This window comes from Sorangium sp. So ce131 (assembly GCF_051519095.1).
Taxonomy (GTDB): domain Bacteria; phylum Myxococcota_A; class Polyangia; order Polyangiales; family Polyangiaceae; genus Sorangium.
The window spans coordinates 2707945-2823287 of record NZ_CP150455.1; the positions used below are offsets into that span (position 1 = coordinate 2707945).

The window sequence follows — 115343 nt, forward strand, 5'->3', positions numbered from 1 at the left end:
CTGCCCGGGGAAGGGGGCGCGCCGGCGTGCTCCTCGCCGCGCCCGGCGTGTCCTCCTTATTAGTAGGGGTATCCGGGGATGTTCATCCCGATGGAGTAGAGCGACCCGCCCGCGGTGATGTAGAGCGTCTTCCTGTCGGCCCCGCCGAACGCGACGTTGGACGCGGAGCCTACCCCCGCGATCGTGCCGAGCCGCTCGCCGTTCGGCGCGACGATCTCGACGCCGTTGCGCCAGGCGACATACAGGTTGCCCGCGCAGTCCACGCCCATGCCGTCGGCGCGCGAAAGGTTCGCGGCGAGCTCGGACGAGGGGCCGGTCGATCCGTCGGGGCTCAGCGTGTACTTCCTGATCCGGCCGCCGTAATAATCGTCGACATAGAGCACGCCCTCGTCCGGCGAGAGCGCGATGCCGTTCGGGCTTTCCAGCGTGTCGACGACGTTCACCTCGCCCGACGGCGATACGCGGTACACCGCCATCGGCAGCTCCGATGTGCCGCTGAGCTGGAAATCGGGATCGGTGAAGTAGACGTTGCCGTCGCTCCGCGCGACGACGTCGTTCGGCGAGTTGAACCGTTTGTTCATGTAGCGCTCGGCCACCGGGCGCCGCTGCTTCGTGACGAGGTCGAAGACGGAGACGCTCCGCGTGTCGTGGGTGCAGGCGATGAGGCCTCCATCGCCGTCGATGCCCAGCCCGTTGGTCGAGCTGCCCTCGATGAACACCTCGATCGCGCCGGGCGGCGTGAGCTTGTGGATCGTCGCCCGCGGCCCGTTGAGGGGAGGCTGGTTCTCCATCTCGAGATGGATCTCCGAGAAGAGCAGCGCCCCGAGCTCGGCGACCCAGACCGGCCCCTCGACGTAGTCGAATCCGCCCTGCACGAGCTGCGCCCTGCCGTTCGCCGGCAGCGGGTCGGCCGCGTACGGCCCGCCGGGGCAGACGCTCGACCCGCCGTCGCCGCCGCCGCCCGCGCCTGTGCCGTCACCGCCGCCCCCGCCGTTGCCTCCGGGGTCGCCGGCGCCGCCGCCGGCGCTCGTGGTGCCGCTCGTCGTCGTGGCCGCCACGTCTCCGGTGGAGCTGCTCGGGCCGCCCGCTCCTGCGCCGGTCGACGAGCCGCCCCCGCCCTCCGGAGGGAGCGGCTCGCCGCCGTCGCCGCACCCGTTCGCCGCGGCGCACAAGATTCCCCAGAGCACGAGAGAAGACCTGGTTTTCATGAGCAAGCACCTCCTGCAAAATGACAAGATCGCACCTTTACCACACGCCCCGGGCGCCCGCGGGCTCGCACCGCCGTTTCTGCGCAATCCATCGATGCGACGAGCATTCAAAGTTTCACGTCCGGCGTGGCCGGCCTGGCCCGCACCGGACATCGCGGCTCCCGGCGGCGCGCTCGCTGATCCCGGGCGGAACGCCGGGAGCCTACCGATCGCGTGGAGCAGGCCTGTGCAGATCGGCGGATACGGCGGTTAATGCGTGAGCGCCACCAGGATTCTCTTCCTCGTGTTTCAGCACCAGGACACCTTTCCCGGCACCCGAGCGCGGAAGTGAGCCCCCGGACAGCACGCCAGCGCGGACATCCACTTTTCTCTCACTCCGAGCGGCCCTCATCCTGCTCAGCTACGGCGACCACCCGCCTCGACGGCGCCGTCGTCGAGCTGTAACGGGCGTAACCCGACCGCGCCTCGTCGGCCGGGCGCTCCTCAGCCGCGCACGTCGACCGCGCCGAGCGGGAACGGCACCCCGTTGACGAGCGCCTCGATCCGGTGCCGGCCCGGGTAGTGGCGGCGGGTGGTGAGGTCCTCCAGCGACACGGAGGCGGCGAGCCGGGCGCGTCCGGCCGCGGGCAGGTCGACGGCGCGCAGCTTGAAGACGCGCGGGGCGGCGCCGCCTCGAGCCTTGATGAAGTGCACCACGAAGTCGACGAGCAGGCGCTGCGGCGCCGCGGCGGTGCTCCTGAGATCGAAGGCGAAGCGGAGCCGCTCGCCGAGCGCGGCTTGCCGCGGCAGGTCGACGGCGTCGACGCGCACCGCGGGCGCCGCGGCGAAGCCGCTGACCTCCAGCGCCCCGCGGTGCCCGCGCTTCACCAGCGAGCGCAGCGCGTGCCGGATCAGCCACCGCCGCTCTGGCGTCGCGTCCTTCGACCATCGCCGGCAGACGTCGACGGTGACCTCCGGGTTGTCCTTGGCGATGTCGTTGAGGTTGTTGGCCACCGAGCGGGTGACGTACCGTTCGGGCGCGTCCTTCAAGAGCTCCAGGAGGCGCACCACCGGCGCGGGATCCCGCTGGAAGGCGGGCAGGCGCGGCGCCCAGGGCAGCCGCGGCCGTGTGCCCTCGGAGACGAGGCGGCGGACGTCGGGGTCGGGGTCGCGGGCCCAGGCCGAGAGCCGCTCGTACGTGGCCTCGGGGTGGCGGAGGAGGAAGGCGCGGACGCTGAACTCCGCCGTGAAGCGGCGGGTCAGCTCGTACTGGAGCTGCATCGCCGGCTCGAAGTCGTCGAGGCCGTGCTCGGCGACGTAGAAGACGTGGGGCAGGTAGCGAAAGGGCGCCATCGGGTCGCCCGCCGGCTCGCCGCCTCGGTGCTCGCGCGGCGGCGGCAGCGAGGCGCGGAGGATCGCCGCGGCGTCCGCGAAGCGCGCGGGCAGGAAGCGGCGCATCGCTTCCGCGATGTGGCGGGCGCGCGCGGTCAGCTCGAGGGCGTCGAGGCCGTCCTTTGCCGCGGCGGCGAACCCGCGCGCGTCGAAGCCGCGGTGCGCCCCGCGCAGCTCGGCGGCGATGGCGGCGACGAGGTCGTGGTCGAAGAAGAGCTTGAGCGGCGTGGCCATGCTGTCTCCTTGGTTCCGCTTGTATCCCTGGAGACCCTGACGAAATCTGTCATGGATGTCGCGCGCCGATCGGCTGATGGATCTCGTGGACCTCCTGCGCGGCCGCGAGGGGACGAGCGTGGACGCGCTCGCCGCCGAGCTCGGCGTCACCGCGCGCACGATCCACCGGGATCTTGCGCTGCTGCGCGACCGCGGCATGCCGATCACCGGCGAGCCCGGCCCCGGCGGAGGGGTGCGGCTGGAGGGGGGCCGCGGGGTGGCCGCGGTCCACCTGTCGGCCGAGGAGGTCGCGTCGTTGTGGCTGTCGGCGCGGCTGTCGCGGCTGGCGAGCGATCTGCCGTGGAGCGACGGCGCGCGCTCGGGGATGGCCAAGCTGCTCGGGAGCCTTCCGCCGGCGAAGGCGCGGGCGCTGCGGACGATGTGCCGTCGCGTCGTGGTCGGGCCGCCGGCGAGCCCGCGCGTGCGCGAGGGGGCCGGCGCGCCGCCGCCGGAGCTGCTTCGCCTGTTCGAGCGCGCCTTCACGGGCGGCATCGGGCTCGGCTTCGCCTACATCGACCGCGAGGGCCGCGCGACGAACCGGAGGGTCGAGCCGCACGGGCTCCTGGTCGAGCCTCCGGTCTGGTACGTGGTCGCGCGCGACGTAGACAAGGGCGAGCCGAGGACGTTTCGTATGGATCGGATCGCGCGGCCCCGGTTGCTGAACGAGATCCAGTTCAGACCGGATCCAGCGCTGGTCGATGCTCAGCTCCCCGATCGCGAGCGCTGGCGTCCGCTCACGGCGACGTGACGCCGCGGGCGGCGCCGTTCCACCTCCCGTCATCCGTCATCCGTCTCTCGTCTTTCGTCTTTCGTCTTTCGTCTTTCGTCTTTCGTCTTTCGTCTTTCGTCTCTCGTGCACGTCTTCGTGATCGTGATCGTGATCGATATTCATGCGTGACATCACCGTGCAGCAACGCATCCACAGACACGTGATGAACTGAAGCGCAACGGCCCGTGGTTCGAGGAATAGGCGTCAGACGTCGAATCTTCGTGAATCGAGCAGACGCACGCCAGCGAATTGTTGGAAGACGAACAGGCAGCGTGGAGAGGAGATGGTAGGCTCGGAAAACGGCGAAACGAATCGATCACGATCACGATCACGATCACGATCACGATCACGAAGACGTGCACGAGAGACGAGAGACGAGAGACGAGAGACGAAAGAGGGGAGATGAAAGACGAGAGACGAAAGAGGGGAGACGAAAGGGGGGAGGGGACTCGCTCAGCTCATCTCGAGAAACAGCCGATCCGGATCCTCGAGGTACCCGATGATCTCGTACGCGAACGCCGCCCCCACATGACCGTCGACGATCCGGTGATCGAACGACAGCGATAGCAGCATCACATCCCCGATCACGATCTGCCCGTCGCGCACCACCGGCTTCTGCTTCATCTGGTGGATCCCCAGGATCGCGACCTCGGGAAAGTTCAGGATCGGCGTCGCAAACAGCCCACCTTGCTGCCCCAGCGACGTGATCGTGAACGTCGACCCCCCGAGATCCGCCGGCTTGACCTTCCCCGCCTTGGTATCCTCGCTGAGCCGCGCGATCTCCCGCGCGATATCGAGCACGCTCCGGCGATCCGCGTCGCGCACGACCGGCACGATGAGCCCCGCCTCCGTCGCCGACGCGATGCCGATATGGTAGCTCTTCTTGACGACGATCTCCTGCGTCGCCTCGTCGAACGCGCTGTTCAGCATCGGGTGCTTCTTCAGCGCGGCGACAGCGGCCTTCACGAAGAAGGGGAGGTAGGTCAGCTTGACCCCCGCCTTCTCGGCCAGCGGCCTGAGGCGCGCCCGGCGCTCCTTCAGCGCGGAGACGTCGCACTCCTCGACGAACGTGAAGTGCGCCGCCGTGTGCTTCGACCGCGCCATCCCCTCGAAGATCCGCTTGCGCACGCCGCGGAGCGGGATGCGCTCGTCGCCCGGGGCGGCCGCGACGGGCACCCCGCGCCGCTCCCCCTCGTCCAGCACCTCGGCCGCAGCGCCCGCCGCGTGCTCCTCCACGCCCGCGGCGGGCCCCGGGGGCGCCCTCCTCGGCGCCGAAAGCTCCCTCGCCGGCGCCGCCAGGGGCGCCGCCGCTGGGGCCGGCCGGGCCACCGCCGGCGCCTCCTCCGGGGCCTCGTGCGCCCGCACGTCGTCCTTCGTGACCCGCCCCCCAGGACCCGTCGGCGGAACCCGCCGCAGGTCGATCCCGAGATCGCGCGCCAGCTTGCGCGTCGCCGGCGTCGCGAGCGGCTTCTCGTTGAAGTAAGCCGCCGCCGCGGACGGCACGCTGCCGTTCGTCCACGCCGCCGGGGCCGGCGCCACGAGGTTCATCCCCGGAAGATCCTCCCGGATGTCGCCGACCGCCGTGGCCGCAGGCTCCGCGGCCCTCTCGGCGGCCTTCGCGGCGGAATGCCTCATCCCCATGCCGGAGGACGGCGACGCGGGCGGCTGCGCCCCGGCAGGCTTGTCGTCGAGATCGAACACCACGAGCACCGAGTGGACCGGGACCACCCCGCCCACCTTGCCCCGCGTCTCGACGATCCTGCCCGCCCGCGGCGACGTGATCGTCACCGTCGCCTTGTCGGTCATCACCTCGACCATCGGCTGATCCTCGGCGACCACGTCGCCGGGCGACACCAGCCAGGTCACGATCTCCCCCTCCGTCACGCCCTCGCCGATGTCCGGAAGCCTGAACTCGTACTTGCCCATCTCGTCAGTACCTCGCCGTCTCGAGGATCGCCGGAAGGATACGATGCGAGAGCGGGAGGTACTCGTTCTCGAGCGTGTAAGGGAACGGCGTGTCGAAGCCCGTGATCCGGAGCGGCGGCGCCTCCAGGTGAAGGAACGCCTTCTCGTTCACCAGCGAGACGAGCTCGGCCCCGAGGCCGCAGCTCTTCGGCGCCTCGTGCACCACGATGAACCGCCCCGTCCGCTTCACCGACTCGATCACCGTGTCGATGTCGAGCGGCCACAACGTCCGCAGATCGATGACCTCGCACTCGACACCCTGCGCGGCCGCCTGGTTCGCCGCGTCGAGCGCCTCGTAGAGCATCGCCCCCCAGACGACGAGCGTCACGTGCCAGCCCGGCCGGACCACCTTGGCCTGCCCGAGCGGGACCGTGTAGTCCCCCTCCGGGACGTCGCCCTTCGCCGCGCGGTAGATGCGCTTCGGCTCGAAGAACAGCACCGGATCCGGATCCCGGATCGACGAGAGCAAGAGCCCCTTCGCGTCCGCCGGGTTCGACGGGCACACCACCTTCAGGCCCGGCACGTGGATGAACTGCGCCTCCGGCGACTGCGAGTGGTAATGACCGCCGCGGATGCCGCCGCCCACCGGCGTCCGGATGACCAGCTTCGACGGGTACTCGCCCCCGGAGCGGTACCGGTACTTCGCCAGCTCGGACACGATCTGGTCGTACGCGGGGTAGATGAAGTCCGCGAACTGGATCTCCGGGACCGGCACGAGCCCGTAGAGCGCCATGCCGATCGCCGCGCCGACGATGCCGCCCTCCGAGAGCGGCGTGTCGATCACCCGGTCGTCCCCGAACTCGTCGAACAGGCCCTGGGTCACGCGGAACACCCCGCCGACCTTGCCGACATCCTCGCCCAGCACGACGACCCGCGCGTCCCGCCGCATCTCGTGGCGTAGCGCGTCGTTGATCGCCTGGACCATGTTCATCTGAGGCATGCTCTTCGTCTCCGTCTCTCGACCAAGGGGCGGGAAGACAGACTCCTCGGGCGCCCCCGCTCCCAGTGCACCCGCTTCGCGCCGCCCGCGGCGCCGGCCCGTCCGCGCCGGCGCCGCCCGGCGGGATCGACGTGGACGCCGAGCCCGCCGGCCGCGCCGCGCCCGCGCGGCCCTAGCGCTCGCCGTGGCCCTTGGGCCTCGGGCCCGCCTTGAGCTGCTCCCGCTGCTCGACCAGGTGCCACGGCGGCTCCGCGTAGACGTGCTCGAACATCGACTCGAGCGGCGGCGGCGGCGTCTTCTCCGCGACCGCGACGCACGCCTTGAACTCCGCCTCGAGCGCCGCCTCGATCTCGCGGTCCTGCGCCTCGGTCCAGCCCACGGTCCGCTCCAGGTGGCCCCGCAGCCGCGCGAGCGGGTCGAGCCGCCGCCAGGGGTCGAGCCACGCGTCGGGGCGGTACGCCTTGGGGTCGTCGCTCGTCGAGTGGCCCGAGAGGCGGTACGTCATCGCCTCGATGAGCGTCGGGCCCTCGCCGCGCGCCGCGCGCGCCACCGCCTCGCGCGTCACCTTGACCACCGCGAACAGGTCGTTGCCGTCGACCCGGACCCCCGGGACGCCGTACGCGGCGCCCTTGCCCGCGAACGTGTTGCTCGCCGTCTGCCGCTCGGTCGGCACGCTGATCGCCCAGCCGTTGTTGCGGCAGAAGAACACGACCGGCGCCTTGAACACGCCCGCGAAGTTCAGGGCGTTGTGGAAGTCCGACGAGCTCGTCGCCCCGTCGCCGAAGTAGACCAGCGTCGCGAGATCCTCGCGCTTCAGCTTCGCGCCCCACGCGAAGCCGACGGCCTGCGTGATCTGCGTGCCGATCGGCGAGCTCACCGAGCCGAAGTGCCCCGCGCGGTAGGTGTAGTGGTCCGGCATCTGCCGCCCCTTCACCGTGTCGTTCGCGTTGCCGAACATGTTGTCGATGTACCGCTGGAGCGGCAGCCCCCGGTAGAGCGCGGCGCCGAACTCGCGGTAGCACGGGAAGACCCAGTCCTGCGGCCGCATCGCGGACACGCTGCCGAGGATCGCCGCCTCCTCGCCGAGCGAGCCGATGTGGAACCCGATGCGCCCCTGCCGCTGCAGCGCCACGAGGCGCTCGTCGAGCGCGCGCACGCGCACCATCGCCTTGTAGAGCGCGATCACCTCCGCGGGATCGAGCCTCGGATCGTGCGCGGGATCGAGCGAGCCGTCGTCGCGCAGGACCTTGATGACGTCGTCGGCACACGTGTCGAGCGGGTGCCGGGCGACGGCGGCCTGCGGCTCCAGGCTTGCCCCTGAGACGTTCGGCGGGCGGTCGGTGGAGTACGTCGCGGTGCTCATCGGCTCGCGGGACACTAATCAAAGGCGCTGCCCGAGACCAGTGCCGAGACGCCGCGTTCGCTCATTCGCGTTGCAGGTGACGTTGACTCGTCGCAGCGATCGCGCTGCCGCTTGACTCGCCGCGGCGTGCGCGATGTCACGCATCGGGCATCTCGCGGCGCGCTGCGCGACGTGCGCCGCGCTGCGCGACGTGCGCCGCACGTTTCGCGCCGCACGCCGCGGGCCGGATGTCCCGGCTACACCTCCACGGGCTCGGCCGCTTGCGTGAGCGCCTCGTCGACGGCGGCCGCGTCGAGCTTGAACCCGCGCGCGAGCTGCTCCAGCACGGCGCGCTCCGGGGCGCTCACGCCGCCCGAGGCGTGCGCCATGTACGCCGCCACGCGGAGCACCTCGCGCTGGTGCTCGGTGCGCGCGATCGTGCGGGCGACCATGCTGACGCGCTTCTCCGTCCCGTCCTCGGCGAGCATCTCCCCGAGGTCGGCGAGGAGCGCCTCGATCTGCTTTTCGTGGACGAGGTTCTGGCAGGCGTCCACGACGATGGACTGGAAGCGCTTGCGCTCGGCCGCGTCGAACTCGCCGTCGGCGTTCGCGACGAGGAACGCGGCCTCGATGATCGTCTCGAAGAGCGCGACCGCCGCGGGGTCGAAGCCCGTGGGCATCGTGATGTCTTCGATCGGGGGTCGAGCGCTGTAGGCCCTCGCCGCCTGCGCCAGGATCGAGGCCACGCGGGCCCGGGGCGAATCCGCGCCGGGGCGCGAGGCGCCGGGTACTACGCCGCCGGGGCGCGAGGCGCCGGGTGCCACGCCGCCGGGGCGCCTGTCGATGGGAGCGGACATCGCGTTGTCTGGCCCTCCTGCCGTAGCGTCCACGCTCGGCCAATCGCCGGAGAGCGTCAAGGCGCTTGCTGCGCCGGGCGCCCCGCAAGGCCCCGCGCGGGCGCTTTACGCAGCGCGGGGCGGCGCTGCGGCGCTGCGGCGCTGCGGCGCTGCGGCGCTGCGGCGTTCACGGCGCGCTCACCGGCGGACGAGCGAGGCCGCGGGGACGAGCCCGCGCGGGCGCTCGGCCGGCGGCCCTGCCGCGGCGGCGTCGCCGAGCGAGGGGAGCTCGTCCGGCTCGAGCTCCGCGGAGAGGCGGGCGGCCTCGCGCCGCGCCACGGCGAGCCGCTCCTCGAGCAGCGCCTCGACGCGCGCGGCGCCCGCGGGGCCCCCGCCGGCCTGGGCGCCGGCCTCGGCCGCGGCGCTGCCGGGCGCCGCGTCCGTCCGGTCGATCAGGCTGCGGACGAAGACCTCGGCGGCCTTGTAGCTCGACCGCACGAGCGGGGCGCTGGCCGCGTAGAGGAAGCCCATCTCGAGCGCCGCCCGCTCGAACGCGGCGAAGGTCTCGGGCACGACGAAGCGTTGCACGGGCGCGTGCTTCGGCGACGGGCGCAGGTACTGGCCGATCGTCACGATGTCCACGCCGGCGTCGCGCAGGTCGCGGAGCGCCTCCAGGACCTCGTCGTCGGTCTCGCCGATGCCGACCATGATCGAGCTCTTGGTGAGCCGCCGCGGCGCCGGCGCGCCGCTCTCGGCCGCCTCCGCGGCGAGGCGCCGCTGCCGCTCCTTCGCGCGCCGCAGCACGGCGAGCGACTGATCGTAGCTCGACCGCACGTCGCGGATGACGCGCGTGATGCGGCGGACGACCTCCACGTTGTGGGCGAAGACGTCGGGGCCGGCGTCGACCACCGCGTCGACGCCGCTCATGTGCCCCTGGAAGTCGCCGACCAGGGTCTCGATGAGCAGGTCGGGGCGGAGCGCGTGCAGGCGGCGGACGGTGCGGGCGACGTGCTCCGCGCCGCCGTCGAGCAGGTCGTCGCGGTTGACCATCGTCATCACGACGTACTGGAGCGAGAGGCGGGCGATGGCGCGGGCCACGTGCTCCGGCTCGCGCACGTCGACCGCGCCGCGCGGGTCGCCGGTCGTGACCGCGCAGAAGCGGCAGCCGCGCGTGCACACGTCGCCGAGGAGCATCACCGTCGCGGTCCCCTCGCGCCAGCACTCGCCGACGTTCGGGCAGCGCGCCTCCTCGCAGACCGTGTGGAGATCGAGCTTGCGGAACGTCTCCTTGAGGTGGTGGTAGGTGTCGCCGCCGGGAGCGCGGACCTTGAGCCACTCGGGCTTGGGCGAGAACTGCGCCATCAGGGGTGTCCTTAGCCCATGAAGCGGGTGGGCGCGAGGGGGAGGCGGCGAACGCGGGGCGGCGCCTAGCTGGCCGGAGGTGCCGGGGGCACCGAGCGGCTGATCTCGCGCGGCGTGAGCTTGCCGCGCTCGGTGAAGATGGCGGTGATGAGCTCGGCCGGGGTGACGTCGAACGCCGGGTGGCGGATGGGCACGCCGGTCGGGATGACGCGGCGGCTCCCGACGAGGGCGATCTCGTCGCGGCTCCGCTCCTCGATGGGGATGCCGGCGCCGCTCTCGGTCGCGAGGTCGAGCGTGCTCCACGGGGCGGCGACGTAGAACGGGACGCCGTGGTGGCGCGCCAGGCAGGCGAGGCCGTAGGTCCCGATCTTGTTGGCGACGTCGCCGTTCCGCGCGATGCGGTCGGCGCCGACGACGATCGCGCCGATCTCGCCCTTCTGCATGAACCACGCGGCCATCGAGTCGGAGATCACCTCGACGGGCACGCCGTCCCGCTGGAGCTCCCAGGCCGTGAGGCGGGAGCCCTGCAGGTACGGGCGGGTCTCGCACGCGAGCACGCGGAGCTGCTTGCCCTCCGCGACGGCGGCGCGGATCACGCCGAGCGCCGTGCCGTAGCCTCCGGTGGCGAGCGCGCCGGCGTTGCAGTGCGTGAGGACCGTGCCCGACTCGGGCAGGCGGGCGGCGCCGATGCGGCCCATCTGGCGGCAGGCGGCGACGTCCTCCCGGTGGATGGTGCGCGCGAGCTCGGCGAGCTCCCGCGCGCGCTCCTCGCCGCGGCGATCGGCGTGCTCCAGGGCCGCGGCGAGCGCGCGCCGCACCGCCCACTCGAGGTTCACGGCGGTGGGCCGGGCGGAGGCGAGGTGCTCGGCCGCGCTCCGCATGGCGGCGGCGTAGCCGGCGGCGCCCTCGCCCCGGGCCGCGCGCGCGGCGAGCGCCATGCCGTACGCGGCGGCGATGCCGATCGCGGGGGCGCCGCGGACGACCATCGCGCGGATCGCCTCGGCGACGCCGGCGGCGTCTTGTACGGTCAGGTAGCGCTCGCGCTCGGGCAGCTCGCGCTGCTCGAGGAGGAACACGCGGTCCTCGCCCTGCGCGAGCTCGACGGCGGAGTACTCGGCGCCGGACAGGGCGGCCGACGGCGCCCACGGGGGCGCCCCGCGCGCCCCCTCGCCGGCGGCGCTTGCCAGGGATCTCTGTTCACCTTCGTAGCTCGTGCTCATTCAGCGCCTCCCATTCGAGCGTGAGGTCTCGCCCTGCGATCCTGCGTCGGCCGGTCCGTCTCCGCCGTCGGCCTCGCCGCGCGCCGCGAGCCGGCCGCGGATCTCCTCGGCGACGGTGGCGAAGTCCTCGGCCGCCTCCGCCTTGCGGCCCGCGAGGTAGGCGCGGAGCGCGTCCGCGGCGAGCAGCGCGAGGCTCGCGTTGATCCCGCGCACCGTGAGCGCGCCGACCACGTCGCCGTTCTTGAGGAGCGTCTCCAGGTCGTCGAAGACCGCGGCGATCTCGGGCCCCGGGTCGATGCCGCCGCCCTTGCCCTGCCGCTCGTTCTCGTCGTCGCCGCTCACGATGTGGACCTCATTTCCTGGTCGTGGTCGTCTGGGGGATCGCCGTGAAGGGGAAATGCGGCGGCTCCACGCCGGGCGCGCACTGATACCTGGAGAAGTCGGTGACGCCCTCTTCGCGGAGCAGGGCCTCGTCGATCCACGCCTTGCCGCGCCGCGCGGACGGCTCGCGCGAGAGCAGGGCGAGCGTGGCGTCGGCGATGATATCGGCCTTGCGCCAGAGCTCGGGGCCGCCGAGGCCGAAGTTGATGGTCGCGTAGCTCTCGATCGCGGTGGCGGGCCAGAGGGCGTGGGCCGTGATGTTGTGCGCCTCGTACTCCTCGGCGATGGCGTGGGCGATCATCGTCATGCCGAATTTCGAGACCGCATAGGCGCCGTGGTGGGCGCAGGCCGCGGCGTCGACCGGGGGCGACATCATGACGATGTGCCCGTATTTCTGGGCGATCATGTGGGGGAGGACGGCCTGCGACATCACGAACGAGGCGCGCACGTTGATGCCCATGATGAGGTCGAACTTCTTGACGGGCGTGTCCAGGACATCCGCCCACCAGAGCGCGCCGGCGTTGTTGACCAGCGCGTCGACGCGGCCGAAGCGCTCGATGGCCGCGGCGACGGCGGCCTTGCAGGCCTCGTCGTCCCTGACATCGAGCTTGACGGGCAGCGCGCGGCGGCCGAGGGCCTCGACCTCGCGGGCGACATCGTGGATCGTCCCCGGGAGGCGCGGGTTCTCGGCGACCTCCGTCTTCGCGGCGACGACGATATCGGCGCCTTCGCGCGCGCAGGCGAGGGCGACGGCCCGGCCGATTCCGCGGGAAGCCCCGGTGATGAAAACAACGCGATCCTTGAGGCGCATCGAGGGCGGTCATAGCACAGGCGCTGCCCCGGGGTGCGGCCTTGCGGCGCGCGGCCCGAGCTGTGATGCGGACCGCAAGGGCAAGCTCTGCCGTGGACGTGACCGGGCGGCGTCCTCGCGCCCTGCTGCCCGGCAGCGCTGAGCCGCGCGACGCGCGCGATCTCGCGTCTCGCGTGAGGAGGGCTGTGGTCCAGCCAACCCGTGGGAGCATCATCGGGCCGACATCCACGGATCTGCCGGGTCGACACCCACGGATCTGGCGGACAGACGTTCCCCGCGCCTGCAACCGAGGAGCTGCCATGATCCGCCGCACGCCGCTGGTTCCTCTCGGAGCACGAACACCTACCCTTCGGCTCAGTGGAGCTGGGGTATCCGATGGGCTCCTCGCCGCGCCTCCAACCGAACCTCGTTGAAGAATTCTCCTCTCGTCGAGCCCTGCGCGGGCCGGTTACACGGCGTCCGGAAAGATCCAGCGTTTGGGCGGCAAATCATGCGTTCTCGCGTCATTCACCCCTGGACATGCCGGCGGTCGGGTGACACCGTGTTGTGAGCGAACTGAAGGGAGGCGTTGCGCTGCGCCGCGGCGCTCCGAGCGTCACTCCGCCCCCTGAACAACGCTGTACTGGTGCGGCCTGTCGAGGCGCCGCGCGCCCACTGGCACCTGCCGGCGCGAGCCGCGGTCTCGGGGCGGGCTGCGCCAGGACAGGCTTATAGAAAAGGAGCTTACTGATGAGTGCCGTGCATCGAACGCTTGTCCTCGCCTTCCTCGCTGGAGGTTCCATCGTTGGCTGTCTCAGCTCGGCCGACGTGGATGAGGAGCTGTCCGAGGAGACGTCCGAGTCGCTGGATTCATCGATCTGCGGCAGCGCCCGGGAGGGCGGGCAGGTCTCGGTCTCCTGTCCGGCCGGGAACGTCATCACGGCGGTCGAGTTCGCGAGCTACGGCACGCCTTCCGGGGCGTGCGGCAGCTACACGGTCAGCTCGTGCGACGCGCCCACGTCGAAGTCCGTGGTCGAGGCCGCGTGCGTCGGGAAGCAGAGCTGCACCGTGAAGGCGGACAACGCGACCTTCGGCGGCGATCCGTGCAGGCGATCCTGGAAGCGGCTGCGCGTGCAGGTGGCGTGCGCCCCGGAGAGCCCGGACGGCGGCGCCGGCGCTGGGGGTGACGGCGCCGGCGGCGACGGCGCGGGCGGCGACGGCGCGGGCGGCAGCGACGGCGGCGGCGGCGAGGTCTGCGGCAACGGCACCTGCGGCGCGGGCGAGGACTGCTCGAGCTGCTCGAGCGACTGCGGCGCCTGCTCGACGTGCGCCGGCGCCGGGCCCGAGACCACGCTGCTCGACACCGAGGAGCAGGCCTTCCTCCGAATCATCAACGAGTACCGCGCACAGAACGGCCTCGGCGCGCTCTCGGCCTGCACCGCGCTGAGCCGCGCCGCCCAGGGGCACAGCGAGGACATGCGCGACCACAACTACTTCAAGCACGATAGCCAGGACGGCCGCTCGCCGTGGGACCGCGCGGCCAACGCCTGTTATGCGTCCGCCGGCAGAACCGCCATGGCCGAGAACATCGCCGCCGGCAACTCGGAGGCTCAGAAGACGTTCGACCAGTGGAAGAACTCGCCCGGCCACGACACCAACATGCGCGGCGCTTCCTACAAGGTCATCGGCATCGGGCGGGCGACCGGAGGCGGCCAGTACGGCTCCTACTGGACCACGGTGTTCGGCGGAACCTCGGACGCGAGCTGCAACTGACGGTCGACGCGGCGCGCCTGCTCGGCGCAGCCTGTCACGCGTGAGGCGTTCTGCTACAGCGGACCTGGCCGGGGGGGCCGGAGATCAGCGCCTCCGTGCGATGTCGCTGTGACGACGCTAACCGATGAGGGAGACGGCCCGGCGATTGCTAACGCTGGACGCTGCCACGGTGGGACGGCCGATCCATGGGCGAAGCGATGTGTCGCAGAGCCCAGCTCGATACGGCCGGTTCCAGGGCGTCGCCCGCGGAGTGCGGGCGCGCTCGCACGGCGTCCGAGCGGGGTGGGGGACAGGGTCTCACGCCGGTCGGAAGGTCGCACCCAGGGAGGCGAGGAGTCCCACGCGGATCCGGGGCTTCCCGCCTTCCTGGGGACATGCGGCGCCGCCGTGGCGGGCGTGTTGTCGATTGGAATCGTCATGGCCGAACACATCATCTATCTCCTCGGGCCGTACCAGATCCCCGGCTTCCAGGGCGAGCGCAACGTCCGCGTCTACCTGCCCAGCGAGGGCGCGCAAGCCGAGCCCGCGCCCGTGCTCTTCCTGTTCGACGGGCAGAACGTCTTCCACGACGACCCTTCCTATTCCGGCGGCTGGCACCTGCACCACGCCGTGCGCGACCTCGTGGGGCGGGGGCTCGCGGCGCCCGTCCTCGTGGGGATCGATCACGGCGGGAGCGAGCGGCTGACCGAGCTGTCGCCGTTCCCGGCCGAGGGCAGCGAGGGCCGGCTCGACGGCGTCCTGGGCTGGATCTCCTCCGAGATCGTGCCCGCCGTGCGCGAGCGCTTCGCGGTGCGGCGCGACCCGGACGGCACGGCGATCGGCGGCTCGTCGATGGGCGGCCTCGCGGCGCTCTACGCCCATTTCCGCCGCCCCGACGTGTTCGGCGCGGCGCTCTGCATGTCGCCCTCGCTCTGGTTCGCGGGGGGCAAGATCTTCGATTTCGTCGCGTCCCAGGCCGTGCCGGCGAGCTCGCGGCTCTACATCGACGCGGGCGCCCAGGAGGACGACGGCTCCGTGCTGCGCGACGCGGCGCGCCTGGTCGAGCACCTGCGCCAGCGGGGCTACGGCGACCAGAGCCTCCTCTTCTGCCCGGACGAGGCCGGCACCCACAGCGAGGACGCGTGGCGCCGGCGGGCGCCGGGGGCGCTGCAGTTCCTGTTCGTCGAGGCGGCGAAGGAGCAGCCGGCGGGCGACGGCGGGGGGACGGACGGGGAGCAGCAGGCCGCCTGAGCGGGGGCGGGCGCATCGCTAGCTACGCGTCTCCCTGACCCATGTAGGCGCGCAGCGGTAGGGGCGGTGGGTCTCCCGGGTGTGCTACCATCAAGCACGACATGGGAACGAGAACCAGCCAGGCAGGTGGGCGGGCACCGTCGGGCAGGTCCGGGACGGTCGCCGTTCGGGAGGCTGCCGAAGATGCTCGGGGTCGGCCCATCGACCTGAGCCCGGTTGAGACGCTCCTTGCGCGTATCAAGGACAGGTGCCACCCGGAACAGATATGGCTGTTCGGGAGTCGTGCGCGGGGCGACGCAAGGCCCTGGAGCGATTGGGATCTGCTAGTCGTAGTGCCGGATGACATTGACGAGAGCGAGCTCAGTCCTTTGCTGTCCTGGCGGCTCCAGAAGGGCTCGGGGGTGCCGGCGGATGTGCTCCTGTGCCGGCGGAGCGACTTCGTCGCGGATCGTGAAACCGTCAACACGATTGCCTACGACGTCGCGAGCGAGGGGGTGCTGATCTATGAGCGCTAATGTTCTGATCGCGAACATGCTCAGGATCGCGAAGGAAGATCTGGACGGCGCTCGACTCCTGGCTTCCCGCGGTAATCGCAACGCGATTTACCTGTGCGAGCAGGCCGCCGAGAAGGTTATCAGGGCGGTTTTGACGTCGGAGGGCAAGCACGCCGGCATCAAACACCACTTGGAAGAGATGGTGAACTTGGTGCCCGACGAGAACCCGCTGAAACCCGCGCTGCGGGACATAGAGGATCTCGCCGCATACGCTACAACCTATCGCTACCCCACGTCGTCGGGCAGAATACAGGAACCGCCGACGGGAAGCGAGTTCGATGAGATGGCCGACAAGGTCGAAGCCGCCCTCAAGCAGGCTGCCTCGTGCTTTCACGTCGACCTTGCCAAGAAGGGGGCGCCTGCCGGCAAACCAGATCCGATCCGCTGAGCTCCCAGCCTGGTCAGCGACATCGGCGAATCCGGAGAGCATCGAAGGCTCCGTGTCGCCGCCCCTCTATCTCCGCCCCTTGCTCCGCTTGCGCGTCCCCTGGACGATGCGCGCCGCGTAGCGCGGCACCGGCGCGGTCGCCGCGAGCGCGGCGGCGAGCCGCGCGGTCTCCGCGTCGGAGAACGACCCCTTCCGGAGCGCGGCGATCGCCTGCGCCACCACGTCGCGCGACTCGGGCCGCTCCGCGCGCGTCTTCTCCTCGAGCCAGCGCACGACCTCGGGGAAACGGCCCGCCAGCGTCGCGATCTGCGCGGGCATCCCCTGCCGGAGCAGGCGCAGCCCCTGCAGCCGCTCGTCCGCCCGCGGCGAGAGATCCGAGAGCGCGAACGCCTCCTCGAGCCGCGCGACCACCTCCGCGCCCGCCGAGATCCCGGTGAGCAACGTCCGGTCCGCGAGCGCCTCGAGCGCGGCGTGCGCCTGTAAATATCCGTCGGTCCAGGAAGAGAGCTCGGCCACCAGCACGTCGCCCCGCGCCGCCAGCATCGTGCGGAGCGCCGCGATGACGCCGTCGCGCACGAGGCGCCGCGGATCCTCGGCGATCTGCTCGAGGTCGCGCAGCGGCTCGCCGGCCGCGCGCGGCGCGGATCGCGCGCCGGGCCGCCCCTTCGCGCGGTCGCCGCCGCGCGCCGCCTGCGCCGCGAGCGCCTGCGCGGCCACGATGAGCGCGTACTCCTCCGCGCTCGCGCAGAGCGCGCGCACGAGGCGCTCGGCCGCCGCGCCGCGGTCCGCGATCGCCGCGCCGACCGCCCGCGCGAGCTCCAGGTTCGTGCGCGGCAGCGGGGCGCTCGGGCCGAGATCCGGGCCGGGCGCGCGCGCCCCGCCGCGCCGGGCGGGCAGCCCGGAGCTGCGCTCCAGGAGCGCCAGCAGCTCGGCCGGATCGCCGGACGTCGCGGCGCGCTCGATCGCCTCTTCTATCTTCGGGTTGCGCAGGGCGTGCGGTGGATGTTCCGCGCGCGCCGCGCCCCGGCGCGGATCCGAGGACTCGGCCATTCAAAACCCCAGCGAGAGGCCGACCTCCGGGGAGAGGACGGCGGTGACAGCGGGAAAGGTGAGGCCCGCGCGGAGGGCCAGGTTCAACGAGACGCCCTCGAGCGGCGCGTACGCAACGCCCGCGCCGACCGACGCGAACGCCTGGCCCGCCTGCTTGGTCGCGGAGAGCGTCTGCTGGCGGGGCTCGGTCGTGCCGCTCCGGCCCGGCCTCGTGCACGGGCTCGCGATGTCCAGCGGGTCGGCCCCGCACGCGCCGGCGTCCTCGAGCACCTCCACGTCGACGTCGGCGTCCACCTGCGCCACGCCGACGGCCGCGAGCGCGAACGGGCGGACGCCGATCCGCTCGAAGGGCCGCGCCGTCAGGAAATACTGCGCGCGCGCCTCGAGGTGCAGCGGCAGGAACGAGGCCCCGCCGTCCGTCGTGCCGCCCACGGCGAAGCCGACGCGGCCGCCGACCGTGAGGTTGTCGAGCAGCAGCCGGTCGTAGGCGAGCGCCACCCGCAGCGTCGCGAGCGCGAAGCCCAGATTGATGTCGTCCGCGACGCCCGGCGTCGGCGTCCCGTCGTACCGGCTCCCGTCGCCGCGCAGGCACACGAAGTTGTCGCGCTGCTGCGACGCGAAGGTGCACACGTCCTTGCCCGAGAGCAGGGCGACGTCGGGCGAGAAGGTGAGGGACACCCAGCTCCGCAGGACCTCCGGCGCGGCCTTGGCCGGGGCGCGGGCGACACACGCCCCGCCGGCGCACGTGAGCCCGCGGTTGCACTGGCGGTCGTCGATGCACTGCCGCGGCCCCTGCCGCTCCGGCGCCGCGCACGTCGCGGGCGGCGCGAAGCCGGGCCAGCGCGGCGGCGCCCCGGCGATCCGCGCCTTGATCTCCGTGCTCAGCGGGGCGTCGCGCGCGCCCGCGCTCGCGAGGATCGCGCCGTCCGCGTCGACGGCGGCGACGTGGTAGCGGAGCGTCCCCTCCTTCTCGACCGCGGCGCACGGCACGTTGATGCCGAACGCCTGGCCCCTCAGCTTCTTCATGACGAGCGGGCGGTACTCGTCCTCCCCGGGCGGCAGGTACCACACGGTCACCTGCTTCACGCTGGGCAGGAGGTCCGCCGGGACCTCGACGAACAGGGGGACGGGCGTGCGGACGCGCTGCTCGGGCGGCGGCGCGATCTGGAGCCGCGCGCCGGCCGCCGCGGGCGCACCGGCCGCTGCGGGCGCGTCGGACGCCCCGGCGCGCGGCGCGCCGACGCCGACTGCCACGCGCGCCTGCTCGAACGCAAACGCCACCTCCGGGGTCGCCAGGCCCGGGTCCAGCTTGGCCGACGGATCGACGCGGAGGGCGTCCGCGAACGCGTCGCGCGCGTCCCCCAGCTCCTTTCTGCCCTGGGCGAGCACGGAGCCGAGCGCGACGAGCAGCCGCGCCTTGACCGCCGGCGAGCAGCCCGCCTCGCCGCAGGCGTCGATGGCGGCCCGCAGCTTGCGCTCGGCCTGATCGAACCGGGTCTCGAGGTAGTCGGTCCCCAGCGCCTCGTTGAGGACCGCCTCGGCCTGGGCGTCCCGGGGCCGCGCCTGCGCAGCGGCGTCGCCCGCGACGAGCCACCCCGAGAGGCTCCCCGCGGCGATCGCGAGCAGCGCGCGCGGCGCGCTGGGAACGGAGCCGTTGCGTGCGGACATCGGCCGGCAACGTATCCCACGCGGGAAGCCGTGAGCTCCACAAAAACTCGCCCGTCTAGGCCCTGTCCACCTGCCCGCCGCCCGCGGCGGCGTCAGGCCTGGACGGTAATCCACAGGTTGTTCCCAGGTTGTGGAGTACCCACACCACGCCCTTGGCACCTTCACGGATGCCCGGGCCGCATGTGCTCACGGGAGCGGACAGCTCATCCACCCCGGCGCTGGCCAGGACCAGATCGGGGCATGGACGCACCACGTCCCGCCGACGCCACCAGGATTCTGCGATCTCGGGCACTCCGCGGTCCGAGGCACCGCAGAACTTCCGGGCGCTAAACTCCCCCCTTCGGAACCGATCTGCAACCCAAAAATCACGGGGTTGAGCCGGGATTGGCAGTCCACAGGGTTGTCCACAGATTGACCACCCGATGGCCCCAGACGGCGCCCAGGTTCCTCTCTGAGCGGGCGGGGTTCAGCCGGGCTCATCGTGCAGCGATTGACAAACACACGTCGACCGTGATCGCGCGGCGACCGTGGCGAGCGGCGACATGGCGGTGCGGCGACATGGCGGTGCGGCGACCGTGTGGCAGCGCGGCGACATGGCGGTGCGGCGACCGTGGCGCCGCGGCGAAGCTTGGCCGCGCGGCGGCGCGCGCGGCGTGCTAGCTGGTGCCCCATGCGGCTGCCGGACACGTCCGAGGAGATCGCGCCGGCCCCTCGCGCCGGCGACCCGCCGGAGCAGGCGCGGGACCGAGGTCGCTCGCTGCTCCGGAGGAGCGCGCGCGCCGGCGCGCGGCTCGCCGACCACGACGCGGGCTCGCTCGCCGAGCTCCTCCAGAAGGCCGGCGGCACCACGTCCGCCGCGCGCGCGGTGGCCGGCAAGGTGCTGCGTTACGCGTTCGGGGCGGAGGCGGACGGCGCGCAGACGGACGGGGCAGGGGCGGACGGCGCGCACGCGGACGGCGCGCCCGGCGCAGCGCCCGGCGCGCCGGCCTGGGACGCGCCCGCGCTCGCCGCGCTCGGCATCGGGGCCTGGGCGCACGAGGCCCTGCTCGCGCTCGACCCCGGCGTGTCGCTCGAGGTCGCCGAGCGGGCGCCGTCGGCGGACGACACGCTCCGCCTCGTCCTGCGCGCGCGCGACGGCGCGCTCATCGAGTCGGTGCTCATCCCCGGGCCGGCGCGCACCACGCTCTGCGTCTCCAGCCAGGTCGGCTGCGCCCGGGCCTGCTCGTTCTGCGAGACGGGCCGCCTCGGGCTCGCGCGCCAGCTCACCGCCGGCGAGATCGTGGACCAGGTGCGCGTCGCGCGCGCGCTCGCGGCGGAGCGGGCGGGCGCGCCGCTCAGGAACCTCGTCTTCATGGGCATGGGCGAGCCGTTCGACAACCTCGGCGAGGTGCTCCGGGCGATCCGCCTGCTCACTGACCCGCGGGTGTTCCGGTTCGCGCCGTCGCACGTGACCGTGAGCACCGTCGGCGTGGCCGACAAGATCGCCCCGTTCTTCCGCGGCGCGCGCGCGGAGCTCGCCGTCAGCCTGAACGCCCCGGACGACGCCCGCAGGCAGGGGATCATGCCGGTCAACGCGCGCTTCCCCATGGCGGCGCTCAAGGAGGCGCTCGCCGCCTCGCTGCCCCCGGGCCGGCGCGTGCTCTTCGAGTACGTGCTCTTCGACCGCTACAACGACGCCCCCGAGGACGCCGACCTGCTCGCCGCGTACGTCGCCGGGCTGCGGTGCCGGGTGAACGTCATCCCGTGCAACCCCGGCCCGGACCCGGCGCTGCGGCCGCCGTCGCCCGAGCGGCTCGACGCCTTCGTGGCGCGCCTGTCCGGCCACGGCGTGACCACGCTCGTGCGCCGGCCGCGCGGGCGCGACGTCGGCGGCGCCTGCGGTCAGCTCGCGGGGATGGCCCGGCTCACGCCGCCAGCGCCAGCTTGACCGCGGCGGTCCGGAAGAGCGGCTCGCCGGCGCGGAGCGCCCCGTTGCCCGTCGCCATCATGCGCGCGAGCTTGCCCGCGTGCCGGTTCATCCCGGCGAGCACCGCGCGCCTGTCCGCCTCGCTCCGGGTCGCGAGCAGGCAGAGCAGGTCGTCCCACACGCGGTCGCGCCACCCGCGGAGCATGAAGAGCACGGTGCTGGACACCGCGCGCTGCACGTCCTTCGTGAAGGTCGCGATCCGCGCGAGCGGGCAGCCGTAACGCCGGCTCAGGATCTCGAAGATCTCCGGCATCGCCTCGGCGAGAATTTCGTTCACAAGGTCGTGGTCGTGGCGGTAGCGGCGGAGGAGCCGGGCGTCCTGCGCGGCGCCGTGCTGGACGATGTTCTGCCACAGCCCGAGCGCCAGGTCGTAGTTGATGTGCGCGTTGATGCCGAGCAGCGCGTGCACCGCAGCCGCCGTCCCGCTGCCGGCGTTGCACCGGAACGCGACGTCCCAGGCCTCGATCCCGGCGGAGCGCCCGTCGAGCGACGCCTCCAGCGCCTGCAGGTAGAACTCGCAGAAGATCCCGGCCAGGCGCGAGATCCACGCGGGCTCGAGGAACCGGTCGTCGCGGCCATCGACGACCGCCTCCTTCACGCGGCGCGTGATGACGGCGTAGACGTCGGGGAACACCGCCCGCGGGTCGTTCCGCTCGCGCAGCCGCGCGGCCACCGTCTCCAGCGCGACGAGCGCCTCGGCGACGTTAGCGGGCTTCATGGTCACGCCCTGCAGGACGGCGTGACGCGCGGGCGTTGCCGCGGGGCGGCACGCGGTCGACGACCGCGTCTGCTTGCTCATCGTCGCCAGGTGTCCGTCCGAAGTAAGGGTGTTCATGGCTGCGCTGAGCGAGCGGATTCAAGGATCGTGCCTCTATGTCCAGTGCGCAGCCGTACACAGCGTTGGGGATCCGCGATACGCGTAGCGCCGCGCTCGAGCGCGCGCGCGCGGCGCAGACGGCCCCAGCCGCCACCGCGGCCCGCGAGTGATTTCCAGCGAATCCAGCGGCGTCCCGCGATCGGAATCCGCCGGCCGAGCGCGTTCGCTACCCGCCGTCGCTCCGCGACCCGCCGACGCGGGGTCGACCTGCGGTCGTCAACTCGGCGTCATTGGCGGATAAGGTGAGAAAGCTGACCTGAGCGCCAAATTGCCCCATGGGGCAGATTGTTACGCGCGGACGGAGAACCTTCATGAAAAATGCGGGATGCCCTGATGCCCGGCGCGCCGGAAGGGCGTGCAGCGACAGGATGCGACACCCCGCAGGAGTACGTCGGAATCTCGGCCCGCGGGGCGATGCGCCGTATCCTGGAGCTCGAGCGACGAGCGCGCCGCCGCGCGTCGTCGGCGCGTCGCTCCTCCGTGCGCGAGGGCAGCGCGATCCCTGGGTCATCACTTCGTCGAAACCATGAGCTTCCTCAAAATCGTCTGTTCCGAGCCCAAAAACGAGCTGGCGTCGTTCCTCCAGGCCCTGCCGTTCGAGCCGGCGGAGCCCGTCATTGCGCTCGTGCTGAGCACGGCGGATCTCGCGTATCCGAGCGTCGCCGCGCGCACGTTCCTCTATTCGGCGCTGGAGGCGGGCGCGTCGCACCTCCTCTGGGTGGCGCCGTACTTCCCGCCCTCGGGCAAAGTGGGGCGGCAGATTCGCGACGCTGAGGCATTTGTGCGCGCCTCGGGTCGGAAGGTGACGGCGGTATGGCATGGCCCCCTGCTCAGCGCGCTGAGCTTCTGGCGCGAGGACATCCGGCTCCGGCGCACTTTGCCCCTGCCGCTCGGCGACGGCGCCTTGCCCTGGGTGGCGCCTGCCGACGTCGCCCGCGCGGCGCTGCGCGCGCTCGAGCAGCCGGGCGCCGAGCCGCCCGTCATCTGCGGCCCGGCCGCCTGCACCGGCGCCGAGGTGGCAGAGGCGCTCACTCGCGCCATCCGGGCCAACCTCGCGGGCGCGCGCTTCGCCCGGAAGCGGTTCGAGGAGATCGATCGCGACCACAGCCAGGCGCTCAGCGCGGACGAGCTGCTGCCCTACCTCCGGGGCCTCGGGTACGCGCCCGACGAGGCGCAGGCGGTCCTGTCGGCGGCGGACGTGAACCGGGACGGGACGATCGACTTCGAGGAGTTCACCGCCGGCGTGCGGGAGCGGCTCGACACCCTGGTCCAGCAGCTGCTCCGCGAGGACGCGTTCGCGCTGCGGTACGTCGACACGCCGGCCGACCAGGCCGCGGCCGCGCTGGTCCAGGCGGGCCTGCGCAAGGCGGCGGCGGAGGCGCTGATCGAGGGCTGGGCGAGCCTCGCCAGGGAGGGGATCCCGGCAGGCGCCGGCGAGGCCTGGCTCGACCTGCCGCCCGCGAGCGTCGACGCGTGGGCCGAGCGGAGCGCGCTCGACTTCGTGAGCGTGCACCTCCTCCCCGGGCAGGGGCTGCTCTCCCGGAGCGAGGGGGCGTTCGATCAGGGCGCCGCGGCGGGCGCGCTGGCCGGCAAGCCCGCCTCGATCTCGAAGGTGGTCGACGGCAGCGGCCGGATCCTCTCGCTCTGCCGCGCGCTCGACGGGAGCGGCGTCGCGGGGCGATGGCTGGACGCGCCGGTCGACGGCCTCCGGTGGGTGACGTGCGGCGATCCGGAGAAGCGTCGCGCCCTGCTCGTGTCGGACGGGCAGCTCGCGGGGCTGCACGTGGAGGGCGAGTGGCAGGGCCTCCCCGCGGCGATGCGGCTGCTCATGGCGCGCGCCCCGCTGCCCGGCTGGCAGCTCGCGACGTTCCGCGAGCTCGGCGAGCTGAAGCTCGAGCAGGCCGCCGCCGTGCTCGAGCCGGACGAGATCGTGTGCAACTGCGCCGGCGTGAGGCGAGGCCAGATCTCGGCCCTGATCGAGGCCGGCTGCGCGAGCGCGGACGAGCTGTCGGAGCGGACGCGCGCGGGCCAGATCTGCGGCGGCTGCCGCCCCGCGATCGAGGAGATGTTCGGCGCGCCGGGCCTGACGCAGGCCGAGGTGAGGGGCGCGCGGGAGCTCTCCCCCGGGATTTTCCGGATCACACTCGCGCCCATCGGGGGCGCGCCGGCCGGGTCGGCGCCGGGGCAGCACGTGCTCGTGCAGGGGTACCTCGACCGGCGCTGGATGGCGCGCGCGTACACGCTCTCGGCGCCGGCGCGCCTGGGCGGGGAGTACGAGATCACGGTGAAGCGCGAGGAGCTCGGGGTGTTCTCGCGCTGGCTGTGCGAGCGCGCCGCGGCCTCGCTGCTGCGCGCCTCGGCGCCGCGCGGCAGCTTCGTCCTGCCGGCGCCGCCGGTCGACCGGGTGGTCTTCCTCGCGGGCGGGATCGGCGTCACGCCGGCGATGGCGATGCTGCGGGCGCTCGACGGGGGCGGCCGCGCCGACGCGCCGCGTTTCCACCTGGACTGGTCGGCGCCGCGCGCCGCGGACTTCGTCTACTTCGAGGAGGAGCTGCGCGCGATCGCCGGCCGCACGCCCGGCGCCGCCTTCCGGCTGCGCGAGACGCGGGCCGCCGGGCGGATCACGAAGGAGGAGGTGGCCGAGCTGTACCCGTACCGCCCCGGGTCGCGGGCGCTCGTGTGTGGTCCCGAGGGCTTCATGCGCGACGTGCACGCGCACCTCTGCGCGGCGGGCTGGCCGGAGGACATGATCCAGCGCGAGCTGTTCACGTCGAACGTCGACACCGCCGGCGCGATCCGGCCGACGCCGCTGCGGCGGGCCGGCGCGGCGCCCGTCGCCGGCGGGGTGTGCCCGGTCGAGCACGGCTCCTTCCACCTGAAGCCGACCCCGCCCGCGTCGGTCTGGACCGAGGCCGAGGTGTTCCTGCGCCAGTGTTACGCGGAGCTCGGCGTGCCGTCCGCCTTCGAGGAGCGCTGGCAGGACGTGCGGGCGAGCCTGGAGCAGCACGGGACGTACACGCACCTGGCCGACGAGCTCACGTACGGGGCGCGGCTCGCGTGGCGGAACAGCTCGCGGTGCATCGGGCGGTTCTTCTGGTCGACGCTCCACGTGCGGGACATGCGGCACCTGAAGACGGAGGAGGAGGTCTTCCAGGCGATCCTCGAGCACCTCGACCTGGCGACCAACGGGGGCGACATCCGGGCGACGCTGACGGCGTTCCGGCCGTGGGCGCCGCGGATCCGCATCTGGAACGGGCAGATCGTCCGGTATGCGGGCTACCGGCTCCCGGACGGGAGCATCCTCGGGGACCCGGCGAACGTGGAGCTGACGGAGCAGGCGCTGTCGCTCGGCTGGCCGGGCGGGGCGCGGACGCGCTTCGATCTGCTGCCGATCATCGTCCAGATCGGCGACAGCCGGCCGCGGTGGTTCGAGCTGCCGCCGGAGCGGGTGCTGGAGGTGCCGATCGAGCACCCGCGCCACGCGTGGTTCGCCGAGCTCGGGCTGAAGTGGCACGCGCTGCCGGCGGTCTGCAACATGGCCCTCGACCTCGGCGGGGTCCATTACACGGCGGTGCCGTTCAACGGCTTCTACATGGGGACCGAGATCGGCGCGCGCAACCTGAGCGACGTGACGCGTTACAACCAGCTGCCGGTGATCGCGGAGCGGCTCGGGCTGGACCGGTCGCGCAGCGACACGTTGTGGCAGGACGCCGCGCTGGTCGAGCTGAACGTCGCGGTGCTGCACTCGTTCCGGCAGGCCAAGGTGCGCATGCTCGATCACCACACGCTCGCGGACTACTTCAAGAAGTTCGAGCAGCAGGAGCGGCAGTGCAAGCGCCCGGTCTACGCGGACTGGAGCTGGATCGTGCCGCCGATGTCGGGATCGCTGACGCCGGTGTTCCACACCGACATGGAGAACCGGATCCTCAAGCCGAACTACCTGTACCAGGACGATCCGTGGAAGGCGCCGAAGGGGGCGTAGCGGCGTAGGGCGCATCCGGCGCTGGCGGTCGGGAGCGAGGGGGGGCCAGGGGGAGGCGCGACGGACCCGATCCGTTGGGAGGCGGTTCGGCCGGGGGTGCGCGACGGACCCGGTCCCGTTGGGAGAGGGCTTCAGCCGGGATGCGCAACGGATCGAGTCTGCGGGGAAGGGCGTCGGCCAGGGGGGCGCAACGGATCGAGTCTGCGGGGAAGGGCGTCGGCCAGGGGGGCGCAACGGATCGAGTCGGCTGGGAGCGCAGGCGCCGGGTTGCCATGCGCCTGCGTTCCGGGCGACCTCAGGCGTTATTGCATCGACGGGCGACGGAGCTGCGCCCCGCGCCTGGCCAGCCGTCCTCTCCTGCGCCACGCGACGTCTTAGTGTCCCGCGTCGCCGTCCTCGGGGAGGTGGGCGCCGCGTTGACCCGCAGGGCGTCGCCGGTCCACACTGCCGTCGTGGTGCGGGACCCGTTCGGCTGGACGGACATCAGCATCGAGCTCCTGGAGGCGCTCGATCCGGACGACTTCGAGCAATTCTGCTTCGATCTGATCCGGTTCGAGGCCTACGATCGCCACGACGATCCAGCCCTCGACGGCCCAGCGAAACGGAGCGTTGCGGACGGGGGGCGCGACATCCTGCTCACCGTCAAGAGGTCGCCTCGCCTCTCCAAGGCCGATTACCAGAAGGCGTACCACCTGGGTCCGCTCACGGAGGACGGTCAGGCCCGAACCGCGTACAGCTGCAAGAGCGGGGACAACTGGCTCAACCTGGCGCTGCGGGACGTCCAGGAGCGGAAGGGCCTCGGCCGGGTCGTCGAGGTGCTGCTGGAGGGCGGCTACTTCAAGCTGCTCATCAACACCATCGGCAACCTCGACAGCCAGGTGACGCGAGGCGGCGTCCAGCGAACGCCGCACGAGCACCTCGTCGCCGCCCTCTGGGAGCGCATGAAACAGGAGCGGCCGGACGCGGAGAACCCCAGCGCGCGCGTCGAGGTCCTGGACGCCCACGCACTCACCGGCTTCTTGCGCGCGCGCCAGCCCGAGAGCGGAAGCATCACCGGATGGGCCGACCGGTTCAGCATCGTCCCGCTGCTGCACGGCCTCGATGAATGGCGCGTTCACCACCAGGAAGACAGGAGCGAGCCGGAGTTCACGGACGATGCGGAGCGAGAGGCGCTGCGCGACGCGTTACTCGGGTTCATCCGACACGCCCCGTCCACGCCCCGCGAGCTGGCAGCGTGGCTCGTCGGCCCCCCGGGCGTCGGCAAGACGCGCCTGGTCCTGGAGGCGCTCGCGAGCGACCCGGCCGTCGAGCAGCGCGTGCGGGTCGCCCGGACCGCCGACGAGGCGCTCGGCGCGCTCGACCGCGGGCGGCTCCTGGCTCGCCACCCCGCGGTCGTCTTGATCGTCGACGACTGCCCGCCGATTCAAGTGGATCCGCTCGCCGCGCGCTTCGTCGCCGCCACGAGGACGCGCACGTCGGCGCGGCTCCTGATCGTGACGCCGGCGCCCAGGCAGGTACTGGACAAGGCGAGGCTCTCCCCGCGCTGGTACCTGAAGCCGCTCGACCCGACCGCCACCCGGACGCTCGCGGCCCGCGTGCTCGGGGGGCCAACCGACGCGGAGAGGGTCCACGACATCGCCCGGCTGAGCGAGGGCTATCCGTGGTTCGTCGACCTGCTCGCGCGCGAGTCTCTCGTCGAGGATCGCCCTCCCCACGACGTGCGCGAGGCGGCGCAGTGGGCGCTCGCGGCGTCCTGGGAGGCGGATCGAGGTCCGGAGCTCCAGGCGCTCCGCCTCCGCCGCGCGCGCTGCCTGCTCGCCGCGTCCATCACGCGACGGATCGACTGGGGCGAGCTCTCGCTGGCGCAGCGGGAGGACGTGTCCCGCGCCGTGGGTCTCGAGCGCGGGCAGGACCTGTTCGATGTCGCGGATCAGTGCGTCAGGCGCGGGATCCTCCGGCGCAACCAGGGCTGGAAGTACAAGTACGTGACGCCGCTCGTGCTCGAGCGGGAGGTGATCGCGTGGCTCCTCGACCCGGACGGCGGGCACGACCCGGGAGGCCGGACGCTGGTGAGATACGGCCAGCTCTACATGGACGACTTCTTCGAGACCCTGTTGCGGCTCGGGCTCCGCCGCGAGCTCCTGGTCGGCATGGCTCGGGTCGGCGTCGAGGACCTCGAGCGGGCGCCGGAGGACTGGGGGGAGCTCCGAAGGCTCGGCTTGCTCGGGCCGCGCCTCCGGTTCGTGGCCCGGCATGCGCCCGGCGCGACCGCGCGCGAGCTCCGCCGGCGGATCGAGGCGTCGAGCATCGACGAGCTGCGCGCGCGCGTCGAGGAGCGCCGCGGGATCGTGTTCGCCCTGGAGGAGCTCGCGACCCGCGCGGACGCCTTCGAGGACGCGGAGGCCGCGCTGCTCCGCCTCGCCCAGGCCGAGAACGAGTCGTACGCGAACAACGCCAAGGCGACGTGGGCGGGCCTGTTCCTCGTCGAGCTGAACGCCACACACCGATCGCTCGCCGAGCGCATGGCCCTCCTGGAACATCGGCTGAGCGATCCCGATCCCGCCGTGCGCGCGGTCGCCCTCGAGGGCATCCGGGCGGTCCTGACGACGAGGGCGTTCCGCATCGCGCACGAGGCGATCGACGGCGCCTGGACGGCAACCACGGGCGAGGAGGCCCGCCTGGCCCGAGCCCAAGCCTGGACGCTCCTCGGCGCGCGCTTCGGCGACCCCGATCGCGCCGTCGCGGCCGAGGCGAAGCGGGCAGCCGTCGGTGAGCTGCGCGCCGCGGTTCGGGCCGGGATGGGCGACCACGCCATGGCGACCCTCGCCGCGCACCTGGCCGATTTCACGGAATCCGAGCGCGTCCAGCTCCGCGATGCCCTCGAGACCGTGCGCACCTACGACGCGGGCTGGCTCGCGCCCGACGGCGCGTACCCCGGGCGCCTCGGGGCGCTGCTCGCGCCGTCCTCGTTCAAGGAACGCCTTCGCCAGCGCGTCGGGGCGTGGGGGCCCGCCGCGCTCCGCAAGAAGGACGACGCGCTCGACGATGCGCTCGCGCGCGAGGGGCTCGCGGGCGATGCTCCGGTGCTCGGTGAGCTCGACTGGCTCGTGTCCGAGGAGGCCGTGCGCGCGCAGGTGTTCGCATACGCCCTCGGCCGCTGTGACGAGCGCGGGCTGCTGCTCGCCGGGCTCCGCGAGCGGGCGAGGGCCTGGCGCAAGGCGTGGAAGGGACGGATCGTCTTCGCGCGCTACCTGGGCGGCTGGGCGCAGGCGGGCCGAGATGCGGCGGCGGACGCGGTCCTGCGCGATCTGAGGCTGGACACGGACGAGGCGTCGGTCCTCGCCCTGGCTGTCGTCGAGCTGGGCGCGACGGAAGAGCGCCTCGCCTGGATCCAGTCGGCGGTGCAGGGCGGCCTCCTCGATGAGGCCTGCGTCCTGGAGCTGGGCCGCAGCGGCCACTGGCTGAGCCAGGTCAGCGAGGCGGCCTTCGCGGCCTTCGCGGGGGTGCTCGTCGAGGGCACGTCGATCGAGCACGCGGCGGCGGCGCTGGAGCTCCTCGTCGATCACATCGAGGACCGACCCGAGCGCGCGGCGCCCTTGCGGGCGCTCTTGCTCCGGGCGCTCGAGCGCCTGGCTCCCCACCGCGTGCACGGCATGACCGACCACTTCTGGGAGCTGGGGGCGCGGCTCCTCGTCGAGCAGGGGGAGGTGGCGCGCGTCGCGGAGCTCGCGCTGGTTGCGCTATCGCAGCCTCGGGGCGCTAAGGACCACGCATGGAAGGCATTGCATGCGGCCGCCGCGCGCGACGCCCGAGCAGCGTGGCGGGCCGTCGCGACGGCCCTGGACCGACGCGACCCCGCGGCGGGGCACCTGCGGATGGCGTTCATGTTCCATCGTTCGTCGTTTGCCTGGCCCGTGGAGGAGGTCCTCGCGTGGGCCGGGCAAGACACGCGCCGTGGTCGCACGGCGGCAGCGCTGGTACGTCCCCGCTCGCCGGAGCTCGATCCGATCGTGCGCGCCTTGGTGCAGCGGTTCGGGCCGCGGAGCTCGGTCGCGGATGAGAGCATCGCCCGTATCCACAGCACCGACGGGGCGGTCGCGAGCCTGGCCGAGCACGACGCCGAGCAGCTCGATCGCGCGCGCGTGTGGCTTGCCGACCCCGACCCGCTCGTCCGCGCCTTCGTCGAGCGGCTCATCGAATCCCTGACGCGCAGCCATGAGCATCACGCGGCGGACGAGGAGGACGAGCGCCGCCGCTGGGGCACGTGAGGTGCAGCGAGAGCACGCGATGCGCGACGGCGCCGTCACTCCTGCTCGTTCGCGGCGAGCCCGGAGCTCTCGTGTTCGAGGTCATCGCCGCGAGCCTCCGGCGGAGCGGCCTTTCCTGATCATTCCTGGTAGATGGGGTGGTACCATCCGCCCGCTCGATGGACGACGAGGAGCTTGCGGCGCAGCGCATCGGGACCCGGATCGGCACCTGGACGGTGGAGCGCGTGCTCGGCGGCGGCGGCATGGCGAGCGTGTTCCTCGGCCGGCGCGCCGACGGCCAGGTCGCGGCGATCAAGGTGCTTCACCCGTACCTCAGCGAGATCGAGGAGCTCCGGAAGCGGTTCCTGCGCGAGGGGCCGATCGGGAGCGCGCTGGCCGCGGTCGGTCCGCTCTGCGAGGGGCTGCCGCTCATCCTGGAGTCGGGCGTCGCGGACGACGGCGCCGCCTACCTGGCGATGGAGGTGCTCGAGGGCGAGACGCTGTTCGACTGGATGGCCCGGGCGGGGACGCTCCCCGTCGGCCAGGTGCTGACGCTGGCCGAGCGGGTGCTCGACGTGCTGGTGGTGGCGCACGCGCACGGCGTGGTGCACCGGGACATCAAGCCCGAGAACCTGCACGTCGGGACCGACGGGCGCGTGAAGGTGCTCGATTTCGGCATCGCGCGTGTGCTCGACCCGCTGCCGTTCGGCATGGGCGAGCTGCCGGAGAAGACGGCCACGAAGACGGGGGTGGCGCTCGGCACGAGCGAGTACATGGCGCCCGAGCAGGCGATGGGCATGGTGCGTGAGATCGACGGGCGGACCGATCTCTTCGGCCTGGGCGCCACGATGTTCCGGCTGCTCTCCGGCCGCGCGATCCACGGCGACGTGGCCGACGCGCGCCTGCTCATCGCGGCGGCGACGGAGCGGGTGCCGTCGCTCGCGGCGTGCGCGCCGGCCGTGCCGTCCGAGGTGTGCGACGTCGTGGACCGCGCGCTCGCGTTCCACAAGGCCGAGCGGTATCCCGACGCGGCGACGATGCGGGGCGACGTGCGCGCGGTGCGGGCAGGGCGGCTGCCGCCGTACGTCGTTGCCGTGGAGGAGGGGCGGATCCCGGCGGGGGGGCGGCTGCCGGCGCGCTGAGGGGGAGCCCTCCGGAGAGCTCACCGACGACTTCCGCCCCAGCGCATGATCGTCGCCCGGGCCAGCTCCTCAGCGCACGTCCGGTGATCCCGCGCGCGGCGGGGAGGGACCAATCAACAGCTCCAGCTCCGCGCGCGACACCGGCTTGACCAGGTGGTGGTCGAAGCCGGCCGCGTAGGAGAGACGTCGATCCTCCTCCTGGCCGTACCCGCTGAGCGCCACCAGGAGCGCGCCCTCGACGCCCGGCCGCCGGCGCATCTCCCTGGCGACCGCGTACCCGTCCATCCCTGGCAGCCCGATGTCGAGCAGCACGACCTCTGGCCGGAAGGCCGGCGCCGACTCCAGCGCCTCGGGCCCGCTCATCACCATGCGCACCTGGTGCCCCATCGATTGCAGCAGCATGACCAGGGACTCGGCCACATCCGGGTTGTCGTCGACGACCAGGATACGCTTCGATGCCGCGGGCGCCGGCTGTTCCCGGGCGGGACCCGCAGCCGCCCTGGTGGCCTTGGCGGCCGTGGCCGGCAACCACAGGATGAACTCGCTCCCTTTCCCGGGGCCGTCGCTCCGCGCTTCGACGGTGCCCCCGTGCATCTCCACCAGGCGGCGCACCAGGGTGAGGCCGATGCCGAGCCCGCCTTGGGCGCGGTCCGGAGTGCGCTCTCCCTGGGTGAACAGATCGAAGATCCTCGGCAGGAGGTCCGGCGCGATACCCTGGCCGGTGTCCTTGACCCGGAGCTCCAGCCGATCTCCCTGCCGCTCGCCGATCACCCAGATGCGGCCCCCGGGATCCGTGTACTTGATGGCGTTGTGCAGGAGGTTCGTGATCACCTGGACTATCCGGGTGGGGTCGACCTCCAGGTGGACCGGCCTCATGGGGAGCGAGATCATGAGCTCATGACCGCGCGCCTCCACGAGCGCGGCGACGGAATCGACGGCCTGGCCCACGAGCGAGGAGAGGGGCACCGTCTCCTGGTGGAGGCGGATCTTGCCTCGCGTGATGCGCGAGACGTCGAGCAGGTCGTCGACCAGCCGCACGAGGTGCTCGATCTGGCGGTCGATGATGGTGAAGGCCCGCTCGAGCTGTCCGTCGTCGGACGTCTTCTGGCGTAGCGCCTCGATGACGCTGCGGACCGGGGCCAGCGGGTTGCGCAGCTCGTGTCCCAGCATCGCCAGGAACTCGTCCTTGCGCCGGTCCGCCTCGGCGAGCTGCTCCGCCCGCTGCTGCAGCGCCTGCTCGAGCTCCTTTCGCTCGGTGATGTCGACGCACGCGCCGGTCAGGGCCACCGCGGATCCGAGCGCGTCGCGGAAGATCCTCCCCTGGTCTCGCAGCCAGTGCACGGAGCCGTCGGGCCAGACGACGCGGAACTCGACGGTGAGGTCGGAACCCCTGCGAACGGCGGCCTCGAAGGCCTCGCGCACGGCCGGCTGGTCCTCGTGGTGGATGAGCTGGATGAAGTCTTCCAGGGTGCGGATCACCCTGGTCGGCTCCGCGCCCATCAGCTGCTTCAGGCTTGGATCCAGGGTCTCCCTGTCCTGGGCGACGTTCCAGAGCCAGGTGCCCATCTTGGCGGCCTCGAGCGCGAGCCGCAGCCGCTCCTCGCTCTCGCGCAGCGCCAGCCCGGCGAGGTGCTGCTCCGTGTGGTCGCGCATCAGCTTCGCGAAGCCGCGCAGGCTGCCGTCCTGGTCCTTCAGCGGCGTCATGGTGCCGGTGCACCAGACGCGGGTCCCGTTCTTCCGGACATGCCAGCGCTCGTTCAACGCCCGGCCGTCCGCCAGGGCCGTCCGCATCTCGTCCGCGGGCAAGCCGGTCCGGACGTCCTCGGGCAGGTAGATCTGCGTCAGAGGTTTTCCAAGGATCTCGTCCTCGGTGTACCCGAGGACCTCCGGCCCGCCTCCCCCCCAGGCGATGATGTTCCCCTCCGGGTCGGTGGCGAGGAGGGCGTAATCCTTCGTGCTTTCGATCAGCAGGCGGAAGAGCTCACGCTGCCATGCGTCTTGATGTGCTTTTTTTCCCTGGTCCATGGGACAGCCCGTCGCTCCTTCGGCGAGTCTTCCGGCACGTCGTCGCGCCTCAGCCGGGCTGCAGGGTAGGAGGACACCACCACGGCCCTCACGCCCGTGATATGGTGCCGAGGTCTCCGAGGCGCCATCTGCAATCCGCGGACCGCGCGAGTCTCGGAGCGTCGTGCGCCGCCTGGAACTCCCGTCCCTTCCGGTAAGGATTGTCGGGGCACCGGCCGTCCACCGCGACGCGGCGCGCGTCCGCGTCGAGCCCTTCGACGTCATCGAGCTCGATCGCCCGGTGCGCTGGGCGAAGTGGCGGAGCGAGCCGCGCCGGTGACGGCGGCGAGCCGGGGAGCACACGGCATCTCTCGGGATCCCTGGCCAGACCTGTGACACTCGGAGCTAGCGACGGAAGGAACAGCGGAGTCGGCCGTTGGCGTTCTCGATGTCTCCTTTGCACCGCCTGGCGTCCTCCAGGCGCGTCCTGCGGAAGTTCCCTCTCCGGTCCCGGCACCTCGCGAGCAGCGTGCCTTCATCCATGCGGATGTCCCTGCAGGTCCTGCGGTACGAGCCGCGCGGCGCCCGGTCCTGAGCTTGCGCCGTGTCGCTGCTGGACATCATGGTCGACAACGAGAGCGCGCCGAGGACCAGCGCGAAGAGCGTGTGCTTCATGGATCTCCCCCCACGTAGGCGCAGCGCCCCAAGCGGTGCGCGCTGCCGATCTCATGGAGCAACCTCCCCCACAAGCGCAATCGTGCTGGAACGCCACCCGGCACAAGGTCTCATCCCCCGTATTTCGTCTCCCGTCTTCGTGCTCGTGCTCGTGCTCGATATTCCCTAACAGATCCACCCTCTCTCCCTCTCCCTCTCCCTCTCCCTCTCCCCTCCACGCCCCGTCCACCCTCACGCCCTCCGGGCGCTTGCGAGCAATCCCGCCGCCTTCGCGAGATCCTCCTGGAAATGCGCCCTCGCCGCCGCGCGCGCCGCCTCGTCGGGCATGCGCAGCAGCGCCGCCGGGTGGTACGTCGCCATCCACGCCTCCGCCCACGGGGTCCTGAACACCTGCCCGCGGCTCTGCGTCACGCTGAACCGCCCGCCCAGGAAGGAGCGCGCCGCCGTCGCGCCGAGGCACACGATCACGCGCGGCCGCACCGCGTCCACCTCGGCCTGGAGCCAGGCGCGGCAGGCCTGGATCTCCGGGCCGACAGGCTTCGCGTGCAGCCGGCGCTCGCCGCGCGGCTCCCACTTGAAGTGCTTCACGGCGTTCGTCACGTAGAGGCCGCCCCGCGACAGGCCCGCTCCGGCGAGCGCCTCGTCGAGCACGCGGCCCGCGGGCCCGACGAAGGGCCGGCCGGCGAGGTCCTCCTCGTCGCCCGGCTGCTCGCCCACCAGCATCAGCGCCGCGTCGGCCGGCCCCTCGCCGAACACCGTCTGGGTGGCCCGCTCGCAGAGCGCACACGCCCGGCACGCCGCCGCCGCCTCGCGCAGCACCGGGAGCTCGCGCGAGGCGGGCACGTACGCCGCCGCCGCGCTGCCCGAGCCGCTGCGGCTCGCCTGCATCGCGTCCACGCGCGACGCGGCGTCGCGGACGAGCTCGTTCATCACCGAGAGCTCGGGCAACGTGCTCCAGTGCTTCGCGGGCATCTCCGCGCGCATCGCCCGGAGGTTCACCCGCGCCGGGTTGTAGATCGCCCGGTAATACGTGCGGAACAGCTCCTCCAGCTCGTCCTCGCGCGGCGCGGCGTCGCGCGGCAGACCCGGACCGTAGCGGAGCTCGGCGCCGTCCCAGTGCGCCGACTCGTCGGGCGTCAGGATCGACCACGCCATCGACGGGAAACGCCGCGCGAAGAACGGCGCGGCGAGGCGGACGATCCGGTGATCGGGCCGGTACCACGCGACGTAACGCTCGCCGCCGTCGTCCGCGACCCGCCGGAAGCGCACGAAGGCGTGCATCTTGTGCTCGTCGCGCCGCACCGCCTGCTCCATGGCGCGGAGCTTCGCGACGTCGGGGTCGGCGGCGAGCTCGAGCAGGTAAGGCTCGCCGTGCGTCAGCCGGAACAGCGCGCGGTAGAGCAGCGAGAAGCGCGCGCCGTCGCGGTGGCAGGAGACGGCACCCGCGAGGGACATGAAGGCCGCCGGGACGCGCGGCCGCGGCGCGCCCGCAGGCGCCGCCGGCGCCTCGCCCGCAGGCGCCGCCGGCGCCGCGGCTCCGGAGGCGGCCGGCGCGGCCAGCGCGGCGCCGAAGAGCACGCCCTGCCCCTCGCTGACATCCTCCCAGAGGACGTCCTCGGGCGGCGTCCCGCGGGCGAGCAGCGCGCGCGCGGCGTCGCGGAAGGCGTCGAACGTGGGGGCGATGGGCGCGCGCACGAGGGGCATACGAAGCGGGCACCTGGGGCGCTCCACGCTCGATGGCAAGGCGCCCGCTCTATGCGGCGCTCGCGGAGCCCAGGGAACCCAGGATCGGGCGTGCGACTCCCGTCTCCTGTGCAATCTCTCCCGGCCGGCCCCGGCACACCGGCAGAAGACGCCAGTCGCCATGGTAGGCTGGAGGGGATGCGCAGCTGCTCCTTCACGGGCCCGATAGCTCTCCTGTCCGCTGCCCTGGCCCTGTGCAGCATCGGTTGCGGCGATGACCCCGCCCACGCCGCAACAAGCCAGTCCGGCGCAGGCGGGGCCGGCGGCGAGCTCGGCGGCGGCGGCGCCGACAGGCCCGCTTCCAGCGCGAGCGGCGGCGCCGGGAGCTCATCCGGTCCGGACGGCGCGGGCGGCGCCGGGAGCGTGGGCGGCGCCGGGGGCGGGGAGGTGGCCCCGGTCGACAGGTTCGGGATCGCGACGCTGCGGCCTGCGCTGCCCGGAGGCAAAACGTGGATCTCGACCTGGGATAACGGCGCGGCGCGCACGTTTTCCGGGATCGATCCCGAGGATCCCTGGTTCGACGCCGATCACGGCGACGCCTCCTACGAGACCGACGGCCAGGGCATCCTCAAGATCAGCGGCCAGGTCCCGCGGATGTACGTCCACGACCCCGCGCTCGTCGACCAGTGGCGCGACGTCGAGGTGACGATGTACTTCATGCGCGTCGACGACGACGCGACCCCCTGGGGAGGCCTCGTCGCGATGGCGCGCACCAACCACGGCACGATCGGCGACGAGGACGTCACTCCGTGCGACACGCGCGGGATCGCCGCCCGCATGCGTTACGACGGGAGGGTCGATTTCGAGGAGGAGACGAGCCACCCCGACTCCGTGGCCCTCCTCGGCAAACCCTACTGGGAAGGCGGCATGCCGGAGCAGGTCTGGATCGGCTACAAACAGCTCGTCTACGACCTGCCGAACGGCGGCGTGAAGCAGGAGCTCTGGATCGACGAGACCGACGGCGCGGACGGCGGCGCCTGGGTGAAGATCCTCGAGCACGTCGACCAGGGGACCGACTTCGGCGTCGGCGGCGACGCCTGCGCGCAGGGCGTCGATCCGGCGATGAAGCTCACCGGGGCGCCGGATCGCCCGGGCTCCGAGACCGGAAAACCCAACATTTCCGTGTACTTCCGGAGCGACGGCGTCGGGCCCGACGGGCTCCTGTACAAGAAGGGCAGCGTCCGCGAGATCGTGCCCTGAGCGGCCCCTGCGCGCCTGCGCTCGGCTGTCCGCTCCACCCGGAGCCGGCCCGGGCCCCGCGACCCCGGCGAGGCGCCGCTCACACCGACCCCGGCGAGGCGCCGCTCACAGCTCCCCGGAGCGCGCCACCTCGCGCGCCTCGAACAGGCTGAGCTGCGCGGGCGGGCGGACCCGCGCCGCGAGGCCGGCGCGGTCGAGATCCCGCGCCGCGCTCCGGTGCTCGTCGGCCGTGATCAGGAACGGCGCCGCGCGGGCGATCGGCACGCGGAGCCGCGCCAGGTCGTCCATCCGGACCGCCCGGTGGCGGCGCATCGCGAGCACGCGCTTCACCGTCCGCACCCCGAGCCCGGGCACGCGCAGGAGCGCCTCCCGGGGCGCGGTGTTCACGTCGACAGGGAAGAACTCGCGGTGCGCGATCGCCCACGCGAGCTTCGGATCCATCGTGAGATCGAGGTTCGGCGAGGCCGCGCTCAGGAGCTCCCCCGCCGAGAAGCCGTAGAACCGGATGAGCCAGTCCGCCTCGTACAGGCGGTGCTCGCGCGCGAGCGGCGGCGCCTCGGCCGGCAGGCGGGCGTCCCCGTGCGGGATCGGGCTGAACGCGGAGTAGTAGACGCGCCGGAGCCCGTGCGCCGTGTACAGCCGCGAGGCGGTCGCGAGGATCTCGTGATCGCTCGTCGGCGTCGCCCCCACGATCATCTGCGTGCTGTGCCCCGCCGGCGCGAACGCGGGCGCCCGCGGGCTCGGATCGTCGCGCGTCTCGGCGATCCGGGCGTGGATCTCCGCCATCGCGGCCTCGATGGCCGGCATCGTCTTCTCGGGCGCGAGCGCCGCGAGATCCCGCTGCGTCGGCAGCTCGACGTTGACGCTGAGCCGATCGGCGTACCGCCCCGCCGCGTCGAGCAGCTCGGGCGAGACGCCCGGCGCCGCCTTCAGGTGGATATACCCCCCGAAGGCGTGCTCCTCGCGCAGCGACCGGGCGACGGCCACGAGCTGCTCCATCGTGTAGTCGGGGCTCTTCAGGACTCCCGAGCTCAGGAACAGACCCTCGATGTAGTTCCGCCGGTAGAAGTCGAGCGTGAGCGCGACCACCTCGCCCGGCGTGAAGCGCGCGCGCTCCACGTCGCTGGAGAGGCGGTTCACGCAGTACTGGCAGTCGTAGATACAGACGTTCGTCAGCAGGATCTTGAGGAGCGAGACGCAGCGGCCATCCGGCGTGTAGCTGTGGCAGATGCCCATCCCCTCGGTGCTGCCGATCCCCTGCGGCGCGGCGGGCCGCCTGGAGCCGCTGCTCGCGCAGGAGGCGTCGTATTTCGCGGCGTCCGCGAGGACAGCGAGCTTGCGCTTGAGCTCCATGAACCGGAATAACCTGGGGCGCTGCGCGGGCCCTGGCAAGGCCGGCGGCGCGCGCGGCGCTCGGCAAATCGAGGCGAGCGCGAGCGAGAGATCGAGGCGAATGCGAGCGAACGCGGCAGGCGTCGTTCCCGCGGCCCCCCGTCCGCGGCGGCGTCCGCGGCAGCGTCGGGTTCACGCCATCGTTGAGGCCGCCCAACCTTTACGCAAAGCACGACTTCGCCGATCCTGGATCGATGAACCTACTCAAAGCGTGCATTGCTGCTCTCGTGATCGCGCTTCTCACGCCCGGGTGCTCGATGTCCGGCGATGCCAGCGGCGACGGCTCGGGCGCCGGCGGCCCCGGCGCGGGCGACGGCGGCGGTCCGGATCCGGAGGGCGAGCTCGGCGGCGGCGACCCCGGGGCCGGGCTCACCACCGACGTGAACGTGATCATCACCGCCGACAACGCGTACGGCTTCGGCTACGGGACCGGCGACAGGCTCCTCAACTACTTCGGCGGCATCGAGAACCTGACGGCCGACGAGATCTTCACCTGTCCCATCGGCAACGGACCCGAGGCGTACACGGTGCCGGCCCGGTCCGCGAACGCGGGACACTACCTCTACATCGTCACCTACGCCGACATGGCCGTCACCCAGGGCGTGCTCGGCCAGTTCTTCCGCGAAGGCGCCGCGCCCGTCTTCACGGGCGCCGGCGAGTGGGAGGTCTGCGCGACGGGCGAGGACTACGACCTGGGCTCCCACGGGCCGGAGATCGAGACCATCAACCGGCATATCGCGAGCTGCAGCCGCGGCGGCCTGGACGAGCAGACCACCAGCGCCGGCTGGGTGACCACCGCGGACTCCACGCACGGCAAGGTCGTGTTCGGGGAGACGAATGACACGGATCGCAGCGACCCGCTCCCTGGCAACGAGTTCCCCATCGTCTGTGACATCGACGAGGAGGCGCGCTGGATGTGGTACGAGTGGGACCCGGACCGCAGCACCGGCAGCCCGTTCCTCTGGCCGGGGGGCGACCAGAACGTCACGAAGGATTTCTTGATCTTCCGGCTGGGCGCCGAGTTCATCCCCGAGCCGCCCCGCTAGCCGTCTGCCGGGCCCGCGCTCACCACCTCGCGGGCGGCGCGGGCCCACCACCTCGCGCGGCGTGCGCCGCCGCGCGAGGCAGCGCCCCTCACTTCGCCTGCACCTTGACGCCGGCGTTCGCCTTGAAGCTCGCCTTCGCGCCCCCTCCGCCCGTGCCTTCCTCGACGGGGGCGGTCGCCTTCAGATCGAACGACGGCGGCGTGTTGGGGTCGCACTCCGGCGGCGGCCCGAACCCGTCGGCGTTGAACTTGTACTCGAGCGAGCCGGACGCCGACGGGTCCTTCGAGATCGCCTTGATCTCCACCTCGTGCTCCCCCGCGCGCGCGGGCGTGCAGTACGAGAGCAGGTAGAAGCGCTTCATGTGCGCCTCGATCTTCGCCGCGATCTTGTCGAACGACTCCTTGACCTTCGCCTGATCCGCCGCGAGCTCGGTCCCGTCGCGCCCGATCTCGTCGAGCCGCGCCTTCTCGATCTCGGCGCCGACGCCGACGACGAAGATCTGGTAGTTCTCGTACTCTTCCTTGTCGAGCTCCTTCAGCATGTCCTCCCGGCTCACGCGGTTCGCGCGGTCGGTGCCGTCGGAGAAGACGACGAGCGTGCCGAACTTGAGCGGGCGCCGGTCCCGGTCGAGCTGCTTCTTGAGCTCGCGGATGCCCTCGACCACGCCGCCGTGGAGGTTCGTCGACGTGTCCTTCGGCTTGTAGCTCCGCAGCCCCTCCAGCCCGCCCTCGACCGAGCCCTGGGCCTCGGTGAACGGGACGACGGAGTGGATCTTCGCCTCGCCGTCGAAGGCGTACACGCCGACCTTCTGGCTCTTGCCCACCCGGTCGCTGAAGGACTGCGCCGCGTCGACGAGCGCGTCGGCCTGCCCCGACTCGGTGATGCTGCCGCTCATGTCGACGAGCAGCATCGTGTACATGACCGCCGCGACCTCGGGGTTCTGGATGGTCTGCTTGCTCTCGAACTTCGAGACGAGATCGCCGTCCTCGTAGATCTCGAAGTCCTCGGCCGTGAGACCGCCCACCGGCTCGTCCTCGCCGGCGTCGACGCTGAAGAACACCCAGACGTTGTTCGGCTTCTTCTGGGCGGAGTTGATCCGGTTGACCCGCAGCCCGCCGCCGCAGGCCACGCTCGAGAGAGCGAGCAGGGCGGCGAGCAGGATCCGGACCGCTGGAGAACAAAGGAGGATTTTCACGCGGGGGATTAGCGCGCATCGGGCGCCGCGATGTCAATTCGCTGCGCCAGGTCGGGCGCGCGGCGCCGGATGTGCGCTCATGTCCGGCGAGCGGGCGGGCGCCGGCTGCGCCCCGGTGCTGGCCGACCCGGGGCGACCCGCGGCGCCCCCGGGCGGGCACGCCGATCGCCCCCGGGCCGGTTTACACGGGGAAGGAGACCGCCGTACATAGGGGCTGGCGCGCCTCGCGCCGCCGCGGCGCACCCCCGGGCGCGCAGCGAGTTGGTCCCCCCGCGTGGATTTCCGTTACCCTGTCGCCGCATGGCACGCATCCTGATCGTCGAGGACTCGCCGGCAATGCGAGCGTATGTGCGCTCGACGCTCGAGGACTGCGTGCTCGGGCTCGCGGGGGACGTCGACATCGTCGAGGCGATGAGCGGGTTCGACGCGCTCCGGCTCCTGCCGCGCGGCGCCTTCGACCTCGTCATCACCGACATCAACATGCCCGACATCAACGGGCTCGAGCTCATCCGTTTCGTCCGGCAGAGCGACCGCTACCGGCGCGTCGGCATCCTCATCATCTCGACCCAGGCGACCGAGCGCGACGTCCAGCGCGGGCTCAAGCTGGGCGCGGACGGGTTCCTCCCGAAGCCGTTCACGCCCGAGGCCCTGCGCGACGCGGTCGTCGCCTGCCTCGACGGGCGGGCCCAGCGCGCCGAGGCCCGCGACGCCCCGCCGGACGCCGCCGGCGACGGCGCCGCGCCGCCGCCGCCCGCCACGGCCGCGGCCGCCGACACGCCGCCGCCGCCCGCCGTCGCCGCGGACGCGCCGCCGCCCGCCGCCGGCTCCGACCCCGCGCCTGCACGGAAGCCCAGGCACCCCGGATCCCCTGAGGGAGGCGGAGGCTGATGGTCGACAGCGGCGACCGCGCGCGCGAAGAGTTCTTCTCGGAAGCCCAGGAGATCGTCGAAGGGCTCGGGCGCGACCTGCTCGCGCTCGACGAGGCGGTGAGGACCAACAAGGTCGACCCGGACGTCATCAACGACGTCTTCCGCGCCGTGCACACCCTGAAGGGGCTCGCCGGGCTCTTCGGCGCGACCCGGATGGCGACGCTGTCGCACGAGCTCGAGGAGCTGCTCGACAACCTGCGCCTCGGCCGCATCGAGATCAGCGCGTCCGTGCTCGACCTCCTGTTCCGGAGCGTCGAGCTCTACGGGCGCATCCTCCAGAACGAGAAGGACGGGCGCGACGCGCCCATGCCCGAGGTCGACGACCTCCTCCGCCAGCTGCACCAGGACGCCGGCCCGAGCGCCGCCGGCCTCGCGGACGACAACTACGACCTCGACCCGGGGCTGCTCTCCGTGCTCACCGAGTACGAGGAGCACCGGCTGCGCACGAACATCGCGAGCGGGATGACCCTGTTCCGGCTCCGCGTGCAGTTCCACCTCGCCACCATCGATCAGGCCCTCGACGACCTGAAGATCACCGCGAAGCCGTACGGCGAGATCATCACCTACCTGCCGACCGGCGCGGGCGCCGACCAGGACTCGATCGAGCTCGACATCCTGATGGCCTCGCGGGCGCCGCTCGACGAGCTCCAGCGCGCCCTGCACCAGGCCGGCGCGGCGGTCGAGGAGATCCCGCGCCGGAGCGACGCGCACGCCGCCCACGCCGCGCACGCCGCGCACGGGCGGGTCGCGCCCGGGATGCCCTCCATGTCGCCGGCGCACCGGGGCGGCGCGCCGACGGGCGTGTCGCGGGCCGTCGATCTGACGGGCTCCATGCAGGCGAGCCCGCCGTCGAGCGCGCGCGGCACCCGCAAGGGGGAGCTCAGCTCCATCCGCTCGGTCGCCCAGACCGTGCGGGTCGACATCCACAAGCTCGACCGGCTCATGAACATCGTCGGCGAGCTCGCGCTCGTGCGGTCCGCGCTCGGCCGCCTCGTCGAGCGGCTCCGCGCCGCGCCGACCGAGCGCGAGCTGAGCCTCGACCTCCACCGGCTGCAGCGCACGTTCGACCGGCACCTCGCCGCCATGCAGGCGGGCATCCTCGAGGTCCGGATGGTCCCGCTCGGGCAGGTGTTCGACAAGCTCGCCCGCGTCGTCCGCCAGATCAGCCGCGACGCGGACAAGCTCGTGAACCTCGTCATCACGGGCGCCGACACCGAGGTCGACAAGCTCATCGTCGAGGAGCTCAGCGACCCGCTCATGCACATGATGCGCAACGCCATCGACCACGGCATCGAGTCGAAGAGCGCGCGCGAGGCGGTGGGCAAGCCCGCGGTCGGCACGATCGCGCTGAACGCCTTCCAGAAGGGCAACCACGTCGTCATCGAGATCGAGGACGACGGCAAGGGCATCGACGTCGACAAGCTGCTCGAGGTCGCGCTGCGCCGCGGGGTCATGTCCCAGGAGGACGCGCGGACGACGAGCTACCGCGAGGTCCTGAACCTCATCTTCATGCCCGGCATCTCGACGAAGAGCGACGTGAGCGAGCTCTCCGGGCGCGGCGTCGGCATGGACGTCGTGAAGACGAACATCGGCAAGCTCGGCGGCGTCATCGACGTGAACAGCGAGCCGGGCATCGGCACCAAGATGACGGTGACGCTGCCGATCACGCTCGCGATCATCAGCGCGCTCATCGTCCGCGTCGCCGACAGGCTCTTCGCCATCCCGCTCACCAACGTGCAGGAGGCGGTGGCGCTCGACGAGGCGACGGTGCGCCAGATCGACGGCCGCGAGATGATCACGCTGCGCAACAGCACGCTCCAGCTCTGCTACCTCGCGCGGCTCTTCGGCCTGAACGAGGAGGAGGAGCTCAGCGCGCGCATCGCCGGCCTGCTCGGCGGGGGGCGCGGCGGCTCGGCGGCGAGGGCGGCGGTGAGCGGCGGGCGCCGGGGCGACGGCGGCCGCGCGACGCTCGGGCTGCAGGCGGGCAGCAAGCGCAAGTACATCGTCGTCGCCCAGGTCGGCGCGCGCAGGCTGGGGCTCGTCGTGAGCACGCTGATCGGCCAGCAGGACGTCGTGATCAAGGCGCTCGGCCCGTCGCTCGCCTCGGTGCGCGGCTTCGCCGGCGCCACGGAGCTCGGCGACCAGCGCATCGCCCTCGTCCTCGACGCCCCGGCGCTCATCGAGGAGATCCTCCACGGCGGGGATCGGCAGCGCGCCGATCCGCGGAGCACCCATGGCTAACCTCTCCCGAAGGCCCGCCCGGGTCCCCGTCTCGAAGCGGCAGCCGCGCGCCGCGGCGAGCGGGCCCCGGACCGAGTACCTCGCGTTCACGCTCGCCGGCGACACCTACGCCGCGCCCGTGTCGCTCGTGCGCGAGATCCTGAAGCCGCCGCCGCTCACGCCGGTGCCGCGCGCGCCGGACTCGACGATGGGCATCGTCAGCGTGCGCGGCCAGCTCGTGACCGTCATCGACCTCCGGCGGCGGATGCGGCTGCACGAGTCGGCGCCGATGCGGCGCGCGCGCATCCTGCTCGTCGACGCGGCGAACGGCGAGACGCTGGGGCTGTTCGTCGACGAGGTCCAGCAGGTCTACCGGCTCGCCGACGCCGAGATCGAGCACGCCGCGACGGCGCTCGGGGGCGACGTGGCGAGCTACATCGCCGGCATCGCCCGGCCGATGCACGGGGCGAACGCGGCCGATGGCACCCAGGGCGAGGCGCAGCCGCGCGTCATCATCCTGCTCGACCTGCAGGCGATACTCGCGTCCTAACGGACGATTCGTCCGCGCCCGGGCCGCTCACGGCGCCCGGACGCTCGGAGGCTCAGATGCCGTTGACTGGAGAGCGCAGCCGTCCCGACCCGCAGAAGAGCCTCGTCGGCTTTGTGATCGGCGACGTCCACTACGCCATCGACATCACGCGGGTGCGCGAGATCGTGAACCCGCTCCCGGTGACCGCGCTGCCGCACACGCCCCCCGAGGTCTCCGGCGTCGCGAACCACCGCGGCGAGGTCGTGCCCGTGATCGAGCTCCGCGTCCGCTTCGGGATGGCCCCGGCCGAGCCGAGCCGGAGCACCAAGTGGATCCTCGTCGACGTCGGCACCCACACGGTGGGGCTCGTCGTCGACGCCGTGACCGAGGTGTTCGGGACGAGCGGCGACTACCGGCCGACGCCGCCGGTGGGCGGCAGCAACGACCTGCGCGGCATCATGGGCGTGACGACGCACGACGAGCGCATGATCTTCGTGCTCGACGTCGGCCGCTTCATCGAGCTCGCGCTCGCGCTCGCCGCGTCCGGCGCGCTCCTGGAGGCGCCGTGAGCCGCCCCTTCGACGACGCGGGCCCCCTGAGCGGCCTCCGCGCGGCCGACGCGGGCCTCTGGCCGGGCGAGCCCGACTCGATCAGCCCGAGCGTGCGGAGCACGCCGATGCCGATCTCGGCCATCGCCGCGGCGCTCGGCGCGGACGACTCCGAGGAGCGCCGCCAGGCGGCCGCGCGGCTCGGCCGGGCGGACATCGGCGAGGCGCTGCCGCTCCTGCTGCGCGCGCTCGGGGATCCCGACTGGCGCGTCCGCAAGGAGGCGACGTACGCCTGCCACCGGCTGATCCAGGCCTCTCCGGGCCACGGCGCGGCCGAGGGCGAGCGGCCGCCTCCGGGCCAGGGCGGGCCGGAGGGCGAGCGGCCGTCGGCCGCGCAGGTGCTCGTCGAGGCGCTGCTCGAGGCGCTCCGGACGAGCGACGACGTGGGCCTCAGGAACGCCGCGATCGAGGTGCTCGGCTACTGCGGCCGCGACGCCACGCCGGCGCTCGTCGCGGCGCTCGGCGACCTCGCGGGGGACGAGCGCAAGCTCGTCGTCGACGCGCTCGGCCGCACGCGCGACCCGGCGGCGCTCGACCCGCTCTACGCGGCGCTCGCGGAGCAGGACGACAACCTGCGCCAGAGCGCGATCGAGGCGATCTCCGGGATGGGCCTCATCGCGCGCGAGCGGGTGACGGAGATCCTGTACGAGCGGCTCAGCGATCGCGACCGCTTCGTGCGGCTCACGTCGCTGAACGGGCTGAACGCGCTCGAGGCGCCGGTGCCGTGGCGGGTGCTCGCGCCGCTCATCGACGACCCGATCCTCCGCCCGGCCGCGCTGGTGGCCGCGGCGCTGGCGGAGAGCCCGGAGGCGCCGCGGGCGCTCGCGCGGGCGCTCGCGACGGCGCGGGGCGGCGCGTTCGCGCAGCTCGTCCGGGCGCTCGCGCGGCTCGCGGAGGGGCCGCTCGCGCCGCACGTGGTCGAGGCGCTCCAGGCGGCGCCGCCCGAGGTGGGCGCGCGCCTCGTGCAGGCCGCGGCCGCCCCGCACCCGAGCCCCGGGGTGAGCGAGCCCGCGTCGTGGCGCGGCCTCGGCGCGGACCCGGTGAGCGGCCGCGCCCAGGCGCTCGTGCTCGCGGCGATGGCGCGCGCCCGGGGCGCGGCCGAGGCCGCGGTGCAGGCGATGATCGAGCCCGCGCTCGTCGAGACGGCGCAGCGCGCGCTCGGGCTGCTCGGCGGCGAGGCGCTGCACGCGGTGCTGAACTACCTCGAGCGGCACGTCGATCCCGACCCGGATCTCTGGGAGGGCGTGGACGACGCGACGGCCGCGCTCATCGACGGCGCCGTGGCGATCGCGGAGCAGGTGCGCGCGCTGCAGGCCGATCCGCCGGACCCGGATCTCGAGGTCTCGCTCGACGATCTGGTCCACGTGGTCCGGCGGTCGGTGAAGAGCCTGTCGACGCTCGTGGCGACGAGCGCGCTCTACGGCATCGCGAAGATCGGGACGGCGGACGACTTCGCGCTCGTCGTGTCGCAGACGCGCGCCATCTCGCTGCCGGTGGCGCGCGCGGCGGAGAGCGCGCTCGCGGGGCTCGCGGAGCGCCACCCCGAGGCCGCGCGCGCGCTCGTGGAGCGGCTCGTGCAGGCGGAGGAGACGTACCTCGCCGCGGCGATCGTGCTCGAGGCGCTCGGCGCGGCGGGCCCGGAGGAGGTCGCCTTCCTGACGAGCGCGGCCTCCGCGGGGGACGTTCGCGCGCGCCGCGCGGCCGTGACCGCGGTGGCCGCGGCGGCGGGCGCGTCGGCGCTCGACGTGCTGAGCCTCTCCCTGGCCGACGAGGAGCGCGAGGTCCGGCTCGCGGCGGCGCGCGCGCTCGGCCGCCTCTACGCGTCGCTCGGGGACGCGGCGAGCGACGAGCGGGTCCGCGCCCGCGAGCTGCTCGGCTTGGTCCGCGCCTCGGGCGAGCCCGAGCTCATCGCGGCGGCGGCGCAGGGGGGCGCGCCGTTCCGCTCGGATCCGCCGTGGAGCGAGGCCGGGGAGCGGCTGAGCGCGCCGCACCCGCTCGGGCCGATCGATCCCGGCGAGGGGCCCGCGTCCTCCCCGGGCTCGTCCGGCGGGCCGCCGTCGGGGAAGGTGCTGTGACCCTGCGGCGGCACGACGAGATCCGCCTCCTGCCCGACGAGTTCCAGCGGCTCCGGGAGCTGTTCAACAAGCACTGCGGGCTCCATTTCGGGCCCGAGGCGCGGACGTCGATGGAGCGCCGGCTGCGCGAGCGGGTCGTCGTGCTCGGGCTGTCGTCGTTCGGCCAGTATTACGAGTACCTCCGCTCCCACGGCCGCGGTCGCGCCGAGCTCGACGAGGCGCTCGACGTGATCACGGTGAACGAGACGTACTTCTTCCGGGAGGACTACCAGCTCCGCGCCCTCATGACCGAGATCGTGCCGATGATCGCGAAGGTGGGGGGCGCGCGGGGCCGGCTGTCGATCTGGAGCGCGGGCTGTTCGACGGGCGAGGAGGTCTACTCGATCGCGATCGCCGCGCGCGAGTCGGGCGTCACGGATCGCCGCGAGGTGCGCATCTTCGGCAGCGACATCTCCCGCCGGTGTGTGGTCGCGGCGCGCAAGGGGGTCTACGGCGCGTCGTCGTTCCGCACGACGCCGCCCGAGCTCAAGCGGCGTTACTTCACGGAGCGGCCGGACGGGTTCCACGTGGTGGACGAGCTGCGCTCGCTCTGCCAGTTCGGCCACCTGAACCTGCTCGACTCGTCGCGCGCGGCGGTGGTCGGGCGCGCGGACGTCATCTTCTGCCGGAACGTGCTCATCTATTTGGACGAGGAGTCGCGGCGCCGGGTGATCGAGATCTTCTACGAGCGCCTCTCGCCCGGCGGGTTCCTCCTGCTCGGCCACTCCGAGTCGCTCCTGAACGTCACGACCGCGTTCGAGCTCGTGCACTTGCGGGAGGATCTGGTGTACCGCAAGCCGGCGGCGACGCTGCGCCTCGGGCTCGGGGAGGCGCTGCCGGGGCGGGGGAGCGGGGAGGAGGGCGGGTGAAGCGCGGTGGAAGTCGAGGAGGGACGGGAGACGGGTGGTTCCAGGGCGCCCCGGGTGGGCTAGAATGAACCTCCGGCGGAAGGTTTTGCGCTCATGACATTCGCTCCCCTGCGCGTGCTCGTCGTCGACGACTCCGCGTACAACCGGCGCAACATCGCCGAGATCCTGAGCGGAAGCGACGAGATCGAGGTCGTGGGCAAGGCCGGTGACGGCGACGACGCGCTCCGTCAGGCCGCGCAGCTCCGCCCGGACGCGATCACGCTCGACCTCGAGATGCCGCGCATGGACGGCTTCACGTTCCTGCGGATCCTGATGGCCCGGCAGCCGACGCCGGTGATCATCGTGTCGAGCTACAGCCACAAGGAGAACGTCTTCAAGGCGCTCGAGCTCGGCGCCGTCGACTTCGTGGCGAAGCCGGACCGTCAGTTCACGGCGGACGCGCAGATCCGCAAGGAGATCATCCAGAAGGTCCTGCTCGTGCGTTACCTCCGCCCCCGGGCCCCGATGCCCGCGGCGGCCGCGCGCCCCGCGCCGGCCGCGGCGCCGCGGCCGGTGCAGGACGCGTCGTCGCGGCTCGGCGTCTCGCTGCGCCACCTCGTGGCGGTCGGCTCCTCGACGGGCGGCCCCACGGCGCTGCTCGAGATCTTCAACCGGATCCCGGACCGCTTCCCCGGCGCGATCCTGATCGCGCAGCACATGCCGGACAAGTTCACGCGCACGTTCGCCGAGCGGCTCGATCGCAAGGGCGGGCTCCGGGTGGTCGAGGCGCAGAACGGCGACCAGGTGGTGGCCCGCAAGGCCTACGTGTGCCCTGGCCGGATGTGCATGGAGATCGCGGTGACGCCGGGCAGCGGGGTCGGCCTGAGCGGCGACATCCGGATCCGGGTGGGCGCGCCGGCGCCCGGGGATCGGTACGTGCCGAGCGCGGACCGCCTGTTCCGCAGCGTGGCGCAGGTGGGCGGCAGCCGCGCGGTGGGCATCATCCTGACCGGGATGGGCGACGACGGCGTGAACGGCGCGCGGGCGATCCGCGCGGCCGGGGGCACGGTGGTGGCCGAGAGCGAGGACTCGGCGGTGGTCTACGGCATGCCCGGGGCCGCGGTGCGGGCGGGGGTCGTGAACGAGAGCCTGCCGTTCACGGCGATCGGCGACTTCATCGCGCTGCTTGCGTAGAGGCATGACGTCCGGTCTCGCCGGAGCACCGATCGCGTTGATCGCGCGAGAAATGAAAAAACGTCAAGGACGCCAAGAAGAAGATGATGTCTTGGCGTCCTTGCCTTCCTTGGCGCCTTGGCGTCCTTGGCGTTCGAAATTCTGCTCGTTTCAGGCGGGTTCAACCCGATGTCGCTCCAGGGGACCGTCTGCGGGCGGCGCCTCTCCTCTGCGCCTCTGTGGTTGAAAATCTCTCCTCTCGCCACATGTGACCCCGGGCTCTCTGTTCCGGCCGCGCTTCCGGCGGGGCCTGTGACCTTTCCGGCGGGCTGCCAAAGTTGACCCCCCGGGCGCATCGTGAGACAGGTCGGGCGCTGACATGCGGATCCGACGCGCCGCACGCAGGCTTGTCTGTCTCGGTTGGATCGCCGCCCTCTCGGGCGTGCCGCTCGAGGGCCTCGCCGCGCCTCCGGAGGCCGCGGGGCCTGCGGCGCCGGCGGCGGAGCGCGCGGCCGAGCCGGCGAAGGCCGAGGCGAAGAAGGACGGCGCCGCCTCCGGGGGCGCGAAGGCCGAGGCGAAGAAGGACGGCGCGGCCGACGGCGGCGCGAAGGCCGAGGCGAAGAAGGACGGCGCGGCCGACGGCGACGCGGCGAAGGCTGCGCCGGCCCGGCCGCCGGCGCGGACCGCGAGCGCGGCGGGGAAGGGCGCGAAGAGCGCGGCGAAGGCGCCGGCGAAGCCGGCGGCGCGGGCCAAGCCGACCAAGAAGGGCGCGGCGAAGGTCACGCGCAAGCCGGGGGAGCCCGGCGCGCCGGACGAGGCGGCGCGGCGGGTCATCGCGGGCACCGCGACGCCCGTCGGGGGGAGCGTGGGCGAGTCGCCCGAGCTCCGCACGCTGCGCGAGATCGACCTGGCCCTCTTTCCCGGCGCCGCCCCGAGCGCCGGGCCCGCGTGGCCGGTCGACGGCACGCTCCTGCTCGGCGCGGGCGAGCCGCGCCTCGAGGCCACCGGCCTGCCGCCCGCGGGCCTGCCCGTCGCGCCGCCGCAGGCCGACGAGGCCCGCGACATCTCCTGGCTGCGCCAGCTCGAGCTGCCCGACGTCCCGGTGCGCTGGGACGGCCGGGTCGTGCGCTACCTCGAGTATTACAAGGACGACCCGCGCGGGCGCTCCGCCGTGGCCTCGTGGATCCGGAAGAGCGGCCGCTACGGCGCCGCGATCCGCCGCGTCCTCCGGGAGCAGGGGCTGCCCGAGGATCTGCTCTGGCTCGCGCTCGTCGAGAGCGGCTTCGACCCGACGATCCACTCCCCCGCGGGCGCCGCCGGCCTCTGGCAGTTCATGCCGGAGGGGGCGCGCATCTACGGGCTCACCGTCGACCGCTGGATCGACGAGCGGCTCGACCCCGAGCGGTCGACGCTCGCGGCGGCGCGGTACCTCGCGGATCTGCGGCGCCGCTTCGGCGGCTGGGAGCTCGCGTTCGCCGCCTACAACATGGGTTACGGCGGGCTGCTCGCGTCGATCCGGAAGTACAACACGAACGACTTCTGGGAGCTGTCGCGGCTCGAGGCGGGGATGCCGCTCGAGACGGCGCTCTACGTCCCGAAGATCCTCGCGATCGCGATCGTGGCGCGGAACCCGAAGGTGTTCGGCTGCGACGGGGTGGAGCTCGACCCGGCGGTGACGTTCGACAAGATCTCGCTCGGCTCGGGGGTGTCGCTGCAGGCGGTGGCGGCCGCGGCGGGGTCGGGGTCGCCGGAGATCGAGGCGCTGAACCCGCAGCTCGTGGCGAAGCGCACGCCGCCCTTGCCGGTGGACGCGAAGGAGCAGGCGCGCTGGGAGGTCCGGGTGCCTGCGGGCGCGGGGGCGCGCGCGGCGAAGTCGATGCCGAAGCTGCTCGAGCGCGAGCCGAAGCTCGAGCGGTACCTGGTCCGCTGGGGCGAGTCGCTCGACGACATCGCGAACGTCCGGGGGACGACGCGGTGGACGCTCCAGTCGTTGAACGGCCTGCGCCCCGGCGAGCCGGTGCGCCCCGGCGTGCTCCTGTTCGTCCCGGCGGCGGAGGGCGTCGGCGCGGCGGCGGCGGAGCACCTGCTCGCGAACGGCGCGCCGCTGTCCTCGGAGGCGAAGCCGGTCGTCGTGGTCCCGGCGCAGCGCTTCTCGTACGAGGGCCGCCGGCGGGTGTTCTACCGCGTGGTGTCGGGCGACACCCTGCGGGATCTCGCGGCGGTGCTGTCGGTGACGCCCGACGAGATCTGCCGCTGGAACACGCTCGCCCCCGGGGCGGCGCTCCACGAGGGGATGACGCTCCAGCTGTTCGTCCCGAAGTCGCAGCGCCACGAGGGGGTCTTCCTGCTCGCCGACGCCGACGCGCGGGTCATGGAGGTCGGCTCCGAGGAGTTCTTCGCTCACTTCGAGGGCCTGAAGGGGCGCAAGCGCATCGAGATCGCGGTGCGCGAGGGCGACACGTTCAGCAAGCTCGCGACCCGCTACGGCCTGAGCGTGGGCAGCCTGGAGCGGATCAACCAGCGCTCGCGGCGGAGCCTGCTGATGCCGGGCGACCGCCTCGTGGTCTACGTGCCGACGTCGCACGCCGACGATCCGGCGCCGGCGCCGGTGCCGGCGGAGCCGCGCGAGGACGAGGTCCGCGTGGCGTCGACCGAGGCCGCGGGCCCGGTCGACGACGGCGACAAGGCGGCGGCCCAGCCGGTGAAGCCGGCGGTGGTGGTGGCGCCCGCGCAGCCCGCCGCGCCCGCGCAGCCCGCCGCGCCCGCGAAGCCCGCCACGGCGGCGAAGCCCGCCGCGGCGGCGGAAGGCGGCGAGACGAAGCCGGCGCGCGTGGAGATCGAGAAGGCCGGGGCGGACGGCGGCGAGAAGGCGGGGGCGGACGGCGGCGAGAAGGCCGGGGCGGACGGCGGCGAGAAGGCGGGCGGCGCTCGCGCCGGGGCCGGGGCGGCTGGGCCGGCGCCGGACCCGAAGAAGGCGGGGGAGGCCGAGAAGAAGAAGGCGCAGGGCGAGAAGGCGCCGGCGCCTGCGGCGGAGGCCGAGGAGAAGCCGGCGGGGCGCGCGAAGGGAGCACAGGAGAAGGGAGCGCAGGAGAAGGAGAAGCCTGCGGACGGCAGCGGCACGGCGCTGTGAGGCCGAGCGGGCGGCTCCAAGGATGAGCTCGGATGCCGTGGATACGGCGCGGCCGGAGATGTGGTCAGGCCTGGCCTGACTTCATTGCTTGGATTCGTCTCGTCCGTGGACGCCGGCGGGCGGACTGGTGGCCTCGACGGCGGTGAAGGGCTCGAGGATCTTGTAGGAGTGGGATGCCCCCTTGGGCACCGTCCAGGAGTCGCCCGGCTCGAGCCGCACCATCTGTCCTTCGAGGTGCAGCTCGGCGCGCCCCTCGATCACGAACCCCACGGTCTCGTAATCGCGCGACGTCGGCGGCTTCGCCTCGCCCGGCGGCTCGCGCTCCCAGAGCCGCATCGAGACCTGCTTTCCGGAGGCCAGGTACTTTTGTCCCATCTGGCCTGTCGGAGAGCGGCCGGAGGAGACCTTCATGACGGTTGTATCGCCCATTTGCGCCTCGTTTCCTCCCCCGATTCGCGGGTGCGGCCCTTTGTCCGGCTCCGCTGGAATCGTGGATGGCGATCCTGGCGCCCGGCCACTCTGGAGCGAGTCGGGTCTGTCCGTCTTTCCGTGTCGGTCGCACGTCGCAGAGAACGTATCGCCTCGAGGCGAACTGCTGTAGGATGCGTTGCGCAGGAGGCGCGTCCCGTGGACCTGTGGATCGGATGTGACGTTGCGCGGGATGACGCGCAGGGGGGCTCGCTGGGTGCGAGCGCGGGGCGTGTCGAGCGGGCGGGGCGTCGTGACGGGGATCGCGGGCCGCGCGCTGCGGCCGCCGGGGGGCGTTGCGGGGTGACGACGAGGGCGATGCGCGCTGCATTGCCGGAAAGCCGCTGATGTCCCAGCCGAAGAGCCCGACGTTGCTCGCGTCCGGCGTGCTGATCGACAGGAAGTACCGCCTCGTGCGCCAGATCGGCGAGGGGGCCATGGGCGTGGTCTGGTCCGCGGTGAACGTCGCGACGGCCCGCGAGGTGGCGCTGAAGCTGATCCACCGCCCCGAGACGGAGTTCCGGCTGCGGCTGCAGCGCGAGGCGCGCAACTGCGGGGCGCTGCGGCACCGGAACGTCATCGACATTTACGACATGGGGGAGACGGAGGCCGGTGAGCCGTTCCTGGTGATGCAGCTGCTCACGGGCGAGACCGTGGCCGAGCTGCTCGCGCGGAGGCGCCGGCTCGACACGGCGGTGGCGGCGTCGATCGGGCGCGACGTGGCGAGGGGCCTCGCGGCGGCGCACGGGATGCACATCATCCACCGCGATCTGAAGCCGGCGAACATCTTCCTGCACCGCGAGCCGGACATGGACGAGCCGGTGGTGAAGGTGCTCGATTTCGGGGTCGCCAAGAACCTCTCGGTCAACGACGGCCTGCACACGGTGCTGGGCGGCGCGGTGGGCTCGCCGCTCTACATGAGCCCGGAGCAGGTGCGGGCCGAGCCGAACGTCGATCACCGCGCGGACATCTGGGCGCTCGGCGTGGTGCTGTTCGAGATGCTGACCGGCACGCGGCCGTTCCAGGGGGACGCGCAGGCGGTGTTCATGGGGATCTTGTCGGGCGAGATCCCCACGGTGGCGAAGTACCTCCGGCGGGTGGATCCGGGCCTCGTCGATCTGATCGCCCGCTGCATGCGGCGGGAGCGGTCGGAGCGGATCGGGTCGGCGGCGGAGGTCGCGGCGCAGCTCGACCAGTACGCGGGGCGAGGCGCCGCCGCGTCGCTGCGGCAGACGTCGCCGGACGGGCAGCTGCCGTCGGGCGAGGGCGCGGAGAGCGGGGGATCGCTGGCGCCGCCGGTGGAGCCCGGGTCGGGCGGCGCGAGCCTCGGGGCGTCGATGCCGACGCCGAGCGCGGTGCTGGCGGCCAGCGCCGGGGCGCCGAGCGCCCGGGGGGCAGGCGCCGGGGGAGCGAACGTCGGTGGACCAAGCGTCGGTGGACCGAGCGTCGGTGGACCGAGCGTCGGTGGACCGAGCGTCGGGGGGGCGAACGTCGGGGGGGCGAACGTCGGGGGGGCGAACGTCGGTGGACCGAGCGTCGGTGGGCCGAACGTCGAGAGACCGAGCGTCGGTGCGCCGGGCGCTGGGGCGCTGCCGCTGGCGCTGCTGGGCGGAGGGCCGAGGGCGCCGCTGGGGCAGGTGCACGAGGCGGCGGGGGCGCCGTCGCAGCGGGAAGCGGGCCCGGTGGGGGCCTCGGGGCCGGCGATGGGCGCGATCCGGGCGCCGGCTGCGGGGCAAGCGGCCAGCGTGGGCCAGGCGGCGGGCGTGATGCTTCCGCGCGCGGGCGGCTCGGGGCCGAACATCGCGGTGGCGGCAGCGGGGGGTAGCTCGTGGGACGAGGACGCGCCGACCCTGCAGATGCGCGCGAGCGCGGAGTCGGCGTGGCCTGCGGCAAGGCAGCGCGTCCCGACGGGGCAGCACCCGGCGGCGGGATCACCCGCCGCGGCCGTGGCGACGCCGCTGCCGTCGCTTTTGGGGTCGGCGTCCGCCGGGCCGGCGCCGGCCGCGGCGAGCGGCGGGGCGCAGCCTGCGCCGGCGCAGCCCGCGCCGGCGCAGCCCGCGCTGGGCGCCGCGCCGGAGCGGCCGTACTGGGGTGGCACGGTGCGCATGACGGCGCCGCAGATGCCGGACGGAGCGGCTCCGGCGCCGGTCGCCGGCGCTGCCGTCGCGCCGCCGGCGGGGAGCTTCGGCGCGCCGCCGGGCCGGATGCTGGAGTCGACGGTGAAGCTCGATGCGGACGCGGTCGCGAGCCCGGCCGACTCGAGGATGTCGACCAGCGCGGCGGCGAGCGCTGCTGGGCAGATGGGGAGCTCGTCGACGAGCCCGCTGGTCGCGAAGAGCCCGTCGCCGTCGGCCAGCCAGACCGGGGCGCACGCGGCGCAGGACGCGACGCCGCAGGGCGACGGCCAGAAGCGCCAGAAGATGGCCGCGGTGCTGGCGATCGCGGCCGCCGCGCTGTCCCTGATCCTCGCGGGCATGTTCATCGCGATGCGGTCGGGCGAAGGCGGCACCGCGGCGCCGGTGACGGCGTCGTCCGGGAGCGTGGCGCCGGAGGACGGCGCGCCGGCAGGCGAGAAGGCGACGCCGCCGGTGGTCGCGCCGACGCAGGCGCCGATCGATGCGCCCTCGGCTCAGCCCTCGGGGACGCTGCCGGGCTCCACGGCGACCGCAGCGCCGACGGCGCCGACACCCTCGACGGCGTCGCCCCCCTCGACGGCGCCGACGTCGTCGGCGGCGCCGAGCGTTCTTCCGGTCGACAGCCGCACCGGCGCAGCGCCGGGCAGCATCGGCGGCGCAGGGGCGGGCAGCCCGCCGGGAGGCGCGGCGCCGAGCGCGAAGCCGCGCGAGGTGAAGACTGCTCCGGCGTCATCGCAGGCCGCGAGGACGACGCCTGCACCGAACCCGTGCGCGGGTCTCACGTCCTTCCTCAAGAAGAACTGCGAAGCGAAGCTGAAGAAGTAGCGCCGACGCATGGCGCCGCGCTGCGGCGCGCTGCGCCCACGCGCCTTACTTGACGGTGCGCTGCCCTACCTGCGACACTTCAACCAAGCGCCTTTTCTCGACCGCAGCCTTCGTCCTCTCGCGAGTCCACCTCATGCAGCCTCCCTCGCCTCCCGGGCCGCCGCCAGGTGCGCTCGTCTGCGGTAAGTACCGACTTCTTCGCCGCATCGGCGAGGGGGCGATGGGGGTCGTCTGGGCAGCGCACAACGAGGCGACGTCTCGCGAGGTGGCGCTCAAGCTGCTCGTGCGGCCCGACCCGGAGCTCCGCGTCCGGCTCCTCCAGGAGGCGCGCGCCTGCGGCGCTGTCCGGCACCGGAACATCGTGGATATCTACGATGCGGACGAGACGGAGGGCGGCGATCCGTTCCTGGTCATGCCGCTCCTCTCCGGTGAGACGTTGTCGTCCTATCTCAAGCGCAAGCGGCGGCTGGAGCCTGCCGAGGCGGCGCGCATCGCCCGCGACATCGCGCGCGGCCTCGCCGCGGCGCACGAGCGCGGCATCATCCACCGCGATTTGAAGCCGTCGAACGTCTTTCTGCACACCGAGCCGGGGGAGAGCCACTATGTCGTCAAGCTGCTCGACTTCGGGGTGAGCAAGGTGCTCACGGGGCCTCAGCAGATGCGCACCGCGACAGGCATCCTCATCGGCTCGCCTGCGTACATGAGCCCTGAGCAGGTGCAGGCGAAGGGCCAGATCGATCCTCGCGCGGACCTTTGGGCGCTCGGCGTGGTGATGTTCGAGATGCTCGTCGGGTCGCGGCCGATCCAGGGGCGGGCGCACGAGCTCCTCCGGAACGTGCTGCACGGCGACATCCCGACCGTGGCGCAGTTCGTCCGGCAGATCGATCCCGGCCTCGACGCGCTCGTGTCGCAGTGCCTGCAGCGGGATCGCGAGCAGCGGCCGCGCTCGGCGGCCGACGTCGCGGCGGCGCTCGAGCCGTTCGTCGCGCCGCTCGCTCGTTCGCGCGGGGGCGCGTCGTCGCCGGATCTGCGGTACGAGGCGCCGCAGCCGCAGGGGTCGTCGCCGAGGGGCGGGGCTGTTCCTGCGCCGGCGAACATGACGCCGCTGCCGATCTCGCGGCCCGAGCTCCACGCCGGGCGGCGGCCCACGCCCCCGGGGGGAACGTGGGGAGCGGCCGGGGTGCCGGGGACGTCGGCGAACGGGGCGGCGCCGTCGACGCCCGGGTTCGCGGCGCCGGGGACGCCGGCACCGAGGGAGCAGGCGCCGAGGGAGCAGGCGTCGAGCAAGCCGAGCAATCCGCTGCTGGGGGAGTTCGGCACGCTCAAGCTCCCGCCGGAGCAGGTGTCGGCGTACCGGCCTCGACAGCACTCCGCGCCGGCCTCTTCGCCTCAGCCGTCGCCGGTGCCAGCGCGTCACTCGCCGCCGGCGCCCATGCCCTACGCGCCGCCGGCGTCCGCGGCCCACGCGCAGCTGGCGCCAGCGCCCTACGCGCCGCCGGCGTCCGCGGCCCACGCGCCGCCGGCGTCCGCGGCCCACGCGCAGCTGGCGCCTGCCCCCCGAAGACCACCCGCGCCGGTGGCCGATGTCGTGCAGGGGGCCGCCCAGGCTCCGGCCGGGGTGCCTGCGCCCCCTCCGCCGTCCCGGGTCGTGTGGATCGCGCTGGGGCTGCTCGTGGCGATCCTCCTGCTGGGGCTGGGCATGGCCGTCGGCTTCCTGGTGATGCGCGCCGGCGTGGAGATCCCGGACGCCCGTGGCGGAGCGCAAGCTGCCCTGGCATGACGCGCTCCGGGTTACGCTGTGCCAGCGGACCTCGCGCGCCGGGGCGCCGCGTTTCGAACAGGGCCGCTTAGCATGATGTCCAAGTCGTTCACGCACATCGGTGCCGGCGTGGTGATCGCCGAGAAGTACAAGCTGGAGCGGAAGCTCGGAGAGGGATCCATGGGCGTGGTCTGGGCGGCGGTCAACGTCACGACCGCGCGCGAGGTGGCGATCAAGCTGCTTCACAGCCCCGACCCCGAGCTCCGGCGCCGGCTCCAGCGGGAGGGGCGGAACAGCGGGGCGCTGCGGCACCGCAACCTCATCGACCTCTACGACATGGGGGAGACCGAGGGCGGCGAGCCGTTCCTGGTGATGCAGCTGCTCACGGGCGAGACCGTGGCCGAGCTGCTCGAGCGCCGGCGGCGGCTCGACGCGGACGTGGCGGCGGCGATCGGGCGCGACGTGGCGAGGGGCCTGACCGCGGCGCACGCCGAGCACATCGTGCACCGCGATCTGAAGCCGGCGAACATCTTCCTGCACCGCGGGCCGGACGTGGACGAGCCGGTGGTGAAGGTGCTCGATTTCGGGGTCGCCAAGAACCTCGCCGCGAACGACGGCATCCGGACGGCGACCGGCGGCGCGGTCGGCTCGCCGCTCTACATGAGCCCGGAGCAGGTGAGGGCCGAGCCGAACGTCGATCATCGCGCGGACATCTGGGCGCTCGGCGTGGTGATGTTCGAGATGCTGACCGGCATGCGGCCGTTCCAGGGGGACGCCAGGGCGGTCTTCACCGGCATCCTGAACGGGGAGATCCCGAAGGTTTCCAGGTACTTGCGGAAGGTGGACCCCGGGCTCGTGGAGCTCGTCGCGCGGTGTATGCGGCGGAGCCGCGAGGAGCGGATCGGGTCGGCGGCGGAGGCGGCGGAGCTGCTGGACGAGTTCCTGAGCACCGGGACGATCGCCGCGATGGCGGCCGGGCAAGAGGGGGTGGCGGGGGGGCGGGCGTCGGCGATGCCGGGGCCGGTGTCGTCGTCGCCGAGGGGGGTGTCGTCGCCGCCGATGATGGGGGTGTCGTCGCCGCCGATGATGGGGGTGTCGTCGCCGCCGATGATGGGGGTGTCGTCGCCGCCGATGATGGGGGTGTCGTCGCCACCCTATGGGATGTCGTCGCCGCCGGTGGGGATGTCGTCGCCGCCGGTGGGGATGTCGTCGCCACCCTATGGGATGTCGTCGCCGTCGATGCCGGTGTCGTCGCCGCCGATGGGGATGTCGTCACCGCCGATTCCGATGCCGTCGATGGGGATGTCGTCGCCGCCGATGCCGGGTCCGGCGCTGTCCGTGCCGGCGCTGCCGGTCAGCGGCGAGATGGCAGGGGATCAGGCGGGGCTGTCAGGAGGCGCCGCGGCGGACGAAGGGTGGAACCCGGAGACAACCCAGAAGCTCGATCTCGAGGCCATGACGGGCGCGGAGTCCCAGATGAACGGCGCGCCGGCGAGGGGGCAGGACGAGGCGGGGCGATCGACGACGGCGCCGCTCGGGTCGACCCCGCTGCCGAGCCCGGGCGTGGGTGTGGCGGCGCAGGGGCAGCTGTCGCCGTGGGGAGTGCGGCCTGCGGCGCCGAGCACGCCGCCGCAGTCGCAGGGCGCGTCGCCGTGGTGGGCGCGGCAAGGGAAGGAGCGCATCCCCCGGGCGGCCGCGGCGGCGCTGGCGGCCGGGGCAGCGATCGTGGTGGGCGCGGCGCTCTACTTCGGGTTGCGTGGCTCCGGGGACGACGCGGTGTTCGCGCGGCCCGAAGCGTCGCCGGAGGCCGGGGTCGAGACGGGCGCGAGCAGCGCCGGCTCGCCTCGTGCGCCGGAGCCGCCGGCCGCGCAGGCGGCTCCGGCGGTTCAGGCTCCGGTGGCTCAGGCGTCGGCGGCGCCAGAGCCGCCCAAGGCCGACACGGAGGTCGATGCGGGCGCGGCTGTCGGCTCGGAGCGCGCCGGGGCGGAGGCGCCGGATCTGCCGGCGCAGCAGGCGCCAGCGGCGGCGACGACAGCGCCAGCGGCGGCGACGACAGCGCCAGCGGCGGCGGCTGCACCGGCGGCGGCTGCGGCGGCCACAGCGACGGCGACCACGCCGGCGGCGGCGCCGAGGCGCCCGGTTGCCGAGCAACCTGCGCTCAAGCCTACGGCGAGAACCGCTGCGCCGACGCCGCCACCTCCGGCGCAAACCGCGGCCAAGCGAACGGCCCCGGATCCGTGCGCCGGGAAGACCGGATTCATCCGGACGAACTGCCTGCGGAACCAGGAGCGGAAGAGAGATCCTTATGCGCCCTGAGCGGTGCTGACGGACAGGGGAGGGGCGTGTCTTCCCCGGTTCCGGTCGCACAGGCGCAGTGGTAGGCCCGGGTGGGCGGTGGACCCCGGGGGGATATGTCACAAGGGCTCGAGGCGTACAGGCTCGTTCCGGGCATCTTGCTCGCGAAGAAGTACCGCCTGAACCGCAGGATCGGCCAGGGCGCGATGGGCGTCGTCTGGGCCGCGACCAACGAGATCACGGGGCGCGAGGTGGCGATCAAGCTGATCGCCCGGCCCGACCCTTCGCTGCGCAAGCGGCTCCTCCGAGAGGCGCAGTCGTGCGGCGCGCTGCAGCACCCGAACATCGTCGACGTGATCGACGTCACCCACACCGAGAGCGGCGAGCCGTGCCTCATCATGGAGCTCCTGGTCGGCGACAGCGTCGCGGAGCTGCTCGAGGCGAGGCGCCGGCTCGACGAGCCGCTCGCCGCCCGGATCGCGCACGACGTGGCCGGCGCGCTCGGCGCGGCGCACGCCGTGCAGATCGTGCACCGCGATCTGAAGCCGGCGAACATCTTCGTGCACCGGCCGCCGGACGCGGACGGCTTCGTGGTCAAGGTGCTCGATTTCGGGGTGGCGAAGAACCTCGCGGTCGCGCGCGGCGTGTCGTCGACGATGGACGCCGCGGTCGGGTCGCCGTTCTACATGAGCCCGGAGCAAGTGCGCGCCGACGGGGACGTCGATGCGCGGGCGGATCTGTGGGCGCTCGGCGTGGTGCTGTTCGAGATGCTCACCGGCGTGCGGCCGTTCCAGGGCGAGGGGCCGCAGCTGCTGTCGCAGATCCTGTCGGGGGAGATCCCGAAGGTGTCGCGGTACCTGCGGCGCGTGGACGAGCGGCTCGTGAGGATCGTCGACCGATGCCTGCGCAGGGAGCGGGCGGAGCGGTTCGCGGCGGCGGAGGAGGTGGCGCGGGAGCTGACGGAGGTGATGCTGTCGGCGGGAGCGCGCGGGGCGGCGGCGCAAACGGCGGGGGCACCGATTGAGGTGAGCGCGGCCGCGGCGGAGGTGGGCGCGGGCGCGGGCGCGGGCGCGGGCGCGGAATGGGGGGAGTCGCCGACGCGCACCGCGGCGCACGCGGGGGCGGGCTGGAGGGAGTCGCCGACGCGCACCGCGACGCACGCGAGAGAAGGAGAGCGCACGGCGCCGCTGTCGAGGAGGGCGTCGGAGCAGGAGACGGCGGTGGTCCCGGAGCGAGGGCAGGGGAGGGCGCCGACCCCGGACGAGCTCGCGACGACGGTGCCGGTGAAGCCGGTGGGGCAACCGCAACGGGGTGGGGCGCAGGCGGCGGCGCAGGCGGCGCAGGCGGCGCAGGCAGCGCGGGCGGCGCAGGCGGCGCACGCAGCGCAGGCGGCGCAGGCAGCGCAGGCGGCGCAGGCGGGGAGCCCGGCGGGTGGGGCGGGCGGCAGGGCGCCCGCGGCAGGGGCCGAGCCGATGGTGACGCATCGCGGGACGCTCGTGATGCGAGGACAGGCTGCCGCGGCACACCAGCAAGCGGCGGAGATGGCGCGGGCGATGGCCCTGGCGCAACGAGCCCACGTGGAGCGCGCGAGCGCGCGGCCTGTCGCCACGGAGCGAGAGGGCGTCAAGGCGGGGCGGAGGCGTGGGAAGCGCACGGCCGTGGCGGTGACGATCGCGGTGGGGCTGATCGTTGGCGTGCTTGCCGCAGCGTGGATTGTCGGCTGGGGAAAGGCGTCGGATGCACCTGCGGAAGAGGACGCAGGGCGCGCGCCGCGCGTGGGCATGGGCGCGGTGGAGGTGGCTCCGCCGGCCGCGATGCAGGCCGCGGCGGTAGGGGCGCCTGCAGAGGTGGCACCGTCGAAGGAGCCGGCGGTGATGGGGGATCGTGTGAATGCCTCGGGGTCCGCGAAGGCAGGTCCCACGGACGGCATTGCGGGCGGCAAGGGAAACCTTGCGCCGGGAACGGCCGAGGCGGTCAAGGCAGGAGCGGGGCAGGGGGAACGACCGCCGCGCGCAGCGGAGACGATGGGGACGGCGAGTGGGCGCACGCCGACGTCGGGCGCGGCGTCGGCTCAGCAGAAGAAGCCGCCGGCAGCGAAGAAGGATGACGTCTACGAGGAGCTGTTCGGCGCGCCGGCGGGTGCGGCTCCCGGGGCGTCGCCAGCCGTCGAGAAGCCCGCTCCGGAGAAGAAGCTCTCTGCGCCGAACCGGCCGTTCGACTGAGACAGCTGGCCAGCTGCCTTGACGCCGATCCTCGCGACCCGCGCCCTCGAGCTCGCTCCGATGCGCGCCCTCGCTCACCCGTGCCCTCGCGGTCGCCGTGCACGTCGCGCGCGGCCTGCTCGACGCGCGCGCGATCGGCTACGCTGCGCCGGCGCAGGAGGCGCCCTGGCCCATGCAGCTTGATTCAGGCGCGATCATCGCCGGCAAGTACCGCCTGGAGCACCCGCTCTCGGCCGGCGGCATGGGCTCGGTGTGGGTGGCGCAGCACGTCCAGCTCGGAACACACGTGGCCGTGAAGTTCATGGGGACGGCCTACGCCGGCGCGCCGGCGTTCCGCGCGCGCTTCGAGCGCGAGGCGCGCGCGGCGGCGCACCTCCGGAGCCCGCACGTGGTGCAGGTGCACGACTTCGGCTTCGAGCAGGGCGTGCCGTACCTCGTGATGGAGCTCCTGCGCGGGGAGGACCTCAGCAAGCGGCTCTCGCGGGTGCGGCGGCTCCCGCTGGCGGAGACGCAGCGGCTGCTCGTGCAGGCCGGCAAGGCGTTGCGGAGCGTGCATGAAGCCGGGCTCGTCCACCGGGACCTGAAGCCGGCGAACCTGTTCCTGGCGCGGGTCGACGGCGAGGACGAGGACCTGCTCAAGCTGATCGACTTCGGGATCGCCAAGGAGACGGCGCCGAAGCTCGTGACGGAGGCGTCGACGACCGGCGAGGTGATGGGGTCGCCGCACTACATGAGCCCGGAGCAGCTCCGGGCCGACCGCGACATCGACGCGCGCAGCGATCTCTGGGCGATGGGGGTGATCCTGTTCCGGATGGTCACGGGGTACCTGCCGTTCCCGGGCGACGTGCTGGCGCAGGTGATGACGAAGATCCTGGTGGAGCCCATCCCGTCGGCGAGGCAGCTCGCGCCGGATTTGCCGGCGGCGATCGACGCGTTCTTCGCGCGGGCGCTGGCGCGAGAGAGGGCGCACCGGTTCCAGAACGTGCGCGAGATGGTCGAGGAGTTCGGGCGGGCGAGCGGGGTGACGGCGGTGTTCTCGTCGTCGGGGGTGGGCGGGTCGAGCCCGTTCGGGTGGGCGGCGGCGGGAGGGCCGGGTGTGACGGGGGCGGTGGGGGGCGCGGTGGCGGCGGGGACGGCGGGCGTCGCGGCGGCGGGGACGGGGGCACCCGGTGGGTACGGGGGGTACGGGGGGCCTTCGTATCCGGCGGCACCTGCGCAGGTTCCGGTCGGCGGGGACGGCAAGACGGCCGTGGGGCCGGAGCCGTCGCCGGGCACGCTGACCGACGCGGTTCACGTGGCGGGGCCGTCGCGGCAGCGCTCGCGAGGGGCGAGGGCGGCCTGGATTGCCGCGGGGAGCGTGGGGATCGCCGCGGTGGGGCTGGGGCTGGGTGTGATGCTGCGGCGCATGATGGAGGCGCCCGGGGAGCCGGGGGGCGAGGCGAGCGTGGCGGCGGAGGCGAACCCAGGCGCGACGGCGTCGGCCGAGGCGGCGGGGGAAGGGACGCAGGCGGCTGCGGCGACGAAGGTGGAGGCGCCTGCGGCCACGAGCATAGCGGCGACGGGGACCGGGACGGGGGCGGCGATCGCGCCGGTGCCGGAGGTGGCGCCGGGGGCGCCGGGGGACACCGCTGCAGCGGCGAGCGCCTTGCCGGAGCGAGCGCAGCCGGCTCCGGCACCCTCGCCCGGGACGAGCAGCGCACGGCCTTCCCCGGGAGAGACGCCGACCGCGGCGCCGACGCCGCGCCAGGAGGAGCCACGGACGACGCCCGAGAGGCCGCGTATGGCACCCTCCGCGGGCAGAGGGGCGCCGCCGGGGAGCACAGGTCCTGCCCGGGGAGACTCGAAGAATCAGCCGGACTGGGGATTTTGAGGCCGAGATCGCGGTGCGTGAGCCGGTGGCTGGAGGCGAGGGGTGGTGCCGCCGCGCGTAAGGTGCCGTAACGGGAATGTCAAGGGGCCACCTCGAAAAATCGATGCTGGACATCGAAAAACCGATGTAGGGCATCGAAAAATCGAAGTGGGACATCGAAAAACCGATATGCGGCTGCCAAGAACCGATGTGCAACCTCGAAAAACCGAGCTCGGACTGCGCTCGGTCGATGGCGGACGTCGAGAGAGCGAGGGGTCACCGCCGCCGAGGGCCGTCGATCCTCCGCGCGCGGCAGGAGGGCATCCAGGGCGGGCGGGCCCCGTCGTGCGTCCGCTGCACGGCTTGATGCAAGCATTGCAGGGGGGCACTCGGGCGCCGGGTTGGCCGTTCCAGGCGTTGAGACGGGCGGCACGGCGGCTGGGCGGGCGGGATCAACACTTGAGATGCGCTGCGGGGCCGGCGAGTTGGCCGTGACACGCGCTGAAATCGTCGGCTGAGCGGCCAAGGTGGCCGATTCATGTGTTGCGACGGGCGCGGCGGTGGGGCAGCGGTGCGCCTCAACGCTGGTAAAGCGGCACCGGCGCGTCGGGCGACCGGCGCGTTCCGCCGGCGTGGCGGGTGGGCATCGGCGGTGGCCGGCACGGCCGGTAGCGTGACCGGGAGGAGCAGACGAGGCGGAGATGTGGGCGGGCATTCATGGCTGCGAGGCGCATCGGGGCGGCTCAGTCGAAGCCCAGCACGTTCATCGCGACTCCATCCGCGCCGCGGCGGTCGGGGGTGCCGCCTGTGCCGCCGCGGCCAGCGTTGCCGCGGAAGATGGTGGCGCCCGCGGTGGGCGGCTGCTGGCCGAGGAAGGCGATGCCGAGGGAATGGCCGCCCTGACCGCCGCCGCCTTTGCCACCGGCGCCACCATCGCCGCCCATGCCGCCGGGGCAGCCGGCGGATAGACCGTCGGAACCGGACGGAACCGTCCCGCCCGGGCCTCCTGCGCCTCCCGCGCCACCCTGCTGTCCGTCGCCGCCGTCGCCACCATCGCCGCCGTCGGCGGCCCCGAGGACTACGTTGGTAAAAGAAAACATGGCATTGATGCTGATCAGCGCGATGCTGGCGCCTCCCGGGAGGCCACCTCGGCCGCCCGCGCCGGCGCAGCCGCCGGCCCCGCCGGAGCCGCCGCCTGCGCCGGCGCGGTTAGTGATGTTGCCCGGACACCTGCGGGTACTGGTCGACGTTGCGCCCCGCTCGCCGCCGCCGCCGCCGCCACCCTGTCCCGGCATCCCACGGCCGCCGTCCATGCCAGGGGCACCCGCATAGCCGGCCGCGGAGATGGCACCGCGGCCCGTGGCGTCCACGCCGGGCATGCCCGGGCCGCGGCTGCTGCCTGGGTCGCCAGGAGTGCAGAGAGTTACAACGCCCGTCGGGTGACCTGCGCCGCCATTGGGCTCGTCGCCGATAGCGGTGAGGAGAGGTTCCCCATTTGCACCATTGTAGCCTTCGGACATCGAGCCAGTGCCGCCCCTGCCACCGCGCGAATCGTCGTTCGGGTCACCGGGTGTGTCGCAATCGCTAACCACGGCGCCCCCGCCTGCCACATCAGCTTCGTTCGGCAGGGAGCAGGCGTTGCCCCCCGCCTGCCCTGCCGCGGCCACCCCGGGACGGCCTGGAGGAGGTGCTCCGCTCGCTCCGGGTGCTGCATTTCCCGCTTCGAGCACGCACCGGACGAGCTCCACGTCCGTGTTGAGCGCGATGGCCGCGATCGACGAAACCGTCGCGTTGGTTCCCTGCATGCCCGGCTGCGCCGTGACGTGCACGTCTTCAATGTGTACGACTCCCGAATCCCCATGCATCGTCAGCGGGATCTTTCCCGGCGCTGCCGTCAGGGTGGTCTTCGTCGTACCGCCGATCCATGCCCAGCCATCGCCGCAGTCGAGTCCGCCGTAGACCGTGACGCCGCTCGGCACGTCGACCGCTTCGTTGAACTCCTCGCCGTCGCCGGCGCACGCGTAGACGCGACCGGTCTTCTGCTGGGCGAGAGCAATGGCCGCCTGGAGCGACTTGAGCGGCGCATCCTTTGTTCCTGAGCCCTCGGCGCTGCCACGACCTGCCGACACGAACACGCCGCACGTCTCGTCCGCAGTCCAGTCCTGCTCAGCGCTGGGCACACATTGCACTATCGTCGGCCCTCCTCCTGCGCTGCCTGTCCCGCCTGAGCCGCCTGTTCCTCCTGCGCCTCCCGTCCCTCCCGCGCCAGATGCCCCTGTGCTTCCCGCGCCGCCCGTTTCCCCCGAGCCATTTGCCCCCGCCTCGCCGTCTCCGCACTGACGCAGCTCGTTGCAATCGGGTCGGAGGCAGCTCGCCGCCTGCACTGCGGCGACGATCGACGCCACGGCCAGCGCCGAAGCTCCGTGTGTTGCGAGCCGCATCGCCCTCTTGGTCTCTCGGTTCATGGGTTCCTCGACTCGGCTCAGAAAGACCCGCCAGCGACGATCCCTCCTCCGCCGAGCGTCACCAGTGGCAAGACGCGCATCTGCTTCCGCGACTCGCTCGGCGGGGGCGCAAGCCAGTAGTAGCCGAGTGTTCCAAGCGCGGCCGCGCCCCCGCTGACGAAGCCCCATAACGCCAGGTTGCTGAACAGGTACTGGTCGTCGACCCGCGCGCTCAGCTCGTCGCACTGCCGTACCAGGCTGGGCTCCGCGGGACTCGAGCAGCTCCCAGGTCCGTGGCCGATGGAATCGACCTCGTTCCCCTGCCGTTCTGCATCGCCCGCTTTGCTGTTGGCGACCAGCGTGAACGCAATCCCCGCGAGCACAGCGGCGCCGGCCGTGATTCCGCCGCCGACGAGCACGGCCCTCCGCGTATCGGTCCCCGAGGGCGCAGCTGGTCGGTCCGTAACCGGCGCTGCTGCGGGTGGGGGCGTGAGATCGAGGGTCACCTGCTCTCTCGCCCCTTCCTTCAGTTGGATCGTCCTCGTCACCGGGGTGTGGCCTGGTACGACCGCGACCAGCGTGTAGTTGCCAGGATCGCGCTCCACGGGCAGCGCCGGGTCGATGCGTTGCCCGTCCAGCGTCAGCGCCACGGCGGACGTCGACGCGCCCGTGACGGTGACCTCGAGGGACGGGATGCGCGGAGCGAGCGCGGCGAGCTCGACCTTCGCGTCGGCCTGGGCCTGCTGGTATGCGCGCGGGGCGCTGGCGGCCAGCGGCTCGTCGACGATGCGCTGATAGAACGAGCGCGCCTCGATCAGGCGACCGAGCCGCTCGCAGGAGCGCGCGGCCTGGTACAGGAGCGAAGGGGCGTGCACCAGGGCCTCGGCGTCGCGAAAGGCAGCGAGCGCCTCCTCGTAACGGCCGGCCTGGAAGTGTTCCCAGCCCTGGCCGGCGAGGGCTCGGGCCGCCGCCTTGGCCTGCTCGGTCGGCTGGGCTGGCTGGGCGACGGCCATGGCCGGCGCGGCCGGGAGTGCGAGCGCGAGGAGCAGAGCGAGGCGGAGATGTGGGTGGGGGCTCATGGCTGCGGGGCGCATCGGGGCGGCTCAGTCGAAGCCCAGCACGTTCATCGCGACTCCATCCGCGCCGCGGCGGTCGGGGGTGCCGCCTGTGCCGCCGCGGCCAGCGGTGCCGCGGAAGATGGTGGCGCCCGCGGTGGGCGGCTGCTGGCCGAGGAAGGCGATGCCGAGGGAATGGCCGCCCTGACCGCCGCCGCCTTTGCCACCGGCGCCACCATCGCCGCCCCTGCCACCGGGGCAGCCGGCGGATAGACCGTCGGAACCGGACGGAACCGCCCCGCCCGGGCCTCCTTCGCCTCCCGTGCCACCCTGCTGTCCGTCGCCGCCGTCGCCGCCATCGCCGCCGTCGGCGGCCCCGAGGACTACGTTGGTAAAAGAAAACATGGCATTGATGCTGATCAGCGCGATGCTGGCGCCTCCCGGGAGGCCACCTCGGCCGCCCGCGCCACCGCAGCCGCCGGCCCCGCCGGAGCCGCCGCCTGCGCCGGCGCGGTTAATCATGTTGCCCGGACACCTGCGGGTACTGGTCGACGTTGCGCCCCGCTCGCCGCCGCCGCCGCCACCACCCTGTCCCGGCATCGCACGGCCGCCGTCCATGCCAGGGGCACCCGCATAGCCGGCCTCGGAGATGGCACCGCGGCCCGTGGCGTCCACGCCGGGCATGCCCGGGCCGCGGCTGCTGCCAGGGTCGCCAGGAGTGCAGAGAGTTACAAGGCCCGTCGGGTGACCTGCGCCGCCATTGGGCTCGTCGCCAATTGCGGTGAGGAGAGGTTCCCCATTTGCACCACTGTAGCCTTCGGACATCGAGCCATTGCCACCCCTGCCACCGCGCGAATCGTCACCCGAGTCGGGTGTGTCGCAATCGTTCACCACGGCGCCCCCGCCCGCCACGTCAGCTTCGTTCGACTGGGAGCAGGCGTTACCCCCCGCCTGCCCTGCCGGGGCCACCCCGAGACGGCCTGGAGGAGGTGCGCCGTTCGCTCCGGGCGCTGCATTTCCCGCTTCGAGCAAGCACCGGACGAGCTCCACGTTCGTGTTGAGCGCGATGGCCGCGATCGACGAGACCGTCGCGTTGGTTCCCTGCATGCCCGGCTGCGCCGTGACGTGCACGTCTTCAATGTGTACGACCCCCGAATCCCCGTGCATCGTCAGCGGGATCTTTCCCGACTCTGCCGTCAGGGTGGTCTTCGTCGTACCGCCGATCCATGCCCAGCCATCGCCGCAGTCGAGTCCGCCGTAGACCGTGACGCCGCTCGGCACGTCGACCGCTTCGTTGAACCCCTCGCCGTCGCCGGCGCAGGCGTACACGCGACCGGTCTTCTGCTGGGCGAGAGCAATGGCCGCCTGGAGCGATTTGAGCGGTGCATCCTTTGTTCCTGAGCCCCCGGCGCTGCCGCGAACTGCCGATACGAACACGCCGCACGTCTCGTCCGCAGTCCAGTCTTGCCCAGCGCTGGGCACGCATTGCACTATCGCCGGCCCTCCTCCTGCGCCGCCTGTCCCTCCTGTGCCGTCTGTTCCTCCTGCGCCGCCTGTTCCTCCTGCGCCTCCCGCCCCCCCCGCGCCAGATCCCCCTGTGCTTCCCGCGCCGCCCGTTCCTCCCGTACTCCCCGCAGTGTCGGGGCATTCTAGGGGTTTGTCCTCGCAACGATCATGGTACGGGAACGGGAAGCAGCCGGCCATTTCGAGGCTGGCAGCTGCCGTGGTTCCAAGGACGAGCAACGCGGCGGTACGAGCAATCCGAGGCATCATCCCTTCTCCATCGTTCCTTGGGGCGCCGTCATCAGAACGTCCCGCCGACCGAGAGCCCCATATCGTTGGCTCCTACCAGGGGCATTACTTGCACACGGGCCTCGGGCCCCGAAGAGCTGCTCACGACGCCATAGAGCAGCGTCCCGAGACCGACCGCCCCGGCGCCCACGAAGCTCCAGAACGCCACGTTGCTGTAGCGCGTGCTCTCGTCCAGCGTACTGCTCTGCTTGCTACAGTCGTCGGGTCCAGGCTTGGACAAGCACCTGTTCTGACCTTCAGCGGTCAGCTTGCTCTTCAGATCCTCAGCCTCACCGGCCCTGCTGTTGGCCAGCACCGTGAAGAGCACGCCCGCCGCAGCGCCGACCCCGGTCGCGACGCCACCCCCGACGAGGATCGCCGTCCTCCTGCCGTTCCGCGAGCCCGTGGGCGGAACACTCGGGACAGGGGCGGGACGCTCCGCTGCGACCTCTGCCTTTCGCTGCAGCTGGAGGACCACCGTGTCCGTGCCGCCCGCCGCTGCCGCGACCGGACGCGCCTGCGGCTCGTACCCGTCGAGCTTCGCGCCGATCTCGTGCTGGCCCGGATCGAGGAACACGGGGTCCGCGAGCGGCGCCTGCCCGACGGTCGTCCCGTCGACCGTCACCTCGGCCCCGTCCGGCGCGACCTGCACGGTGACGGCCGCGACCTTCGCCCGCGCTTCCTGCAGCGACGCCTCCGCGAGCTGCCGCTCCTTGACCTTCGTCGCGGGGGCCTCGCGGAGGTACCGCGTGAGGTACTCGGCGGCGTCGCGGGGCTTGCCCACCTTGAGGCAGGCCACGCCCAGGTTCGAGGCGATCTGGTAGTGCGGCTTGAGGCTCCACGCCGCGAGGAACGCCGCGTGCGCGTCGGCCCACTTCCCCGCCTTGGCCGCCTTCACCCCGTCCTCGAAAAGCTGGCGCGCCCTGTCCGTCAGCGCGTCGCTCTCCTGGGCCTCGGCCCGAGGGGCCGCCGGCTGCGCGCCGGCAACGGGGGCCAGCAGGGCCATCGCTACGCTCAAGGTCCACAGCAGCGGGCGCTTCGTCGTCATGAGGATCCGGCGTTGCTCCAGGGAGCTGGGGTTCGGGGAGATGGCGGCGGCACCGCGGCCACCTTGGGGCTCCAAGATACCGCGTCCGGGCGGTTCTGAACGTTTTTGTGGTCCCGGTGTACCCGGGAGGGCGGCGGCGGCGCGGCGGCAGCGTGCCAGCAGGGCCCACGTCAGGTTCCACGTCGTCCTTGCGTCGCGTCACGCCACGGCGCGCGGCGGCTCTCGCCGCGGCTCGCCGTCACGTCCGGCTCGGCCCGCGGTCTCGAGGGCGGAGCGGCGCGCGTCCGGAGTCCCGCAGGCGGCTGCCCTCCTCGAGCAGCGTCCCCATTCCGGTTTGGCTCGTCTCGGCGGCGGTCGCGTGCGGGGGCTGGCGGGTTGCGGAGGCCGCGGAGGGGGAGCTCGCGCGGGCCGGAGCCATGAACTTGAGGGCGACCGGCGTGCCGAGCGAGAGGCGGCGCGTGAACCAGACCGAGCCTACGCCGCCGCGGGAGAGCGGGTGGTCGAGGCGATACTCGCCCGGGAGGACCGAGTCGGCGCCGAGGTGCAGGAGGGGGGCGAGGGCGCGAGGGGCGGGAGCAGCCTGGCGGATGCGAGGGCGGGAGGAGCGGCGGCGAGGGAGTAGGGGCGATTTGGGCGAGGGCGCTTGTGAGCGGTCGGGGGAGGGTGGGAGGCGGTAAGGTGTCCCGTCGGGTCGGATTCGCGGCGGGAGCCGTTTCTACTGCGGCGGGAGCCGTTTCTGCTGCGGCAGGAGCCGCTTCGTCTGGTGTGGAGGGCGATGAGAGCCGTCGCTGGGGACCGCAATCGCTGCGATCGGGCATGCGGAGCTCGAAAACCGTCCTTGGAGGCTTGATGGCGCCCGCTCGGCGTTCTCCGAACGCGGATGGCGCACCGGGCGCTCGCTTCTCGTCCGCGGGGAGGGTGAGATGCGTCACGGCGCCAAGCAAGCGAGCGGGGAGGTTAAAATCACCCGCGGAGCAGCGGACGCCGGTCACGACGGAGCTGAGCGTCGGGCTAGGACGGGCAAGATGTCTCGTCGCCAAAAGGCAAGCATGCTTGGGCGTAGCCGTCCTTGCCTGGTGCGCCGTTCTTCGTTGGGTCCGGGTCAGTGCCCGCTCCCGGGGCGCCAGCACCCTTGTTGCCGGGGGTGAAGGGATGCGGGGTTTTCAACTGCAATGAGCCTCCACGGATGGCGACGCCGAGCGAGTGACCGCCATGGCCACCGCCGCCTGGACCACCTTTGCCGCCCGGACCGCCGTACCCACCCGCGCAGCCGCGCCTGACATCGTCATCTGTACGGGCCCCAGGTTCGCCACCTTTGCCCCCCTCTCCACCGCGCTGACCTTCTCCTCCGGCGCTGCCGTCTCCAGCGTGGCCAGCAACGAGAGCCACTCCGTCGAGGATGACGTCAGCATCGACAGCAATGATCGCGATGCTCGACCCCCCGGCGTGTCCCCCGAGGCCGCCTTGACCCCCGCAGCCCCCGCTGCCACCTGAGCCGCCACTGGCGCCAACCACTAGAAACTCGGTGCTGCCCCCGCAGGTCGCATATCCCCCTCTGGCGCCGCCACCGCCGCCCCCACCTTGGCCGGGCTTACCGGTGCCACCGCGCTCTGCGAGCGACCCGGTGTAGCCAGTCGCGTCGATGGCACCCAGGCCTTTCGATTCAACGGCTGGGTCGCCCGGGAGACCTGGTGCTCCGTCTGCACCAGGGGTGCAGGGTTGCCCAGCCATTTCGCCGTCGCCGCCGGCTCCGTCAGCTGGTTGTGATGCTGGCGCATTTCCAGACTCTCCGCCGCTGCCATCAAAGCGTACGACAACTCCGTTGCTCTCACTGACGTTACCTCCGTTTCCCCCTTTCCCTCCTACTGACTGCCCGTCCGTGCATGAGTTGATTGGACCCGCTGGTCCAGGGTGGGTGAGTCCTGGTGTGCAAGCCGCGATGCCCGGATTCCCCTCCGTGCCGTCGAGCGTCGGATCCTCCGGGATAGGGCTGGGGCTCACCCGCGCTCCGCTTGTCGCGTTGCCGGCCTGGAGCGTGCCGTTGACGACGGTGACCTCGCCCCCATTCGCCAGCAGCGCGATCGACGAGTTCCCCGGGGAGTTTTCGTCCGCGGCGCTGGCGTCTGCGGCGACGACATTGAGATTTTCGAGCCGGTTCTCACCACCGTTCAGCGTGAGCGCGATGGCGTCGGCCGGTCCTTGGAGTGTTGCCTGCGCGTCTGGTGACCAGACCCAGTTCCCATCGCAGTCCGTGAATCCGGCGTAAATCTCAACTCCATCGCTGAAGACCACCCCGGTGCCCTCGGTGTACATCTCGCCGCACGCATACACCCGCTTCGTATTCTTCGCGGCCGCCTCGGCGAAGCTCTGGAGCGGCCGTGCCTTGCTGCCGTCCCCGCCGGCGGCCGCGCTCGCGCGCACGAAGACGCCACACTGATCGACGAGTGCGCTGGAATCCCCTGCTGGTGGCGGAGCACACTGCGGGAGAGGGCCGCTGCTGGTGGTGCTTGAAATGCTGCCCATGCCAAGCTCGTTGGTGTCCGGAGGCCCCGAGCACCCCAGCGTGTGACACATGCTCATCAGACCGAGCGCCACGAGCGTTCCGGCCGTCGGCCACCTCACCTGGACCTTCACCATCAGCTTCGCCTCCAGCGATTCTGAAAACAAGCGAAGTCGTCTGTGTTGTCTCACCATGCACCCGTGAACACGACGCCGTTGCTCGTCGGACCGACATGCGGGATCAACAGGGCATGTGTCGTCGCCTTGGCTGACGTGGGTGCCGTCCAGTAGTAGAGGAGCGTCGCGGCCCCGATCGCTGCGGCGCCACCGAAGCAACCCCACGCGACCTTCGTGTAGGTCCACGCATCCTCCCGCATGCGCAGGAGGGCCTTGCAGTCCGCCGCGTTCTGTCCACCTGCGCACGCGAGCGGACCATCTTTCTTCTTCAGATATGCGTGCGTGTCGTCCGCATCGTTCTCGTTCTTCATCGACACGATCCCGAACACCATCCCGCCACCGGCCGCCACACCCGCCAGGGCTATGCCGGTATACAGCAGCGGTTTGCTGGGCGGGCCGGCGTCGTGCGGCTGAGCGCTGCGCTGACGGTCCACCATGGCAGCGCGTGTTGGTTCCGCCGACGCTGGATCCATGGGGAGTGACGCGGCGTCAAGAACGACCTGCTCCCGCGCAGCTTCGGCGAGGTGGATCGTCCTGGTCACGGATCGGCGGCCCGGCATCGCTGCGATCAACACATGGTCGCCAGGGTCTCGCTCGACGAACGACGAGGGCTCGAGGCTCGCTCCGTCGAGCGTCAGCGTCACGGATCTGATCGCCGCGCCGCTCACGACGACGCTCACCCCAGGGATGCGCGGTGCCAGCACGGCCAGATCCTCCCTGGCGCTCGCCTGGGCCTGCACGAACGCTGGTGGTGCGCTCGCGGCGAGCTTCTCCTCGAGGATGCGCCGGTACACCGCTCGTGCGTCAAGAAGGCGGCCCAGCTTGTCGTACGTGCGCGCCATCATGAGCAGGAACGTCGGCGCGTGGACCTTCGCCTCCGCTTCCGTGAAGGACTTGAGCGCATCCTCGTAGCGTTCCGCCGAGTAGAGCCTCCAGCCCTCATCGGCGAGCAAACGAGCGGCGGCCTTGGCCTGCGCTGTCGGCTCCTTGTCGTCCGCGGTGGCTGGAGCTGAAACGAGCACGCCCAGCAACAACGCACTTATCACCAGGCATCGATGACGCATCGTTCCTCCGCTCCAAGGCTTCCCAGATGAAGCGCGTGCCGCCTGTGCGGGGCGCTGTGACGGCTGGGTCGTAAACACGTCGAGGAGGCTGTGGACTGCGCTCGCCCCAGACGTGGTCCTGTCGAGGTCCGTGACGCACGATCGACCGTCATCACCGAAGGCCCAGGCGGACCGCGTTGTCAGAGCGGAGCCTGAGGGAGCGGCGGTCGGGTATGCACACGAGATGCCCCGTGGGATCTCCATGGTGGGAAGTCGCCGACTATACTTGCCTTAGGAATCACCTCATGACCCTATTGAGATTTATCCGCTTGAGGTTACTCGCCCGGCTGAGAGTCGGCTTAGGGAGAGCAAGATGTCTCGTCGTCAAAGTTCAGGCATTCTTGGTCGTAGCCGTCCTTGCCTGGTGCACCATTCTTCGTCGGGTCCGGGTCAGTGCCCGCTCCCGGGGCTCCAGCACCTTTGTTGCCCGGGGTGAAGCCACCCGGGTTTTTGAACTGCAACGAGCCCCCGCGGATAGCGACGCCAAGCGAGTGACCGCCGTGGCCACCGCCGCCTGGACCACCTTTGCCGCCCGGACCGCCGTACCCACCCGCGCAGCCGCGCCTGACATCGTCATCTGCGCGGGCCCCAGGTTCGCCACCTTCGCCCCCCTCTCCACCGGGCTGACCTTCTCCTCCGGCGCTGCCGTCTCCAGCGTTGCCAGCAAGGAGAGTTACTCCGTCGAGGATGACCTCAGCATCGACAGCAATCATCGCGATGCTCGAGCCTCCGGCATGTCCCCCGAGGCCGCCTTGGCCCCCGCAGCCCCCGCTGCCACCTGAACCGCCGCTAGCGCCAGGCACTAGAATCTCGTCACTGCCCCCGCAGGTCGCATATCCCCCTCTGGCGCCGCCACCGCCGCCTCCACCTTGACCGGGCTTGCCGGTGGCACCGCGCTTTGCGAGCGCTCCGGTGTAGCCAGTCGCATCGATGCTGCCCAGGCCTTCCGATCCAACGGCTGGGTCACCCGGGAAACCTGGTGCTCCGTCCGCACCAGCGGTGCAGAGGCCATTCATCGTTTCGCCGGGGCCACCTGCTCCTTGAGCTGGTTGTGATCCTTGCGGATCTCCAGACCCGCCGCGACTGCCATCTGAGCGCATGACAATTCCGTTACTCTCACTGACGGTACCTCCGTTTCCCCCTTTCCCTCCTGCCGACTGTCCGTCCGTGCATGCGTTGATTGGACCAGCTGGTCCGGGGTGGGTGAGTCCTGCTGCGCAAGCCGCCGTGCCCGGGTTCCCCTCCTTGCCGTCGAGCGTCGGATCCTCCGGGATAGGGCTGGGGCTCACCCGCGCTCCGCTTGTGGCATTGCCTGCCTGGAGCGTGCCGTTGACGACGGTGACGTCTCCCCCGTTCGTCAGCAGCGCGATCGACGACTTCCCCGGGGAGTTTTCGTCCGCAGCGCTGGCATCCGGCGCGATGACATTGAGATTTTCGAGCCGGTTCGTGCCGCCGTTCAGTGTGAGCGCGATGATGCTACGTGTCTCTGGCTGCGTATCCACAACTGTAACGTGCAGCGTCGCGCTTTTTTCGTCTTTCGGCCAGGCCCAATTCTTGAGTTCATTGCTGCATTCGGCGAACCCGCCGTAGATCTCCACACCGTCACTGAAGGCTATGCCGCTGCTTTCTTCGTATGTCGCTGCTGCGCCTGACTCGGAGGCCTCCGCACATACATACACCCGCCGCTTGTCCCCCCTACGCGCAGCTGCCTCGGCAAAGGTCCTGAACGGCTGCTCCTTGGTACCCTTCCTCTGCTCCGGGTCCTCATTTGCGCTTGTGCTCACGAAGACCCCGCAGTCATCGATGACTGCGCCAGGATTCTTGGTGGGATCTGCGTCGCACGCCACATTGGAGCTTCCTCCGGTGCCGCTGGTTCCTGACCCTGGGATTCCTCCAGGGTAACCATTGCCTTCCTCTGTTGGCTCGCCGCTACACCCCATCAGCTGCCACATGGTCGCGCAACCAATCGCCACCAGAACACTGGCCGCTAGCCGCCTGCCCTGCAGTGTCCGCATTTGCTTCATCTCCAGCAAACTCAAGGCCAATGAGACCGGCCACATCGTTGGCTACCACGCCCCGCTGACCACGATGCCACCGCCTCCCGCAGCTACATTCGGGAACACCTGAACGTGCGCCTTAGACTCCGCTCGCGGTAAGGCCGTCCAGTAGTAAACGAGCGTCGCCGCCCCGAGCACCGCAGCTCCGCCGAAACCGCCCCACGCGATCTTCGTGTAGAGCCATGCGTCCTCACGATTGCTCTTGAGTGTTCTGCAGTCCGTAGCGTTCGTCACACCCAGTTTGCCCGCGCAGAAGTACGGGCCATCTTTCTCCTTGAGACGTGAGTAGATGTCGTCCGCCGCGCTCTCCTTGCTCAGCGACATGATCCCGAATACCGCCCCCACGCCCGCCGCCACACCCGCCAGCGCCATGCCGGTATACAGCACCGGCTTGCTGGGCCCGCCTGTCTCCCTGGGCATTGCGGGCGTTCCTGGCCCGATGGCAACGCCGTTGCCGGCCCCCCCCACCTCCACCGCCCGGGCGACGAGCCGCAAGCTCACCGTCTCCGTCTGACCCGCCCTCGCCGTGACCGCGCGCTTCTCCGGCACGTGCCCATCGAGCCGCGCGCGGATCTCATGCTGGCCGGGGTCCAGGAACACCGGCAACGTGAGCGGCGCCTTCCCCACGAGCGCCCCGTCGACCGTCACCTCCGCCCCTGCCGGCTCGACCTGCACCGTCACCGACGCGACCTTCGGCAGCGCTTCCTTCAGCCACGCCTCGGCGCGCCGCCGCTGCTCCACCTTCGTCTCCGGCGCCTCGCGCAGGTACCACGTGAGGTGCTCTGCCGCCTCGCGGTACTTGCCCAGCTTGAGCTCCGCGACGCCCAGGTTCGAGGCGATCTGATAGTGCTCCTTCAGCCTCCACGCCGCGAGGAACGACGCGTGCGCGTCGCTCCACCGCGACGCATTGGCCGCCTTCACGCCCTCCTCGAAGAGCTGCCGCGCCTTGTCCGTCAACGCGTCGCTCTCGCTGTCAGGCGCGGGCGCCCTGGGGGCCGGCTGCTGCGCGAGGGCCGGTGATGCAAGCAAGGCGAACGCCACGCCTGCCATGCTCAGCAGAGAAGGCTTCTTTCTCATCAGAACTCGATTTTCTCCTCAGGCAATGTCGCCGACGACCCGCGAGAGGGCGGCGTCTTGTTCCCGGTCCGCCGCTTCAGCGGTGGCTTCGCGGTCGAGGCGCCCGCGGTCCCGGTCGCCTTGCCGCGCTCCACCTGCGCTGGCTGCTCTTCCCCTGCCTCCTGGTTCTCCTGCGTGGGCTCGGGCGGCGTCGCTGCCGGCTCCTGCTTCTGCGCCGCGGCCGACGAGGTCGCCGCCGGCGCGCTGCTCGCCGGCGGCGCCGGGCTCACGTCGGGGGGGCTGGCAGCCCCGGACGGCGCGGGCCCATCCGCCCCGCCCTGGCCCAGCCGCACCGGATAGATCCCCAGCGCCCAGACCGCCGCCAGCGCCGCCAGGCCCGCGCACCCGAGCCCCACGATGGCCCACACCCACTTCCGCGATGACGCCGGCTTCTCGACGATGACCGGGATCTCGTCGGCCATCTCGCTGCGCGCCTGAACCGCCTGCGCCGGAAGCACCGCAGGCGGCGGGGCAGACGTCGGTGCCACCTGCTTCGCCCCGACGGGCGCCCGCCCCGGCGCCACCCCTGGCCCGAGCAGCTTCTCGGTATCGATGACCAGCGTCCCCTTCGGCCCGACCTGCTGCGCCGCCCCCGCAACTCCCGCTGCCGCCGCGCCGAGCGCCACCCCAGGCGCATGCACGTCGCCCCACCCCGCGCTCCGCTGCGACGGCGGCGACGACGGCGTCGTCGCCCGCGCCCGCTCCGGCGGCGCCGGCGCCCTCACTGCCGCCCCGCCCCCGAACGTCTGCGAGAGCGGCTGCGCCCCTCCCGCCTGCTGCGCCGCGAACCGCTCCCGCCACCCCCCTCCGAACTGCGGCTTCTCCTCCTGCTCGCCCTGCGGCCGCGCCCCGAACATCCGCGCGATCTCCGCCTCGTCCTCCGCGACCTCGTCGAGCCGGAGCACCATCCCGTGCCGGTCCTCCATCGTGACGTCGCGCTCTCTCACGAACCGCACCGACACCCCGCCCGGGATATCCGCCTCTCGCCCGGTCGTGATCGACGTCCACCTGATGTTCGACCGGTACAGCACCGTCGCGATCTTCGCCGCCGCGTGCGCGATCGCCCCGAACGGCTCATCGTGCTTGTGCACGATCACGACCCGCTTCGGCTGCGCCCCCTCGTCCGCCACCCAGTCCCACGTCGCGCCGCTCTGCCTCAGATACGGCAGGTCCCGGAACTCCTCGACATACCGCTCCAGCACGTGCGCCACCCGCTCGGGCGCCTCCCGCACCGCGCCGACGTACTCGCGGTAGAACATGCCGGCCGACGAGTTCACCTCCGTCGCGTTCATCACGTGCCGGTAGAACGTCGCCGCCGCCTCCAGGAGCGTCGTGTACGCGAGGTCCCGGTCCACCGCGACGATCCCGTGCGCGAACGGCGGATTCCCCCGCCCGGCGTGGTCGACCGTCCCGCCGATCCGGAACCCGAAGATCACCCCCACCGCGCCGTGACCCGGCTCGTGCTGCGTGTCGTCGCGCGACAGGTTGCCGATCGCGAACGCGTGCGTCGCACCCGTCTGCGGCTCGATGTACTTCATCAGCCGCGCCAGGTGGCTGAAATGCGTCGTCGTGAGGGGCCCCTGCGGCACCTCCGGGCAATACATGAAGTCGATCTGATGCCCCGGGATGTTCCCGTGCAACACGTGGTACCACGGCGAGTCCCCCGCCGCGCGGTACCGCGGGATCACGTACCCGGAGGCGCCTTCGCTACCGTACATTGGGCCTGACCTGATTCGGCAGCTGCGGCGCCGGGAGCGCCGCGGTCCGCGCCAGCGCCGGGTTCGGGCCCACGTCCGCCTTCATCCGCTGCAGCAGCTGCGGATCGTACGCGTTCTTCGGGAGGATGCGCTCCACGAAATGCGAGAACAGGTGGTGTGTGCTGTGCCCGTAGCTCGCCGAACCGACCAGCACGCGGATATCGATGTGGTTCTTGTACCGCTCGAGGCTGTCGATGAGCGGCTTGTAATACCCACGCGCCTCCTTCTCCACCTCGGCCGGCGTCCCGGAGAGCACGTCGGACTTGTTGATGAACAGCACCACCGCCTTGCACGAGGCCAGCGTCTTCGGGCTGAAGAAGAACTGCAGCGACTGCGGCTGGAACTCCCGGAGCTGCTCCTGGATCCGCGCCGGCTCGAGCCGCTGGCCGTCCTTGCCCGCGAGATCCACGACCATCAACAGGCCGTGGATCTCCTCCATGATGAGCTCCTGCTGCGCGTCCACGATGTGCTCGCCGCCCCAGTCGCCGATCTCGAACACATGCTCCGTCAGGACCTCTTTCGTGAGCACGTGGCTCACCGTCCGCTCATACCGCTCGATCTTCGTCCCCTGCAACGTGCCGAGATCGACGAGCGGATTCGCCCACTTGAGCGTGAGCGACGTCTTGCCGGTCCACTTGATGCCCAGCGTCAGGATCTTGTACCGCTTCTGCGTGATCTTCGGCCGGCTCTCGAGCTCGCTCTTGTACCAGTCGATCTCCTTCTGCTGGGCGTCGAGCCAGTCGACCTTCTGCCGGTCCTCGCCCCGCGCGATGTCGAGCGCCTGCTGGAGCTGCCCGTACTGCGACCGCATCTGGTCGAGCTGGCTCTTCGCCTGCCGGAGCGCCTCGATGTGCTGGTTGGCGTCCTGGAGCTGCCGCTTCAGCCGCGCGCTCTCGATCATCAGGAACACGGCGCCTGCGGCACACGCCAGCGCGACCAACCCGAGCACGATTCCTAGAGCAATCGACATGGCTCACGACCCTCGCGCCCCGCCGGGCGACTCTCCACAAGCTGTCCTGTCCTGCGCGGCCGGAAACACGGCCGCGCAGGCCGGCCTGAATCTTGAGCTCTCATCTGACCACGGCTCGCCGCGAGGGACAAGTCCGGGGTAACCCTCGGCACCAGCCCGTCCCTCATCGCCGCCCATTCCCCCACGCGGCACATCCTCCACGCCGCCCATCTCTCTGCGCGCCCAGCATCCGACCCACTCCAGGCGTCCGTCCCGCTTCCGCGCCGCGCTCCCCGCTGCGCGGCGTGTCCCCGCTGCGCGGCGTGTCCCCGCTGCGCGGCGTATCCCCGCTGCGCGGCGTATCCCCGCTGCGCCCGTGTCCCCGCTGCGCGGCATGCCCACCGCCGGCGTCTCAGCCCCTCACCGCGCCCCGCCGCCCTTGCGCGTCACCCGCGGCAGCGCCGTCCTCGTCTCCGGCGCGAGATCCAGCGCGTCCCTCTCCCCGGCCGCGAGCCGCAGCGCCCCGGCGTACGCGATCATCGCCCCGTTGTCCGTGCAGCTCGCGAACGGCGGGACGAACAGCGCCACGTCCCGTCGCGCGCACGCCGCCGCCATCGTCGCTCGCAGGCCCCGGTTCGCGGCGACGCCCCCGGCCAGGACCACCCGCGCGATCCCCTCGGCCCGCGCCGCGCGCACCGTCTTCTGCACCAGCGCGTCCACCACCGCCCCCTGGAACGCCGCGCACAGGTCGTGGAGCGCCTGCCCCTCCGGCCGACCCCGCCTCGCCACGTGCCGCGCCACCGCGCTCTTGATGCCCGAGAAGCTGAACTCCAGCGACTCCTTGCGCGCCGTCAGCGCCGGCACCGCCTCCGCCGCGGCCGCCGCGTCCCCGTCGGCCGCGAGCCGGTCGACCACCGGCCCGCCCGGATACCCGAGGCCGAGCAGCTTCGCCACCTTGTCGAACGCCTCGCCCGCGGCGTCGTCGCGCGTCGCGCCGAGCTCGCGGATCGCGCCGATCGACGGCCCGTCCACCCGGTAGATCGCCGTGTGCCCGCCCGAGGCGAGCAGCGCCACGTACGGGAACGCCGGCAGCGCCTCCGGCGCGGGCGCGCCGTCCCGCCGCAGGAACACCGCGAGCAGGTGCCCCACCAGGTGATCGACGCCGACGAGCGGCTTGCCCGCCGCCCACGCGAGCCCCTTCGCCGCCTGCAGGCCGACGAGCAGCGCCCCCGCGAGCCCCGGCCGCGACGTCACCGCGACCCCGTCGAGCTCCGCCGGCGTCACGCCCGCGCGCGAGAGCGCCTCGCGCACCACCGGGACCACCGCGCGCGCGTGGTCGCGCGCCGCGACCTCGGGCACGACGCCGCCGTAGGGCGCGTGCAACGCCACCTGGCTGCGCACGACGTCGGAGAGCACCTCGCCGCCCTCGGTGACCACCGCCGCCGCCGTCTCGTCACACGATGTCTCGATCCCTAGAACCCGCATGTCCCCGACCGCCGTGTCAGCCTGAATACGCCGAAGATCTGCCGCTGTCCCGGCCCGAGCGCCTCGCCCGAGGCCGGCGGCGCCTGGCCCGCCCGGATCAGGCGGACCTCGACCGACTCGTCCGTGCGCAGCGACAGGATCGCGAGCAGCGACTCCGCCGCCGGATCCGACGCGCTGACCGCATACACCGCGTTGCGCTCGCGGCCATCCCCGAACTCCAGCCGCGACAGCGGATCGTGGGCGAGCGCGCTGATCGGCCGGAGCGGCGCGCCGTCGAGCAGGCGCCGCTCGGGCGTGGTCCCGTCGGGCGCCTCGAAGGTCGAGAGCGCGCCCGGCGGCTCGGGCCCGTCGAGCGCGTCCGCGTCGAGCGACAGCCGCATCTGGACGCGCGGGCTCAGGCCGGCGCGGAAGGCGCCGCCCAGCGTGATCGCGCCGCAGTAGGCCTCCCCCTCGGCCGTCGAGAACCGGCTAAGGTCGTCGCAGCCGGCCGCCCCGGCGGCGCCGAGCGCGCCGGCCAGGGCGAGGAGGAGCGGCGGGGTGGACCGCCGCGCGAGGCGCTGCGGCCGCGGACGCCGTCGGCCGCGGCTCAAGGCGCGGCGCTCCGCATCAGCTCGGCGGCGGCCTCGCGCACGCGCGGCTCGGGGTCGCGCGCCGCGAGCTGCCGGAGCACCGGCACAGCCGCCGCCCGGTCCGCCGAGGTGAGGGCGCGCGCCGCCGCCTCGCGGACGAGCGCGTACGCGTCGGACCGCGCCGCCGCGCCGAGCGTCTCCGCGATCGGGCTCGGCCTGCCGCCGCCCGCGCCGGCGCCGCCCGCGGCAACGCCGCCCGCGCTCGCGCCGCCCGCAGCGGCGCCGCTCGCGCCGAGCCGCCCGAGCGCCTCCGCCGCGCGCACGCGGAGCGGCCAGCTCGACGAGCTCCGGAGCAGCTCCGACACGGCCGCGATCGTCGGCCCGTGCCGGACCGCGCCGAGCGCCGACAGCGCCGCGCGCCGCACCCCCTCCTCCGGATCGCCGAGCGCGTCGATCACCGCGGCCTGCGCTTCCGGCTCGGGCCGGGTCGCGAGCAGCTCCACCGCCCGCGTGCGCACCTCGATCGCCGGGTGCCGCACGAGCGCCACGAACCCGCCCACGACCGCGGCCGCGATCCCCTCGACGGTGGCCTCCACCTGCTTCTTCAGCTCGGGGCCGAGCTCCGCGCGCCCGTCGGTGAACGGCGCAAGGCCGAACGCGACCGCACCCCCGGCGGCGGCCTCGCCGCCCTTGCCGCCCTCGCCGGCCTTGCCCGGCTCGCCGCGCGCCCCGCGCGCCCGGCGCGACAGGATCGCCTCGGCGACGACCAGCGCCCGCTCGGGCGACGTCGCCACCGCCGCGACCGCGGCCTTCTGGAGCGCAGGCCCGAGCGCGACGAGCGCCGCGGCGCGGTCCTCCGGCCCGAAGGGATCCGGATCGAGCCCCGCGAGCACCTCCCGCACCGTCAGCGCCCCGTCGGGCACCGGCAGCGGCTCCCGCGTCCGCGGGTACACCCGCCGCGTGAACGCGACCGCGGCCGACGCCGCCGCCGCCCGCAGCCCCTCGTCCGACGAGAACGCGCCCGCCGCGATCGCCTCGCCGGCGCCTCCCGCGGCGCCCCCCTCGACCGGGCCGCCCCCGCCCGCGCTCCCGTTCGCGCCCCCGCCGCCGAGCCGCGCGAGCGTGAGCAGCGCCGCGCGCCGGAGCTCCGGCTCGCTCGAGTCGGCGAGCGCTACGAACAGCGCCGGCCCCTCGCCCCCGCCCCCGAGCTCGCCGAGCGCGCGCACCGCGGCCGCGCGCGGGAGCGCGCCGGCCTCCGGCGCCCGCGCCAGCGCCGACAGCGCCGCCGCGTGCTTCCGGTCGCGCGTCAGCCCCAGCCCGACCGCCGCGATCGCGCGCACCTCCGGCGCCGGCGACGCGAGCAGCCGCGCGAGCAGCGCCTCCGCCTTCGCCGCCGCGGGCCGCGCTGCGTTGCCCCCGTTGCCCCCGCCCGCCACGAGCCGCGCGACGCTCCAGGTCGCCGCGACCGCCACCGCGTCGTTCGGCAGCACGCTCGTCGACGCGTCCTTCGGCGCCAGCATCTGCTCGTACCGCCCCAGCATCGCCGGATCCCGCAGCGCGCCGCAGGCGATCATCGCGCGCGCGCGCAGCCCCTTGTCCGCCTGCCCGGTCGCGAAGTTGTACAGCGCCGGCCCCGCGCTCTTGTTCTCCACGTACGCGAGCACCTCGATCGCAATTTTCTGCTGCGACTCCTTCTCGTCCGCGAGCGCGTCGAGCAGCGGCTTCACCGCGCGCGCGCCGATCCTCGCGAGCTCCGCGCGCGCCTCCGCGCTCGCCGCGCGCCCCTCGCCGCGGACCTTCTGCATCAGCGGGAACGTCATCGCCCCGTACAGCTCCACGAGCAGCCGCCGGTAGAGCGGCTTCTGCGGGTTGCCGACCGCGACCGGCAGGAGCTCCCGCTCGAGCACCTCGAGCGAGCCCCGGCCGAGGTTCACCTGCATCGACATCCGCGCCGCGCGGGCGACGAGCTCCTCGTCGTTCGACGCCCTCACCACGCGCCGGAAGAGCCGGTCCGCCTCGTCGGCCTGCCCCGCGGTGAGCAGGAGCTCGGCCAGATCGAAGTACACCGGGAACAGCCGGTCGTTCTTCGCGAGCGCCTGCCGGTACTCGGCGATCGCGTGCTGGAAATCCTGCCGCCGCCGGTACATGTCGCCGAGCTTCTGGTGCCCGCTCGCGTCCTCGGGCGACAGCTCGACCGCCCGCGCGGCGTACCGGATCGCGTCGTCGTCGCGGTAGAGCTCCGCGGCGTACTGCGCCATGCGCTGGTAGAACTCGCGGGCCCGCTTCGGGTTCACCTCGACGAGCTTGCCCAGCACGTCGATCGCCCCGAGCAGGTTCTGCTGCAGCACGAGCACGCGCTCCAGCGCGAGCAGCGCGTCCTCGTCGCCGGGCGCCGCCTGGACGAGCCGCCGCAGCGTGGCCTCGGCGTCGGGCAGCCGGTGGAGCTTGCGCTGCACCTCCGCGAGCAGCCGCCCCGCCTCCAGGTCGGGCGGGCTCGCGCCGAAGCGCGCGCTGAGCGGCGCGACGCGGCCCGGCAGCTCGTGGGTGAGCGCCCAGAGGCTCACGATGTGCGTGCGCGCCTCGCGCGCGAGCATCTTGTCGTTGCCCGCCGCGGCGAGCAGCTCCTCCCAGAGCTCGCGCGCCTCGGAGTACCGCGACGACGCGTTGCCGAGCGAGCTCGCGGTGCGCTCCAGCGCGATCGCCAGCGCCTTCTTGTACCGGCTGTTCGCGGGCTCGAGCTGCGCGGCCTCCCGGAGCGCGGCGAGCGCCTCGGGCACCATGTCGTGGTCGAGGTACACCTCGCCGAGCGTGGCCGCCGCGCGCGCGCGGCTCGGCACGACCTGCTTGATGCGCGCCCAGGTCTCGAGCGCCTTCTTCTTGTCGCCCGCCTGGAAGTACCGGTCGCCCAGATCCACGAGGTGGCTCGGGTCGCCGCCCGCGGCGCCGGCGAGCCGCTGCAGCACCTTCAGGGCCCGGTCCTTCTCCTCGACCCGCTCGTAGAAATCCGCGACCGCCGCGAGCGTCTCGGGCTCGTTCGCGACGCGCCCCTCGAGCTCGGCGAGCAGCGCGAGCGCCTTGGGCCGGTCGCCGCGCTGGATGAGCGTCTCGCAGAGCTCGAACACGAAGTCCGCGTTGCCCGGGGCCGCCCGGATCAGGAGCTCGTACTCGCGGATCGCGGTGTCGAGCTCGCCGGCGGTCTGGAGCAGGTGCACGAGCCGGAGCCGCGTGTCGATGTGCTTGCCGTCGATCGCGAGCGCCCGCCGGTAGATCGCGATCGCCTTGTCGACGTCGCCGGTCTCCTCGTGCAGGGCGCCGAGGGTCGCGAGCCGCTGGAAGTCCTGCCCCTTCTCGGCCTCGAGGATCGCGATGAGCTCCGGGAGCTTCCCCTCGGCGCGGAACGCGTCGGTCATGATGAGCAGGATCTCGGACCGCACGCCCGCGGCGCTGCCGGCGACGGCGAGCGCCCGCTTCAGCACCGCGAGCGCCTCGTCCATCTTCTTCTGCTTGGCGAGCGCCTGCCCGAGGTCGCGCAGCGCCGGCGCGAGCGCGCGGTTGTCGCCGGCCGCGGACCTCACGAGCTCGCGGAACTCGGCCTCGGCGCGCGCGTGGTGCCCGCGCGCGGCGAGCTCGCGCCCGAGCTCCGCCTTGACGAAGAGCGAGCCCTGCGCGTTCTTCACGAGCGCGTCGTGCTGCGCCTTGGCCCCGGCGAAGTCGGAGAGGTCGAGGCAGAGCGCGAGCAGCGTGCGCCGGGTCTGCTCGACGTCCGCGGGGACCTTGAGCAGCGGCAGCGCCTTCTCGTAGTGCCCGCGCGCCCGCGCCTTGTCCCCGCGGTCCGCCTCGAGCTGCGCGAGCGCGAGGATCGCCGACGGATCCTGCGGCCGGTCCGCGATGGCGGCCTCGTACGTCTTGATGGCGTCCTCGTAGCGCCCGTCCTGCTTGTAGACGCCGGCGAGCACGACCTTGGAGGCCCAGGCGTCAGCGCCGGGCTGGGCGGCGCGGCGCTCGAACTCCTCGACGAGCTTCTTCAGGTTCCCGTCGCGCTCGCGGTAGAGCTGGGCGAGGCGCTGGAGCGGGAAAGGCGCGCTCGGCTGGCTCAGGACGATGGCGGTGTACCGCGCGATCAGCGCGTCGCTCGACGGCCCGCCCCGCTTCGTGTCGCCGGCCTCGGGCGCGTCGGGCTTCGGCTGCGGCCGCGCGTCGGGCTTCGGCTGCGGCCGCGCGTCGGGCTTCGGCTGCGCCTCGGGCTTCGGCTGAGGCCGCGCGGCGGGGCCCGCCTTGCCGCCGCCGGGCTTCGGGGCCTTCGGCTTGGGCCGCTTGTTGCGGCCGGCGGGATCGAAGTCCGCAGCCGCGGCGCGCGGCGCTGCGAACGTCGCGGCCGCGGGGATCAGGACAGCGAGGCAGCCGGCGAGGACGAGGGGGCGCACCGGGCTAGGGTAGATCGGTCGCGCGCGGCGGGCCACGCGGGGGCGGCGGCAGGACCTGCGCGGCGCGCGGGTGGAACGAGGGGAGGGGAGCGCTTCCGACGGGCGGCCGAGGCGGCGGGCGGCCGAGCCCCGCATTTCAGGCGAAGGGGGAGGGCGAGGGGCGTTGACGGGCATGCCGCGGTCGGGGACAGTCCCCTTCGAGCCGCGAGCCCCATGACATTCGTCCCCGCCCTCGGTCAGTCCGACTTCCGCGAGCTCCGCCAGGCAGGCGCAGGTTACGTGGACAAGAGCGCCTTTATCAGCCGCGTCCTCGCCGACCCCGCGCAGGTCCTGCTTCTTCCGAGGCCGCGCCGATTCGGCAAGACCCTGAACCTCTCCGCCCTCGCTTATTTCCTCGGGCGGCGCGATGAGGACCTATCCCACCTGTTCCAGGACCTCGCCGTCTGGAACGACCCGTCCGCTCGGGCTCATTTCCAGGAGCACCCTGTCCTCTTTCTCACGTTCAAGGACATCAAGACCCTCTCCTATGAGGCCACGTTAAGTGCGATCCGCACGGAAGTGCGGCGTCTCTTCAGTGAGCATCAAGCTCTGCTGCACGCCGGTACGCTCCAGCCGAACGAGATGCGGCACTACGAGCACATGCTGAATGGCGAGATCTCCGAGGAAGACTGCCGCGCCTCGCTCCGAGAGCTTTCGACTTACCTCGCGCGCCATCACGGCCGCAAGGTGGCCATCCTGATCGACGAGTACGACACGCCCATCCAGTCCGGCTACCTGCACGGCTTCTTCGATGAAGTGACGGTGTTCTTCCGCAACTTCTTCTCCACCGCCCTGAAGGACAACCCCTCCCTCTTCAAGGGCGTGCTCACGGGCGTGCTGCGCGTCTCCCGGGAGAACCTCTTCTCCGGCCTGAACAACATCATCGTCCACTCGCTCCTGAGCGATGGCCCGTACGCGACCTCCTTCGGCTTCACCGAACCCGAGGTCGCCGGCATCCTCGAGCTGGCGCGCGCCGGCGGCGCCGCCGCAGAGCAGCCCGCGTCGCCCCCGGGCCGCGCGCTGCCGAGCCTCGACGAGGTCCGGGCGTGGTACAACGGGTATCTGTTCGGCGGCGAGGTCATCTACAACCCCTGGTCGATCCTCTGCTGCCTCGCGAGCGGCGCCCTCAAGCCGTACTGGGTCAACACCGCCTCGCCCGACCTCCTCCTGGATCTCATGGCCCGGCGCGGGCTCGGCCTCTCGAGCGAGACCGAGGCGCTGCTGCGCGGCGAGCCGGTCGAGGTCCGCATCGACGAGAACATCGTCCTGCGCGACCTGGACCAGCAGCCGGACGCCATGTGGAGCTTCCTCCTCTTCTCCGGCTACCTCAAGCCCACGGCGGTGCGGGACGATCTCGGCGAGATCACCGCCTCGCTCGCGATCCCCAACCTCGAGGTCCGCGTCGCCTTCCGCGATCTGTTCCGCTCCTGGCTCCGGCGCGGCCTGCCGGAGCGGCGGCACGCCGACGCGCTGCTGCGCGCCCTGCTCGACGGCGACGCCCCGTCGCTCGAGGCGCTGCTCGAGCGATTGCTCATCACCGTGATGTCATATCAGGACCCCGCCGGCCGGGAGCCGGAGAAGCTCTATCACGGCTTCGTCCTCGGCCTCCTGGTGCAGCTCGAGGGCGATTACGACGTTCGATCCAACCGGGAGTCCGGCCTCGGCCGCGCGGACGTGCTCGTGCGGCCGCGGGCGCCGGGGCGGCCCGGGGTGGTGCTGGAGCTCAAGGTGCCGCAGCGGGGCGAGACCCCGGAGCAGGCGCTGATCGCCGCCGCCCGTCAGATCCGTGACCGGCGGTACGCCGCGGAGCTGGTCGCCGCCGGCGCGGCGCCGGTGCACGAGCTCGTCGCCGTCTTCGATGGAAAACGCGCCTGGGTGCGGCCGGCCGACGAGGCTCTCGCCAGCGCCCCCTGAGGGCAAGGAAGAGCGCCAGAGGCATCGATAACTCCCCAGCACGTCACGCCCGGAGCACCGAGCGGACCCGACCATCGAACAACCCACCTCGAGCCACGCCGCCAGCTCCGACACGCTACAACCACCGACACGCAGCTCCGGAAAGTTGCTCCGCTTACTGCGATAGATGACATCAACATTTGATGTCTGGAAACGTCCCGGTTCTGGATATCCTGGCCCCCGCGATGGCTTGTTCGACGCACTGCTATGGAGCGCGCTTCCGTTCCTGAGCCGCCGGAAGGGGACCGCTGATGCTCGCTGGCGACCTTGTGGGTGACCGCTTCGAGATCGAAGGTCACGCGAGCGCAGGCGGCATGGCGCAGATCTTCCGCGCCCGCGACCGGCTCACGGGCGAGCCGGTCGCGCTGAAGGTCCTCCAGCGCCGGGGCCCGCAGGAGATGCACCGCTTCGTCCGGGAGGCGCACGCGCTCGCCGCGCTCAGGCACCCCGGCATCGTCGGGTACGTCGCCCACGGCACGACCCGGGACGGCGATCTCTACCTCGCCATGCCGTGGCTCTCCGGCGAGACCCTCGCCGAGCGCGTCGCCCGCGAGCCGCTCACCGTGAGCGAGAGCCTCTCGCTCGGCGCGCGCGTCGCGTCCACGCTCGGCGCCGTCCACCGGCTCGGCATCGTCCACCGCGACCTCAAGCCGAGCAACCTCCTCCTCCTCGGCGGCTCGGTCGAGGACGTCATCCTCCTCGACTTCGGCGTCGCGCGCGTCGCGGACGCCGGCCAGGAGCTCACCGTGCCGGGCGTCATGCTCGGCACCCCCGGCTACATGGCCCCGGAGCAGGCGCGCGGCGAGCTCGACATCGACGCCCGCGCCGACGTCTTCGCCCTCGGCTGCGTCCTCTACCGCTGCCTCACCGGCCGGCCCCCCTTCGTCGGCAACGACGGCCTCTCGGTGCTCGTGAAGGTCCTCCTCGAGGATCCGCCGCGGCTCCGGGAGCTCCGCGGCGAGATCCCCGGCGCCGTCGACGACCTCGTCACCCGCATGCTCGCCAAGGCGCCGCGCGATCGCCCCCGCGACGGCGCCGCCGTGGCCGCCGAGCTCGCGTCGCTCACCGACCTCGCGCCCGGCTCGCGGCGCGGCCTCGCCTTGCCCTTCGGCGCCGCCCCGCCCCCCGAGCTCACGACCGGCGAGCGCCGGATGATCTGCCTGCTCCTCGCCCGCGACGGCGCGCTCGACAGCGACGCCACCCGGTCCGAGGGCGAGGACGCGCTGCGGGTGCGCGCGCTCAGCGCCCTCGCCGAGCGGCACCACGGCCGCCTCGAGATCATCGAGTCGCGCTCCCCCGTCGTCGTGCTCTCCGGCGCCGTCGCCCCGACCGACCTCGCCGCGCGGGGCGCGCGCTGCGCGCTGGCCATGCAGGTCCTGCTCGGCGGCGCGCCCGTCGCGCTGGTCGTCGGCCGCGCCGAGGTCGCCGCCCGCTCGCCGATCGGCAAGCTCATCGACCAGGCCACCGCGCTGCTCGCCGGCGACGCGGCGCGGCCCGGCGTCGTCCGCATCGACGAGGTCACGGCCGGCCTGCTCGGCGCCCGGTTCGAGCTCGGCGAGGACGCCGCCGGCCACCTCCTGCGCGGCGAGCGCGACGACCTCGAGGCCGTCCCGCGCCTGCTCGGCAGGCCGACGCCGTGCGTGGGGCGCGACCGCGAGCTGTCGCTGCTCGAGGCGACCTTCACCCAGTGCGTCGAGGAGCAGACCCCCTCCGCGGTGCTCGTCACGGCGCCCGCGGGCGCCGGCAAATCGCGCCTGCGCGTCGAGCTGCTCCGGCGCCTCCGCGCCCGCGGCGAGCCCATGGCGGTCTGGATCGCCCGCGGCGATCCGATGAGCGCCGGCGCCGCCTTCAGCCTGCTCGCGCAGGCGGTCCGGCGCGCGCTCGGCGTCGCCGAGGGGGAGCCGGCCGCGGCGGTGCAGCGCAAGATCCGCGAGCGGCTCGGGCGGCACGGGGACGACGGCGCGCGCCTCGCGCCCTTCCTCGGCGAGCTCGTCGGCGCCCCCTTCCCGGACGAAGACGGCGACGAGGCGCTGCGGGCGGCGCGCCGGAGCTCCCTGCTCATGGGCGACCAGCTGCACCTCGCCTGGGAGGAGTTCCTGCGGGCCGAGTGCGCCGCGCAGCCGGTCCTGCTCGTGCTCGAGGACCTGCACTGGGGCGATCTGCCCACGGTCGCGATGATCAACGGCGCGCTCCGCAACCTCCGCGACGCCCCGTTCATGGTGCTGGCGCTCGGCCGCCCCGAGGTGCGCGAGATGTTCCCGCGGCTGTGGGCCGGGCGCGGCGTGCAGGAGGTCGAGCTCGCCGGGCTCTCGCGCCGCGCCAGCGAGCGCCTCGTGCGCCAGGCGCTCGGCAACGCCGTCTCCGAGGAGGTCGTCGCCACCCTCGTCGAGCGCGCCGATGGCAACGCATTTTTCCTGGAGGAGCAGATCCGGGCCGCGGCGGAGGGGCGCGGTGCCGCGCTGCCGGAGACGGTGCTGGCGATGGTGCAGGCGCGGCTCGAGGCGCTCGACCCCGAGGCGCGGCGGGTGCTCAGGGCGGCGAGCGTCTTCGGCCAGAGCTTCCGGCTGGGCGGCGTCGCCGCGCTGCTCGGCGGCGCCGACGCCGAGGTGGCGGGCCGGCTCGCGGAGCTCGTCGAGCGCGAGGTGGTCCTCCCGAGGCGGCAGCCCGGCCGGGGCGGCGCGCGCGAGGCCGAGCCCGGCCGGGGCGCCACCGGGGCGGCAGGCGAGCCCGCGGGCGGCGCGCTGCCGGTTCGCGGGGGCGGCGTGGGCGGCGCGGACAGCGCGAGCGGCGCGGGCGGCGCGGGCGGCGCGGGCGGCGCGGGCGGCGCGGCGATCGAGCAGGACCCCCCGACCGACGCCGGCGCGGCCGAGTTCAGCTTCCGGCACGCGCTCGTGCGGGAGGCGGCCTACGGCGCGCTGACGGACTACGACCGGCAGCTCGGCCACCGGCTCGCGGGCGAGTGGCTGGAGCAGGCGGGGAAGGGCGACGCCGCGGAGCTCGCGGAGCATTTCGAGCGGGGCGCCGAGCCGGGGCGGGCCGCGGCGTGGTACCGGCGCGCCGCGGAGCAGGCCCTCCGCGGCAACGACCTGCACGCGGCCCTCCGCCACGCCGAGCGGGGCCTCGCGTGCGGCGCGGCCGGCGCCGAGGCGGGCGGGCTCGCCGAGGCGGGCGGGCTGCTCCTGGTCGAGGCGGAGGCCCGGCTCTGGCGCGGCGATTTCGCCCTGGCCGAGGGGCGCGCGCTCGAGGCGGCCGCGCTCTTCGAGCCGGGCTCGCCGTCCTGGTACGCCGCCGTCACCCACGTGGTCATGGCGGCCGGCAAGCTGGGCGCCCTCGACCGCGTGGAGTCCTGGGTGGCCGCGGCGCGCGGCGCGCCGCCGCGCGAGGGCGCGCTGCCCGGCCGGGACGTCTGCCTCGTCGAGGGCGCGTTGTGGCTCGTCTTCGGCGGCCGCTACGCCGCCGCGGACGGGCTGATCGAGGCGCTGGAGCGCAGCGCGCACGAGGGCCGGACCCTCGACGCCGCGGTGCTCGCGCGCCTCTACGAGGCGCGCGCCATCCGCGCGATGGCCACCGGCGGCCCCGGCGCATCCATCGAGGGCATCGAGGCGGCGCTCGCGGTGTTCGAGCGGAGCGGCGATCGCCGCAACGCCTGCTCGCTGCGCGTGAACCTCGGCGCCATCACCGTGGAGCTCGGCGACTACGAGGGCGCCGAGGCCGCGCTGCGCGCCGCGCTCCGCGCGGCCGAGCAGATGGAGCTCACGGATCTGGCCGCGTGCGCCCGCAGCAACCTCGGCCACGTCCTGATGGCCCGCGGCGAGCTCGACGAGGCCCGGCAGCTCGAGGAGGAGGCGATCGCGACGTTCCAGCGGCTGGGCGACCCGAGGACGGAGGGGATCGCCCGCGCCTACCTCGCGAAGGCCGCGCTGCTCGGCGGCGATCTCGCCGCCGCCGAGGCCGAGGCCGACGCCGCCGCGGCGCTCCTCTCGGGCGCGCCGCCGCTCCGCGCCGCGGCCTGGGCCCTGTCCGCGCGCGTGCTGCTCCGGAGGGGCCGGGTCGACGAGGCGCTCTCGCGCTCGGGCGAGGCGCTCGCGCTCCTTTCGTCGCTCGGCGCCGTCGAGGAGGGCGAGTCCCTGATCCGGCTCGTCCGGGCCGAGGCCCTCCTCGCGAGCGGCCGGCAGGCCGACGCGCTCGCCGCGCTCGCGAGCGCGCGCGACAGCGTGCTCTCCCGCGCGGAGCAGATCTCGAATCCTCATTACCGGAATCGCTTCCTCTCCGCGCTCGACAACGGCGATACGCTCGCGCTGGCGACACGCTGGCTCGGAGAGCGCGACTCCTTGTAACGCCACGTTGCAATCCGCCGTACGTAGGATTCCCTGCCTGCGTCTCTCCCCCGGCCCGCACGTCACCCACGCGCGCGCCCGATTGGCTGCTTTCGCGCCGATCTCACGAGGTGGTCAGCGCCGCGCCCCGCGCTGAAGCGCTTCGAAAAACACTCGTGCTCATCCCGGAAACCTGTTGAGGAAATTCCTTAGGGGTGCTTTGCTTGAAGCGAGGGGGCTATGCACAACAGCGCTCGAATCGCAGTCTTGTTCCTGGGTTTGCTGGGTGTGTGCTCGACGGCCTGCGTGGGGGAGGCCGACGCTCCGGTCGAGGAGCAGAGCGACGCGGCGGAGCAGGGCTTTTTGACGAGGAACGCGCTCACGGCGAGCGCGCTCACGGCGAACCGGAGCGCGACGCTGGCGCTCACGGAGGGCCCGCTGACGAGCGAGGCGATCGCGGGCAATGAGGAGGTCATGAGCGCGCTGCGCGATCCCCTGGCGCGCGACTTCCTGCGCTACGCTGTGGGCTGCGCGCTCCCGGCCGAGGAGTCGGTGGAGTTCTCGCTGGACGGCGAGGTCTACGTGGTTGATGGCGACATCGGGGTTGCGCCCGAGTGGGGCCGCCCGCACGGGCAGTGCAACTCCCGGTGTCAGGGCTGGATCTCTGCTTGCATCATGGCGAGGATCAACCACCTCGGCGAGAGGGTGCCTATCTCCATGCGCGGCAAGAACAAGGCCCTCGAGACGGGGGCCGCGGAGAGGGCGGACTTCCCGCTCCGGGAGGCGACGTATTTCGGCGACCTGTTCGCGCCCGAGCAGCGCCGCTACGCGTGCAAATCGCCCGGATCGACGCTCATCAGCCGGGTGTGCGGCGGGACGGGCGTGGACACGGACGGCTGCATCGTGGATGTGCTCGGCGACTGCGACGAACTCTGCGGTGCCCCGGCGTCGGACGGCAGCTTCCCCAACTGCCGCGCCGATGGCCGGACCATCTCGACGACCGTGACCGTGTTCCGGCAGTGACGCGGACCGCAGCGGCGTGGCGCGCGCCGCCGCCGCCCGGGCTCAACGGAGGCTGGACGGCGCGCCGGCGGCCTGGCGCAGGCCGCGCGGGACCACGGCGCGCTCGAGCAGCTCGAACAGGCCCTGGACCAGGATCGCGAGCGCGGCGGCGGGGACGGCGCCCTCGAGGATGGTCTCGATGTCGTCGCGGCGGATGCCCACCAGGATGGGCTGGCCATACCCGCCCGCGCCGATGAGGGCGCCGAGCGTCGCCGTGCCCACGTTGATCACCGCGGCGGTCTTGATGCCCGAGAGGATCGACCGCGCGGCCAGGGGCAGCTCGACGCGCCGGAGCTGCGCCCAGGGCGAGAGCCCCAGCGCCTCGGCGGACTCGCGCAGGGCGGGCGGGATCTCCGAGAGGCCGGTGGCGGTGCCGCGGACGATGGGGAGCAGGCTGTAGAGAAAGAGCGCCACGATCGCGGGCGTGGCGCCGATGCCGAGGAGCGGCAGGAGGAAGACCAGGAGCGCCAGCGAGGGGATGGTCTGGATCACGCCGAGCACGCCGAGGGCGCCCTGACCGAAGCGCGGGCGCCGGGCGGCGAGCACGCCGAGGGGCAGGGCGACGAGCACCGCGAGGAAGAGGGAGACCGCGACCAGGGTGAGGTGCTCGGCGGTGCGCCGGGCGATGTCGCCGGGGCGGTCCGCGGGCGCGGCCCCAGCCGAGGCGACGCCGAGCTCCTCCCGCAGGAAGGAGGCGGCCACCTGATCCTCGGGCTCCTTGTCGAGCTTCGCGCGGCGGTTCAGCCGCATCATCGCCTCGCGCGAGACGCGGCCCTCGAGGCGGCGGAGCGCGGCGAGCGCCGGCTCCGGCAGGGACGCGCGGTGGAGCACGAGGGCCTCGTAGTCCGGGAAGTACCCGAGGTCGTCCTCGAGCACGCGGAGGTGGTAGTAGTCGATCTCGGCGTCGGTGGTGTAGACGTCGATCACGTCGACCTTGCCCTCGGCGACGGCGCGGTAGGCGAGCTCGTGCTCGATGCCCGCGGGGGGCCCTTGCGGCAGGTCGTAGCGGCGGCGCAGGCCCGAGAAGCCCTCGGGCCGGTCCAGGAACTCGTGCGAGAAGCCGAGCCGGAGATCGGGGTGCCGCTTGAGGTCCGAGATGCGCGCCGCGCCGAGCTCGCGGGCGCGGTCGTCGCGCAGGCCGAGGCCGTAGCTGTTGTCGAAGCCGAGCGGCTCGCCCAGGCCGAGGCCGAGCGGCGCGAGCCGCTGCCGCAGCGCCGCCGCGGTGGTGAGCCGCTCGTCCTTCAGCAGATCCCGCGAGAGCGTGCCGGTGTACTCCGGGTAGAGGTCGATCTCGCCCTCCTGGAGCGCGCGCCACAGCACCTGGGTGCCGCCGCTCAGATCGCGGCGGTACACCGCCTCGACCCCCGAGGCCCGGAGGAGCGCCGCGCAGAGCTCGCCCAGGATCACCGACTCGGTGTCGCGCTTGGAGCCGACGCGGATCGGCGCCGCCGCCGCCGACCCCGCGGCCGCGACCAGCGCGACGAGCGCCAGCAGCGCCGCGAGCGCGCGCCCCGCCGAAGGCGTCCGCCGCGCGCGCGCCGCCGCCCTCACGCGCCCTCCAGCGGCCAGCGCTGCGCCTGGATGAAGCGGGTGACGAACGGATCCGCCGGCGCGCGCGCGAGCTCGTCGAAGGAGCCGCGCTGCACCACGCGCCCCTCGCGCAGGAGCAGGATCTCGTGGGCCAGGTAGGCGGCCTCGCCGAGGTCGTGCGTCACCAGCACCACGGTCTTCCCGAGCTCGGCGAAGATCGCCTTGAGGTCCGCCTGGAGGTCGGCGCGAATCATCGGATCGAGCGCGCCCATGGGCTCGTCGAGCAGGAGCACCTCCGGGTCGAGCATCAGGGCCCGCATCAGGCTCACCCGCTGCCGCTGCCCTCCGGACAGCTCCGCCGGGAAGCGGCCGAGCGCGTCCTCCGGCAGCCGCGTGAGCTCGCGCAGGGCCGCGAGCCGCTCCGCGGCGCGCGCCTCGGTCCAGCCGAGGTGCCGCGCGAGCAGCGCCGCGTTGTCGCGCGCCGTCAGGTGGGGGAAGAGGCCCCCCTCCTGGATCACGTAGCCCATGCGGTGCCGGAGCCGCCGCGCGCTCTCCCGCGTGAGGGGCTCGCCGCCGATCCGCACCTCGCCGCGATCCGGCGTCACGAGCCCGATGAGCACGCGCAGCAGCGTGGATTTCCCGCAGCCGCTCGGGCCGATGACGGCCACGGTGCGCCCCGACGGGAAGCTCAGGTCCAGCGGGTGGAGCGCCGTCTGTCCACGGAACGCCTTGCTTACCCCTCGCACTTCCAGCATGTCGCGCTCACCTCCGGAGACGCCTCCCCGCTTTCGTACTACAGTCGCGCCCCGATGCGTGCCCACCTCCTTCCCGCCCTGCTCGCCTCGCTGCTGCTCGCCGCCTGCGCCGCCCCGGAGCCGCGGCCGAAGGAGCCGATCGGCCAGATCCCCGACGCGACGACCACGGCCAAGCCCGAGTGGATCCCGTTCCGTGTCCGCGCTGGCAAGAGCGTCGCCGCCGACCCGCGCGAGAAGCACCTCGCCGACCTCCGGCAGCTCACCTTCGGCGGCGAGAACGCCGAGGCCTACTGGTCGCCCGACGGCAGGAAGCTCACGTTCCAGTCGACCCGCGACGGGAGCAAGTGCGACCAGCAGTACGTCATCGACCTGGAGAGCGGCGACGTCCGCCGGGTCTCGAACGGCCAAGGCAAGACGACCTGCGGCTACTTCCTGTTCCCCGCGCCCCCGCCGCCGGCCGAGCCGCGCGTGCTCTTCGCCTCCACCCACGCCGCCGGCGAGGCGTGCCCGCCGAAGCCCGATCATTCGCAGGGTTATGTGTGGCCGCTCGACGAGTTCGACATCTACACCGCGAACGCCGACGGATCCGATCTCCGCCCCCTCATCCAGGGCAAGGGGTACGACGCCGAGGCGACCGTCGCGTTCGACGGCTCGCGCTTCGTGTTCACGAGCACGCGCGATGGGGACATCGAGCTCTACACCGCGAAGCTCGACGGCTCGGACGTCCGTCGCATCACGAGCACGCCCGGCTACGACGGCGGCGCATTCTTCTCTCCCGACTCCAAGAAGCTGGTCTGGCGCGCGAGCCGCCCCACCGGGGCGGCGCTCGAGGACTACCGCGCGCTGCTCGCCAAGGGGCTCGTGCGCCCGAGCGCGCTCGAGATCTTCGTCGCGGGCGCCGACGGGCAGAACCCGCGCGTGGTGACGAGCAACGGCCGCGCCAACTTCGCGCCCTATTTCCTGCCCGACTCGCGGCGGATCGTCTTCGCCTCGGATTTCAGCACCCCGCAGGGCGCGCGGGGCATGCCGAACTTCGACCTCTACCTGGTCGACACCGAGGCGCCCCCGGCCGAGAACGGCGTGCCGCCCGTCGAGCGCGTCACCTACTTCGAGGGCTTCGACAGCTTCCCCATGTTCTCGCCCACCGGCGAGCACGTCGTCTTCGCCTCGAACCGGTTCGGCGAGAAGCCCGGCGAGACCAACCTGTTCGTGGCCCGCTGGGTCGAATGACGCCCGCGTCGTCGCGGCCTCGCGCGCCGCTCGCCCTGGCGTCGGCGTGCGCGCTCGCGGGCTGCTCCGGCGCCCCGGCGCCGCCGCCCCGCCCCGCCGAGCCCCCCTCTCCCGCGGCGGATCTCGCCGGCGCCGCCTACATCTCGCCGGCGCGCTGGAGCTACCACCCGGCCGCGCCCGAGGCCGCGGTCGCGTGGGCGCCATTCGTCGGCGCCGGCGGCTGCGTCGTCGTCGCCCAGGGCGGCCAGCGCTGGACGGTGACGCCCGAGCCCCAGGCGTCCGCGCCTGCGCCCGGCGCCGCCGCGCCCGCCCTGCGCTGCGCCGGGCAGGGCCGGGCGAGCAGCGCGCCCGCGCCGGAGGAGCTCACCGCGCTCGTGCGCCGCGCGCCGACCTCGTGGATGTTCGTCGGCGCGAGCGGCGCGATCTACGAAGCCTCGTCGCCGCTCGGCCAGTTCACGCGCACGCTCTCGCCGCCCGAGCCGCTCGCCGACGTCGCGGGCGCCGGCGGCGCGCTGCTCGGGGTGACCCGCGGCGGCGGCGTGCTCCGGTGGCGCGAGGATCTCGGCTGGAAGCCGGTCCAGCTCGACGCCGCCGCAGCGTCGGCCGGGCGCGCGCCGCCGCGCGCCCTCGACGTCGCGATGACCGAGGGCGGCCGGGCGCTGGCGCTCGCGCTGCCCGAGTCGCTGTTCTCGAGCGACGACGGCGGCGCCACCTGGTCCCGCGCGCCGCTCCCGACGATGGGCCTCTCGCAGGTCGGCGTCCTCGGCGGCGAGCTCCTCGCCGAGGGGCTGCTCGCCTCGGCGACCTGGGAGCCGCGGCGCACGCCGGCGTTCTCGCGCAGCGCCGCGGCGCTCCCGCAGGCCGACGTCGAGCTCGCGATCGCGGTCCCGCGCGCGCCGTCCGCCGCCGCGGTGTCGGCCGGGCGCGCGGCGATCGCCGGCGACCGCTACGTCGAGGTGGTCCACCCGGACGACGCCGGCGCGCCCTGGCTGCTCGCGAGCGGCCCCATCGACGGGCCGCTCAGGACCGCGCCCCTCCCGGGCACGACCGGCTGCAGCAGCGTCAAGCTCGGCGCGGGCGGCGCGAGCGTCCTCAAGATCGTGGCGGTGTGTGTCGAGCCCGAGGACGACCGCATCCTCGCGCGGGTGCTCCGCAGCGACGACGGCGGCGCCTCGTGGTCGCCGGGCGCGACGCTGGAGACGCCCGACGTCGCGCACGTCAGCGTCGCCGTGTCGCCCGAGGGCGCGGCGCTCGTGACCGGCGTCTGCAAGCCGGCCGCCCGCGGGAGCGAATGCAAGCCGAGCGCGCCGCTCCTCCTGACCCAGGACGCCGCCCGGAGCGACGCGCGCGCCGCGGTCGTCGTCGCGGCGGCCCCGACGCTGAGCGGCATCGCCGCGCTGCCCGCGTTCTCGGCGGACGGGCGCTCCGCCTACTTCCTCGGCTACCGCGGCAAGGACGAGCGCCTCGCGCTGTTCGTCTCGCACGACGGCGGCGAGACGTTCGCGCCGCGGCTGCTGCACGCGCCCGGCGCGGCCGTGCCTTCACCCTCGCCCGACGGCCCCGAGGCCGAGGACGAGGACGAGGACGCCGAGGGCGGGCCCGGCGGCGGCGCGGCGCCGCCGGGGTTCGAGCTCGTGGAGGAGAGCGCGCTCCGCCCCGCCGACGACGGCGCCGTCGGCCTGCTGCTCTCGGAGTCGGGCGCGCTCGTGGTGGTCACCACCGACGACGACGGCCTGGTGCTCTCGGTGGCGGCCCCGCCCGCCGAGGGCGCGGTGCTCGCCGGCGTCGGCCGGCGCGTCGTCGCGCTCGCGCCGGAGCACCGCGCGCAGCCCGGCGGCGACATGGCCGCGGCGCTCTGGGAGTCGCTCGACGGCGGCGTGAGCTGGGCGGAGCTCCCGGAGATGCCGGCGATCTCCAGCGACGTCGCCCAGGGCGACGCCGCCGTGGTGTGCGGCGTGGGCGGCTGCCTCTTCGGCGACACGGTGACCCGCGTCGGCTGGGGCGCGTCGGCCGAGGGCGCGCCGGCGCGCGCCCCCGCGCCGGCGCCGCGCGCCCAGCCTGCGGTGCGCGCGCCGATCGTCTGCGAGACGCTGCCGTCCTCGAAGTGGACGCGCATCGACCACGTCGACTCGAGCGGCCTCGGCCTGCCCGACGGCGACGAGGCGCTGCGCGGCCGCTCCGTCTGGTCGCTGCTCACGCGCGCCCCGACCGGGGCCGTCGATGTCGTCTCCGCCATGCTGCCCGAGTCCGGCGCCGGCGAGGCGCGCGTCGTCACGCGCGCGCTGCTCCCCGCGGTGCCGGCGGGCGCGCGGGTGGCGACCAGCATCACCGCGCAGATGGAGGGCTACGCCGCCGCCCGCGTGCGGCTCCCCGGCGGCGCCGCCAAGCCGGGCGCGCCGATGCGCAACGTCGAGGTCGCCTGGGAGAACTGGATGGAGGGCACCTCCGGCCGCGGCGTCATCCCGGACGCCGGCCCGTTCGAGCCCGGCGACGTGAAGGTGGTCCCGCGCGCGGCGCGCCAGCCTCCTGCGGGCGCCCGCCCCCGGCCAGGTGCGCCGGGCGCCGCGCCGCCTCCCGAGGACCTGTTCGACCCCGCGCTGCTCTCCGTCTCGGTCCGGGGGATCTTCGTCCGCCCGCACTCCGGCGGCGCGCCCTCGCAGCTCACGTTCTTCTACGAGCCCTCCGGGAAGCTCCAGCGCTTCGACTTCCCGCTCTGGCCCGCGTCCGGCCTGCGCGGGAGCCTCGACGTGCGCGCCGACGCCGTGCTCGCGGACGGCCAGCCCGTGGGCGTGGGCATGGTCCGGCAGCTTTCGAACGGCCCCGTGACGGCGATGCTGCTCGCGCACCGCCCGGCCCCCGCGGCAGCCGGCGCCGCCGCGGCCCCGGCGCCGGGCGCCGCGTGGGAGATCGACGCCGTGACCGTCGCGCCTCCGGCGGACCGCGACCGCCTCGTGCACATCGACTGGACCTACGCGGGCAAGGAGATCGGCGTGACCACGCTCGTCGCTGCCCCGGCTCACGCCACCGCGTGGGCGCTCTTCCAGCCATTTCGTGGGGACGGAACGTTCGGTCCGGTGCAGCCGCTGCCCACGCCGTTCGACCTCGGGGGCGTGCCGCGCCCCTGTTCAGCGGCCGAGCGGGCCGCGACCGCGCGCCACGAGGTGCCGCTCTTCGCCGGCAGCGAGGCCCTGTTCCCGGGCACGCGCCACCCTGTGCTCGTCACCGACGTCGCGGGTCCTTCGGGCACCCCCGAGTCGCACGTGCTCCTGACCTCGACGGCTGTGCTCCACGGCACACCTGCCGCGCCGTGCGTCGCGGGCTGGGAGGCGAGGGCGCTCGGGCGTGCGCCCGTCTCTGCGATCGTCCCCGGCGATCTCGCGCAAGCATGGCTCTTCCGCGCCGCAGCGGGTACGTCCTCGGCGAACGGTACGGCCATCGAGCTCCGCCCCATGACGTGCCGCCTCGATCCGGGCGCGAAGGTGCCGGAGGTGGTGTGGAACGAGCCGGCCACCACGCGCATCGAGCGATGAGCGCTCGGCGCTGCGCGCCCGACTGAAAAGGACGAAGGAAACGAAGCAGGACAACGCGCGAAACGATCTCGGATCCGGGCTCGCGGTAACCTTATAGCGTCTCGCGTCTGCGCCGCGGCGCTTGCGCTCGTGGTCTCTGGAGCGATAGCCTGACCTGCCTGAAAGGGAGGTGACATGATCCGGAGGCGACGGCGGTTCGAGCTCAGGAAGACGCTGTTCCTGCTTCCGAACCTGATCACTCTCTCGTCGATTTTCTGCGGCTTCGACTCGATCCGGCGCTCGGCGACGGCGCAGGCGGAGGACGATTTTTACCGTGCCGCGCTGCTGATCGTCTTCGCGATGTTCTTCGACACGCTCGACGGGCGCGTCGCGCGGATGACGAAGACGCAGAGCGCGTTCGGCCTGCAGATCGACTCGCTGGCCGACATCGTCTCGTTCGGCGTGGCGCCGTCGATGCTCGTGTACCAGTGGACGCTGCACCGCTTCGATCTCGCGGGGCTGCTCGTGTCGTTCGTCTTCACGGCGTGCGGCGCGATCCGGCTGGCGCGCTTCAACGTCCTCTCGATGGGCGAGGCGGGCAAGCCCACGAAGCCCTCGAAGTACATCGTCGGCCTGCCGATCCCGGGCGCGGCGGGCATCCTCGTCTCGATCGTGGTGGCGAACCACGCCGTCGCCGGCGAGATCGGCGGCGAGCGCTACGCCGCGGCGATCCTGGCGACCACGACGATCCTGTCGCTGCTGATGGTCTCGACGATCCGGTTCCGCTCGTTCAAGGATCTCCGGCTCAACGTCCGGACGGTGCTCTTCGTCGCGTTCGCGGTCGGCTCGAGCGCGGTGATCTCGACGCAGCTCCAGCCCGCGTTCGTGCTCGTGTGGCTGCTCGGCTTCTACGTGCTGCTCGGGATCTTCGAGTCGCTCTGGCACCTGCCCGCGCGCCTCCGCGGCCTGCCGCGCGACTCGGCGCCTCCCCCCCGGGTGCCCCCCGCGGCCTGACGCCGGGCCGAGCCCGTGCGCCGGCCTCGCGACCCCACCCCTCAGCCCCCTTTTTGGGTAGACTGCTCGCGATGAAGAACCGCGTGTTCTTTCCGCAGGCCGCGCTCGACGACTGGATCGCGAGCGACCGCGTCGATCTGAACAACGACGAGCTTCTGATCAAGACCGAGGGCCGCCGCTACAAGATCATCGAGGCGATCCGCGTGGTCCGCGAGGTGACGGGCGCGGCGGACGTGCACGAGGTCATCGGCCGGGTGAAGACGCGCGCCTTCCTGAGGGAGCTCGGGGCGGAGATCCTCGAGGGGTCGATGATCATCGGCGACAACGCCTACGACGTGATCCCGGGCTTCATCGGCGCGCCGGTGGGCTCGTTCGCCGAGCACCGCAAGGCCGCGCCGGCGGCGACCGTGACGAACAGCAGCCTGACGAGCGACGAAGAGCTGCTCGCCGCGTTCCTGACGAGCAAGATGTAGCCGCAGCGGCCGCCTCCACCGGCGCCGGAGCGGCGCGCCCGGCGACGCCGCGCCCGCCCCGGCTCCCGGTGGAGCGCGCCGGCGGGTCCGCGCTGTCGGTCCCGTTCCTAGGGGCGTACGTCGTCTCCTCTACGGCCGGCGGGCCATCCCCGGTGAGGCAGGCTATAACGGGGGCCATGCGCGAGGTCGTCTCCGGGGTGAGCTTCCTGCTTGCGTTGCTGTTCTACGGCGCTGCCAGCGCGCTCTTCTTCCTCGACGTCGCGAGGAACCGCACGCGGGGCCCCGCCGCCCTCGACCTCGCGGGCCGCGGCTCGGGGCACACCCTCGACGCCGCGCGGCCGAGCTCCACAGCCGCGCCACCCTCGCGGCTCGCGCCGCTGCTGCTCGGCGTCGGGGCGCTCGGGCACGCGACCTACGTCACGTTCGCCAGCTTCGTCGCGCGCGTCTGCCCGGTCCACTCGGTCCACTTCATGCTGTCGGTCGCGTCGCTCCTGGCGATCGCCGTCTACCTCGTCGCCCGGCGCCGCTTCCGCATCGACGCGCTGGGGCTGCTCATCGGGCCGCTCGGGCTCGCCTTCCTGCTCGGCACCTTCTTCCTCGGGAAGCCGCACCCCGAGCCCAAGCTCCACCCGACGTTCATCGCGGCGCACGTCATGGCGAACCTCCTTGGGATCGCTCTGTTCCTCCTCGCCGGCGCCTCCGCCGCGCTCTACCTCGTCCAGGAGAACCGGCTCAAGCACAAGCGCCACGTCGAGCGCATGGGCAACCTCCCGCCGCTCGACATCCTCGACCGCGCCGTCCACCGGTTCCTGATCGCCGGGTTCCCCCTGCTGACGCTCGGCATCGTCACGGGGACGTTCTGGGCCCACCGGCTCGAGATGGGCAACACCGAGGAGGTGATGCGCGCCGTCTTCGGCTACGCGACCTGGCTCCTCATCGCGCTCGTCCTGCTCCTGCGCGCCGCCGCGGGCTGGCGCGGCCGCCGCGCCGCGTACGGGACCATCGCCGGGCTCATCTTCGCCGCGGCGGTGCTCGTCATCTACTTGGTCCGCCCCGCCGCGGGGCTCGGAGGCTAGCGCCCGGTGATCTTCGTCGGTCTGTCCCACAAGACCGCGCCCATCGAGGTGCGCGAGCGGCTCGCGATCGGGCGGGAGCGCCTCCCCGAGTTGCTCGCGCGGCTCACCGCCCAGCCTGCGATCGGGGAGGCCGTCGTGCTCTCGACCTGCAACCGCGTCGAGGTCTACGCCTCGGCGCGGGCGCCCGGGGCCGCCCGCGCCGGCAGCGCGCCGCCGGCCTCGCCCGACGAGGAGCTCTCGCTCCAGAACGAGGCGCTGCACGCGGTCGCCGCGGTCCTCGTCGGCATGGGCGGGGACGCCGTGCGCGGCCACCTCGCCGGCCGCCTCGGCGGCGAGGCCGTCCGCCACCTGTTCCGCGTGGCCGCCTCGCTCGACTCGATGGTCGTCGGCGAGCCGCAGATCCTCGGGCAGCTCAAGGAGGCGATCGAGATCGCCCGCGAGGCGAGGACCCTCGGCGGAAAGCTCGGCCGCGCGGTCCACCGGGCGATCAAGGTCGGCAAGCGCGTGCGCACCGAGACGGCGATCGGCGCGGGCCAGGTCTCGGTCTCCAGCGTCGCCATCGACCTCGCCCGCCAGATCTTCGCCGACCTCGCCGGCCACACCGCGCTGCTCGTCGGCGCCGGCGAGATGGCGGAGGCCGCCTCGAAGCTCCTCGTGCGCGCCGGCGCCCGCCTCCTCGTTGTGAACCGGAGCCCGGAGCGCGCCGCCGCGCTCGCCCGCGAGGTCGGCGGCGAGCCCCGCCCCTGGGCCGATCTCGAGCGCGCCGTCGTCGACGCCGACATCGTGGTCTCGTCGACCTCGAGCCCGACCTACGTGCTCACGCTCGACCTCGTGCGCCGGGCCCGCAAGGCGAGGAAGGGCAGGAGCCTGTTCCTCATCGACATCGCCGTCCCGCGCGACATCGACCCTGCCGTCAACAAGCTCGACAACGTCTACCTCTACGACGTCGACGACCTCACGCAGATCGTGGCGCAGTCGATGGAGGGGCGCGCCGCCGAGGCAGCGCGGGCCGAGGCGATCGTCCTGGAGGAGGCGCAGGCCTTCGAGGCGTGGACGCTCGAGCGCGCCCTGACCCCCACGATCGTGGGCCTCCGGGCGCGCACGCGCTCCATCCTCGCGGCCGAGGTCGAGCGCAGCCTCGCCGGCAAGCTCCGGCACCTCGGCCCGGCCGAGCGCCAGGCCCTCGCGGTGATGGTCGACGCCGCCACGAACAAGCTGCTCCACGTGCCCACGACCCGCCTCCGCGCGCTGGCCCGCGACCCCCGCGTCGCCGACCACGTCGACTCGCTCCGGGAGCTCTTCGACATCGACGGAGCGCGGGTCGACGCCGACGCCGCCTTGGCTCCGGGGCTCGCCGAGGCGGAGCGCGCCCCCGCCGAGGGCGGCCGCACCCCGCTGCCCGCCCGCGAGGCCGAGCCGCGCGCCGCCGCCGATCGCGCCGAGGGCGGCGCCCCGCCTCGCCAGGCAGGGCCGCGCGCGTCCGCCGCGGAGGACCACGGCGTCTATGCCCGGCAGCCCGGCGCGCGCGCCCCGTCCGCCGAGGCCGGCGTGCTGGCGGTCGCGAATCCTGCCGCGGCCGCGCGGGCGGCTGGGCTAAAAGAAGCGTGACCGACATGGAGCTCACCCTCGCCACGCGCCGCTCGGCGCTCGCCCTCGCCCAGTCCCGCGCCTTCGCCCGTGCCCTCGAGGCGGCGGTGCCTGGCCTCTCCCTCCGCGAGCTCGAGGTCGTGACCTCGGGCGACAAGACGCAGGATCGCCCGCTCCAGGACATCGGCGGCAAGGGGCTGTTCATCAAGGAGCTCGAGGAGGCGCTCCTCGACGGGCGCGCCGACTTCGCGGTCCACTCGATCAAGGACGTCCCCGCCGAGCTCGCCCCGGCGCTGCGCATCGCCTGCATCCCCGCGCGCGAGGACCCGCGCGACGCGCTCGTGACCCGCAGCGGCGCTCCGCTCGCCGAGCTGCCGGCCGGCGCCCGGATCGGGACCTCGAGCCTCCGCCGGGCGGTCGCCTTGCGCGCCGCGCGCCCGGACCTCCAGATCGAGCCGGTCCGCGGCAACGTGGACACCCGGCTGCGCAAGGTGGCGGACGGCGCGTTCGACGCGATCGTGCTGGCGCTCGCCGGCCTGAAGCGGCTCGGCCTCGAAGGCCGCGCCACGGAGGTCCTCTCGCCGGAGGTGTCGCTGCCGGCGATCGGCCAGGGGGCGCTCGGCATCGAGTGCCGCGTGGAGGACGCGCGTGTGCACGACGTCCTGGCGCGGCTCGCCGACGACGAGACCACGGTGTGTGTCACCGCGGAGCGGGCCGTGATGGCCGCCGTGGAGGGCAGCTGCCGGACGCCGGTGGCCGCCTACGCGGTGCGCGCCGGCGATGCGTTGTGGCTCCGCGGCCTGCTCGCCGAGCCCGACGGCACCCGGCTGCGGACGGCGGAGCGACGTATCGCGTGGCCGGGCGATGCGCGCGAAGCGGCGCGCCTGGGCGAGGAGCTCGGGGCGCAGCTCAAGAAGGGGTAGGGCCGGCACCCACGTCCACCACGGCTGAGCCCGAGGTGCGTACATGAAATGCCGGTGACGAACTGTGGGCAAAACGGTAACTTGCCCGGATGAAGTCCAAGGGCGAAAAGGGTCGAGCCAAGCCGAGCGCCGGGGCGGAGAAGCCTGCGAAGGCGGAGCGTGGCGGCGCGGGGGTGGCGTCGTGGGCGGGTGAGCGGGCGCAGGTCGAGCAGCTGCTGCGGCTCAGGCGACCGCTCACGGACGTGCAGCGCGCGGCGTTCCGGAGCCGGTTCTCGGACGTGCAGTGCGACGAGCTCGGGGGCCACGCGAAGAGCGGCCCCGTGTTCCGCGAGGGGCTGGAGTGGGCGGCGCGGATCCAGAAGACGCTCGGCGAGCCGCACGAGGGGCTTCGGTACTCGGAGGAGCGCTTCACCTGGCTGCTCGAGTGCCTCCTCGAGCTCGCGAAGTCGCGCGCGTCGTACAAGAGCGCGCAAAACCCTGCCGCCGCCGCGCGCCGCCTCGGAGAGCAGGCGCGGGCGGCGTCGCTGGAGCTCCGCGAGGATCTCACGAGCGTGCTGGCCGAGCTGGCCGGCGGGGTCGAGGCGGAGGTCGAGGCGCTCGCGAAGGCCCAGGGGGCGGCGGACGAGGCCCGCGATCTCGCGGCGTCGCTGCGCGCCCTCGCCGGCCTCGCCGAGGACTGGCTGCGCCGGGGGAGCGACGTGGATCGCGCCCTCGTCGCGTCGGCTGGCCTCACCCAGGCATACGCCCAGGCTGCCTGGCGCGCCGCCGACGAGCTCGAGCGCGCGGCGGCCGACGGCGCCCGCGCGGCGGCCGACGGCGCCGCGGGCGACGGCGCCGCCCAAGCTGCGGCCGACGGCGCTGCGGCCGACGCCACCCAGGCCGCGGGCGACGGCGCCGCGGGCGACCCCGGACAACGTGACGCCACGGCCGTGGTGCGCGCCGAGGGGCGGCTCTTGCGGGAGATGGCCGTCGCGATGCGCAGCTTCTCGGAGGCGCGCCGCAAGAACAGGGGCATCCGCAAGCTCGTCCCCGGATCCGCGACGCGCGACGTCCTCAAGCCGCGCGCGGCGCGGTCGTCCGAGCCGGAGGCGCAGGCGCCCCAGCCGGAGGAGACGCCGGAAGCCCAGCCAGCGCCGGATCAGGAGGCGCCGAGCCACGCCGCGCTGAACGGCCAGGCCACCTCGTAGCCGCCGAGCCGCCGCCGAGCAGCCACCAAGCGCAGTGCCCGGCGCCGCCCGCGCGCTTTCCGCTGCGGCGCATCCGTGCGAGACCCCACCCGCCGGCGCCCTCCCGCCGCCGACCGCAGCGCTCCATGCCGGGCTACGTCGCCCTCGTCCTCCACGCCCACCTGCCGTATGTGCGCCACCCCGAGCATGCCCGCTCGCTCGAGGAGCGCTGGCTCTTCGAGGCGCTCTGGGAGTGTTACCTCCCCTTGCTCGGGGTCCTCGATCGCCTCGCCGAAGATCACGTCGTCGCCCCGCTGACCCTCTCCGTCTCGCCGCCGCTCCTCGCGATGCTGCGTGACGAGCTGCTCCTTCGCCGCTTCGACGATCACCTCCGCCGGCTCACCGCGCTCGCCGCCCGGGTCGAGTCCCGCGTCGCGGGCAGCGGCTTCGCCGCGGCCGCGGCGTTCTACCGCGCGCGGCTCGACGCCGCGTCCAGCGCCTGGGCGGCGCTCGGCGGCGACGTCCCCGGCGCCCTCGTCCGCCACGCCGACGCCGGCCGCATCGCCCTGATCACCACGGCCGCCACGCACGCCTACCTCCCCGGCCTGCTCCCCGCGCCCGCGTCGATCCGGGCGCAGATCCGGCTCGGCCGCCGCGCCTTCGCGGCCCTCACCGGCGCGCCGGAGCCCGCCGGCTTCTGGCTCCCCGAGTGCGCCTACGCGCCCGGCCTCGACGCCGAGCTCGCCGCGGCCGGCGTCCAGTTCACGGTCCTCGACGCCCACGGCCTCGAGCTCGCGGCGCCGGCGCCGTCCGCCGGCGCCGCCGTCCCGGTGCTCTCGCCGGCCGGCGTCGTGTGCTTCGGGCGCGACCACGCCAGCGCGCGCGAGGTGTGGTCGCGCGACGCCGGCTACCCGGGCCACCCCGTCTACCGCGAGTTCTACCGGGACGCCGGGCACGATCTGCCCGAGCGCGACCTCGACCGCGAGCTCGGTCCCGGCGGCACCCGCCTCATGACCGGCCTCAAGCTCCACCGCGTGACCGGCCCCGGCCCCCACAAGGAGCCCTACGACCCCGCCCGCGCCTCCGCGCAGGCGCGCGCCCATGCCGCGGACTTCGTGGCCCGCCGCGAGGCCGCGCTCGGACCGGCCCGCGGCGCCCCGGCCCCCCCGATCCACGTCGCCCCGTACGACGCCGAGCTCTTCGGCCACTGGTGGCTCGAAGGCCCCGAGTTCCTCGAGCACGCCCTCAGGCGCCTCGCGGCGTCGGACCGCGCCGTCCCGATCACGCTCGGCGCCTACCTCGAGCGCCATCCGCCCGTGGAGGTCGTCGAGCCCGCCGCCTCGACGTGGGGCGAGGGCGGTTTCGGCTCGCTCTGGACTGGACCGAGCGCGGCGCGCCTGTGGCGCCACGTCCACCACGCCGAGCGCGCGGTGCGTGGCGCGCTCTCGCGCTGCCGCGGCGCGGTCGGCCTCCCCGGCCGCGCCCTGGATCAGGCGATCCGCGAGCTCCTCCTCCTGCAATCGAGCGACTGGGCCTTCATGATGGCCACCGGGGAGATGATCCCTTACGCCGAGGCGCGCGTCCGCGCCCACGCGGCCCGCGCCCCCCGGCTCGCCAGCCTCGCCGAGCAGCCCTCCATCGCGCCCGCCGACGCTGCCTGGATCGACGCGCTCTGCGCCCTCGACCCTTTCCTCGCCGAGCTGCCCGGCCCCGCGCTCCGCGACGCCTTCGACCCGTGGCGCTGAACGCGCTCTCCCACCGCCTGTCGCCCTCCAGCTCAGCCACCTTCACGACCGGCGCTGCACCACGTTGGAGCAACTGCGAGTTTCATCTGTATTGCAATCTTTCGACAGCACTGCTCGCGGCGCGCTCCCCGCGCCCGCTGGCTCCGACGTCGCAGCGCGCATTTCGTTGGCGCCCCGGCGCGGGATCTCCCGGCGCGGAAGCGCTTTTTCAGCGTGCACGGGGGCCTCGCTCGGCGCAATGACCCGCCGTTCATCGGTTTTCCCGGGCTGCCTTGCGCGCAGGCGCCGCGCAGCACGAATTTCACGGACACGTCGGTCCAAGGTGCGAGGCGGACGGAGATGCGCTCGGATGACCCCCCTTGATGACCGGCCGGTCAGCCCCCTACTGTGGTGCCCGCCGGCTTTGCTCCTGGACCGCACCGGCAGGCGCTGGCAAGAACCCGGGCGGACTCCCCATGAAACATCCTGCTTGCGGACACGAGCTCCCGATCGCTCGATGGGCCACCGGCGCTCGTAGCGCCGCCTCGCATTACTCCCGCGCCACCCTCTTGGCGGCGCTGCTCGCGGCGCTCGCGGCGCCCACGTTGACCGCCTGCCGAAAGTCGGAGGCGGGCGCGCAGCCGTCGCCGACGCGCGACGCCGCCGCGCCGCGCGAGAAGCCCGCCGTGCGCTTCGCGAAGGTGGTCTCCCGCCCGCTGGCGCAGACGCTCGACATCAGCGGCACCCTGGTCGCCGACGAGACCAGCGAGGTGGCCACGCAGGTCGCCGGCTCGGTGCTGAGCGTCAACGTCGACGTGGGCTCGCGGGTCAAGAAGGGGGATCCGCTCGTCGTGCTCGACGCGCGCAACGGCGCGCTCCAGGCGCAGGCGGCCGAGGCCGCGGTGGCGCAGGCGCGGGCCAGGCTCGCGCTCCAGCCGGGGGCGTCGCCGAAGGGGATCGACCCCGATCAGGTGCCCGAGGTGCGGGCCGCGAAGCAGAGCATGGAGCTCGCCAAGGCCGAGGCCGATCGCGTGAAGCAGCTCTTCGATCAGGGCGCCGTCGCCCAGGCGACCTGGGACGCCGCGCGCACGCAGGCCCAGAACGCGGCCGCGCAGTACGACGCCGCGGTCAACGGCATCCGCGCCACGGTCGCGGCGCTCACGTCCGCGCAGGCGCAGGCCGGGCTCGCCTCGAAGGCCGTCTCCGACACGACCGTGCGGGCGCCCTTCGACGGCGCCGTCGCCGAGAAGCGGATCAGCGTCGGCGAGTTCGCCAGCCCCGGCCGCGTGGTCGCGGTCGTGGTCCGCGACAACCCGCTGCGGCTCCTCATCGACGTGCCGGAGGCGGACATCGCGCGCGTCGAGCTGGGCAAGCCGGTGAACGTCAAGGTCGCCGCCTTCCCCGACCGCACGTTCCCGGGCGTCGTGAAGCGGATCGGCGCGAGCCTCAAGGCGTCGTCGCGCACGTTGCCCGTCGAGGCCGAGTTCGACAACAGCGAGGGGAAGCTCCGCCCCGGCCTCTTCGCGCAGGGCGAGCTGGCTCTGACCGGCGAGTCAAAAAAGGCGCTCCTCGTCCCCGAGGCGGCGGTCGGCACCTCCGGCACGAGCGCGCGTGTGTTCGTGAAGGCGGGTGATCGCGTGACGGAGCGGCTCGTGAAGACCGGCCGCAAGGTCGAGGATCTCGTCGAGGTCATCGGCCCGCTCTCCGAGGGGGACGAGGTCGCGATCGAGAAGGTGAGCGAGCTGGCGGACGGCATCGAGGTCGCGGCGGCGCAGTGACCCGCCCGCGCCCGCATTACTGAAGAAAGGTAGCGACCATGCAGTGGCTCGCGGCAATCTGCATCCGTAGGCCGGTGTTCGCCTCGGTGATCGTCCTGCTCCTCACGGTGCTCGGGGCGTTCTCGTACTTCGGCCTCGGCGTGGATCGGTTCCCGAAGGTCGAGTTCCCGTTCATCGTGGTGACGACCATCCTCCCCGGCGCGGCGCCCGAGGAGGTGGAGACGGAGATCTCCGACAAGCTCGAGTCGGCGGTCAACACCATCAGCGGTATCGACGAGCTGCGCTCCGTGTCGGTCGAGGGGCTCAGCCAGGTCATGATCTCCTTCCAGCTCGAGAAGGACGTCGACGTCGCCGCGCAGGAGGTGCGCGACAAGGTCGACGGCATCCTCGCGGAGCTCCCGGAGGGGATCGAGCCGCCGACGGTCGGCAAGCTCGATCCGGACGCCGCCCCGATCCTCACGCTCGCCGTCTCGTCCCCGAAGGCGGACGTCCGCGAGGTGACCGAGTTCGCCGACAAGACGCTGCGGCGCGAGCTCGAGTCGCTCGCGGGCGTCGGCCAGGTGCTGCTCATCGGCGGCCGGAACCGGCAGATCAACATCTGGATCGACCCGGAGAAGCTCGAGAAGTTCGCGCTGACGGGCGGCGTCGTGGCCCAGGCGCTGGCGAGCCAGAACGTCGAGATCCCCGCCGGACGGATCGAGCAAGGGGGCAGGGCCCTCACCCTGCGGACGCGCGGCCGCGTGCAGTCCGTCGAGCAGATGGAGGACATCGTGCTCGCGAACCGCGAGGGCTACTCCGTCCGGCTCGGCGACGTCGCGGAGGTCCAGGACGGCATGGCGGAGCCCGAGTCCGCCGGCTTCCGCGGCCTGAACCCCGCCGTGCTCCTCAGCATCCGCAAGCAGAGCGGGACGAACACCGTCGAGGTCATCGACGGGCTGAAGGCGCGGATCAGCGACCTCCAGAAGCGCCTCCCCCCGGGCTACGAGATCGTGATCGCCCGCGATCAGTCCGAGTTCATCAAGAACTCGGTCAACGCCGTCAAGGAGCACCTCGTGCTCGGCGCGCTGCTCGCCGCGATCATCGTCGCGCTCTTCCTCGCCAACGCCCGCAGCACGATCATCTCCGCGATCGCCATCCCGACGAGCATCATCTCCACCTTCGCCCTGATGAAGGTGGCGGGCTTCACGCTCAACGGGATCACGCTCCTCGCGTTGACGCTGGCGGTCGGCATCGTGATCGACGACGCGATCGTCGTCCTCGAGAACTGCTACCGCTGGATCGAGGAGAAGGGCGTGAGCCCCTGGGAGGCGGCGCTCCAGGGCACGAAGGAGATCGGCCCCGCGGTGCTCGCGACGACGCTCTCGCTCATCGCGGTGTTCGTCCCGGTCGCGTTCATGAGCGGCATCGTCGGCCGCTTCCTGAACTCGTTCGGCCTCACCATGGCGTTCTCGATCCTGGTGTCGCTGATCGTGAGCTTCACCCTGACGCCGATGCTCTCGGCGCGATGGCTGAAGAAGCCGGAGAAGCACGCCGCCGGCAGCTCCAAGGAGTCGCGCTTCTACGGGCCGATCGAGCGCGGCTACATGGCGCTGCTCCGCTGGTCGATGGCGCACCGCTGGGTGATCGTGCTCGCCTCGTTCCTGGCGCTGGTCTCGATCCCGGTGCTCGGCGGCCTCGCGAAGTTCAACTTCCTCCCGATCGAGGACGAGTCGCAGTTCCAGGTGAGCCTGCGCGCGCCCGAGGGGGTGAGCCTCGACGGGACGCGCGTCACCGCCACGCGGATCGCGGGGGACCTCGAGAAGCTCCCCGGCGTGCTCTACACGCTGACGACGATCGGCGACGACCCGCAGAAGACGCCGAACCTCGCCAACATCTACGTGAAGCTCGCGCCGGCGGGCGAGCGCGACCTGTCGCAGCAGGACCTCATCGATCGCGCCCGGCGCGAGCTCCAGCCGAAGTTCGACGCGGAGCACCTCCGGGCGACCATCGGCCCCGTGCCCGCCTTCTCCGGCGGCCAGAGCACCCAGATCGCCTACCAGGTGCAGGGGCCCGACCTCCAGAAGATCGGCCAGTACTCCGGCGCGCTCCTCGAGAAGCTCAAGGCGATGCCGGGCGTCGTCGATCCGGACACGTCGCTGCTCGTCGGCAAGCCGGAGATCCGCGTCGTCATCGACCGCAAGAAGGCGGCCGATCTCGGCGTGCAGGTCGGCGACGTGGCCAGCACCCTGCGCCTGCTCGTCGGCGGGTACAAGGTGTCGACCTACAACGAAGGCGGCGAGCAGTACGAGGTGCACGCGCGCGCGCTGCCGAGCTTCCGCTCCGACAAGGAGGGCCTCGCGAAGATCACCGTCCCGTCGACGAAGCTCGGCGCGGTGACGCTCGACAACGTGGTGACGTTCACGGAGGGGACGGGGCCGTCGCGCATCGAGCGCTACAACCGCCAGCGGCAGGTCATGCTGATGGCGAACCTCGAGGCGGGCTACTCGCAGCAGACGGTCGTCCAGGAGCTCGACAAGGCCACGGCGCAGCTCAACCTCGCGCCCGGCTACTCCGCCGGCCCCGTCGGCGCGTCGAAGGAGCTCGTCAAGATGATGAAGAGCTTCCTCGTCGCCCTGCTCCTGTCGTTCGTCTTCATGTACCTCGTGCTCGCCGCGCAGTTCGAGTCGTGGCTGCACCCGATCACGATCCTGCTCTCGCTGCCGCTGACGCTGCCGTTCGCGTTCGTGTCGGTCATCATCTTCCGGCAGTCGCTCAACATCTTCTCGCTGCTCGGCATCGTCGTGCTGTTCGGCATCGTGAAGAAGAACTCGATCCTCCAGATCGATCACACCATCAAGCTGCGCGAGCACGGGCTGCCGCGGGCGCAGGCCATCCTCGAGGCGAACCGCGACCGGCTCCGGCCGATCCTGATGACCACGCTCGCGTTCGTGGCCGGCATGATCCCGCTCGTCGCCTCGAGCGGCGCCGGGTCGGGCACGAACCGCGCGACCGGGTTCGTCATCATCGGCGGGCAGACCCTGGCGCTGCTCCTGACGCTGCTCGCGACGCCGGTCGCCTACTCGCTGTTCGACGACGTCTCGTCGTGGCTGAAGCGGGTCCTGCCCTTCATGCGGGGCAACGACGACCAGGGCGAGCCCCGCGGGACGGGGTCTGGCGGCGTCGCTCCGGTGGGGGAGGGGATCGCCGCGGCGGGCCACCACGGCGCCGCCGCGCGCGTCGCGGTCGCGCCCGAGGGGGCGCGGCCGGCGCAGGCGCACCTCGACTAGCCTCGAGAAGGCTGCGCTTCAGGGCGCGGCGCGCGCGGCGCGCGCCACGCCCTGGAGCGATCGCGGCGCGGCGCCGCTCACTCCACGTCGCCGTGCACCTTGCGCAGGATCACGTCCAGCAGACCGTCGAACGCGTCGCGCATCGCCCAGGCCTGGGCGGCGTTGTCGTCGAGGCCCGCCGCCTTGCGGCGGCCCTCGGCGAGCGCTTGCTTCGGGCCCTTGCAGGCCGCGCCGAGCCGGCGCTCCATGTCGAGCGCGGCGCCCTCGTAAATATGGTAGCAGGACGCAAAATCACCCTGGTTGTACAGGGGTGAGCCGACCTGGATCGCGCCGTCCATCGTCCGCGCGAGCACGAGGAGGTCGTCCTCGGTGCAGCCGCGGAGGAGCGCGAGCGCGTGGCGGGGCACCGCGCGTTTGACCGGCGGCAGCGCCGTCCCTTCCTCGGCCGTCTCGGCGGCGAACGTCGAGAGCGGGACGGGATCGGGGTGCACGAGCAGCTTCTTCAGGTAGGCCGCGGGAACGCCGAAGTTCAGGTTCTGGCCCTGCGTCGCGACCGCGGCGGCGACGCCGATCACCTCGCCGCGCTCGTTGAAGAGCGGCCCGCCCGAGGAGCCCGGCGCGATCGGCGCGGAGATCTGCAGCAGCGTCAGCGCGGGGTCCACCACGCGGACCGCGCTCACGAGGCCGTTCGACACCGTGTCCGCGAGCCCGAGCGGGTGGCCGATCGCGACGACCGGATCGCCCGGGCGGACCGCGCCGCTGTCGCCGAGGGGCAGCAGCGGGAGCTTGCGCCGCGCGTGGATCCTCACGATGGCGAGATCCCGGTCCTCGTCGAACGCGAGCACCTCGAGCACCGGGTGCTCGCTCTGGTCCCACAGGATCACCTTGAGGTCGGCGGCGCCCGCGATGACGTGGAAGTTCGTCGCGATCCAGCCGTCCTCGCGGACGAGGAAGCCCGCCCCCAGCGACCCATCGCCGCGGATCGTGACCACCGCCGGCGTGGCGCGCGCGGCGATCTGCGCGGGCGTCATCGGGGCGGCGGGCTGCGTCGCCGGGCTGGCCGGCTGGCTGGACGCGCCCGCGCCGCAGCCGAGCGCCGCGAGCGCCGCCGCGGCGACCAGGCCGGCGAGGCGCCGGCGGCGCGGCCGACCCGGCGGCGGCCGCGACAGCCGCGGCCGCGAGGGGGGGCGCGGGCGCGAGGCGGCGCCGGAGCGCCGGGGGTCGTCATGGAGCTCGCCTGACAGGCTGCGGTGGATCATGTCGCTCCCGGGGGGGCGGCGCGGGCGGCCTCCCCTCCGGCAAGCGTAACGAAGACCCGCCGGATCGTCTCGCGCGCAGGGAGAAATTCGGGGCGCGCCCGCCTATGCTGTCGCGGTGAGCCAGAACCACGACGCGCGCGATCCGATCTTCGCCCTCAGCGACGATCTCGTCGAAGCCTTCGCTGCCCGGTGCCCTGCCGACGCCACCATGGCGGGCGTCCCCTGCGATGACGGCGCCTGGAACGATTGGAGCCCGAGCGGCGCCGCTGCCTGGGCCTCCACGCTCGCGTCGTTCCAGGAGCGCCTCCGGGCGCTCCCGCCGCTCCCCCGCGGACCGGAGGCGCGGTGGAGCCGCCTCGCACGCCGCGTCATGGCCGATTACCTGGACGAGCGGCTCGACGATTTCCATCACGGCGAGCACCTGCGCGACCTCAACAACATCGAGTCCGCTTTCCAGCACATGCGGGTCGTCTTCGACCTGATGGACACCCGGAGCGCCGCCGGATGGGACGCGAT

74 protein-coding genes (1 of these 74 running past the window's edge) are annotated in these 115343 nt (G+C 73.1%); 41 read left to right on the forward strand and 33 right to left on the reverse strand.

The genetic code is table 11. The annotated features are described in order from the left end of the window. Window positions 1-59 precede the first annotated feature (59 nt). On the reverse strand, window positions 60-1208 hold the full coding sequence (locus tag WMF43_RS10030; RefSeq protein WP_437679269.1) for an SMP-30/gluconolactonase/LRE family protein: 1149 nt from the start codon (window positions 1206-1208) through the stop codon (window positions 60-62). 483 nt (window positions 1209-1691) lie between these two features. Further along, window positions 1692-2813 (reverse strand): DNA alkylation repair protein, encoded by a 1122-nt coding sequence (locus tag WMF43_RS10035; RefSeq protein ID WP_437679270.1) that lies wholly within the window; start codon window positions 2811-2813, stop codon window positions 1692-1694. A gap of 55 nt (window positions 2814-2868) precedes the next feature. Here WMF43_RS10035 and WMF43_RS10040 point away from each other — a divergent pair, with 55 nt between their 5' ends. Next, window positions 2869-3600: a helix-turn-helix transcriptional regulator gene (locus tag WMF43_RS10040; protein ID WP_437679271.1), complete on the forward strand. Its 732-nt coding sequence runs from the start codon at window positions 2869-2871 to the stop codon at window positions 3598-3600. A gap of 474 nt (window positions 3601-4074) precedes the next feature. Here WMF43_RS10040 and WMF43_RS10045 read toward each other — a convergent pair whose 3' ends face one another. The 8 genes from WMF43_RS10045 to WMF43_RS10080 form a co-directional block, all read right to left on the reverse strand. After that, a complete protein-coding gene (locus tag WMF43_RS10045) occupies window positions 4075-5547 on the reverse strand; it encodes a dihydrolipoamide acetyltransferase family protein (protein WP_437679272.1) in 1473 nt (490 codons plus the stop codon). Window positions 5548-5551: 4 nt separating this feature from the next. After that, on the reverse strand, window positions 5552-6526 hold the full coding sequence (locus WMF43_RS10050; RefSeq protein WP_437679273.1) for an alpha-ketoacid dehydrogenase subunit beta: 975 nt from the start codon (window positions 6524-6526) through the stop codon (window positions 5552-5554). A 172-nt stretch (window positions 6527-6698) separates the two neighbouring features. Further along, on the reverse strand, window positions 6699-7889 hold the full coding sequence (locus tag WMF43_RS10055) for a thiamine pyrophosphate-dependent dehydrogenase E1 component subunit alpha (protein WP_437679274.1): 1191 nt from the start codon (window positions 7887-7889) through the stop codon (window positions 6699-6701). 236 nt (window positions 7890-8125) lie between these two features. After that, complete coding sequence (locus WMF43_RS10060) at window positions 8126-8725, reverse strand: tellurite resistance TerB family protein (protein ID WP_437679275.1); 600 nt, start codon at window positions 8723-8725, stop codon at window positions 8126-8128. Window positions 8726-8902: 177 nt separating this feature from the next. Continuing rightward, window positions 8903-10066 (reverse strand): lipoyl synthase, encoded by a 1164-nt coding sequence (gene lipA, locus WMF43_RS10065; protein ID WP_437679276.1) that lies wholly within the window; start codon window positions 10064-10066, stop codon window positions 8903-8905. A 65-nt stretch (window positions 10067-10131) separates the two neighbouring features. After that, window positions 10132-11286 (reverse strand): S-methyl-5-thioribose-1-phosphate isomerase, encoded by a 1155-nt coding sequence (gene mtnA / locus WMF43_RS10070; protein WP_437679277.1) that lies wholly within the window; start codon window positions 11284-11286, stop codon window positions 10132-10134. Next, on the reverse strand, window positions 11287-11628 hold the full coding sequence (locus WMF43_RS10075) for a hypothetical protein (protein ID WP_437679278.1): 342 nt from the start codon (window positions 11626-11628) through the stop codon (window positions 11287-11289). 10 nt (window positions 11629-11638) lie between these two features. After that, window positions 11639-12478, reverse strand: coding sequence for an SDR family oxidoreductase (locus tag WMF43_RS10080; protein WP_437679279.1), 840 nt, complete (start codon window positions 12476-12478; stop codon window positions 11639-11641). A gap of 738 nt (window positions 12479-13216) precedes the next feature. On the opposite strand from WMF43_RS10080, the gene WMF43_RS10085 reads away from it, so the two are divergent. The 4 genes from WMF43_RS10085 (at window position 13217) to WMF43_RS10100 (ending at window position 16402) form a co-directional block, all read left to right on the forward strand. After that, window positions 13217-14230, forward strand: a complete 1014-nt coding sequence (locus tag WMF43_RS10085) for a CAP domain-containing protein (protein WP_437679280.1) — start codon at window positions 13217-13219, stop codon at window positions 14228-14230. 417 nt (window positions 14231-14647) lie between these two features. Then, entirely contained in the window at window positions 14648-15460 is an 813-nt protein-coding gene (locus WMF43_RS10090; RefSeq protein ID WP_437679281.1) for an alpha/beta hydrolase, read from the forward strand. Window positions 15461-15561: 101 nt separating this feature from the next. Beyond that, entirely contained in the window at window positions 15562-15975 is a 414-nt protein-coding gene (locus WMF43_RS10095) for a nucleotidyltransferase domain-containing protein (RefSeq protein WP_437679282.1), read from the forward strand. 16 nt (window positions 15976-15991) lie between these two features. Beyond that, the gene (locus tag WMF43_RS10100) at window positions 15992-16402 is read left to right on the forward strand and encodes a HEPN domain-containing protein (RefSeq protein ID WP_437679283.1); all 411 of its coding nucleotides are present in this window, start codon (window positions 15992-15994) and stop codon (window positions 16400-16402) included. Between the two features lie 66 nt (window positions 16403-16468). Here WMF43_RS10100 and WMF43_RS10105 read toward each other — a convergent pair whose 3' ends face one another. Together WMF43_RS10105 and WMF43_RS10110 are read right to left on the reverse strand one after the other, a co-directional pair. Beyond that, window positions 16469-17452 carry a hypothetical protein gene (locus WMF43_RS10105; RefSeq protein ID WP_437679284.1) on the reverse strand — a complete coding sequence of 328 codons (984 nt, stop codon included), beginning with the start codon at window positions 17450-17452 and terminating at the stop codon, window positions 16469-16471. Continuing rightward, window positions 17453-19120: a hypothetical protein gene (locus tag WMF43_RS10110; RefSeq protein ID WP_437679285.1), complete on the reverse strand. Its 1668-nt coding sequence runs from the start codon at window positions 19118-19120 to the stop codon at window positions 17453-17455. A gap of 670 nt (window positions 19121-19790) precedes the next feature. Between WMF43_RS10110 and rlmN the strand changes: the two genes are divergently transcribed. Then, window positions 19791-21047, forward strand: coding sequence for a 23S rRNA (adenine(2503)-C(2))-methyltransferase RlmN (gene rlmN, locus WMF43_RS10115; protein ID WP_437679286.1), 1257 nt, complete (start codon window positions 19791-19793; stop codon window positions 21045-21047). On the opposite strand, the gene WMF43_RS10120 is transcribed toward rlmN, so the two are convergent. Next, complete coding sequence (locus WMF43_RS10120; RefSeq protein WP_437679287.1) at window positions 21025-21921, reverse strand: DUF5995 family protein; 897 nt, start codon at window positions 21919-21921, stop codon at window positions 21025-21027. The two genes, rlmN and WMF43_RS10120, sit on opposite strands and share 23 nt — an antisense overlap. A 568-nt stretch (window positions 21922-22489) precedes the next feature. On the opposite strand from WMF43_RS10120, the gene WMF43_RS10125 reads away from it, so the two are divergent. The 3 genes from WMF43_RS10125 (at window position 22490) to WMF43_RS10135 (ending at window position 31334) form a co-directional block, all read left to right on the forward strand. Next, window positions 22490-25945: a nitric oxide synthase oxygenase gene (locus WMF43_RS10125; protein WP_437679288.1), complete on the forward strand. Its 3456-nt coding sequence runs from the start codon at window positions 22490-22492 to the stop codon at window positions 25943-25945. Window positions 25946-26322: 377 nt separating this feature from the next. After that, a complete protein-coding gene (locus tag WMF43_RS10130; RefSeq protein WP_437679289.1) occupies window positions 26323-30213 on the forward strand; it encodes a hypothetical protein in 3891 nt (1296 codons plus the stop codon). 158 nt (window positions 30214-30371) lie between these two features. Further along, window positions 30372-31334 (forward strand): serine/threonine-protein kinase, encoded by a 963-nt coding sequence (locus WMF43_RS10135; protein WP_437679290.1) that lies wholly within the window; start codon window positions 30372-30374, stop codon window positions 31332-31334. A 69-nt stretch (window positions 31335-31403) separates the two neighbouring features. Here the strand turns inward: WMF43_RS10135 and WMF43_RS10140 are convergent, their stop codons facing one another. The 3 genes from WMF43_RS10140 to WMF43_RS10150 form a co-directional block, all read right to left on the reverse strand. After that, a complete protein-coding gene (locus WMF43_RS10140) occupies window positions 31404-33359 on the reverse strand; it encodes a hybrid sensor histidine kinase/response regulator (protein ID WP_437679291.1) in 1956 nt (651 codons plus the stop codon). Between the two features lie 384 nt (window positions 33360-33743). Further along, window positions 33744-34013, reverse strand: coding sequence for a hypothetical protein (locus WMF43_RS10145; RefSeq protein WP_437679292.1), 270 nt, complete (start codon window positions 34011-34013; stop codon window positions 33744-33746). 231 nt (window positions 34014-34244) lie between these two features. Beyond that, window positions 34245-35717, reverse strand: a complete 1473-nt coding sequence (locus WMF43_RS10150; RefSeq protein ID WP_437679293.1) for a UdgX family uracil-DNA binding protein — start codon at window positions 35715-35717, stop codon at window positions 34245-34247. A 177-nt stretch (window positions 35718-35894) separates the two neighbouring features. Here WMF43_RS10150 and WMF43_RS10155 point away from each other — a divergent pair, with 177 nt between their 5' ends. Then, window positions 35895-36956, forward strand: coding sequence for a hypothetical protein (locus WMF43_RS10155; protein ID WP_437679294.1), 1062 nt, complete (start codon window positions 35895-35897; stop codon window positions 36954-36956). Window positions 36957-37061: 105 nt separating this feature from the next. Here WMF43_RS10155 and WMF43_RS10160 read toward each other — a convergent pair whose 3' ends face one another. Continuing rightward, window positions 37062-38309: a putative DNA modification/repair radical SAM protein gene (locus tag WMF43_RS10160; protein ID WP_437679295.1), complete on the reverse strand. Its 1248-nt coding sequence runs from the start codon at window positions 38307-38309 to the stop codon at window positions 37062-37064. 233 nt (window positions 38310-38542) lie between these two features. On the opposite strand from WMF43_RS10160, the gene WMF43_RS10165 reads away from it, so the two are divergent. After that, window positions 38543-39394: a hypothetical protein gene (locus WMF43_RS10165; RefSeq protein ID WP_437679296.1), complete on the forward strand. Its 852-nt coding sequence runs from the start codon at window positions 38543-38545 to the stop codon at window positions 39392-39394. A gap of 88 nt (window positions 39395-39482) precedes the next feature. Here WMF43_RS10165 and WMF43_RS10170 read toward each other — a convergent pair whose 3' ends face one another. Beyond that, on the reverse strand, window positions 39483-40589 hold the full coding sequence (locus WMF43_RS10170) for a VWA domain-containing protein (RefSeq protein WP_437679297.1): 1107 nt from the start codon (window positions 40587-40589) through the stop codon (window positions 39483-39485). 300 nt (window positions 40590-40889) lie between these two features. Between WMF43_RS10170 and WMF43_RS10175 the strand changes: the two genes are divergently transcribed. From WMF43_RS10175 to WMF43_RS10210, 8 genes are all read left to right on the forward strand, one after another. Beyond that, complete coding sequence (locus tag WMF43_RS10175; protein WP_437679298.1) at window positions 40890-41477, forward strand: response regulator; 588 nt, start codon at window positions 40890-40892, stop codon at window positions 41475-41477. Continuing rightward, on the forward strand, window positions 41477-43759 hold the full coding sequence (locus WMF43_RS10180; RefSeq protein ID WP_437679299.1) for a chemotaxis protein CheA: 2283 nt from the start codon (window positions 41477-41479) through the stop codon (window positions 43757-43759). The genes WMF43_RS10175 and WMF43_RS10180 overlap by 1 nt, the downstream gene beginning before the upstream one ends. Further along, a complete protein-coding gene (locus WMF43_RS10185) occupies window positions 43752-44288 on the forward strand; it encodes a chemotaxis protein CheW (protein ID WP_437679300.1) in 537 nt (178 codons plus the stop codon). The genes WMF43_RS10180 and WMF43_RS10185 overlap by 8 nt, the downstream gene beginning before the upstream one ends. Before the next feature lie 56 nt (window positions 44289-44344). Next, window positions 44345-44836 carry a chemotaxis protein CheW gene (locus tag WMF43_RS10190; RefSeq protein ID WP_437679301.1) on the forward strand — a complete coding sequence of 164 codons (492 nt, stop codon included), beginning with the start codon at window positions 44345-44347 and terminating at the stop codon, window positions 44834-44836. Further along, the gene (locus WMF43_RS10195) at window positions 44833-46950 is read left to right on the forward strand and encodes a HEAT repeat domain-containing protein (protein WP_437679302.1); all 2118 of its coding nucleotides are present in this window, start codon (window positions 44833-44835) and stop codon (window positions 46948-46950) included. Before WMF43_RS10190 ends, WMF43_RS10195 begins: the two co-directional genes overlap by 4 nt. Continuing rightward, the gene (locus tag WMF43_RS10200; protein ID WP_437679303.1) at window positions 46947-47858 is read left to right on the forward strand and encodes a CheR family methyltransferase; all 912 of its coding nucleotides are present in this window, start codon (window positions 46947-46949) and stop codon (window positions 47856-47858) included. The genes WMF43_RS10195 and WMF43_RS10200 overlap by 4 nt, the downstream gene beginning before the upstream one ends. 93 nt (window positions 47859-47951) lie before the next feature. Continuing rightward, window positions 47952-49031 (forward strand): chemotaxis-specific protein-glutamate methyltransferase CheB, encoded by a 1080-nt coding sequence (gene cheB / locus WMF43_RS10205; RefSeq protein ID WP_437679304.1) that lies wholly within the window; start codon window positions 47952-47954, stop codon window positions 49029-49031. Between the two features lie 358 nt (window positions 49032-49389). After that, the gene (locus tag WMF43_RS10210; RefSeq protein ID WP_437679305.1) at window positions 49390-52140 is read left to right on the forward strand and encodes a transglycosylase SLT domain-containing protein; all 2751 of its coding nucleotides are present in this window, start codon (window positions 49390-49392) and stop codon (window positions 52138-52140) included. An 81-nt stretch (window positions 52141-52221) separates the two neighbouring features. Here WMF43_RS10210 and WMF43_RS10215 read toward each other — a convergent pair whose 3' ends face one another. Continuing rightward, complete coding sequence (locus WMF43_RS10215; RefSeq protein WP_437679306.1) at window positions 52222-52569, reverse strand: cupin domain-containing protein; 348 nt, start codon at window positions 52567-52569, stop codon at window positions 52222-52224. A gap of 386 nt (window positions 52570-52955) precedes the next feature. Here WMF43_RS10215 and WMF43_RS10220 point away from each other — a divergent pair, with 386 nt between their 5' ends. The 5 genes from WMF43_RS10220 (at window position 52956) to WMF43_RS10240 (ending at window position 63714) form a co-directional block, all read left to right on the forward strand. Continuing rightward, window positions 52956-55568 (forward strand): protein kinase domain-containing protein, encoded by a 2613-nt coding sequence (locus tag WMF43_RS10220; RefSeq protein WP_437679307.1) that lies wholly within the window; start codon window positions 52956-52958, stop codon window positions 55566-55568. 133 nt (window positions 55569-55701) lie between these two features. Next, the gene (locus tag WMF43_RS10225) at window positions 55702-57348 is read left to right on the forward strand and encodes a protein kinase domain-containing protein (RefSeq protein WP_437679308.1); all 1647 of its coding nucleotides are present in this window, start codon (window positions 55702-55704) and stop codon (window positions 57346-57348) included. Window positions 57349-57420: 72 nt separating this feature from the next. Beyond that, window positions 57421-59643 carry a protein kinase domain-containing protein gene (locus tag WMF43_RS10230; RefSeq protein WP_437679309.1) on the forward strand — a complete coding sequence of 741 codons (2223 nt, stop codon included), beginning with the start codon at window positions 57421-57423 and terminating at the stop codon, window positions 59641-59643. 95 nt (window positions 59644-59738) lie between these two features. Beyond that, on the forward strand, window positions 59739-61844 hold the full coding sequence (locus WMF43_RS10235; protein WP_437679310.1) for a protein kinase domain-containing protein: 2106 nt from the start codon (window positions 59739-59741) through the stop codon (window positions 61842-61844). 172 nt (window positions 61845-62016) lie between these two features. After that, window positions 62017-63714, forward strand: a complete 1698-nt coding sequence (locus WMF43_RS10240) for a protein kinase domain-containing protein (protein WP_437679311.1) — start codon at window positions 62017-62019, stop codon at window positions 63712-63714. A 722-nt stretch (window positions 63715-64436) separates the two neighbouring features. On the opposite strand, the gene WMF43_RS10245 is transcribed toward WMF43_RS10240, so the two are convergent. From WMF43_RS10245 to WMF43_RS10260, 4 genes are all read right to left on the reverse strand, one after another. Further along, window positions 64437-65873: a PGRS family protein gene (locus tag WMF43_RS10245; protein WP_437679312.1), complete on the reverse strand. Its 1437-nt coding sequence runs from the start codon at window positions 65871-65873 to the stop codon at window positions 64437-64439. A gap of 302 nt (window positions 65874-66175) precedes the next feature. Further along, window positions 66176-67216, reverse strand: a complete 1041-nt coding sequence (locus tag WMF43_RS10250; protein WP_437679313.1) for a tetratricopeptide repeat protein — start codon at window positions 67214-67216, stop codon at window positions 66176-66178. A 24-nt stretch (window positions 67217-67240) separates the two neighbouring features. Continuing rightward, window positions 67241-68629, reverse strand: coding sequence for a PGRS family protein (locus WMF43_RS10255; protein WP_437679314.1), 1389 nt, complete (start codon window positions 68627-68629; stop codon window positions 67241-67243). 367 nt (window positions 68630-68996) lie between these two features. Beyond that, entirely contained in the window at window positions 68997-70031 is a 1035-nt protein-coding gene (locus WMF43_RS10260; RefSeq protein ID WP_437679316.1) for a PEGA domain-containing protein, read from the reverse strand. 1212 nt (window positions 70032-71243) lie between these two features. Between WMF43_RS10260 and WMF43_RS10265 the strand changes: the two genes are divergently transcribed. Next, window positions 71244-71525, forward strand: coding sequence for a hypothetical protein (locus WMF43_RS10265; protein ID WP_437679318.1), 282 nt, complete (start codon window positions 71244-71246; stop codon window positions 71523-71525). A gap of 1193 nt (window positions 71526-72718) precedes the next feature. Here the strand turns inward: WMF43_RS10265 and WMF43_RS10270 are convergent. Next, on the reverse strand, window positions 72719-73771 hold the full coding sequence (locus WMF43_RS10270; protein WP_437679320.1) for a hypothetical protein: 1053 nt from the start codon (window positions 73769-73771) through the stop codon (window positions 72719-72721). Window positions 73772-74151: 380 nt separating this feature from the next. Here WMF43_RS10270 and WMF43_RS10275 point away from each other — a divergent pair, with 380 nt between their 5' ends. Further along, window positions 74152-74592, forward strand: a complete 441-nt coding sequence (locus WMF43_RS10275) for a hypothetical protein (RefSeq protein ID WP_437679322.1) — start codon at window positions 74152-74154, stop codon at window positions 74590-74592. A 1284-nt stretch (window positions 74593-75876) separates the two neighbouring features. On the opposite strand, the gene WMF43_RS10280 is transcribed toward WMF43_RS10275, so the two are convergent. The 6 genes from WMF43_RS10280 to WMF43_RS10305 form a co-directional block, all read right to left on the reverse strand. After that, window positions 75877-76944 carry a PEGA domain-containing protein gene (locus WMF43_RS10280; RefSeq protein ID WP_437679324.1) on the reverse strand — a complete coding sequence of 356 codons (1068 nt, stop codon included), beginning with the start codon at window positions 76942-76944 and terminating at the stop codon, window positions 75877-75879. Next, window positions 76944-78701, reverse strand: coding sequence for a hypothetical protein (locus WMF43_RS10285; protein ID WP_437679326.1), 1758 nt, complete (start codon window positions 78699-78701; stop codon window positions 76944-76946). The genes WMF43_RS10280 and WMF43_RS10285 overlap by 1 nt, the downstream gene beginning before the upstream one ends. Beyond that, entirely contained in the window at window positions 78691-79710 is a 1020-nt protein-coding gene (locus WMF43_RS10290) for a hypothetical protein (RefSeq protein ID WP_437679328.1), read from the reverse strand. Before WMF43_RS10290 ends, WMF43_RS10285 begins: the two co-directional genes overlap by 11 nt. Window positions 79711-80109: 399 nt before the next feature. Next, window positions 80110-81174, reverse strand: coding sequence for a tRNA (adenosine(37)-N6)-threonylcarbamoyltransferase complex transferase subunit TsaD (gene tsaD, locus WMF43_RS10295; protein WP_437679330.1), 1065 nt, complete (start codon window positions 81172-81174; stop codon window positions 80110-80112). Then, complete coding sequence (locus tag WMF43_RS10300) at window positions 81162-81764, reverse strand: hypothetical protein (RefSeq protein ID WP_437679332.1); 603 nt, start codon at window positions 81762-81764, stop codon at window positions 81162-81164. Before WMF43_RS10300 ends, tsaD begins: the two co-directional genes overlap by 13 nt. Continuing rightward, window positions 81761-86167 carry a HEAT repeat domain-containing protein gene (locus WMF43_RS10305; RefSeq protein WP_437679334.1) on the reverse strand — a complete coding sequence of 1469 codons (4407 nt, stop codon included), beginning with the start codon at window positions 86165-86167 and terminating at the stop codon, window positions 81761-81763. Before WMF43_RS10305 ends, WMF43_RS10300 begins: the two co-directional genes overlap by 4 nt. Window positions 86168-86380: 213 nt before the next feature. Here WMF43_RS10305 and WMF43_RS10310 point away from each other — a divergent pair, with 213 nt between their 5' ends. The 3 genes from WMF43_RS10310 (at window position 86381) to WMF43_RS10320 (ending at window position 93498) form a co-directional block, all read left to right on the forward strand. Then, on the forward strand, window positions 86381-88120 hold the full coding sequence (locus WMF43_RS10310; RefSeq protein ID WP_437679336.1) for an AAA family ATPase: 1740 nt from the start codon (window positions 86381-86383) through the stop codon (window positions 88118-88120). 290 nt (window positions 88121-88410) lie between these two features. Next, window positions 88411-92496 carry a protein kinase domain-containing protein gene (locus tag WMF43_RS10315; RefSeq protein ID WP_437679338.1) on the forward strand — a complete coding sequence of 1362 codons (4086 nt, stop codon included), beginning with the start codon at window positions 88411-88413 and terminating at the stop codon, window positions 92494-92496. A gap of 246 nt (window positions 92497-92742) precedes the next feature. Then, the gene (locus WMF43_RS10320) at window positions 92743-93498 is read left to right on the forward strand and encodes a hypothetical protein (RefSeq protein ID WP_437679339.1); all 756 of its coding nucleotides are present in this window, start codon (window positions 92743-92745) and stop codon (window positions 93496-93498) included. A gap of 42 nt (window positions 93499-93540) precedes the next feature. On the opposite strand, the gene WMF43_RS10325 is transcribed toward WMF43_RS10320, so the two are convergent. Both WMF43_RS10325 and WMF43_RS10330 read right to left on the reverse strand, forming a co-directional pair. Next, the gene (locus tag WMF43_RS10325; protein ID WP_437679341.1) at window positions 93541-95088 is read right to left on the reverse strand and encodes a glycine betaine ABC transporter substrate-binding protein; all 1548 of its coding nucleotides are present in this window, start codon (window positions 95086-95088) and stop codon (window positions 93541-93543) included. Then, window positions 95085-95822 carry an ATP-binding cassette domain-containing protein gene (locus WMF43_RS10330; protein WP_437679343.1) on the reverse strand — a complete coding sequence of 246 codons (738 nt, stop codon included), beginning with the start codon at window positions 95820-95822 and terminating at the stop codon, window positions 95085-95087. Before WMF43_RS10330 ends, WMF43_RS10325 begins: the two co-directional genes overlap by 4 nt. Window positions 95823-95876: 54 nt before the next feature. Here WMF43_RS10330 and WMF43_RS10335 point away from each other — a divergent pair, with 54 nt between their 5' ends. The 11 genes from WMF43_RS10335 (at window position 95877) to WMF43_RS10385 (ending at window position 113568) form a co-directional block, all read left to right on the forward strand. Next, window positions 95877-97052 (forward strand): TolB family protein, encoded by a 1176-nt coding sequence (locus WMF43_RS10335; protein ID WP_437679345.1) that lies wholly within the window; start codon window positions 95877-95879, stop codon window positions 97050-97052. Then, window positions 97049-100582: a hypothetical protein gene (locus WMF43_RS10340; RefSeq protein ID WP_437679347.1), complete on the forward strand. Its 3534-nt coding sequence runs from the start codon at window positions 97049-97051 to the stop codon at window positions 100580-100582. The genes WMF43_RS10335 and WMF43_RS10340 overlap by 4 nt, the downstream gene beginning before the upstream one ends. A 174-nt stretch (window positions 100583-100756) precedes the next feature. Beyond that, entirely contained in the window at window positions 100757-101575 is an 819-nt protein-coding gene (gene pssA / locus WMF43_RS10345) for a CDP-diacylglycerol--serine O-phosphatidyltransferase (protein WP_437679349.1), read from the forward strand. A gap of 71 nt (window positions 101576-101646) precedes the next feature. After that, entirely contained in the window at window positions 101647-102048 is a 402-nt protein-coding gene (locus WMF43_RS10350) for a hypothetical protein (protein WP_437679350.1), read from the forward strand. Between the two features lie 176 nt (window positions 102049-102224). Beyond that, window positions 102225-103124, forward strand: a complete 900-nt coding sequence (locus WMF43_RS10355) for a cytochrome C assembly family protein (RefSeq protein ID WP_437679352.1) — start codon at window positions 102225-102227, stop codon at window positions 103122-103124. 6 nt (window positions 103125-103130) lie between these two features. Continuing rightward, complete coding sequence (gene hemA, locus WMF43_RS10360; RefSeq protein ID WP_437679354.1) at window positions 103131-104732, forward strand: glutamyl-tRNA reductase; 1602 nt, start codon at window positions 103131-103133, stop codon at window positions 104730-104732. Next, window positions 104729-105634, forward strand: coding sequence for a hydroxymethylbilane synthase (hemC, locus tag WMF43_RS10365; RefSeq protein ID WP_437679356.1), 906 nt, complete (start codon window positions 104729-104731; stop codon window positions 105632-105634). The genes hemA and hemC overlap by 4 nt, the downstream gene beginning before the upstream one ends. Window positions 105635-105723: 89 nt before the next feature. After that, the gene (locus WMF43_RS10370) at window positions 105724-106821 is read left to right on the forward strand and encodes a hypothetical protein (RefSeq protein ID WP_437679358.1); all 1098 of its coding nucleotides are present in this window, start codon (window positions 105724-105726) and stop codon (window positions 106819-106821) included. Between the two features lie 125 nt (window positions 106822-106946). After that, window positions 106947-108545, forward strand: coding sequence for a glycoside hydrolase family 57 protein (locus tag WMF43_RS10375; protein ID WP_437679360.1), 1599 nt, complete (start codon window positions 106947-106949; stop codon window positions 108543-108545). Between the two features lie 455 nt (window positions 108546-109000). After that, the gene (locus tag WMF43_RS10380; RefSeq protein WP_437679362.1) at window positions 109001-110302 is read left to right on the forward strand and encodes an efflux RND transporter periplasmic adaptor subunit; all 1302 of its coding nucleotides are present in this window, start codon (window positions 109001-109003) and stop codon (window positions 110300-110302) included. 38 nt (window positions 110303-110340) lie between these two features. Then, the gene (locus tag WMF43_RS10385) at window positions 110341-113568 is read left to right on the forward strand and encodes an efflux RND transporter permease subunit (RefSeq protein ID WP_437679364.1); all 3228 of its coding nucleotides are present in this window, start codon (window positions 110341-110343) and stop codon (window positions 113566-113568) included. A gap of 77 nt (window positions 113569-113645) precedes the next feature. Here WMF43_RS10385 and WMF43_RS10390 read toward each other — a convergent pair whose 3' ends face one another. Beyond that, a complete protein-coding gene (locus tag WMF43_RS10390; RefSeq protein ID WP_437679366.1) occupies window positions 113646-114827 on the reverse strand; it encodes a S1C family serine protease in 1182 nt (393 codons plus the stop codon). Window positions 114828-114942: 115 nt separating this feature from the next. Here WMF43_RS10390 and WMF43_RS10395 point away from each other — a divergent pair, with 115 nt between their 5' ends. Further along, a protein-coding gene (locus WMF43_RS10395) for a DUF885 domain-containing protein (RefSeq protein ID WP_437679368.1) crosses the window boundary here: on the forward strand, window positions 114943-115343 show its beginning. It continues 1324 nt past the right edge of the window; only the first 401 of its 1725 coding nucleotides appear in the window; it begins with the start codon at window positions 114943-114945; the stop codon falls past the right edge of the window.

What these genes read in the sequence shown, in the direction of transcription:
- WMF43_RS10030 (WP_437679269.1), bottom strand. Translation starts at nt 1,208, where the DNA reads ATGAAAACCAGGTCTTCTCTCGTGCTCTGGGGAATCTTGTGCGCCGCG.
- WMF43_RS10035 (WP_437679270.1), bottom strand. Translation starts at nt 2,813, where the DNA reads ATGGCCACGCCGCTCAAGCTCTTCTTCGACCACGACCTCGTCGCCGCC.
- WMF43_RS10040 (WP_437679271.1), top strand. Translation starts at nt 2,869, where the DNA reads ATGTCGCGCGCCGATCGGCTGATGGATCTCGTGGACCTCCTGCGCGGC.
- WMF43_RS10045 (WP_437679272.1), bottom strand. Translation starts at nt 5,547, where the DNA reads ATGGGCAAGTACGAGTTCAGGCTTCCGGACATCGGCGAGGGCGTGACG.
- WMF43_RS10050 (WP_437679273.1), bottom strand. Translation starts at nt 6,526, where the DNA reads ATGCCTCAGATGAACATGGTCCAGGCGATCAACGACGCGCTACGCCAC.
- WMF43_RS10055 (WP_437679274.1), bottom strand. Translation starts at nt 7,889, where the DNA reads ATGAGCACCGCGACGTACTCCACCGACCGCCCGCCGAACGTCTCAGGG.
- WMF43_RS10060 (WP_437679275.1), bottom strand. Translation starts at nt 8,725, where the DNA reads ATGTCCGCTCCCATCGACAGGCGCCCCGGCGGCGTGGCACCCGGCGCC.
- lipA (WP_437679276.1), bottom strand. Translation starts at nt 10,066, where the DNA reads ATGGCGCAGTTCTCGCCCAAGCCCGAGTGGCTCAAGGTCCGCGCTCCC.
- mtnA (WP_437679277.1), bottom strand. Translation starts at nt 11,286, where the DNA reads ATGAGCACGAGCTACGAAGGTGAACAGAGATCCCTGGCAAGCGCCGCC.
- WMF43_RS10080 (WP_437679279.1), bottom strand. Translation starts at nt 12,478, where the DNA reads ATGCGCCTCAAGGATCGCGTTGTTTTCATCACCGGGGCTTCCCGCGGA.
- WMF43_RS10090 (WP_437679281.1), top strand. Translation starts at nt 14,648, where the DNA reads ATGGCCGAACACATCATCTATCTCCTCGGGCCGTACCAGATCCCCGGC.
- WMF43_RS10095 (WP_437679282.1), top strand. Translation starts at nt 15,562, where the DNA reads ATGGGAACGAGAACCAGCCAGGCAGGTGGGCGGGCACCGTCGGGCAGG.
- WMF43_RS10100 (WP_437679283.1), top strand. Translation starts at nt 15,992, where the DNA reads ATGCTCAGGATCGCGAAGGAAGATCTGGACGGCGCTCGACTCCTGGCT.
- WMF43_RS10105 (WP_437679284.1), bottom strand. Translation starts at nt 17,452, where the DNA reads ATGGCCGAGTCCTCGGATCCGCGCCGGGGCGCGGCGCGCGCGGAACAT.
- WMF43_RS10110 (WP_437679285.1), bottom strand. Translation starts at nt 19,120, where the DNA reads ATGTCCGCACGCAACGGCTCCGTTCCCAGCGCGCCGCGCGCGCTGCTC.
- rlmN (WP_437679286.1), top strand. Translation starts at nt 19,791, where the DNA reads ATGCGGCTGCCGGACACGTCCGAGGAGATCGCGCCGGCCCCTCGCGCC.
- WMF43_RS10120 (WP_437679287.1), bottom strand. Translation starts at nt 21,921, where the DNA reads ATGAACACCCTTACTTCGGACGGACACCTGGCGACGATGAGCAAGCAG.
- WMF43_RS10125 (WP_437679288.1), top strand. Translation starts at nt 22,490, where the DNA reads ATGAGCTTCCTCAAAATCGTCTGTTCCGAGCCCAAAAACGAGCTGGCG.
- WMF43_RS10135 (WP_437679290.1), top strand. Translation starts at nt 30,372, where the DNA reads ATGGACGACGAGGAGCTTGCGGCGCAGCGCATCGGGACCCGGATCGGC.
- WMF43_RS10140 (WP_437679291.1), bottom strand. Translation starts at nt 33,359, where the DNA reads ATGGACCAGGGAAAAAAAGCACATCAAGACGCATGGCAGCGTGAGCTC.
- WMF43_RS10145 (WP_437679292.1), bottom strand. Translation starts at nt 34,013, where the DNA reads ATGAAGCACACGCTCTTCGCGCTGGTCCTCGGCGCGCTCTCGTTGTCG.
- WMF43_RS10150 (WP_437679293.1), bottom strand. Translation starts at nt 35,717, where the DNA reads ATGCCCCTCGTGCGCGCGCCCATCGCCCCCACGTTCGACGCCTTCCGC.
- WMF43_RS10155 (WP_437679294.1), top strand. Translation starts at nt 35,895, where the DNA reads ATGCGCAGCTGCTCCTTCACGGGCCCGATAGCTCTCCTGTCCGCTGCC.
- WMF43_RS10160 (WP_437679295.1), bottom strand. Translation starts at nt 38,309, where the DNA reads ATGGAGCTCAAGCGCAAGCTCGCTGTCCTCGCGGACGCCGCGAAATAC.
- WMF43_RS10165 (WP_437679296.1), top strand. Translation starts at nt 38,543, where the DNA reads ATGAACCTACTCAAAGCGTGCATTGCTGCTCTCGTGATCGCGCTTCTC.
- WMF43_RS10175 (WP_437679298.1), top strand. Translation starts at nt 40,890, where the DNA reads ATGGCACGCATCCTGATCGTCGAGGACTCGCCGGCAATGCGAGCGTAT.
- WMF43_RS10180 (WP_437679299.1), top strand. Translation starts at nt 41,477, where the DNA reads ATGGTCGACAGCGGCGACCGCGCGCGCGAAGAGTTCTTCTCGGAAGCC.
- WMF43_RS10185 (WP_437679300.1), top strand. Translation starts at nt 43,752, where the DNA reads ATGGCTAACCTCTCCCGAAGGCCCGCCCGGGTCCCCGTCTCGAAGCGG.
- WMF43_RS10190 (WP_437679301.1), top strand. Translation starts at nt 44,345, where the DNA reads ATGCCGTTGACTGGAGAGCGCAGCCGTCCCGACCCGCAGAAGAGCCTC.
- cheB (WP_437679304.1), top strand. Translation starts at nt 47,952, where the DNA reads ATGACATTCGCTCCCCTGCGCGTGCTCGTCGTCGACGACTCCGCGTAC.
- WMF43_RS10210 (WP_437679305.1), top strand. Translation starts at nt 49,390, where the DNA reads ATGCGGATCCGACGCGCCGCACGCAGGCTTGTCTGTCTCGGTTGGATC.
- WMF43_RS10215 (WP_437679306.1), bottom strand. Translation starts at nt 52,569, where the DNA reads ATGGGCGATACAACCGTCATGAAGGTCTCCTCCGGCCGCTCTCCGACA.
- WMF43_RS10220 (WP_437679307.1), top strand. Translation starts at nt 52,956, where the DNA reads ATGTCCCAGCCGAAGAGCCCGACGTTGCTCGCGTCCGGCGTGCTGATC.
- WMF43_RS10225 (WP_437679308.1), top strand. Translation starts at nt 55,702, where the DNA reads ATGCAGCCTCCCTCGCCTCCCGGGCCGCCGCCAGGTGCGCTCGTCTGC.
- WMF43_RS10230 (WP_437679309.1), top strand. Translation starts at nt 57,421, where the DNA reads ATGATGTCCAAGTCGTTCACGCACATCGGTGCCGGCGTGGTGATCGCC.
- WMF43_RS10235 (WP_437679310.1), top strand. Translation starts at nt 59,739, where the DNA reads ATGTCACAAGGGCTCGAGGCGTACAGGCTCGTTCCGGGCATCTTGCTC.
- WMF43_RS10240 (WP_437679311.1), top strand. Translation starts at nt 62,017, where the DNA reads ATGCAGCTTGATTCAGGCGCGATCATCGCCGGCAAGTACCGCCTGGAG.
- WMF43_RS10250 (WP_437679313.1), bottom strand. Translation starts at nt 67,216, where the DNA reads ATGAGCCCCCACCCACATCTCCGCCTCGCTCTGCTCCTCGCGCTCGCA.
- WMF43_RS10260 (WP_437679316.1), bottom strand. Translation starts at nt 70,031, where the DNA reads ATGACGACGAAGCGCCCGCTGCTGTGGACCTTGAGCGTAGCGATGGCC.
- WMF43_RS10265 (WP_437679318.1), top strand. Translation starts at nt 71,244, where the DNA reads ATGGCCACCGCCGCCTGGACCACCTTTGCCGCCCGGACCGCCGTACCC.
- WMF43_RS10270 (WP_437679320.1), bottom strand. Translation starts at nt 73,771, where the DNA reads ATGCGTCATCGATGCCTGGTGATAAGTGCGTTGTTGCTGGGCGTGCTC.
- WMF43_RS10280 (WP_437679324.1), bottom strand. Translation starts at nt 76,944, where the DNA reads ATGAGAAAGAAGCCTTCTCTGCTGAGCATGGCAGGCGTGGCGTTCGCC.
- WMF43_RS10285 (WP_437679326.1), bottom strand. Translation starts at nt 78,701, where the DNA reads ATGTACGGTAGCGAAGGCGCCTCCGGGTACGTGATCCCGCGGTACCGC.
- WMF43_RS10290 (WP_437679328.1), bottom strand. Translation starts at nt 79,710, where the DNA reads ATGTCGATTGCTCTAGGAATCGTGCTCGGGTTGGTCGCGCTGGCGTGT.
- tsaD (WP_437679330.1), bottom strand. Translation starts at nt 81,174, where the DNA reads ATGCGGGTTCTAGGGATCGAGACATCGTGTGACGAGACGGCGGCGGCG.
- WMF43_RS10310 (WP_437679336.1), top strand. Translation starts at nt 86,381, where the DNA reads ATGACATTCGTCCCCGCCCTCGGTCAGTCCGACTTCCGCGAGCTCCGC.
- WMF43_RS10315 (WP_437679338.1), top strand. Translation starts at nt 88,411, where the DNA reads ATGCTCGCTGGCGACCTTGTGGGTGACCGCTTCGAGATCGAAGGTCAC.
- WMF43_RS10330 (WP_437679343.1), bottom strand. Translation starts at nt 95,822, where the DNA reads ATGCTGGAAGTGCGAGGGGTAAGCAAGGCGTTCCGTGGACAGACGGCG.
- WMF43_RS10335 (WP_437679345.1), top strand. Translation starts at nt 95,877, where the DNA reads ATGCGTGCCCACCTCCTTCCCGCCCTGCTCGCCTCGCTGCTGCTCGCC.
- WMF43_RS10340 (WP_437679347.1), top strand. Translation starts at nt 97,049, where the DNA reads ATGACGCCCGCGTCGTCGCGGCCTCGCGCGCCGCTCGCCCTGGCGTCG.
- pssA (WP_437679349.1), top strand. Translation starts at nt 100,757, where the DNA reads ATGATCCGGAGGCGACGGCGGTTCGAGCTCAGGAAGACGCTGTTCCTG.
- WMF43_RS10350 (WP_437679350.1), top strand. Translation starts at nt 101,647, where the DNA reads ATGAAGAACCGCGTGTTCTTTCCGCAGGCCGCGCTCGACGACTGGATC.
- WMF43_RS10355 (WP_437679352.1), top strand. Translation starts at nt 102,225, where the DNA reads ATGCGCGAGGTCGTCTCCGGGGTGAGCTTCCTGCTTGCGTTGCTGTTC.
- WMF43_RS10370 (WP_437679358.1), top strand. Translation starts at nt 105,724, where the DNA reads ATGAAGTCCAAGGGCGAAAAGGGTCGAGCCAAGCCGAGCGCCGGGGCG.
- WMF43_RS10375 (WP_437679360.1), top strand. Translation starts at nt 106,947, where the DNA reads ATGCCGGGCTACGTCGCCCTCGTCCTCCACGCCCACCTGCCGTATGTG.
- WMF43_RS10380 (WP_437679362.1), top strand. Translation starts at nt 109,001, where the DNA reads ATGAAACATCCTGCTTGCGGACACGAGCTCCCGATCGCTCGATGGGCC.
- WMF43_RS10385 (WP_437679364.1), top strand. Translation starts at nt 110,341, where the DNA reads ATGCAGTGGCTCGCGGCAATCTGCATCCGTAGGCCGGTGTTCGCCTCG.
- WMF43_RS10390 (WP_437679366.1), bottom strand. Translation starts at nt 114,827, where the DNA reads ATGATCCACCGCAGCCTGTCAGGCGAGCTCCATGACGACCCCCGGCGC.